Origin of the sequence: Shinella oryzae (genome assembly GCF_023038235.1) — a bacterium.
GTDB classification, from domain to species: Bacteria; Pseudomonadota; Alphaproteobacteria; order Rhizobiales; family Rhizobiaceae; genus Shinella; species Shinella sumterensis.
In genome coordinates this window covers 55,932-167,752 of sequence record NZ_CP081987.1, presented here as the reverse complement: position 1 = coordinate 167,752, position 111,821 = coordinate 55,932, and the positions used below count along the sequence as shown (strand labels likewise).

Annotated in this window: 108 protein-coding genes, 3 tRNA genes and 1 riboswitch (2 of these 112 cut by a window edge); of the genes, 50 read left to right on the top strand and 61 right to left on the bottom strand. The window is 64.2% G+C overall.

The window, feature by feature from the left end; translation table 11 throughout:
• Nucleotides 1–1,157, top strand: partial view of a glycosyltransferase family 2 protein gene (locus K6301_RS00835; RefSeq protein WP_247218673.1) — the 3' portion only. It extends 811 nt beyond the left edge of the window; 1,157 of the gene's 1,968 nt are visible here — the last part of the coding sequence; its start codon lies beyond the left edge, outside the window; the stop codon is at nt 1,155–1,157.
• Between the two features lie 28 nt (nt 1,158–1,185).
• Here K6301_RS00835 and K6301_RS00830 read toward each other — a convergent pair.
• Together K6301_RS00830 and K6301_RS00825 are read right to left on the bottom strand one after the other, a co-directional pair.
• Nucleotides 1,186–1,259 (bottom strand) — tRNA-Gly (locus tag K6301_RS00830).
• Nucleotides 1,260–1,322: 63 nt separating this feature from the next.
• Nucleotides 1,323–1,466: a 2'-deoxycytidine 5'-triphosphate deaminase domain-containing protein gene (locus tag K6301_RS00825; protein ID WP_343298946.1), complete on the bottom strand. Its 144-nt coding sequence runs from the start codon at nt 1,464–1,466 to the stop codon at nt 1,323–1,325.
• Between the two features lie 106 nt (nt 1,467–1,572).
• Here K6301_RS00825 and K6301_RS00820 point away from each other — a divergent pair, with 106 nt between their 5' ends.
• Nucleotides 1,573–2,130 (top strand): hypothetical protein, encoded by a 558-nt coding sequence (locus K6301_RS00820; protein WP_247218671.1) that lies wholly within the window; start codon nt 1,573–1,575, stop codon nt 2,128–2,130.
• Between the two features lie 57 nt (nt 2,131–2,187).
• On the opposite strand, the gene K6301_RS00815 is transcribed toward K6301_RS00820, so the two are convergent.
• On the bottom strand, nt 2,188–3,861 hold the full coding sequence (locus tag K6301_RS00815; RefSeq protein ID WP_247218669.1) for a caspase family protein: 1,674 nt from the start codon (nt 3,859–3,861) through the stop codon (nt 2,188–2,190).
• Between the two features lie 236 nt (nt 3,862–4,097).
• Here K6301_RS00815 and K6301_RS00810 point away from each other — a divergent pair, with 236 nt between their 5' ends.
• The 5 genes from K6301_RS00810 to K6301_RS00790 all read left to right on the top strand — a co-directional run bounded on the left by K6301_RS00810 (nt 4,098) and on the right by K6301_RS00790 (nt 6,732).
• The gene (locus tag K6301_RS00810; protein WP_247218668.1) at nt 4,098–4,697 is read left to right on the top strand and encodes an OmpA family protein; all 600 of its coding nucleotides are present in this window, start codon (nt 4,098–4,100) and stop codon (nt 4,695–4,697) included.
• A 30-nt stretch (nt 4,698–4,727) separates the two neighbouring features.
• A complete protein-coding gene (locus K6301_RS00805; protein ID WP_247218666.1) occupies nt 4,728–5,492 on the top strand; it encodes a caspase family protein in 765 nt (254 codons plus the stop codon).
• Nucleotides 5,493–5,609: 117 nt separating this feature from the next.
• Nucleotides 5,610–5,759: a hypothetical protein gene (locus K6301_RS00800; protein WP_247218664.1), complete on the top strand. Its 150-nt coding sequence runs from the start codon at nt 5,610–5,612 to the stop codon at nt 5,757–5,759.
• 15 nt (nt 5,760–5,774) lie between these two features.
• Nucleotides 5,775–6,113, top strand: a complete 339-nt coding sequence (locus tag K6301_RS00795) for a hypothetical protein (protein WP_247218662.1) — start codon at nt 5,775–5,777, stop codon at nt 6,111–6,113.
• Between the two features lie 70 nt (nt 6,114–6,183).
• Nucleotides 6,184–6,732, top strand: coding sequence for a hypothetical protein (locus tag K6301_RS00790; protein WP_247218661.1), 549 nt, complete (start codon nt 6,184–6,186; stop codon nt 6,730–6,732).
• 251 nt (nt 6,733–6,983) lie between these two features.
• On the opposite strand, the gene K6301_RS00785 is transcribed toward K6301_RS00790, so the two are convergent.
• Nucleotides 6,984–8,090, bottom strand: coding sequence for a 2'-deoxycytidine 5'-triphosphate deaminase (locus K6301_RS00785; RefSeq protein WP_425475359.1), 1,107 nt, complete (start codon nt 8,088–8,090; stop codon nt 6,984–6,986).
• Between the two features lie 78 nt (nt 8,091–8,168).
• A riboswitch (SAM riboswitch) is annotated at nt 8,169–8,247 on the top strand.
• A 43-nt stretch (nt 8,248–8,290) separates the two neighbouring features.
• On the opposite strand from K6301_RS00785, the gene K6301_RS00780 reads away from it, so the two are divergent.
• Together K6301_RS00780 and apaG are read left to right on the top strand one after the other, a co-directional pair.
• The gene (locus K6301_RS00780) at nt 8,291–9,475 is read left to right on the top strand and encodes an O-succinylhomoserine sulfhydrylase (protein ID WP_160870135.1); all 1,185 of its coding nucleotides are present in this window, start codon (nt 8,291–8,293) and stop codon (nt 9,473–9,475) included.
• Nucleotides 9,476–9,597: 122 nt separating this feature from the next.
• Nucleotides 9,598–9,990: a Co2+/Mg2+ efflux protein ApaG gene (gene apaG / locus K6301_RS00775; protein WP_134647799.1), complete on the top strand. Its 393-nt coding sequence runs from the start codon at nt 9,598–9,600 to the stop codon at nt 9,988–9,990.
• An 18-nt stretch (nt 9,991–10,008) separates the two neighbouring features.
• On the opposite strand, the gene K6301_RS00770 is transcribed toward apaG, so the two are convergent.
• The 3 genes from K6301_RS00770 to K6301_RS00760 form a co-directional block, all read right to left on the bottom strand.
• Nucleotides 10,009–11,001, bottom strand: a complete 993-nt coding sequence (locus K6301_RS00770; protein ID WP_134647801.1) for an Hsp33 family molecular chaperone — start codon at nt 10,999–11,001, stop codon at nt 10,009–10,011.
• 196 nt (nt 11,002–11,197) lie between these two features.
• On the bottom strand, nt 11,198–12,109 hold the full coding sequence (gene argF / locus K6301_RS00765) for an ornithine carbamoyltransferase (protein WP_247218658.1): 912 nt from the start codon (nt 12,107–12,109) through the stop codon (nt 11,198–11,200).
• A 29-nt stretch (nt 12,110–12,138) separates the two neighbouring features.
• Nucleotides 12,139–13,329, bottom strand: a complete 1,191-nt coding sequence (locus K6301_RS00760; protein ID WP_247218655.1) for an aspartate aminotransferase family protein — start codon at nt 13,327–13,329, stop codon at nt 12,139–12,141.
• 424 nt (nt 13,330–13,753) lie between these two features.
• On the opposite strand from K6301_RS00760, the gene K6301_RS00755 reads away from it, so the two are divergent.
• Nucleotides 13,754–14,293: a GcrA family cell cycle regulator gene (locus tag K6301_RS00755; RefSeq protein ID WP_247218653.1), complete on the top strand. Its 540-nt coding sequence runs from the start codon at nt 13,754–13,756 to the stop codon at nt 14,291–14,293.
• 119 nt (nt 14,294–14,412) lie between these two features.
• On the opposite strand, the gene phoB is transcribed toward K6301_RS00755, so the two are convergent.
• The 7 genes from phoB to phoR form a co-directional block, all read right to left on the bottom strand.
• Complete coding sequence (phoB, locus tag K6301_RS00750) at nt 14,413–15,096, bottom strand: phosphate regulon transcriptional regulator PhoB (protein ID WP_134647809.1); 684 nt, start codon at nt 15,094–15,096, stop codon at nt 14,413–14,415.
• 19 nt (nt 15,097–15,115) lie between these two features.
• Complete coding sequence (phoU, locus tag K6301_RS00745) at nt 15,116–15,844, bottom strand: phosphate signaling complex protein PhoU (protein ID WP_134647811.1); 729 nt, start codon at nt 15,842–15,844, stop codon at nt 15,116–15,118.
• Between the two features lie 104 nt (nt 15,845–15,948).
• Complete coding sequence (pstB, locus tag K6301_RS00740) at nt 15,949–16,764, bottom strand: phosphate ABC transporter ATP-binding protein PstB (protein WP_134647813.1); 816 nt, start codon at nt 16,762–16,764, stop codon at nt 15,949–15,951.
• Between the two features lie 13 nt (nt 16,765–16,777).
• Nucleotides 16,778–18,097, bottom strand: a complete 1,320-nt coding sequence (pstA, locus tag K6301_RS00735) for a phosphate ABC transporter permease PstA (protein WP_247218652.1) — start codon at nt 18,095–18,097, stop codon at nt 16,778–16,780.
• The gene (gene pstC / locus K6301_RS00730; protein WP_247218651.1) at nt 18,094–19,578 is read right to left on the bottom strand and encodes a phosphate ABC transporter permease subunit PstC; all 1,485 of its coding nucleotides are present in this window, start codon (nt 19,576–19,578) and stop codon (nt 18,094–18,096) included. The genes pstA and pstC overlap by 4 nt, the downstream gene beginning before the upstream one ends.
• A 165-nt stretch (nt 19,579–19,743) precedes the next feature.
• Nucleotides 19,744–20,778: a PstS family phosphate ABC transporter substrate-binding protein gene (locus K6301_RS00725; protein WP_247218650.1), complete on the bottom strand. Its 1,035-nt coding sequence runs from the start codon at nt 20,776–20,778 to the stop codon at nt 19,744–19,746.
• Between the two features lie 189 nt (nt 20,779–20,967).
• Entirely contained in the window at nt 20,968–22,266 is a 1,299-nt protein-coding gene (gene phoR / locus K6301_RS00720; protein ID WP_425475358.1) for a phosphate regulon sensor histidine kinase PhoR, read from the bottom strand.
• 144 nt (nt 22,267–22,410) lie between these two features.
• On the opposite strand from phoR, the gene ppk2 reads away from it, so the two are divergent.
• The gene (gene ppk2, locus K6301_RS00715) at nt 22,411–23,292 is read left to right on the top strand and encodes a polyphosphate kinase 2 (RefSeq protein WP_247218649.1); all 882 of its coding nucleotides are present in this window, start codon (nt 22,411–22,413) and stop codon (nt 23,290–23,292) included.
• Nucleotides 23,293–23,350: 58 nt separating this feature from the next.
• Here ppk2 and K6301_RS00710 read toward each other — a convergent pair whose 3' ends face one another.
• Nucleotides 23,351–24,484, bottom strand: coding sequence for a biotin transporter BioY (locus tag K6301_RS00710; RefSeq protein WP_247218648.1), 1,134 nt, complete (start codon nt 24,482–24,484; stop codon nt 23,351–23,353).
• A 433-nt stretch (nt 24,485–24,917) separates the two neighbouring features.
• On the opposite strand from K6301_RS00710, the gene K6301_RS00705 reads away from it, so the two are divergent.
• From K6301_RS00705 to K6301_RS00695, 3 genes are all read left to right on the top strand, one after another.
• Nucleotides 24,918–25,880, top strand: a complete 963-nt coding sequence (locus K6301_RS00705; RefSeq protein ID WP_247218647.1) for an NAD(P)H-dependent flavin oxidoreductase — start codon at nt 24,918–24,920, stop codon at nt 25,878–25,880.
• A gap of 121 nt (nt 25,881–26,001) precedes the next feature.
• Nucleotides 26,002–26,077: transfer RNA gene (locus K6301_RS00700), tRNA-Thr, on the top strand.
• 120 nt (nt 26,078–26,197) lie between these two features.
• Nucleotides 26,198–26,920: a 3-keto-5-aminohexanoate cleavage protein gene (locus K6301_RS00695; protein WP_247218646.1), complete on the top strand. Its 723-nt coding sequence runs from the start codon at nt 26,198–26,200 to the stop codon at nt 26,918–26,920.
• 22 nt (nt 26,921–26,942) lie between these two features.
• On the opposite strand, the gene K6301_RS00690 is transcribed toward K6301_RS00695, so the two are convergent.
• On the bottom strand, nt 26,943–28,088 hold the full coding sequence (locus tag K6301_RS00690) for an AI-2E family transporter (RefSeq protein ID WP_425475357.1): 1,146 nt from the start codon (nt 28,086–28,088) through the stop codon (nt 26,943–26,945).
• Between the two features lie 344 nt (nt 28,089–28,432).
• Between K6301_RS00690 and K6301_RS00685 the strand changes: the two genes are divergently transcribed.
• Together K6301_RS00685 and pgi are read left to right on the top strand one after the other, a co-directional pair.
• Nucleotides 28,433–30,133 (top strand): long-chain-fatty-acid--CoA ligase, encoded by a 1,701-nt coding sequence (locus K6301_RS00685; protein ID WP_247218644.1) that lies wholly within the window; start codon nt 28,433–28,435, stop codon nt 30,131–30,133.
• A 117-nt stretch (nt 30,134–30,250) separates the two neighbouring features.
• Nucleotides 30,251–31,876 carry a glucose-6-phosphate isomerase gene (gene pgi / locus K6301_RS00680; RefSeq protein WP_247218642.1) on the top strand — a complete coding sequence of 542 codons (1,626 nt, stop codon included), beginning with the start codon at nt 30,251–30,253 and terminating at the stop codon, nt 31,874–31,876.
• 61 nt (nt 31,877–31,937) lie between these two features.
• Here the strand turns inward: pgi and K6301_RS00675 are convergent, their stop codons facing one another.
• From K6301_RS00675 to K6301_RS00660, 4 genes are all read right to left on the bottom strand, one after another.
• Complete coding sequence (locus tag K6301_RS00675) at nt 31,938–33,023, bottom strand: glycosyltransferase family 4 protein (RefSeq protein WP_247218640.1); 1,086 nt, start codon at nt 33,021–33,023, stop codon at nt 31,938–31,940.
• A 49-nt stretch (nt 33,024–33,072) separates the two neighbouring features.
• The gene (locus tag K6301_RS00670) at nt 33,073–34,002 is read right to left on the bottom strand and encodes a carbohydrate kinase family protein (RefSeq protein ID WP_247218637.1); all 930 of its coding nucleotides are present in this window, start codon (nt 34,000–34,002) and stop codon (nt 33,073–33,075) included.
• 63 nt (nt 34,003–34,065) lie between these two features.
• Nucleotides 34,066–34,764 carry an orotate phosphoribosyltransferase gene (locus K6301_RS00665; protein WP_134647839.1) on the bottom strand — a complete coding sequence of 233 codons (699 nt, stop codon included), beginning with the start codon at nt 34,762–34,764 and terminating at the stop codon, nt 34,066–34,068.
• A gap of 130 nt (nt 34,765–34,894) precedes the next feature.
• Entirely contained in the window at nt 34,895–35,320 is a 426-nt protein-coding gene (locus K6301_RS00660; RefSeq protein WP_160870146.1) for a DoxX family protein, read from the bottom strand.
• Between the two features lie 189 nt (nt 35,321–35,509).
• Between K6301_RS00660 and K6301_RS00655 the strand changes: the two genes are divergently transcribed.
• The 3 genes from K6301_RS00655 to K6301_RS00645 all read left to right on the top strand — a co-directional run bounded on the left by K6301_RS00655 (nt 35,510) and on the right by K6301_RS00645 (nt 38,348).
• A complete protein-coding gene (locus tag K6301_RS00655) occupies nt 35,510–35,689 on the top strand; it encodes a hypothetical protein (RefSeq protein ID WP_247218636.1) in 180 nt (59 codons plus the stop codon).
• Nucleotides 35,690–35,786: 97 nt separating this feature from the next.
• Complete coding sequence (locus K6301_RS00650; protein ID WP_247218634.1) at nt 35,787–36,491, top strand: Crp/Fnr family transcriptional regulator; 705 nt, start codon at nt 35,787–35,789, stop codon at nt 36,489–36,491.
• 15 nt (nt 36,492–36,506) lie between these two features.
• Nucleotides 36,507–38,348, top strand: coding sequence for a CHASE2 domain-containing protein (locus tag K6301_RS00645; RefSeq protein ID WP_425475411.1), 1,842 nt, complete (start codon nt 36,507–36,509; stop codon nt 38,346–38,348).
• 18 nt (nt 38,349–38,366) lie between these two features.
• Here K6301_RS00645 and K6301_RS00640 read toward each other — a convergent pair whose 3' ends face one another.
• Both K6301_RS00640 and K6301_RS00635 read right to left on the bottom strand, forming a co-directional pair.
• A complete protein-coding gene (locus K6301_RS00640; protein WP_247218629.1) occupies nt 38,367–39,008 on the bottom strand; it encodes a FecR family protein in 642 nt (213 codons plus the stop codon).
• A gap of 163 nt (nt 39,009–39,171) precedes the next feature.
• The gene (locus K6301_RS00635; protein ID WP_247218627.1) at nt 39,172–40,206 is read right to left on the bottom strand and encodes a proline racemase family protein; all 1,035 of its coding nucleotides are present in this window, start codon (nt 40,204–40,206) and stop codon (nt 39,172–39,174) included.
• A gap of 130 nt (nt 40,207–40,336) precedes the next feature.
• Between K6301_RS00635 and spdA the strand changes: the two genes are divergently transcribed.
• A complete protein-coding gene (gene spdA / locus K6301_RS00630; RefSeq protein WP_247218625.1) occupies nt 40,337–41,143 on the top strand; it encodes a 2', 3'cyclic nucleotide phosphodiesterase SpdA in 807 nt (268 codons plus the stop codon).
• A gap of 44 nt (nt 41,144–41,187) precedes the next feature.
• Here spdA and K6301_RS00625 read toward each other — a convergent pair whose 3' ends face one another.
• The 4 genes from K6301_RS00625 to K6301_RS00610 form a co-directional block, all read right to left on the bottom strand.
• Entirely contained in the window at nt 41,188–42,444 is a 1,257-nt protein-coding gene (locus K6301_RS00625) for an alpha/beta hydrolase (protein WP_247218623.1), read from the bottom strand.
• 219 nt (nt 42,445–42,663) lie between these two features.
• Nucleotides 42,664–42,740, bottom strand: a tRNA-Arg gene (locus K6301_RS00620).
• Between the two features lie 123 nt (nt 42,741–42,863).
• Nucleotides 42,864–44,333 carry a sensor histidine kinase gene (locus tag K6301_RS00615; protein ID WP_425475356.1) on the bottom strand — a complete coding sequence of 490 codons (1,470 nt, stop codon included), beginning with the start codon at nt 44,331–44,333 and terminating at the stop codon, nt 42,864–42,866.
• A gap of 187 nt (nt 44,334–44,520) precedes the next feature.
• The gene (locus K6301_RS00610) at nt 44,521–46,527 is read right to left on the bottom strand and encodes a methyl-accepting chemotaxis protein (protein WP_247218621.1); all 2,007 of its coding nucleotides are present in this window, start codon (nt 46,525–46,527) and stop codon (nt 44,521–44,523) included.
• 424 nt (nt 46,528–46,951) lie between these two features.
• Between K6301_RS00610 and rpmH the strand changes: the two genes are divergently transcribed.
• The 4 genes from rpmH (at nt 46,952) to yihA (ending at nt 50,119) form a co-directional block, all read left to right on the top strand.
• Entirely contained in the window at nt 46,952–47,089 is a 138-nt protein-coding gene (gene rpmH, locus K6301_RS00605) for a 50S ribosomal protein L34 (RefSeq protein ID WP_037405882.1), read from the top strand.
• Nucleotides 47,090–47,121: 32 nt separating this feature from the next.
• Nucleotides 47,122–47,514 (top strand): ribonuclease P protein component, encoded by a 393-nt coding sequence (gene rnpA, locus K6301_RS00600; RefSeq protein ID WP_247218619.1) that lies wholly within the window; start codon nt 47,122–47,124, stop codon nt 47,512–47,514.
• Nucleotides 47,514–49,316 carry a membrane protein insertase YidC gene (gene yidC, locus K6301_RS00595; RefSeq protein ID WP_247218617.1) on the top strand — a complete coding sequence of 601 codons (1,803 nt, stop codon included), beginning with the start codon at nt 47,514–47,516 and terminating at the stop codon, nt 49,314–49,316. Before rnpA ends, yidC begins: the two co-directional genes overlap by 1 nt.
• A gap of 149 nt (nt 49,317–49,465) precedes the next feature.
• Nucleotides 49,466–50,119 (top strand): ribosome biogenesis GTP-binding protein YihA/YsxC, encoded by a 654-nt coding sequence (yihA, locus tag K6301_RS00590; RefSeq protein ID WP_247218615.1) that lies wholly within the window; start codon nt 49,466–49,468, stop codon nt 50,117–50,119.
• Between the two features lie 34 nt (nt 50,120–50,153).
• Here the strand turns inward: yihA and K6301_RS00585 are convergent, their stop codons facing one another.
• Together K6301_RS00585 and epmA are read right to left on the bottom strand one after the other, a co-directional pair.
• Nucleotides 50,154–51,209: a lysine-2,3-aminomutase-like protein gene (locus K6301_RS00585; protein ID WP_247218613.1), complete on the bottom strand. Its 1,056-nt coding sequence runs from the start codon at nt 51,207–51,209 to the stop codon at nt 50,154–50,156.
• Nucleotides 51,206–52,261, bottom strand: coding sequence for an EF-P lysine aminoacylase EpmA (epmA, locus tag K6301_RS00580; RefSeq protein ID WP_247218611.1), 1,056 nt, complete (start codon nt 52,259–52,261; stop codon nt 51,206–51,208). The genes K6301_RS00585 and epmA overlap by 4 nt, the downstream gene beginning before the upstream one ends.
• Nucleotides 52,262–52,424: 163 nt before the next feature.
• On the opposite strand from epmA, the gene efp reads away from it, so the two are divergent.
• Together efp and K6301_RS00570 are read left to right on the top strand one after the other, a co-directional pair.
• Nucleotides 52,425–52,994 (top strand): elongation factor P, encoded by a 570-nt coding sequence (efp, locus tag K6301_RS00575; protein WP_134647870.1) that lies wholly within the window; start codon nt 52,425–52,427, stop codon nt 52,992–52,994.
• Nucleotides 52,995–53,114: 120 nt separating this feature from the next.
• Nucleotides 53,115–54,107 carry an adenosine kinase gene (locus K6301_RS00570; RefSeq protein ID WP_247218609.1) on the top strand — a complete coding sequence of 331 codons (993 nt, stop codon included), beginning with the start codon at nt 53,115–53,117 and terminating at the stop codon, nt 54,105–54,107.
• On the opposite strand, the gene K6301_RS00565 is transcribed toward K6301_RS00570, so the two are convergent.
• Nucleotides 54,100–54,624, bottom strand: coding sequence for an SH3 domain-containing protein (locus tag K6301_RS00565; protein WP_370340622.1), 525 nt, complete (start codon nt 54,622–54,624; stop codon nt 54,100–54,102). The two genes, K6301_RS00570 and K6301_RS00565, sit on opposite strands and share 8 nt — an antisense overlap.
• A 195-nt stretch (nt 54,625–54,819) precedes the next feature.
• Here K6301_RS00565 and K6301_RS00560 point away from each other — a divergent pair, with 195 nt between their 5' ends.
• Nucleotides 54,820–55,824 (top strand): 2-hydroxyacid dehydrogenase, encoded by a 1,005-nt coding sequence (locus tag K6301_RS00560; protein ID WP_134647876.1) that lies wholly within the window; start codon nt 54,820–54,822, stop codon nt 55,822–55,824.
• Between the two features lie 3 nt (nt 55,825–55,827).
• Here the strand turns inward: K6301_RS00560 and K6301_RS00555 are convergent, their stop codons facing one another.
• From K6301_RS00555 to K6301_RS00545, 3 genes are read right to left on the bottom strand one after another with little or no spacing between them, the layout of a single operon-like run.
• A complete protein-coding gene (locus K6301_RS00555; RefSeq protein ID WP_247218606.1) occupies nt 55,828–56,586 on the bottom strand; it encodes a molybdopterin-synthase adenylyltransferase MoeB in 759 nt (252 codons plus the stop codon).
• Entirely contained in the window at nt 56,583–57,707 is a 1,125-nt protein-coding gene (recF, locus tag K6301_RS00550) for a DNA replication/repair protein RecF (protein ID WP_247218605.1), read from the bottom strand. The genes K6301_RS00555 and recF overlap by 4 nt, the downstream gene beginning before the upstream one ends.
• Before the next feature lie 36 nt (nt 57,708–57,743).
• Nucleotides 57,744–57,968 carry a hypothetical protein gene (locus tag K6301_RS00545; protein WP_247218604.1) on the bottom strand — a complete coding sequence of 75 codons (225 nt, stop codon included), beginning with the start codon at nt 57,966–57,968 and terminating at the stop codon, nt 57,744–57,746.
• Between K6301_RS00545 and K6301_RS00540 the strand changes: the two genes are divergently transcribed.
• On the top strand, nt 57,967–58,587 hold the full coding sequence (locus tag K6301_RS00540; protein WP_247218603.1) for an HAD-IA family hydrolase: 621 nt from the start codon (nt 57,967–57,969) through the stop codon (nt 58,585–58,587). The two genes, K6301_RS00545 and K6301_RS00540, sit on opposite strands and share 2 nt — an antisense overlap.
• Nucleotides 58,588–58,591: 4 nt before the next feature.
• On the opposite strand, the gene K6301_RS00535 is transcribed toward K6301_RS00540, so the two are convergent.
• Complete coding sequence (locus tag K6301_RS00535; RefSeq protein ID WP_247218602.1) at nt 58,592–59,203, bottom strand: TetR/AcrR family transcriptional regulator; 612 nt, start codon at nt 59,201–59,203, stop codon at nt 58,592–58,594.
• 97 nt (nt 59,204–59,300) lie between these two features.
• On the opposite strand from K6301_RS00535, the gene K6301_RS00530 reads away from it, so the two are divergent.
• Nucleotides 59,301–59,537, top strand: coding sequence for a hypothetical protein (locus K6301_RS00530; RefSeq protein WP_134647884.1), 237 nt, complete (start codon nt 59,301–59,303; stop codon nt 59,535–59,537).
• A gap of 52 nt (nt 59,538–59,589) precedes the next feature.
• Here the strand turns inward: K6301_RS00530 and dnaJ are convergent, their stop codons facing one another.
• A complete protein-coding gene (gene dnaJ, locus K6301_RS00525; RefSeq protein WP_247218601.1) occupies nt 59,590–60,723 on the bottom strand; it encodes a molecular chaperone DnaJ in 1,134 nt (377 codons plus the stop codon).
• A gap of 241 nt (nt 60,724–60,964) precedes the next feature.
• Nucleotides 60,965–62,866, bottom strand: a complete 1,902-nt coding sequence (dnaK, locus tag K6301_RS00520) for a molecular chaperone DnaK (RefSeq protein WP_247218600.1) — start codon at nt 62,864–62,866, stop codon at nt 60,965–60,967.
• 659 nt (nt 62,867–63,525) lie between these two features.
• On the opposite strand from dnaK, the gene K6301_RS00515 reads away from it, so the two are divergent.
• Nucleotides 63,526–63,894, top strand: a complete 369-nt coding sequence (locus tag K6301_RS00515; RefSeq protein WP_247218598.1) for a hypothetical protein — start codon at nt 63,526–63,528, stop codon at nt 63,892–63,894.
• 14 nt (nt 63,895–63,908) lie between these two features.
• Here the strand turns inward: K6301_RS00515 and K6301_RS00510 are convergent, their stop codons facing one another.
• The 5 genes from K6301_RS00510 to K6301_RS00490 all read right to left on the bottom strand — a co-directional run bounded on the left by K6301_RS00510 (nt 63,909) and on the right by K6301_RS00490 (nt 69,967).
• On the bottom strand, nt 63,909–66,134 hold the full coding sequence (locus tag K6301_RS00510; RefSeq protein WP_247218596.1) for a transglycosylase domain-containing protein: 2,226 nt from the start codon (nt 66,132–66,134) through the stop codon (nt 63,909–63,911).
• 157 nt (nt 66,135–66,291) lie between these two features.
• Nucleotides 66,292–66,765 carry a BA14K family protein gene (locus K6301_RS00505; RefSeq protein ID WP_247218594.1) on the bottom strand — a complete coding sequence of 158 codons (474 nt, stop codon included), beginning with the start codon at nt 66,763–66,765 and terminating at the stop codon, nt 66,292–66,294.
• Nucleotides 66,766–66,863: 98 nt separating this feature from the next.
• Complete coding sequence (locus tag K6301_RS00500; RefSeq protein ID WP_247218591.1) at nt 66,864–67,811, bottom strand: lysylphosphatidylglycerol synthase domain-containing protein; 948 nt, start codon at nt 67,809–67,811, stop codon at nt 66,864–66,866.
• Between the two features lie 191 nt (nt 67,812–68,002).
• Entirely contained in the window at nt 68,003–69,394 is a 1,392-nt protein-coding gene (locus tag K6301_RS00495; protein ID WP_247218589.1) for a M20/M25/M40 family metallo-hydrolase, read from the bottom strand.
• Between the two features lie 132 nt (nt 69,395–69,526).
• Nucleotides 69,527–69,967: a MarR family winged helix-turn-helix transcriptional regulator gene (locus K6301_RS00490; RefSeq protein ID WP_247218586.1), complete on the bottom strand. Its 441-nt coding sequence runs from the start codon at nt 69,965–69,967 to the stop codon at nt 69,527–69,529.
• Between the two features lie 377 nt (nt 69,968–70,344).
• Between K6301_RS00490 and polA the strand changes: the two genes are divergently transcribed.
• Nucleotides 70,345–73,332, top strand: a complete 2,988-nt coding sequence (polA, locus tag K6301_RS00485; RefSeq protein ID WP_247218583.1) for a DNA polymerase I — start codon at nt 70,345–70,347, stop codon at nt 73,330–73,332.
• 7 nt (nt 73,333–73,339) lie between these two features.
• On the opposite strand, the gene K6301_RS00480 is transcribed toward polA, so the two are convergent.
• Entirely contained in the window at nt 73,340–75,148 is a 1,809-nt protein-coding gene (locus K6301_RS00480; RefSeq protein ID WP_247218580.1) for an ABC transporter ATP-binding protein, read from the bottom strand.
• Nucleotides 75,149–75,317: 169 nt separating this feature from the next.
• Here K6301_RS00480 and K6301_RS00475 point away from each other — a divergent pair, with 169 nt between their 5' ends.
• A complete protein-coding gene (locus K6301_RS00475) occupies nt 75,318–76,367 on the top strand; it encodes a glycoside hydrolase family 5 protein (protein ID WP_247218577.1) in 1,050 nt (349 codons plus the stop codon).
• 31 nt (nt 76,368–76,398) lie between these two features.
• Here the strand turns inward: K6301_RS00475 and K6301_RS00470 are convergent, their stop codons facing one another.
• Complete coding sequence (locus K6301_RS00470; protein WP_247218575.1) at nt 76,399–76,602, bottom strand: hypothetical protein; 204 nt, start codon at nt 76,600–76,602, stop codon at nt 76,399–76,401.
• Between the two features lie 153 nt (nt 76,603–76,755).
• Between K6301_RS00470 and K6301_RS00465 the strand changes: the two genes are divergently transcribed.
• Nucleotides 76,756–77,337, top strand: coding sequence for an IMPACT family protein (locus K6301_RS00465; RefSeq protein ID WP_247218573.1), 582 nt, complete (start codon nt 76,756–76,758; stop codon nt 77,335–77,337).
• Nucleotides 77,338–77,595: 258 nt separating this feature from the next.
• A complete protein-coding gene (locus K6301_RS00460; protein WP_160870173.1) occupies nt 77,596–78,255 on the top strand; it encodes a peroxiredoxin in 660 nt (219 codons plus the stop codon).
• 81 nt (nt 78,256–78,336) lie between these two features.
• Here the strand turns inward: K6301_RS00460 and K6301_RS00455 are convergent, their stop codons facing one another.
• Complete coding sequence (locus K6301_RS00455) at nt 78,337–78,948, bottom strand: transglutaminase-like cysteine peptidase (protein ID WP_425475410.1); 612 nt, start codon at nt 78,946–78,948, stop codon at nt 78,337–78,339.
• A 125-nt stretch (nt 78,949–79,073) separates the two neighbouring features.
• On the bottom strand, nt 79,074–79,892 hold the full coding sequence (locus tag K6301_RS00450) for an alpha/beta hydrolase (RefSeq protein WP_247218569.1): 819 nt from the start codon (nt 79,890–79,892) through the stop codon (nt 79,074–79,076).
• A 236-nt stretch (nt 79,893–80,128) separates the two neighbouring features.
• Here K6301_RS00450 and infC point away from each other — a divergent pair, with 236 nt between their 5' ends.
• The 6 genes from infC (at nt 80,129) to pheT (ending at nt 86,021) form a co-directional block, all read left to right on the top strand.
• Entirely contained in the window at nt 80,129–80,665 is a 537-nt protein-coding gene (gene infC, locus K6301_RS00445) for a translation initiation factor IF-3 (protein ID WP_134648216.1), read from the top strand.
• Between the two features lie 228 nt (nt 80,666–80,893).
• Complete coding sequence (gene rpmI / locus K6301_RS00440; protein WP_134647921.1) at nt 80,894–81,097, top strand: 50S ribosomal protein L35; 204 nt, start codon at nt 80,894–80,896, stop codon at nt 81,095–81,097.
• Nucleotides 81,098–81,136: 39 nt separating this feature from the next.
• The gene (gene rplT, locus K6301_RS00435; RefSeq protein WP_069060325.1) at nt 81,137–81,541 is read left to right on the top strand and encodes a 50S ribosomal protein L20; all 405 of its coding nucleotides are present in this window, start codon (nt 81,137–81,139) and stop codon (nt 81,539–81,541) included.
• Nucleotides 81,542–81,628: 87 nt separating this feature from the next.
• Nucleotides 81,629–82,492, top strand: a complete 864-nt coding sequence (locus K6301_RS00430) for a lipopolysaccharide kinase InaA family protein (RefSeq protein ID WP_247218567.1) — start codon at nt 81,629–81,631, stop codon at nt 82,490–82,492.
• The gene (gene pheS, locus K6301_RS00425) at nt 82,485–83,570 is read left to right on the top strand and encodes a phenylalanine--tRNA ligase subunit alpha (RefSeq protein WP_247218565.1); all 1,086 of its coding nucleotides are present in this window, start codon (nt 82,485–82,487) and stop codon (nt 83,568–83,570) included. The genes K6301_RS00430 and pheS overlap by 8 nt, the downstream gene beginning before the upstream one ends.
• A 24-nt stretch (nt 83,571–83,594) precedes the next feature.
• Nucleotides 83,595–86,021 (top strand): phenylalanine--tRNA ligase subunit beta, encoded by a 2,427-nt coding sequence (gene pheT, locus K6301_RS00420; protein ID WP_247218563.1) that lies wholly within the window; start codon nt 83,595–83,597, stop codon nt 86,019–86,021.
• A gap of 266 nt (nt 86,022–86,287) precedes the next feature.
• Here pheT and mbfA read toward each other — a convergent pair whose 3' ends face one another.
• Nucleotides 86,288–87,271 (bottom strand): iron exporter MbfA, encoded by a 984-nt coding sequence (gene mbfA / locus K6301_RS00415; protein WP_247218561.1) that lies wholly within the window; start codon nt 87,269–87,271, stop codon nt 86,288–86,290.
• 118 nt (nt 87,272–87,389) lie between these two features.
• Between mbfA and K6301_RS00410 the strand changes: the two genes are divergently transcribed.
• Nucleotides 87,390–88,214 carry a C40 family peptidase gene (locus tag K6301_RS00410; RefSeq protein ID WP_247218559.1) on the top strand — a complete coding sequence of 275 codons (825 nt, stop codon included), beginning with the start codon at nt 87,390–87,392 and terminating at the stop codon, nt 88,212–88,214.
• A gap of 58 nt (nt 88,215–88,272) precedes the next feature.
• Nucleotides 88,273–88,740 (top strand): group III truncated hemoglobin, encoded by a 468-nt coding sequence (locus tag K6301_RS00405; RefSeq protein ID WP_134647931.1) that lies wholly within the window; start codon nt 88,273–88,275, stop codon nt 88,738–88,740.
• Between the two features lie 6 nt (nt 88,741–88,746).
• On the opposite strand, the gene K6301_RS00400 is transcribed toward K6301_RS00405, so the two are convergent.
• The 3 genes from K6301_RS00400 to K6301_RS00390 all read right to left on the bottom strand — a co-directional run bounded on the left by K6301_RS00400 (nt 88,747) and on the right by K6301_RS00390 (nt 90,996).
• Nucleotides 88,747–89,412, bottom strand: a complete 666-nt coding sequence (locus tag K6301_RS00400) for a YiaD family glycine zipper/OmpA-like lipoprotein (RefSeq protein ID WP_134647933.1) — start codon at nt 89,410–89,412, stop codon at nt 88,747–88,749.
• A gap of 113 nt (nt 89,413–89,525) precedes the next feature.
• A complete protein-coding gene (locus tag K6301_RS00395; protein ID WP_247218557.1) occupies nt 89,526–90,398 on the bottom strand; it encodes a methylated-DNA--[protein]-cysteine S-methyltransferase in 873 nt (290 codons plus the stop codon).
• A 67-nt stretch (nt 90,399–90,465) separates the two neighbouring features.
• Nucleotides 90,466–90,996, bottom strand: a complete 531-nt coding sequence (locus K6301_RS00390; protein WP_247218555.1) for a DUF2244 domain-containing protein — start codon at nt 90,994–90,996, stop codon at nt 90,466–90,468.
• 22 nt (nt 90,997–91,018) lie between these two features.
• Here K6301_RS00390 and nth point away from each other — a divergent pair, with 22 nt between their 5' ends.
• The gene (nth, locus tag K6301_RS00385; RefSeq protein WP_247218553.1) at nt 91,019–91,783 is read left to right on the top strand and encodes an endonuclease III; all 765 of its coding nucleotides are present in this window, start codon (nt 91,019–91,021) and stop codon (nt 91,781–91,783) included.
• A 9-nt stretch (nt 91,784–91,792) separates the two neighbouring features.
• On the opposite strand, the gene K6301_RS00380 is transcribed toward nth, so the two are convergent.
• From K6301_RS00380 to K6301_RS00340, 9 genes are all read right to left on the bottom strand, one after another.
• A complete protein-coding gene (locus tag K6301_RS00380; protein WP_247218551.1) occupies nt 91,793–93,106 on the bottom strand; it encodes an aspartate aminotransferase family protein in 1,314 nt (437 codons plus the stop codon).
• A 12-nt stretch (nt 93,107–93,118) separates the two neighbouring features.
• Entirely contained in the window at nt 93,119–93,790 is a 672-nt protein-coding gene (locus K6301_RS00375) for a cysteine hydrolase family protein (protein ID WP_247218549.1), read from the bottom strand.
• Nucleotides 93,787–94,815, bottom strand: a complete 1,029-nt coding sequence (locus tag K6301_RS00370) for a branched-chain amino acid ABC transporter permease (protein WP_247218548.1) — start codon at nt 94,813–94,815, stop codon at nt 93,787–93,789. Before K6301_RS00370 ends, K6301_RS00375 begins: the two co-directional genes overlap by 4 nt.
• A gap of 12 nt (nt 94,816–94,827) precedes the next feature.
• On the bottom strand, nt 94,828–95,718 hold the full coding sequence (locus K6301_RS00365) for a branched-chain amino acid ABC transporter permease (RefSeq protein ID WP_247218546.1): 891 nt from the start codon (nt 95,716–95,718) through the stop codon (nt 94,828–94,830).
• 3 nt (nt 95,719–95,721) lie between these two features.
• On the bottom strand, nt 95,722–96,429 hold the full coding sequence (locus tag K6301_RS00360; RefSeq protein WP_247218544.1) for an ABC transporter ATP-binding protein: 708 nt from the start codon (nt 96,427–96,429) through the stop codon (nt 95,722–95,724).
• Complete coding sequence (locus tag K6301_RS00355; protein WP_134647951.1) at nt 96,422–97,156, bottom strand: ABC transporter ATP-binding protein; 735 nt, start codon at nt 97,154–97,156, stop codon at nt 96,422–96,424. Before K6301_RS00355 ends, K6301_RS00360 begins: the two co-directional genes overlap by 8 nt.
• A 52-nt stretch (nt 97,157–97,208) precedes the next feature.
• The gene (locus K6301_RS00350; protein WP_247218542.1) at nt 97,209–98,381 is read right to left on the bottom strand and encodes an ABC transporter substrate-binding protein; all 1,173 of its coding nucleotides are present in this window, start codon (nt 98,379–98,381) and stop codon (nt 97,209–97,211) included.
• Nucleotides 98,382–98,504: 123 nt separating this feature from the next.
• Nucleotides 98,505–99,155, bottom strand: coding sequence for a cysteine hydrolase family protein (locus K6301_RS00345; protein ID WP_134647955.1), 651 nt, complete (start codon nt 99,153–99,155; stop codon nt 98,505–98,507).
• On the bottom strand, nt 99,145–99,960 hold the full coding sequence (locus tag K6301_RS00340; RefSeq protein ID WP_247218540.1) for an N-formylglutamate amidohydrolase: 816 nt from the start codon (nt 99,958–99,960) through the stop codon (nt 99,145–99,147). Before K6301_RS00340 ends, K6301_RS00345 begins: the two co-directional genes overlap by 11 nt.
• Nucleotides 99,961–100,116: 156 nt before the next feature.
• Here K6301_RS00340 and K6301_RS00335 point away from each other — a divergent pair, with 156 nt between their 5' ends.
• Nucleotides 100,117–101,019 carry a MurR/RpiR family transcriptional regulator gene (locus K6301_RS00335; protein WP_241599917.1) on the top strand — a complete coding sequence of 301 codons (903 nt, stop codon included), beginning with the start codon at nt 100,117–100,119 and terminating at the stop codon, nt 101,017–101,019.
• Nucleotides 101,009–102,322, top strand: a complete 1,314-nt coding sequence (locus tag K6301_RS00330) for a type I glutamate--ammonia ligase (RefSeq protein ID WP_247218538.1) — start codon at nt 101,009–101,011, stop codon at nt 102,320–102,322. The genes K6301_RS00335 and K6301_RS00330 overlap by 11 nt, the downstream gene beginning before the upstream one ends.
• A gap of 54 nt (nt 102,323–102,376) precedes the next feature.
• On the opposite strand, the gene K6301_RS00325 is transcribed toward K6301_RS00330, so the two are convergent.
• Nucleotides 102,377–103,105 carry a sulfate transporter family protein gene (locus K6301_RS00325; RefSeq protein ID WP_160870189.1) on the bottom strand — a complete coding sequence of 243 codons (729 nt, stop codon included), beginning with the start codon at nt 103,103–103,105 and terminating at the stop codon, nt 102,377–102,379.
• Nucleotides 103,106–103,258: 153 nt separating this feature from the next.
• Here K6301_RS00325 and K6301_RS00315 point away from each other — a divergent pair, with 153 nt between their 5' ends.
• Nucleotides 103,259–105,286 carry a HAMP domain-containing methyl-accepting chemotaxis protein gene (locus tag K6301_RS00315; RefSeq protein ID WP_281505872.1) on the top strand — a complete coding sequence of 676 codons (2,028 nt, stop codon included), beginning with the start codon at nt 103,259–103,261 and terminating at the stop codon, nt 105,284–105,286.
• Between the two features lie 26 nt (nt 105,287–105,312).
• Here the strand turns inward: K6301_RS00315 and K6301_RS00310 are convergent, their stop codons facing one another.
• On the bottom strand, nt 105,313–105,924 hold the full coding sequence (locus K6301_RS00310) for an anti-sigma factor (protein ID WP_247218535.1): 612 nt from the start codon (nt 105,922–105,924) through the stop codon (nt 105,313–105,315).
• 273 nt (nt 105,925–106,197) lie between these two features.
• On the opposite strand from K6301_RS00310, the gene argB reads away from it, so the two are divergent.
• Nucleotides 106,198–107,085: an acetylglutamate kinase gene (gene argB, locus K6301_RS00305; RefSeq protein ID WP_247218533.1), complete on the top strand. Its 888-nt coding sequence runs from the start codon at nt 106,198–106,200 to the stop codon at nt 107,083–107,085.
• Between the two features lie 32 nt (nt 107,086–107,117).
• Here argB and K6301_RS00300 read toward each other — a convergent pair whose 3' ends face one another.
• On the bottom strand, nt 107,118–108,020 hold the full coding sequence (locus tag K6301_RS00300; RefSeq protein ID WP_247218531.1) for a DMT family transporter: 903 nt from the start codon (nt 108,018–108,020) through the stop codon (nt 107,118–107,120).
• A 101-nt stretch (nt 108,021–108,121) separates the two neighbouring features.
• Here K6301_RS00300 and K6301_RS00295 point away from each other — a divergent pair, with 101 nt between their 5' ends.
• Together K6301_RS00295 and K6301_RS00290 are read left to right on the top strand one after the other, a co-directional pair.
• On the top strand, nt 108,122–108,817 hold the full coding sequence (locus K6301_RS00295; protein ID WP_247218529.1) for a pyrimidine 5'-nucleotidase: 696 nt from the start codon (nt 108,122–108,124) through the stop codon (nt 108,815–108,817).
• 138 nt (nt 108,818–108,955) lie between these two features.
• Entirely contained in the window at nt 108,956–109,915 is a 960-nt protein-coding gene (locus K6301_RS00290) for an EF-hand domain-containing protein (protein ID WP_247218527.1), read from the top strand.
• Between the two features lie 54 nt (nt 109,916–109,969).
• On the opposite strand, the gene K6301_RS00285 is transcribed toward K6301_RS00290, so the two are convergent.
• Nucleotides 109,970–110,860, bottom strand: a complete 891-nt coding sequence (locus tag K6301_RS00285; RefSeq protein WP_247218524.1) for an LOG family protein — start codon at nt 110,858–110,860, stop codon at nt 109,970–109,972.
• 175 nt (nt 110,861–111,035) lie between these two features.
• Between K6301_RS00285 and dapD the strand changes: the two genes are divergently transcribed.
• A protein-coding gene (gene dapD / locus K6301_RS00280) for a 2,3,4,5-tetrahydropyridine-2,6-dicarboxylate N-succinyltransferase (RefSeq protein WP_247218522.1) crosses the window boundary here: on the top strand, nt 111,036–111,821 show its 5' portion. 72 nt of this gene lie beyond the right edge of the window; only the first 786 of its 858 coding nucleotides appear in the window; its start codon is at nt 111,036–111,038; the stop codon falls past the right edge of the window.

Genomic DNA, 111,821 nt, shown 5'->3' with positions numbered 1-111,821 from the left:
TCATCGCCCTCTACCGGGAGGCGGCGGTCGTCCCGCAGCTCATCGATACGCTGGACAGGCTTGAATGGCCGGCGAGCCGCCTCGACATCAAGCTGATCTGCGAGGCGGACGACCAGGAGACGCTCGATGCGCTGGCTGCCACGCGTCTTGGCCCGCAATACGAGGTGGTGGCGGTGCCGCCCGGGCGGCCGCGCACCAAGCCGAAAGCGCTGACCTATGCGCTCGGCGCGGCGCGCGGCGCGTATCTCGTGATCTACGACGCGGAAGACCGCATCGACCCGATGCAGCTGGAGGAAGCCTGGCGCACCTTCGAGGCCGGCCCGCCGGAGATCGTCTGCCTCCAGGCGCCGCTCGTCATCACCAATGCCCGGGAGAGCTGGGTAAGCGCGCTCTTTGCGCTGGAATATGCGGGCCTTTTCCGGGTGTTGTTGCCGCGCCTTGCCGCCGCGCGCATGCCGATGCCCCTCGGCGGCACGTCGAACCATTTTCGCACGCGCATCCTGCAGGCGGTCGGCGGCTGGGACCCGTTCAATGTCACCGAGGACGCTGATCTCGGCCTGCGACTCTACCGAAAAGGCTATCGTTGCGGCACGCTCACCCGCCCGACTTACGAGGAGGCGCCGACCGAGGTCCGCGCCTGGCTCGGCCAGCGCAGCCGGTGGTTCAAGGGGTGGCTGCAAACCTGGCTGGTGGTGATGCGGCGCCCCTCCATGCTGATAAGGGAAATGGGGCTGGGCGCCAGCATCGTCTTCCAGGTGCTGATCGGCGGGCTCATCCTGTCCTCGCTCGCCCACCCGCTGGTCGTCGCCTATATCGCCGTGATCACCGGGCAGCTGCTCTCGGGGCAGGCCTATACGGTGGGGCCGATGCAACTGACACTGTTCATCATGGACATGGCGAACATTTTCGGCAGCTACGCCATCTTCATCGCGCTTGGACGGGCGGGCATGACACCGCCCGAACGGGCGGCCGTCGGACGCAAATGGATGCTGACGCCCGTCTACTGGCTGCTCGCCTCCCGCGCCGCCTGGCGCGCCGTGCGCGAACTGCGCAGCAATCCCTTCTTCTGGAACAAGACCGCACATCGCCCGGCGCAGACGGGCGCGAAGACGGTGGTCACAAACCAAATGGTGTCGGAGGCGGAGCAGAGTTTGTAAAACCGGAGCAGCGCAAAGAATTCCAGGCTGGAGCGGGTAGCGGGAATCGAACCCGCGCGTTCAGCTTGGGAAGCTGACAGGCTACCATTACATCATACCCGCAGGGCAGCGCCGAGGCCGCACTCATTCAATAGTTCGCGGGATGTGTCAAGCTTCTGCCAGGCGTCACCCGGCGCGGAAGTGCTTGGAGAGCTTGAGGCCCTGGGCCTGGTAGTTGGAGCCGAGGCCGGAGCCGTAGAGGCCTGCGGGGGCTTCGAGCATGTGCTCGTAGATCAGGCGGCCGGTGGGATCGTCGGTCGCGTTGATGATGGCGAAATGAGGTTCCCGCCACCTCTAAACAGACTTGTGCTGACAAGAAGAAGTTTCTAGCTTTCAGGCGGTATATCTCAAGACAGTCTCCGGTGGGTGGGTGGAAATGCGTCAGCGAATTTCAATGGGCGTCATGGCCATAGGCATGTCCGTTCTTTCGGCTCATGGCGCTTCCGCCAAGAATGCCGTGCTCTACAAGATCGGGAAACTCCGGGACTTCATCGGCATCGTCATCAAGGATGGAAAGATGTTCGCACCCGTTGCCATGATCGATCGGGATTCAGAGCGTTTCGACACAATGAACCGGATGGTGAAATTGGACTTGGGTGGCAAACCGAACTGCCTGACGTCCGAATGGGTGGACGACGACACGCGGACCTATGTGAAAACATGCGCTGCCGCGGAGAAAACGGGTGATAGCAGCTACATCCTCAGGATTACCGTCAAGTATGACTGGTCCCATTGGCTTGCCCGCGGAAAGGAAGAACTAAAGTTTCTGAAAGAAGCCGACAATGTCAAAGAGCGCAGATACGAGATCGACTTCGAGGTTTCTGGAAAATCCTGCTCCGCCGTTATGCTCAAGCGGACCTATATTCCCATCGATGGCAAGCGACAGGTCCCGTCCACCGTCGGCGATCTGGGTTGCGTTGTCAGCAGCAAGTGACGCGACTGTCTGATCCCATGTCAGCCAGAGGCCGATAGCGCGTTTCGGCGTATCCTGTCACATGCAGAATTTCTGACCGTCCAGTTCAAAGCAGTCCCTGGCCTTGGACGATTGAACATCCGCCTCCTGTTTCGGCGTACCCGAAAGCTTCTTTCGGCGCTCGGCGCGCGTGCTGCCCGCAGACGAGGCAATGCATTTGCCGGCTTTGTTCAAAGTGAACCCGGCATCACATGTCTTTCGCTCGCAGCGATCTCCGGCCACGACCTCCGTGGGGGCGCATTCCAAGGGACAAACCCGCCCTGTCCGCTCCCGAATGGCGGCAAGCGCAGCTTGCGAAGGCGCTTCGACATCGAGGGAAAGATTGGCGAATTGATTGAAGCGCTCCATTGCCCGCTTGGACTGCCTGCCCCAACGCCCGTCCGCAGTGCCCTTGGAGCAGCCCAAGCCGGCAAGTCCCGACTGTACATCCCGGGTGAGTGACAGGAGATCGGCCTTGGCATTATCCGGCCGCACCAGCGCAACGGTCTCTTCTCCCGCGAGGTCATCCCCGGACGCTGTACTGGCCGGCGTCTTTTGCTCTTCCGCAACCGCGCTTGCCGCTCCGGCGGCGTCAACGGCAGCCACGGATGCGCTTGCCGCCTGTTGCTTTTCGGTCTTTACGAGGTCGTCGAGCGCATTTCGAGCCAGTTCTGCAAAGGCGCACTGGCCAAAATACTGAAGATGCGCCTTGAAGAGCGCCGCACTCTTCTTGTCTTCGATCGCCGCCCAATGCGCAGCAGCATCGGCACACGGATCCTTGGTGACCGGGCGTGCAACCTCGACCGGGGGATTGAGATAGATGTTCACATCGGGCAAGCGCCCGTATTCGAAGGGCGTCTGGGTACCATTGGTTTTCTGCTTCACGAACCGGGCGACCTTTCGGAACAGGAAATTCAATTCGAGTCCGGGCTCCTCGATCGTGGAAAGGAGCGCCTCCGTGTAGGGGCTATGGTTCCCCTCGCCGTCCGATGCTGTTGTTCCGGCTGCGGCGGAATAGCTGATATAGATACCATCGGCAGCTTCGACCTTGGCCAACCCGCGGCCGACAGATCTCGTTCTGCCTTCCATGCTGGCAATGAACGGGTTGTTGCGGCAGGCATCGAGAAGCACGAGCTTGATGCCGTTGCCGCCCTCGATTGCGGAGAGAATGTCGCTCAGGGAAACCGCTTCGAACTTGATGCGCGCATCCGACTTGAGTTTCGCATCGACCGGAATGAGGTAGTTTTCGCCACCGACCTCGATGCCATGGCCCGCATAGAAGACAACGGCCATCTCCGCGCCGGCCGCCTTCTCACTGAAGTCGGCAAGCAGGGTTTCGAGCGTCGCCTTTCTCGTATCGCGCCCGATAGACACTTCGAAGCCGAGGCGTCCCAGCGCTTCTGCGACTGCGTCAGCATCACGAACAGGGTTCGGCAGGCGCGGGACCGCTTCGTACGAAGAGTTCCCAATGACGAGGGCGATCCGGGTCGCATGCGCGACACCCGCTGAAGCCAGGAGCGCGATGAAGATCGCCAAAAGGAAACGGAACCGCGGGACAGTCATTCTGTTGCTCACATATTGCCCGGCTCTACCGGAGGCCTCGCCAATAGGGCTTCTAGCATTATTCACGGCGAACGGCTGTTCTTTAGGATACAGCGCTGCACGAAAGGATAAAACAATATCAGGTCGGTTTCTATCCTTCACAATACCCATTGATGATCGATACTTCGCTGATCTGTCTTGTCAGCAAACCCGCCATCACACGTCGATCACGAACTGCGGCAGACCAACAGACCATTTTTGCTGCAAAACATAAATGCAGATCGCATACTACACCGGAAATCGGGCATCGAATGAAAACTTCCCAAGCATAAATCGAAATCCATTGCTTTAGGTCTCTGTATAACCCTTAATAAGAAATTGATGTATCGCTGCACTGGAATATCGAGATGAGTTTACGCCTAAGCGCCATCCTGTCCGCTCTGTTTTTTGTCAGCAGCCTTGGTGTGGCGAGCGGCAAGGACCTCTCCACGCAGGACATGATAGACCGCCTTAAAGAGCCCCGCAAAGCGCCGACACGCAGCATTTCAGCCAATGACATTGGAAAATCCGGGGACACGCCGGGTTTCATGACGCATGAGACCACGCGCGGCTTGAAGATCGACGAGCGCAGGCAGCTGGACCAATATGTTTCCAGCTACGACAGGCCCGTTCTCAATATCAATATTGGCTTCGGCCTGAACTCCTCGACCCTCACCGATTCTGCTCAGACCGTCCTGCGGGAGCTTGCCGTCGCGTTGACATCGCCAGACTTGAGCGGCAGCAAGTTTTCGTTGAGCGGCCACACCGACGCCTCCGGCACCAGCGAGAGCAACCAGCTCCTGTCCGAGCGGCGCGCCCTGTCCGTAAGGAATTTCCTTGCCTCCCACGGCGTGCCGCCGCACAGGCTGATCGCCGCGGGCTACGGAGAAGAGCGTCCCACGCAGGGACTGGACCCCAACGACCCGAAAAATCGCCGCGTTGAGATCATCAATCTCGGAACGCCTTGAACACGCGCAACACAACCCGTTGGTCATCCGATGAACACTCCCCTCAGATTCGTGAAATCAGGAACGGTTGCAGCCCTTTCCCTTCTGGCGGCGGTGTTTGCCGTCCTCATGTTTTTCCTCCCGGCGAATGCCGGCTTGTCTCTCAGGGATAAAGCGCCCCAACCATCATTCGTTGTGTATAGCGCCGGCCCCGGAGAACATGCGTATGATGACGCCGAGCAAGGTTTTTCAGCGATGTTCATCGACGCGCTGGATTCTGCCGCCCCGGACGAGGATGTTGCCCTCACCATCCGGCGGACGAGAGCCAACGCGGGGGGCCAGATCGAACCCGCGGTAGAGGACAGCCTTGAGGGAACGGTAAGCCTGCGGAGCACCAGCGGCATCAAGAAAGCATTGCTGGTCGCGGTGGAAAAGTATGAGGCGGGCGTGCTGACCGCCCCTGTCCACGACGCCAAGCGCCTGGATAAAGTGTTGCGAGGCATCGGCTACCAGACGGAGGTCCTCACAGACCCCGATCAAAACACTTTCAATCTCGTACTGGACAAATTCGTGCAGGACCTCAAGACGGGTGATCAGGCGCTCTTCTACTTTACCGGAAGAGGGTTCGACTTAGCCAATGCCGCTTACCTTCTCCCGAGGGACGAAGGGACGCCCGCGACCCTGGAGGGCTACAAGAGGCGGGCCATACCTTTTGAAACCGTGCAAGGAAAAATTACGAAAAAGGTACGCAACGCCATCTTCATTGTTGACATCGATCGAAGTGAACTTGGCGGTTCGAGCAGAGCCACCCGATAGCGCCCTCCACCGGTCGCACGCATCAAAACCTTGACCAGCCGAAATCAGGAAAAGAGGCACATCGTGACATACCCGCGCCGACTTCTCGCATGTGCGCTTCTCTCCCTGGCTTCCGTCATGAACACGACCGGGGCAGCGCATTCGGCTGGCATCAGCCTGTTCGAACTGGACAAGGTGCCCGACCTCACCGGATTCCTGCTCAAGGACGGGAAGATGTTCGCCGTCTTCAACGACGCGCTTATGTCGCTTCAGTCCGACGAGCTTTAAGGGAAGCTCCTCAAGATGGATCCGGCCGGCAAAAAGAACTGCACGAAGATACTCTACGCGGACAGCGACAAATCGTGGACCTCGAAGCCCTGCATCTCCGCGCAACGCCAGGCCGACGGATCCTATCTGGTTGACCTCGCGATCCGATACGAATTCCCTGACGACGTGAAAGACGAAATCAGCAACCTCAAGGCCGCCGACCACGTAAAAGAGCGGAAATTGCGCATCCACTTCGAAGCCACGGCATCGACATGCACGGCAAGCGTGATCGCGCGCACCTATGTGCCGCTGGACGGCACGAAGCATAAGCCTTCTAGGACCGGTCCGGTCACCTGCAGGAAAACCACTCACTGAGCCTGTCGGCCCACCGCGACGCTGCATTCTCGATAAACCCCACCACACTCCGAGTTACTGGACACAAACAATGTCACGTCGTCGCCGAAATATCATTCTTGGCCTTTGCTTCCTGCTTTCCCTCAAGTCGACGGCGGAAGCCAGCGGGGCAACGGTGTACAGCTTTGAAAACGTTCCCGATATTGCCAGCATAGTTCTGAAGGACGGCAAGATGTTCGCCGCATTCGGTGGCGCAACCGTCACGGATGCCATGAACACATTCAACAAGCTTCTTCCGCTGGATCTTAAGGGCAAGACCAAGTGCACGAAGCTTGAACATGTGGAACTGGGAACCGGCTGGACCGAAAATCCCTGCCTTACCGTCCGACATGCCAGCGACGGGGAGTATGTCATCGATGTGGTGAACAGGTTCGATTACGGAGACACCAGCGACGCGGGGTATGTCGACTTCCTCAAAACGGAGGACTTCGTCAAGGAAAGGCGCTTCACGTTTCGATTCTCGGTAAAAAGGAACAGCTGCGAGATCGAGGTCACGAAGCGCAGTTACATTCCCATCAACGGTAAAAAATCAAAGCCATCACGAACAGGCTCCGGCATCTGCACGGTAAAAAAACACTGAGAGAATGCCTGAACTCCATGGATATGCCCCCAAGAAGGTCTCGAGACGGTCCCATAGAGCCTAAATTTTTACCGCATTTCATAGCTCAGCCTTCGGCACCACACGCTCTCGATATCTGATCCCTTCAGTCATCGACTCAGATAACACGAGTTGCGTGCCAGCCCGATATCGAGCAATAGGCGCCATGTCCTTTGGAAGACCACGTTGGATCAAGGTGGGCGATTACTGGTGCCGCTAGCTTCTGCCAGGCGTCACCCGGCGCGGAAGTGTTTGGAGAGCTTGAGGCCCTGGGCCTGGTAGTTGGAGCCGAGGCCGGAGCCGTAGAGGCCTGCGGGGGCTTCGAGCATGTGCTCGTAGATCAGGCGGCCGACGATCTGGCCATGCTCGAGGATGAAGGGCACCTCGTGGCTGCGCACTTCCAGCACCGCGCGGCTGCCGGAACCGCCGGCCGGCGCGTGGCCGAAACCGGGATCGAAAAAGCCGGCGTAATGCACGCGGAACTCGCCGACGAGCGGATCGAACGGCGTCATCTCGGCCGCATAGAGCGGCGGCACATGCACGGCCTCGCGCGAGACGAGGATGTAGAACTCGTCCGGGTCGAGGATCAGCTCGTTGCGGCCACGGCTGAACAGGGGCTCCCAGAAATCGAAGATGTCGTGCTGGTTCTTGCGATCGACATCGACGACGGAGGTGTGATGCTTGCCGCGATAGCCGATGAGGCCGTCCAGCCCCGTGCCCTTGAGATCGATCGACAGGGCTATGCCGCCGCCGGAGACATTCGGCGTTTCGCTGGCGACGAGCGTGTCGCTGACATGCAGCGCCGTGAGCTCGTTTTCGCTGAGGAGCGCATTGCCCTTGCGGAAGCGGATCTGCGACAGGCGCGAGCCGCGGCGCACCACGATGGGGAAGGTGCGCGGGGAGATTTCCAGATAGAGCGGTCCGGCATAGCCGGCCGGGATCTTGTCGAATTCCTGCGCCCGGTCGGTGATGACGCGGGTGAAGATATCGAGGCGGCCGGTGGAGCTCTTGGGGTTCGCGGATGCGGCGAGTTCGGCCGGCAGATCGAGGCTTTCCATCAGCGGCACGATGTAGACGCAGCCGGTTTCCAGCACCGCGCCCTCGCTGAGATCGACGACGTGCAGTTGCAGGCGGTCGAGCTTGTCGGCGACGAGATGGGACGGGCCGGGCAGGAAACTTGCCCGCACGCGGAATGCCTTGGCGCCGAGGCGCAGATCGAGGCTCGCCGGCTGGATCTGGTCGTCATCCAGCGCGGCTTCGCTTTTCAGCCGCCCGCTTTCGAACAAGCCGCGGATGGCGTTATCCGCCAGAATGCCCGTGCTGCGCACCACAGAAGCCATGATCGTACCGTCCCGTCAGAAGGACCGCACAAAACCAAATGCCGGCAATTGACGCAAGCGCAGCCAAGCAGTATTAGCGGATTATCCCGTGGTGATTTGGCCGGCCGGCTTGCAGCCACGTAAAACAAGTAGCTAAAAAGGCCGGGTTCGAAACCGGCTTGCTTTTGCGGCCGGTTTTTTTGTTTGAAGGCGACGATCACATGAGCAAGTCCTGGCGTCCGGCCACCCAACTCGTTCACGGCGGAACCACCCGCTCCCAGCACGGCGAAACCGCCGAAGCCATCTTCCTCACGCAGGGCTTCGTCTATGACACGTCCGCTGCGGCCGAAGCCCGCTTCAAGGGCGAGACGGACGGATTCATCTACGCCCGCTACGGCAGCCCGACCAACGACATGTTCGAAAAGCGCATGTGCATGCTGGAAGGCGCCGAAGACGCGCGCGCCACCGCCTCCGGCATGGCCGCCGTATCCGCCGCCATCCTCTGCCAGCTCAAGGCGGGTGACCATATCGTCGCCGCACGCGCGCTGTTTGGGTCCTGCCGCTGGGTGGTGGAGACGCTTGCGCCGAAATACGGCATCGAATGCACGCTGATCGACGGCCGCGACCTCGCCAACTGGGAAGGCGCGATCCGCAAGAACACCAAGGTGTTCTTCCTCGAAAGCCCGACCAACCCGACGCTGGAAGTGATCGACATCGCCGGCGTGGCGACGCTCGCCAACCAGATCGGCGCGAAGGTGGTGGTCGACAACGTGTTCGCCACGCCGCTCTTCCAGAAGCCGCTGGAACTCGGCGCGCATGTCGTCGTCTATTCCGCCACCAAGCATATCGACGGCCAGGGCCGCTGCCTGGGCGGCGTCGTCCTGTCGGACAAGCAGTGGATCGACGAGAACCTGCACGACTACTTCCGCCATACCGGCCCGGCCATGTCGCCGTTCAATGCCTGGACGCTGCTGAAGGGCATCGAGACGCTGCCGCTGCGGGTGAAACAGCAAACGGAGAATGCGAGCCGTATTGCCGATTTCCTGGCCGACCAGAAGCAGGTCGCCCGGGTGATCTATCCCGGTCGCAAGGACCATCCGCAGGCCGATATCATCGCCAAGCAGATGACGGGCGGCTCTACGCTGGTCTGCTTCGAGATGAAGGGCGGCAAGGACGCGGCGTTCGCGCTGCAGGATGCCCTTGAAGTCGTGAAGATCTCCAACAATCTCGGCGACGCCAAGAGCCTGATCACACATCCGGCGACGACGACGCACAAGAACCTGACGGACGAGGCGCGTGCCGAACTCGGCATTTCCGCCGGCACCGTGCGCCTGTCGGCCGGCATCGAGGACAGTGACGACCTGATCGAGGATTTTGCCCGCGCGCTCTCCAAGGTCACCGCCTGATTCGTCAGGACGGACGACAGTTGAAAAAGGCGTCGGCCACAAGGCCGGCGCCTTTTGCGCTTATCCTTGACGAAACCTTATTCGTGTAGAATAGCAGGGGTCGTTAAGTTCAAGGCTTGCCCATGTATCGTGCGCTGACCCGCGACATCGAAGTGACCGTAGAGCCATATTATCTGGCAGATCAGTCCGATCCCGACGACAGCCGCTATGTCTGGGGATACCGGGTCGTCATTTCCAACCACTCCGACATCGCCGTGCGTCTGGTGACGCGCTATTGGCACATCACCGACCAGAACGGGCAGGTGGACGAGGTGAATGGACCGGGCGTGATCGGCGAGCAGCCGGTGCTGAGGCCCGGCGACACCTACGAATATTCATCGGGCTGCCCGCTGGAAACGCCATCCGGCATCATGTTCGGCCGCTACCGCATGGAAGCGGAAAACGGCGAGGCCTTTGACGTCGCCATTCCCGCCTTTTCGCTGGATACGCCGGGACAGGCGCGCACGCTGAATTGAGGGAGTTGCCACAAGCGTCTACTGCGGCAGGACTTCCGCGGCTTCGAAGCGGTATGTCGTCGAGCAGAACTCGCAGGTAACGGCGATCTCGCCCTTTTCGTCCGCCGTATGGGCGATCTCCTCGGCGCTGAGCGCTGCCAGCACGCCCTTCAGCTTTTCGCGCGAGCACGAGCAGCGGTCGAAGACCTGTTGCGGCGGGTAGACCCGCACGCCGCGCTCGTGGAACAGGCGAAACAGCAGCCGTTCGGTGCCGACATTCGGATCCGTCAGCTCATCCGCGTCGATGGTCTCGACCATGGCCTTGGCCTCGGCCCAATGATCATCGTCGTCGATCTTGTGGCCGGCCTCGTCGCCATCGCCGCCGGGAAGGTCGGCCTGGCGCATGCGCTCGGGCGATTGCGGCAGGAACTGCGCGACCATGCCGCCGGCACGCCAGCGGTGACGTGCCTTGCCGTCGGCATCGCGGTCGTACAGTTCGGCGACGCCGAGGCGCACCTTGGTCGGGATCTGCTCCGACTGGCGGAAATAGACGCCGGCGATTTCTTCCAGCGTATGGCCGTCGAGCGGAACGATGCCCTGGTAGCGCTGCATATGGGCGCCCTGATCGATGGTGAAGGCGAGGATGCCCTTGCCGAGCAGCTCATGCGGCTCCGTCGCGCCGGCTGCGATGGCGGCATCGAGGGCTTCCTGATCGAAGCGGGCATAGGCGCGCACATCCTGCGGCGCGGAGAAATCCGCAACGAGCAGGTCGACCGGGCCATCGCCCTTGGTCTGCACGATCAGCTTGCCTTCGAATTTCAGCGAGGTTCCGAGGAGCACGGTCAGCGCGATGGCTTCCGCCAGCAGGCGGGCCACCGGTGCGGGATAATCATGCCGGCCGAGAATGGTATCCAGCATGGGACCGAGCTGCACGGCGCGGCCGCGCACATCCAGGCCCTCGACCTGGAACGGCAGGACGTGGTCATCGCCGGCATAGCCGGGCTCACCGAGTTTCAGGGCGGTTTCCGCCATCATCGTTCTACTCCTTCACGCGCCGCAATGCCGGCGGGCACAAGGCCCGGCCGCTTGGGGCAGCACTCTATCCTGATTGCGCATCTGCCGGCCGGGATCATTCCACACCGGGCGGGCATGCGCCAGTGAAAGCGCCTCGCGGCGCCTCTACGATAGGCCCTAGATCGTGCCGGCGGCGCCGTTTTTCAAGACGGCCTCAGACGGCTCCGAAGCACCAGGCGAGGATGGACTTCTGCGCGTGCAGGCGGTTTTCGGCCTCATCGAAGACCACGGACTGCGGGCCGTCGATGACCTCGTCGGTGACTTCCTCGCCGCGATGGGCGGGCAGGCAGTGCATGAAGAGCGCGTCCTTGCCGGCGCGCGCCATGAGCTGCGGGTTGACCTGATAGGGCTGGAAGATGTTGTGACCGCGGGCGCGGTGCTCCTGGTTCATCGAGACCCAGGTATCGGTGACGACGAGATCGGCGCCGTCGACCATCGCCTCGGCATCGTGCCCGAGCAGGATGTTGCCGCCGTTGTCACGCGCCCAGTTGAGGATCTTGTCATCAGGCTCGGAGCCCATCGGCACGGCCATCTTCATGGTGTAGCCGAAACGCGCCGAGCCCTCGACGAAGGAGTGCAGCACGTTGTTGCCGTCTCCCGTCCAGGTGAAGGTCTTGCCTTTGGTGGAGCCGCGATGCTCCTCGAAGGTCATGATATCGGCCATGATCTGGCAGGGGTGGGTGAGATCCGTCAGCGCGTTGATGACCGGAACCGTGGCGTGCTCGGCCAGCTCCAGCAGGCGCGCATGGTCGGTCGTGCGGATCATGATCGCGTCGACATAGCGCGACAGGACCTTGGCCGTATCGCCGATGGTTTCGGCGCGGCCGAGCTGCATTTCCGTGCCCGACAGGAACAGCGTCTCGCCGCCGAGCTGGCGCATGCCGACATCGAACGAAACGCGGGTGCGGGTGGACGGTTTCTCGAAGATCATCGCCAGCATCTTGCCGGCCAGCGGCTTGGCTTCGGTGCCGGCCTTGTTAGCGGCCTTTCGCGCATGCGCATCGTCCATGATGACGCGGAGATCGCCTTCCGAAACGGCGGAAAGATCGAGAAAATGCTTGGCCATGATGTGTCCTGTCCCAGTCCCTTATGCGCTCAGGCGGCCTTGGCGGCGCTCAGCTTTTCGGCGGCCCGCTCGATGCGGGCGAGCCCTTCGCGTGCATCTTCCGCCGTGGTGATCAGCGGCGGCAGAAGACGCAGCACATTGTCGCCCGCCGGCACGGCAAGCAGCCTTTCGGCGCGAACCGCCTTCAGGAGATCGGCGACCGGAATGCGCGCCTTGATGCCGAGCATCAGGCCCTCGCCGCGCACGTCCTCGATGATGTCGGGGAAGCGGTCCTGCAGCGCCGCGAGGCCCTGGCGGAAGACCAGCGCGACATCGCGCACATGCTCCAGGAAACCATCGGCGAGCACCACGTCGAGCACGGCGTTGCCGACGGCCATGGCGAGCGGATTGCCGCCATAGGTCGAGCCGTGCGTGCCGGCCACCATGCCGGATGCCGCCTCGGCCGTTGCCAGGCACGCACCGAGCGGAAAGCCGCCGCCGATACCCTTGGCGATCGCCATGATGTCGGGTGCGACGCCCGAATGCTCATAGGCGAAGAAGCGGCCCGTGCGGCCGACGCCGGTCTGCACCTCGTCGAGGATGAGCAGCAGGCCGTATTCGTCGCAGAGCTGGCGCAGCTCCTGCATGAATTCCTTCGGCACCGGCCTGAGGCCGCCCTCGCCCTGGACGGGCTCGATCAGGATCGCCGCGGTTTCCTCGGTGATCGCGTCCTTGACGGCGGCGATGTCGCCGAAGGGAACCTTGAGGAAGCCCGGGGCCTTGGGGCCGAAGCCCTCGATGTACTTTTCCTGTCCGCCGGCGGCGATGGTCGCGATCGTGCGGCCATGGAACGCGCCTTCGAAGGTGATGATGTGGAACTTGCCGGGATGCCCCTTGGAGAAATGATAGCGGCGCGCGGTCTTGATCGCGCATTCCAGCGCTTCCGCACCCGAATTGGTGAAGAACACCTTTTCGGCGAAGGTCGCGTCCGTCAGCCGGCGGCCGAGGCTTTCCTGGCCCGCAACCTCATAGAGATTGGAGAGGTGCCAGACCTTGTCGGCCTGCTCCTTCAGCGCGGAAACGAGATGGGGATGGCCGTGGCCAAGCGAACTGACGGCCACGCCGGCGGCGAAATCGAGATATCGCTCGCCGTTCTCGTCGATCAGCCAGACGCCCTCCCCGTGCGTGAACCGGAGCGGCGCACGCATATAGGTTTCATAGAGCGGCGCGGCATCGGCCATGGCGCGTATCCTCCAAAAGGGATGCGGAAAAGAAATTCGGGGGCTTGACTTTCCGGTTGCCAGAAAAATCAAAAGCCGCCTTTCGGCGGCATGCTGCACTATCGGCATTTCAGTCCGTGATGTCAATAAAATGCATAGCTCCAAATCGCACTGAACCTCCCGCAAGGTGAGGATTCGCAGCATGCATGGACAGTGTCGCTATCGAGTCACACCCTACCAGCAAGTTGGGGAAAACTCTGAAATCGATTCGCCCCGATTCCCCCGACTCTTGTCACAGAGTCCCCCGAACTCTAGGTTAAGGGTCAATTACTAGACTGCATGCGGCGGAACTAGTCACCACCAGAGTTAGGGCGCTCAGGCTACGGATTCGTTCGTGGCGCGATGAGGGATTCCCGCACAGCGAGCGCCGAACGGAGACGAGAGCATGAACTGGACAGACGAGCGGGTCGAGAAACTCAAGAAGCTCTGGAGCGAGGGCCTCAGTGCCAGCCAGATCGCGGCACAGCTCGGCGGCGTGAGCCGCAACGCCGTGATCGGCAAGGTGCACCGGCTCAACCTGCCGGGTCGCGCCAAGGCCGGCGGCACGCCCGCTTCGGCCCGCCCGAAGCGCCCGGCGCAGACCACCCCGCGCCCCTCGAACTTTACCGCACGTCCGGCCAACGCGCCCCGTCCGGTCAGCCGGCCGGTGGGCAACGCCCTTGCCAAGGATGAGATCGACACCGATTTCGATGCTCAGGCCGAGAACCTGCCCGTCGTGATCAGCGGCAAGAACGTCGTGGTGCCGATGTCGCGCAAGCTGGAGCTGACGCAGCTTACCGAGCGCACCTGCAAGTGGCCGATCGGCGACCCGCTGAACGACGACTTCCATTTCTGCGGCTGCGAGTCCCCTGACAACTCGCCCTATTGCACCTACCACCAGCGCCTCGCCTACCAGCCTTCGGCCGAGCGCCGCCGGGCACGGTAAGATCGGCGACGGAAGAATAGAAACGGGGCCGAAAGGCTCCGTTTTTGTTTGTGCGGCCCACCGGAACGCAAACAGGCCCCGAAGGGCCCATTTCCGTCCTTGGGAGGAATTGTGTTCGCTCAGGTTTCCAGCGAGTAGCCGGCGCCGCGCACCGTGCGGATGACATCCTGCATGTTGGCGAAGTTGAGCGCCTTGCGCAGGCGTCCGACATGCACATCGACGGTACGCTCGTCGACATAGATGTCATGCCCCCAGACACCGTCGAGAAGCTGCGAACGCGAGAAGACGCGGCCGGGCGAGGTCATCAGGAATTCCAGGAGGCGGAATTCCGTCGGGCCCAAGCGCACTTCGCGCGTGCGGCGGTGAACGCGGTGCGTCTCGCGGTCGAGTTCGATATCGCCGCAGCGCAGCACCGTGGAGACCACTTCCGGCTTGGCACGGCGCAGCATGGCCCGCACGCGGGCGACGAGTTCCGGCGTGGAGAAGGGCTTGACCACATAGTCATCCGCACCGGTGGCGAGGCCGCGCACGCGTTCGCTCTCCTCGCCGCGCGCCGTCAGCATGATGATCGGAAGGCGCTCGGTTTCCGGACGCTGGCGCAGGCGCCGGCACAGCTCGATGCCGGAAACGCCGGGCAGCATCCAGTCGAGAATGAGAAGATCGGGCATGCGCTCCTGCAAGCGCATCTCCGCCTCGTCGCCGGACAGGATCGTATCCACCTCGAAACCTTCCGCCTCGAGATTGTAACGCAGGAGCACGCTCAGCGCCTCCTCATCTTCCACGACGGCTATTCTGGGCACCATGTAGCGAACCCTATCCAGTTTATTCGGAAGCTTCGGAGACATCCGCCGTGACGACGGATGTCGAGGTGTCGTCCTTGGGGCGCTCGCCCTCGGGCTGGGAGCCCGTCGCCATGTAGTAGATGGTCTCGGCGATGTTGGTCGCATGGTCGCCGATGCGCTCGATGTTCTTGGCGCAGAACAGGAGATGGGTGCAGGGCGTGATGTTGCGCGGGTCTTCCATCATGTAGGTCAGGAGTTCGCGGAACAGCGAGGTGTAGATCGCATCGATCTCGTCGTCGCGCTCGCGGATCGCCTTGGCCTTGTCCACCGAGCGGGTGGCGAAGACATCGAGCACTTCCTTGAGCTGCATCAGCGCCAGTTCGGCGAGATGCTCGAGACCGCGCGCGAGCTTGCGCGGCATGCCCGAGCTCTGCACGGCGATCACACGCTTGGCGGTGTTCTTGCCGAGGTCGCCGACGCGCTCCAGCTCGGCCGCGATGCGGATCGTGCCCATGATTTCGCGCAGGTCGGCCGCCATCGGCTGGCGCTTGGCGATGGTGACGATCGCCTTCTCGTTGATCTGGCGCTCGGCATTGTCGAGGATGACATCCTCGGAAATGACCTTCTGGGCCAGAGCCGCATCGGCGGAAACGAGGGCGCGGACGGAATCCGCCACCATCTGCTCGGCCGTGCCGCCCATCTCGGAAATGCGGCGGGAGAGGTATTTCAGTTCTTCATCGTAGATCGAGACGATATGGGTCGATGACATCGTTCTGTCCTTAATACACGAGACGTGTTTTTTCGACGCAATTCCGAACGCAAAACCGCTTCACACTTTTGCTGGAATTGCTTGGGGCTAAGGCGACCAAAACGTCAGCCGAAGCGGCCCATGATGTAGTCCTGCGTGCGCTGGTCATCCGGGTTGGTGAACATCTTGTCGGTATCGTTCTCCTCGACGAGGTTGCCGAGGTGGAACATGGCGGTGCGCTGCGACACGCGGGCCGCCTGCTGCATGGAATGCGTCACGATGACGATCGTGAAATTGGCGCGCAGCTCGTGGATCAGTTCCTCGACCTTTGCGGTGGCGATCGGGTCGAGCGCAGAGCAGGGCTCGTCCATCAGGATGACTTCCGGGCTGACGGCAACGGCGCGTGCGATGCACAGGCGCTGCTGCTGGCCGCCGGAGAGGCCCGTGCCGCCTTCGTGCAGGCGATCCTTCACCTCGTTCCACAGGCCGGCCTTCTGCAGGCTCTGTTCGACGATCGCGTCCATATCGGCCTTCGCCTTGGCGAGGCCGTGGATGCGCGGGCCATAGGCGACGTTCTCGTAGATCGACTTCGGGAACGGGTTCGGCTTCTGGAAGACCATGCCGACGCGGGCGCGCAGTTCCACGACATCAATGTTCGGATCGTAGATATCGTCGCTGTCGAGCGTGATGCGGCCGGTGACGCGGCAGCCGTCGATCGTGTCGTTCATGCGGTTGAGCGTGCGCAGGAAGGTCGACTTGCCGCAACCGGACGGGCCGATGAGCGCCGTGACGGTGTTTTCGCGGACGTTCAGGTTGACGTCGTAGAGGGCGCGCTTCTCGCCGTAATAAACCGAAACGTCCTTGCCGATCATCTTGTAGGAAATGTCGTTCATTTGTCTGTCCAGGGCTTTCTCGACTGCTGCTTCTGACATCATGTTCATATGACCGGTCCTTCTACCAGCGTCGTTCGAAACGGCGGCGCAGGAGGATCGCACCGACATTCATCAGAATGAGGAAGATGAGGAGCACGATGATGGCTCCCGACGTGCGTTCCACGAAGGCGCGCTCGGCCTCGTTCGCCCACATGTAGATCTGCACCGGAAGCGCCGTCGCCGGGTCCATCGGCGTTGCCGGAACGTCGGCGACGAAGGCGACCATGCCGATGAGGAGCAGCGGCGCGGTTTCGCCGAGCGCATGGGCGAGGCCGATGATCGTGCCGGTGAGGATACCGGGCATGGCGAGCGGCAGGACGTGATGGAACACGGTCTGCATCTTGGAGGCACCGAGCCCGAGCGCGGCCGAACGGATCGATGGCGGCACGGCCTTCAGCGCCGCGCGGGTGGCGATGATGATCGTCGGCAGCGTCATGAGGGTCAGCACGAGACCGCCCACCAGGGCCGCCGAGCGCGGGAAGCCGGCAAAGTTGATGAAGACGGCGAGACCGAGCAGACCGTAAACGATGGAGGGTACGGCGGCGAGGTTGTTGATGTTGACCTCGATGAGATCCGTGAAGCGGTTCTTCGGGGCAAACTCTTCAAGATAGATCGAGGCGGCAACGCCGATCGGCAGCGACAGGACGAGCACGATGAGCATCATGTAGAGCGAGCCGATGAGTGCCACGCCCACGCCTGCCGCCTCCGGACGGCTCGATGCGCCGTTGGTGAAGAGGCCGGTGTTGAAGTGCTTGGAAAGGGCGCCGCTCTCGGCAAGCTGGTTCATCCAGCCGACCTGCTTATCGGAGACCTTGCGGTTCGTTTCCGGCACGGTGAGATCGATCTGGCCCTTGAAGGCGGAGTCGAGATCGCCGTGCGCCAGGACGGTCACGGTCTGCGTCGTGCCGATGATCGACGGATCTGCGGTCACGAGGTTGCGCAGCTGCACGCGCACGCTGTCGGAAATCATGCCGTTGACGGCCTTCAGGCCGGCGCGGTCGTCCTCGCTGACGCCGAGCACCTTGGCGAGCGCATTGCGCGCAACGACAGGGTAGTTGGCGGTCACGAGCTTCTGCGGGTTGGTGGCGCGCTCGTTGTTCTTGTCGATGATCTGCTCCGAGAACTCGATCGGGATGGTGATCATCGTCTGCTGGAATGCGGTGTAGCCCTTGGAGACGACCGAAAACAGCAGGAGGAAGAGGAACAGCAGGCCGAAGGCGATTGCCGCCATGCCGTAGAGGCGGAAGCGGCGTTCGGCGGCGTAACGGCGACGCAGGCCGATATCGCGGCGTTCGGGCTTGGTGGCGATGCCGAGGGCGGGGCTTGTGGAGACCTGGCTCATTCGTACTGCTCCCGGTATTTGCGCACGATGTAGAGGGCGTAGATGTTGAGGCAGAGCGTGATCACGAAGAGCGTGATGCCCAGCGCGAAGGCCACCAGCGTCTGCGGCGAGGTGAATTCGAGGTCGCCCGTCAGCTGGTTGACGATCTTGACCGTCACCGTTGTCATCGGCTCGAAGGGATTGAGCTGCATGCGGGCGGCGACACCGGCCGCGAGTACCACGATCATGGTTTCGCCGATGGCGCGCGAGGCGGTCATGAGGAGAGCGCCGACGATGCCCGGCAGCGCTGCCGGCATGATGACCCGCTTGATGGTCTCGGAGCGGGTGGCGCCCAGACCGAGCGAACCGTCACGCAGGGCGCGCGGCACGGCGGTGATGATGTCGTCCGACAGCGACGAGACGTAGGGGATCAGCATGATGCCCATGACGATGCCGGCCGTCAGAACGCTCTGCGCCTGGATGAAGCTTGCATAATTGCCGGTGACCAGGCCGTTCAGCTGGGCTGAGATATCGCGCAGGAACGGGCCGACGGTGATGAGGGCGAAGAAGCCGTAGACGATGGTCGGGATGCCGGCGAGCACTTCGAGAAGCGGCTTGGCAATGGAACGCACGGTCCGCGAAGCATATTCCGACATGTAGATGGCGGCGAAGAGGCCGACCGGCACGGCGACCAGCATGGCGACGAAGCCGATATAGAGCGTGCCGGCAAGCAGCGGGATCAGGCCGAACTGGCCGGAGGAGGCCGTGGCGCCCGCCGCGGCGAAGCGCGGATCCCAGGTCGTGCCGAAGAAGAACTCCCAGGCCGGAACCATGTTGAAGAAATGGATGGCTTCCGTCGCCATGGAGGCCACAATGCCGACCGTCGTCAGGATGGCGATGGAGGAGGCGGCGATGAGGCTGACCAGCATCACGCCTTCGACGCGGTTGCGGGCACGGAACTTCGGTGCGATCGCGCGGTAGGAGACGAAGGCGCCGGCAAGCGCCGCGACGATGACGAGGAACGACAGGAAGGTGCCGCTCGCCTTCGTCATGCGGTTGAGATCGTCGGCCGATGTCAGCATGTAGGGTGCGGGATCGGCGGCGAGCGGAACACCCTTGGCCGCCAGCACGGTGCGGGCGGTCGCGCTGTCGGCGAACATCGCCTCGCGCTCTTCGGCCGACAGCGTGTTCAGGCCGCGCGAGATGGCGCCGATCATGTTGTAGGCGAGGTTCTGCTCGGCCTGGGAGGTGGCCTTCACCTCTTCGGGAAAGCCGCCGCGAACCGTCGAGCTGATGTAGATCGGGCTTGCGACAATCCAGACCAGCATCACGACGAGAGCCGGCAGGACCGACCAGATGGCGACGAAGGAACCGTAGTAGCCCGGGCGGGAATGCAGGCTCGAAAGCTTGCCGCCGGCAAGCGCGTTGGCGCGCCAGCTTCCGAAAAGATAGCCCGCCACGCCGATCACGGCGATGATGAGCAAGAGAAGTGAAATACTCATTTTAGGAAAGTCTCCTGGCGAGATCATCCGCCCTGAGCGTGCCAAATCGCCCGCCCCGACCGTTCGACTGGGCGCCCCATTCCCGGCCGAAGAACATGACGTGGGCGTCCCCGCCCGAAAGCCAGAGGTCGCCGCGGCGCAAACCGCCGCGGCGACCCAAGGTCATTACATGATCTTGCCGTCGGCGAAGGCCTTGCGGATCTCTTCGCGCTCGGCTTCCGGAGCGGCGACGAGGCCGTATTCAGCCAGCGGAGAGTCCGGGCCGATCATGTCGTCGCTCGTGAAGAACTCGACATATTCCTTCAGGCCCGGGATGACGCCGAGATGCGCCTTCTTGACGTAGAAGAACAGCGGGCGCGAAACCGGGTATTCGCCGGAAGCGATCGTCTCGGTCGAGGGAACGATACCGTTGACGGTGGCGACCTTCAGCTTGTCGGCGTTGTTTTCGTAGAAGGAGAGGCCGAACACGCCGATGCCGGACTTGTTGGCAGCGATGCGGGCCAGCGTTTCGGTGTAGTCGCCGTCGATGTCGACAGCCAGGCCATCCTTGCGAACGGCGACGCACTTGGCATGCTGTTCCTTCTCATCGGACACGGCAGCCTTGATGACGTCGACCGCGCCGGCTTCCTTGCAGCCGGCAGCGAGGATCTTCTCTTCGAAGACTTCGCGCGTGCCGTGCTTCTCGCCCGGGATATAGGCGGCGATTTCGGCGTCCGGCAGGTCCTTGTTAACTTCCGACCACTTCTTGTAGGGGTTGGCGACGAGCTTGCCATCGACGACGACTTCAGCGGCGAGGCCGAGATAAAGGTCCTTCGGCACCAGCTTCAGGTCGGCATTGCCCGAGTCGGTTGCGAAGACGATGCCGTCGTAGCCGATCTTCACTTCCTGGATTTCCGTGACGCCAGCGGCCTTGCAGGCCTCGATTTCGCTTTCCTTGATCGGGCGCGAAGAGTTGGCGACGTCGATGGTGTTCGGGCCGACGCCCTTGCAGAATTCCTTCAGACCGCCCGAGGAGCCGCCGGATTCGACGATCGGGGTCTTGAAGTCGGGATAGGTCTCGGCGAACGTCTCGGCAACGATCTTGGCATAGGGAAGAACGGTGGAGGAGCCGGCGATCTGGACCTGGTCGCGCGCAACGGCAACGCCTGCGAATGCGGCGGAGGCTACGAGCGCCGCGAGGGTGAGCTTAAGAGATTTCATCTGGGTTCTCCCGAAGAGGACATATGTGGGAAGCGCTCGTCTGGCGCTCTCTGCCGCTGACCGGCGGCTTCTCTCTACCCCCCGATCGCCATCCGTTTTATGTCAGTTTCGCGAAACATTTGTGACAGGCCAAGCCACTGAAAATAATTGCTTATTTCAGACAGCCGCATAATGCCGTGACATTGTGTGTCAGAACTTCACCGTAAAGACGGTTCCCTTGCCCACTTCGGACCGCACCACGAGGCGTGCCTTGTGGCGGGTGAGGATATGCTTGGCGATCGCCAGCCCCAGGCCCGTGCCCTTCTTGGACCGGCTGGCCTCGACATTGACCCGGTAGAAGCGCTCGGTGATACGTGGCACGTGTTCAGGAGGGATGCCGGGACCGTAATCCCTGACGGAGACCTCGACGGGCGCCCCGTCCGTGCCGCCGGTGAGCGCCACATCGACGCGCTTGCCCTCCTGGCCATATTTGCAGCCGTTCTCGATGAGGTTCTCGAAAACCTCGACGAGTTCGTCCCGCTCGCCGGTGACGGAAACGGGATGGGCGGGCAGGTCGAGCACGATGTCGACGCCGAGCTCCGAGGCGAGCGGCTGCAGGCTGTCGCGCACATGGGCGATCAGCGGCACGAGGTCGACGGTCTGGTCGGGCGCAACATTCGAGCGCAGCTCCAGGCGGGAAAGCGACAGGAGGTCATCGACGAGCCGGCTCATGCGCGTGGCCTGCTCGTGCATGATGCCGAGAAAGCGCTCGTGCGCCCTGGTATCGTTTTTCGCCGGGCCCTGCAGCGTTTCGATGAAGCCGCGCAGCGAGGCGAGCGGCGTGCGCAGTTCATGGCTGGCATTGGCGATGAAGTCGGAGCGCATGCGGTCGATGCGGCGCGCCTGCGAGACATCGCGGAAGGTCAAAAGCCAGAGCGGTTCGCCGGATTTTTCGGCTAGCGGCGCGATACGCACCACATAGACGGTCTCGGACGGCAGGCGCTCGGCATGCTCCGTTTCGCGCGGCTGGCCTGTCGCGAGGGCTTCGCGGACCATGTCGAGGATGCCGGGCGCGCGGATGCGCCCCGCAAGGTCGCTTCCGAGCGGGATCGCCCCGAAGACCGCCTCCGCGGCCCGGTTCTGCAACTTGACGGTCTCACGGGCGGAAATCAGCAAAGCCGGTGCATCCAGCGCGCCCAGGACGGCGGCGATGGCGGACAGATCGTCCTGCCGGGCCGCCGCGACATCGTTTTCGGGCACCGCGGCAGCCGGCACCGCCATGGTGCGCGCATTGCCTTCGGCGGCACGCCGGTCAGTGCGCACGAGGCCGGCAATGACCAGCAGGAGCACGGTGAACGAGACCCAGCCCAGATGCAGGCCGGCGAGCCACATCACGAAGCCGACAAAGATGGCCGAGGCGATGAGAACGCGTTCGCCCCACAGTTGCGTTGCCAGCCAGCCGAGGATCGTCCGCTGATCCGTCACCGCCACCCATTCCCTTGCAAGCATCTCAGCCTCCGCGCCCCGCCGATTCTCGATGGATAGCGCGATTTCATGACATGTTTTTCACGGTGCGCTTGAATTCGCAATGCGCTTATGGCCACCTTTCGGTGAAGCGGCGTGCGCCGCGGTCTGTGCCTGGAGGAGCGAACGATGGCGGAAGTGGCCGAAAACCGGTCTGTCGAACTGGATATCAAGGGCAAGAAGCGCGTCTTCGACATCGACGATCCCGTGCTGCCCGACTGGATCGAGGAGAAGGCCTTCGGCTCCGACGACTATCCCTACGACAAGAAGCTCGACAACAAGGAATACGAGAAGACGCTGAAGCTTCTCCAGATCGAGTTGGTCAAGGTGCAGTTCTGGCAGCAGAAGACCGGCAAGCGCATCATGGCCGTGTTCGAGGGCCGGGATGCGGCCGGCAAGGGCGGCGCGATCCATGCGACCATGTCCTACATGAACCCGCGCTCCGCGCGCATCGTCGCGCTCACCAAGCCCACCGAGACCGAGCGCGGCCAGTGGTACTTCCAGCGCTATGTCGCCACCTTCCCCACCTCGGGCGAGTTCGTGCTGTTCGACCGCTCCTGGTACAACCGCGCCGGCGTGGAGCCCGTCATGGGCTTCTGCACGCCCGAGCAATACGAACGCTTCCTGAAGGAAACGCCGCGCTTCGAGAAGATGATCGTTTCGGACGACATCCATCTCTTCAAGTTCTGGCTCAATATCGGCCGCGAAATGCAGCTGAAGCGCTTCCACGACCGGCGGCACGATCCGCTCAAGGTGTGGAAACTCTCGCCGATGGACATAGCCGCGCTCAACAAGTGGGACGACTATACGGAAAAGCGCGACCGGATGCTGAAGGAAACCCATTCGGACCACGCGCCGTGGACCGTGATCCGCGCCAACGACAAGCGGCGTGCGCGCATCAACCTGATCCGCCATATCCTCAAGACGCTCGACTATGACGGCAAGGACAAAAAGGCGATCGGCGAGATCGACGACAAGATCGTCGGCACGGGTGTCGGCTTCGTAAAATAAGAGAAGGACCATCCCGGCGGGCGCGGGGCCATCCCGCGCCGCGTCAGGGCCGGGCCTCTTATTCGCCCGGCAGGATGCGGACGGCGTAGAGGTTCACGCCTGCGCCGCCGCCGGCAATGTCGCTGTTGAGCAGCAGATGCCCCGGCTCGCTCGGCGAAAGCGAGCGGTCGAACTCCACCTGGAACAGAATGTCCGTGCGCTCCGACACAGTGAAGCGATGACGCCCGCAGCCGCCCATGGTGGAGAAATCGCATTCCACCGACACCTGCACCGGCTTGTCGCCAGCGGCCTGCACGGTGAGCGCGATCGTCGAGGTCTTGCCGCCCATCTCGCCCAGGACCTCCGGCGATACCTCGATTTGCACCGCACCGTCACGCTCCGGATTTGTCGAGGTGACGCGCACGGCCTGCCCGTCGCTGGTGCTGACCGATTCGAAGCGTCCGGCCGCGCCGGCGGAAAGCTTGGCAGCGTCGCCCGGCGTGAAGACCGGGCGCCAGTCGGACGTAAAGCGGCTCTGCGTATCGAGCGCCTTCTTGATCGGGTCCTCGCCGGAGAAATCCTCCGCCGAGACTCGGGCCGGCGGCCGGGAATCATCCTGCAGGTCATCCAGCAGGCCGCTCGATGTCACCCACCAGGCAAGCGCGCCGAAGGCCGCGACCAGCGTTGCGAGCACGAGGAGGAAGGAGAACAGCCGCCCGCGGCGCTTGCGCGCCTTGGCGACGCGCTCCGGACGGAAATCGGAGGGCTGGCTTGCGGGCGTCGCCGCAGCTGCCGTCGCCTGTGCGCCGCCTTCACCAAGACGCTCCATGCGCTCGGGTCGGATCGCGCCCATATCGCCCGCGGGCGCCCGGCGCTCTGGTTCGATGCGCGGTTCGGCCTCCAGCGTCGGCTCGGGCCGGATGTCGCGCTCGGCGCGCATTTCCGGTTCCGGCCGTATCTCGACCCGCGGCTCTGCTCGGACCTCGCGCACAGCGGCACTGGCCTGCGCGCGCTCCTCCGCCTCGATCTGGCGGATCGTCGCCTCGAGCCGGTGGCGCTGCGCCGCCACGGCCTCGGGATCGTTGATGTCCTGCTTGCGTAGCCCGGCCTCGAGCGCGTTGCGCGCCGACTGGTAGATGCGCGCGCGCACCTCGGCATTGCCGCGTTCCGAGCGCGTCAGCGCATTTCTGATTGCCGCTTCCAGTCCGCTCACGTCCGATCCTTCTCGGCGACCGCACCCCGCCGCGGCCAAACACATCTGTGGAAAGAGCCTCACTTTCCGGCTTTTGTTGGTTTTTGCGTAACGTTTGCCGCGAATTTGCGCAAGTCTCGGCGTCCGAACCGCCCTCCTTCTCCGGGGATAAGCTACGCTGGAGCCCCCAGCGGGCGAGCCGCGATGCCTCCTGCCGCCGTAAACGGGAATCGGCACCGGCGCGTGATAGAGCGGTTCGGCTGGGGTATAATTGGCCTGTTCACGCCGCGCCGAGTGGCCAACGCACACAGACGGGCAGAAACGGCGAATCGCCACAGGCCGCATTCGTTACCATGCCCATTCCCTTTGCTGCCCTGATTTCAGCCTCTTTTCACGTCGCATTCCCGCTGCTATCCTTTTGACGTTTTCGTAAACGTCAAAGAAGGACGTCTTCATGGCCCTGCCCGCGATCCTCAAGGACAAGCTGCGCCTGCCCGTCGTCGCGGCGCCGCTCTTCATCATCTCGCACCCTGCGCTGACCATCGCGCAATGCAAGGCCGGCGTGGTGGGCGCCTTTCCCGCGCTCAACGCGCGCCCGGAAGCGCAGCTCGACGAGTGGCTGGCCGAGATCACGGAAGCCCTCGCGGCGCATGATGCGAAACACCCCGATCGCCCGGCCGCGCCATTTGCCGTCAACCAGATCGTCCACCGCTCCAACAAGCGGCTGGAGCACGACCTGGCGATGTGCGTGAAGTACAAGGTGCCGGTCGTCATCTCCTCGCTGGGCGCGGTGCCCGAGGTCAACGCCGCGATCCACTCCTATGGCGGCATCGTGCTGCACGACGTCATCAACAACCGCCACGCCAATTCCGCCATCCGCAAGGGCGCCGACGGGCTGATCGCCGTGGCGGCCGGCGCGGGCGGCCATGCGGGCACGCTCTCGCCCTTTGCGCTCGTCCAGGAAATTCGGGAATGGTTCGACGGACCCCTGTTGCTCTCCGGTGCCATCGCGACCGGCGGCGCGATCCTCGCGGCCCAGGCGATGGGCGCCGACATGGCTTATATCGGCTCGCCCTTCATCGCCACGACCGAGGCCCGCGCCAACGAGGCCTACAAGCAGATGATCGTCGACAGCGCCGCCGCCGACATCGTCTATTCCAACTATTTCACGGGCATTCACGGCAACTACCTGAAACCCTCCATCGCCGCCGCCGGCATGGATCCGGACCACCTGCCGGAGGCCGACCCCTCGAAAATGGATTTCGAGACGGCAACATCGGGCGCCAAGGCCTGGAAGGACATCTGGGGCTGCGGCCAGGGCGTCGGCGCCATCAAGTCCGTGGCCCCGACCGCCGAACTCGTCGCACGCTTGGAGCAGGAATATGCCGCCGCCAGGGCCCGCATCGCCGCCGGTTGAACCGCTGCGCACGCCATAGCGCGGGAAAAATGCGGAAGTTGAAACTCACCGCTTGAAATCTCCGCGCATAGCGGTTATCAGCGCACCCATTCCGGTCCCGGCACGCTTCGGGACCATGAAGGCCGCTTTAGCTCAGTTGGTAGAGCACGTCATTCGTAATGACGGGGTCACGTGTTCGAGTCACGTAAGCGGCACCATTTCCCTCCCTGACACTTTTTAATTTCTGCGCACCGCGTCCGGCTGGCGTTTCACGGCTCTGTGCGACCTTGCGAACTCTTTGGGCGCCGCTAGACTGTTGTCGTTGCTTGGAGCTCGCGATGATCGTACAGGCTTGCTTGAACGGGGCGCGGCCCCGCGATTACCATCCGCGCCTGCCGACGACCCCGGATGCCATGGCTGCCGATGGGGCGGCCTGCGTTGTGGCGGGTGCGGCGGAGTTGCACATCCATCCGCGCGGTCCAGACGGGCGCGAAAGCCTGGAGGCCATCGATGACACGATGCTGGCCATGCGGCGCGCCTGCCCGGGAACGCTTGTCGGCGTATCGACGGGTGCCTGGATAGAGGGCGACGTGGAGCGGACGCGGGACTGCATCTCCCGCTGGCGCGTGCTGCCCGACTATGCCTCGGTCAATCTGTCGGAGCCGGATGCGCCTGCCGTCATCGGGTTACTGCATCAGATGGGTGTCGGCGTGGAGGCGGGCCTGGCCACCGTTGCCGATGCCGAACGGCTGGCCTCGCTTGCGGATCGCCACCGTGTCTTTCGCGTGCTCATAGAGATCGAGGCGCAGGATCCTGCCGGGGCCGATGCGATTGCCGATGGCATCGCGCGTGTTCTTGCGCGCGCCGATATTGTTCGACCGATCCTGCTTCACGGTTTCGACGACACGGTCTGGCACTTCGTTGCCCGGGCGCGTCAAAAACGCTGGTCCACCCGTGTTGGACTGGAAGACGGACGCCTGCTCATGAACGGCGAACAGGCGTCCGGCAACACGGAACTGGTTGCCGAAGCCGCCGCCCTCTATCGCCGGAGCGCTACGTAAACGACGCGGCGAGCGTTCGTCGTCAGCTGACGTTGCGCCCGCGCTCGGACAGGTCCGGCGTCTGCGGGCGGGCATCCAGGCGGATCGTGGCGGGCGGATCCGTCGCCTCGATTTCCCGGATCCATTCGCGCCAGATCGCGACCAGCAGGGCCATCAGGACGGGACCGATGAACAGGCCGAGGAAGCCCATGGTCTTCACGCCGCCGATCAGGCCGAAGAAGGTGGGAAGGAACGGCAGCTTGATCGGACCGCCGACGAGACGCGGGCGCAGCGTCTTGTCCACGATGAAGAGTTCCACCGAGCCCCAGATGAAGAGCGCTAGGCCGGCGATGGGCGAGCCGCTGGATACCAGGTAGATCGAGACCAAGGTGAAGGAGAGCGGCGCGCCGCCGGGGAAGAGCGCCATGACGCCGGTGAGGACGCCGAGCGTGACGGCCGAGGGCACGCCGGCGATCCAGTAGGCGACGCCGAGCACGATGCCCTCGCCGATGGCGATCAGCGTCATGCCCGTGACCGTGGAGCTGATGGTGGCGGGAACGATGCGCGAGATGCGCTCCCAGCGCATCGGCAGGATGCGCTCGCCGAGGCGATCCACCTGGGCGGCGAAGGACCGGCCGTCGCGATAGATGAAGAACAGCGCGATCAGCATGAACAGCATGGCGAGCAGCAGGCCGAAGGCCTTGCCGCCGGCCGCGAGCGCCACGCGGTAGATATTGCCGATATTGGCGCCGCTGACGATCTGCGTCAGTTCGCCGATCGCGCCGGGATGATCGAGGAAGCGCGTCCACTGCATATCGAGCCAGCCGCCGATGACGGGCAGCGCGCTGATCCAGTCCGGCGTGGGCGCACCCGTGCGATTGGTCTCGACCGCCCAGCCGATCCACTCGCGGATCTCGTGGAAGGCATAGGTCGACGCGAACATGATCGGCCCGACGATGAAACCGAGAATGAGAAGGATCGCGATGGAGGCGGCGATCGTGCGGTTGCCGTTGAGCTGGACGAGCAGGCGCGAATAGAGCGGCCAGCTGGCAAAGGCGATGACGAGGGCGGCCAGCACGGGGACCACGAAACCATGGAAGAAGTAGATGCCTGCCAGCACGATGAGGACAAGCAGCCAGCGCGCCGCCGATGTCGGCGAGATGAGCGCCGCTCCACTCGGGCGCGCCACACCGATCAGCCGGGGCTCATTTCTGCGATGTTCCGATTGCGGCAAACTCGTCTACTCCATTGCGGCCGGTACAGGCCGGGCCTCTAGATAAGGTCTATCCGAAGAATGTTAAACATATACGTGGTTTTTTCGTTGCCGGCGCGGTGAGACGCCGCAGCCGCCCGGCCTCACGAAAAAGCTATCGGGCCAAGAGCGGCGATTGTTGACGTTTACGTCAATGTAAGATAGCCATGGTGCTTGATGGCGCCCGCCAAAAGCATCATCTTGTTCGCACCGATGGTTGGAGGACCATTCGGTGACCGCAGGACGGACGATGCCCCACGCGCCCACGAGGAGGAGCCCCAATGTCGGCCATAGAACAGAAGCCATCCACCGAAGCGTCCGGCCGTTTCTGGCTCGCGTCCTATCCAGAGGGCATGGCGCAGACGATCGCACCGCTTGGCCATTCATCGATCGGCGCGCTGGTGGAAAGCTGCTGCGCCCGCTTTGCCGAGCGCCCCGCCTTTACCAGCATGGGCAAGACGCTCACCTTCCGCGACTTCGAGGCAGCCTCCAAAAAGGTCGCGGCCTGGCTGCAGGCGCAGGGGCTAGCCAAGGGCGACCGCGTCGCGGTGATGATGCCCAATATCCTGCAGAACCCGGTCGTGATCTTCGGCATCCTGCGCGCCGGTCTCGTCGTGGTCAATGTCAATCCGCTCTACACGCCGCGCGAGCTGGAACATCAGCTGAAGGATTCGGGCGCGAAGGCGCTGTTCGTGCTGGAGAATTTTGCCGGCACCGTGGCGCAGGTCGTCTCGCGAACCGCCGTTCGCCATGTCGTCGTCACCACGATGGGCGACATGCTCGGCCTCAAAGGGCTGATCGTCAATCTCGTGGTGCGCAAGATCAAGAAGCTCGTGCCCGCGTGGTCCCTGCCGGGACACATTCCCTTCAAGCAGGTCATGGCCGAGGGAGCGCACGCCACCTTGAAGCCGGCGGACATTTCGCCTGGCGATACGGCCTTCCTGCAATATACCGGCGGCACGACGGGCATCTCCAAGGGCGCGACACTCACCCACGCCAACCTGCTTTCCAACATGGAGCAGATCAAGCTGTGGATCGAGCCGGTCTTCCGCCTCAAGAAGCGGCCCGAGCAGCTCGTCTTCGTCTGCGCGCTGCCGCTCTACCATATCTTCGCGCTCACCGTGAACGGCCTGATGGGCATCGCGCTCGGCGGCCACAACGTGCTGATCGCCAATCCGCGCGACATCCCGGCCTTCGTCAAGGAACTGGGCAAGTACCGCGTCCACATCTTCCCCGGCCTCAACACGCTGTTCAACGCCATGATGAACAACCCGGATTTCCAGAAGCTGGACTTCTCCGAGCTGGTGCTGACGCTCGGCGGGGGCATGGCGGTGCAGCGGCCCGTCGCCGAGCGCTGGCAGAAGATCACGGGTTGCGCGGTGACCGAAGGCTACGGCCTGTCGGAGACTTCGCCGGTCGCCACCGCCAACCGCTTCGACAGCCCCGATTTCACCGGCACGATCGGCCTGCCCCTGCCCTCCACCGATATCGAGATCCGCGACGACGAGGGCAAGACGCTGGCGCTCGGCGAGGTCGGCGAGATCTGCATCCGCGGGCCGCAGGTCATGGCCGGCTACTGGCAACGGCCGGACGAAACGGCAAAGGTGATGACACCGGACGGTTTCTTCCGCTCCGGCGATGTCGGCTTCATGACCGCGGAAGGCTATACCAAGATCGTCGACCGCAAGAAGGACATGATCCTCGTTTCCGGTTTCAACGTCTTCCCCAACGAGGTGGAGGAGGTGGCGATGTCGCTGGCCGGCGTGCTGGAATGCGCGGCGATCGGCGTGCCCGACGAGCATTCCGGCGAGGCCGTGAAACTCTTCGTCGTCAAGAAGGACGACGCCCTGACGGAAGCCGACGTGAAGGCCCATTGCGTCGCCAACCTGACGAACTACAAGCGGCCGAAATTCATCGAATTCCGCACTGAACTTCCGAAATCCAATGTCGGCAAGATCCTTCGCAAGGACCTCCGGGGCTGACGCAGCCCCGGTTAAACCGATTTAATTTTTTCGCGGAAGGCGCATTTGCGGTCTTGATTTGCGCCCTCCAAAGCGACTAGCTAACCGGCATCGTCCCAAGGCCCGAGGAACACGCCGATGAACGCGCTTGTCGAAAAGCTGAAATCCATCGTTCGCGAGACCAATGCCACAGACATAAGGGCGGCCTTCGCGGCCGATCCGCAGCGGTTCGCCCGCTACAGCGTCACGCTCGAAGACTTCCTCTTCGATTATTCCAAATGCGCGGTGAACGACGCCGTGCTGGACGGTCTGGAAGAGCTTGCCCGCAAGGCCGGAGTCGAGACGAAGCGCGACGCGATGTTTGCGGGCGAGATCATCAACATCACCGAAGAGCGCGCCGTGCTGCACACGGCCTTGCGCAACCGCGCCAACACGCCCGTCCTCGTCGATGGCAAGGATGTCATGCCCGACGTCAATGCCGTGCTCGATGCCATGGGCGCGTTTTCCGATGGCGTGCGCTCCGGCGTCCTGAAAGGCGCGACGGGCAAGAAGATCACCGACGTCGTCAATATCGGCATCGGCGGCTCGGACCTCGGGCCCGTCATGGCGACGCTGGCGCTGGCGCCCTATCACGACGGGCCGCGCCTGCACTTCGTCTCCAACATCGACGGCGCGCATATCGCCGACACGCTGAAGCTGCTCGACGCGGAAACGACGCTGTTCATCGTCGCGTCCAAGACCTTCACCACCATCGAGACGATGACCAATGCCGCGACCGCGCGCAGGTTCATCGCAGACGCGCTGGGCGAGGCCGCGGTCGGCAGCCATTTCTGCGCGGTCTCGACGGCGCTCGACAAGGTCGCGGCCTTTGGTATTAGCGCCGAACGCGTCTTCGGATTCTGGGACTGGGTCGGCGGCCGCTATTCGATCTGGTCGGCCATCGGCCTGCCGCTGATGATTGCCATCGGCAAGGAGAACTTCACCGATTTCCTGGCCGGCGGCCATGCGATCGACACCCATTTCCGCACCGCGCCGATCCGCGAAAACATTCCCATGCTGCTCGGCCTGATCGGCTATTATCACCGCAACGTGCTGGACTATCCCTCGCGCGCGATCCTGCCCTATGACCAGCGGCTGTCGCGCTTTCCCGCCTATCTCCAGCAGCTCGACATGGAATCGAACGGCAAGTCGGTGACGATGGATTCCACGCCCGTCGAAGGCCAGACCGGCCCGGTCGTGTGGGGCGAACCCGGCACGAACGGCCAGCATGCCTTCTACCAGCTGATCCACCAGGGCACGGCCATCATTCCGGCCGAATTCATGATCGCGGCCAACGGCCACGAAAAGAGCCTGCGCCACCAGCACCAGCTGCTGATCGCCAATTGCCTTGCGCAGTCGGAGGCGCTGATGAAGGGCCGCAGCTTCGCGGAGGCGAAGGCGCAGCTCACCGCCAAGGGCATGGACGAGGCAAAGGCCGACCGAATCGCGCCGCACCGCGTCTTCTCGGGCAACCGCCCGTCGATCACCATGGTCCACGACAGCCTCACACCCTTCGCGCTCGGCCGGCTGATCGCGCTCTACGAGCACCGCGTGTTCGTCGAAGGCGCGCTCTTCAACATCAACTCCTTCGACCAGTGGGGCGTGGAGCTCGGCAAGGAGCTGGCGACGGGCTTGCTGCCTGTCGTTGAGGGCAAGGAAAGTGCTGCCGGACACGACTCCTCCACCGCCGGCCTCGTCGCCGCACTGCTGAAGGCGGCGAAGTAGCAAACGTTCTCTTTGCCGCATTGTCCGACGCCGAAGCGATCCCGCTTCGGCTGGACATGCCCTAGCGAAGGCTGAGGCGGCGTGACGCAAAAGAACCGCGCGGCACGCGGGCGAGATTGCCCAGAAATTCCAGCGCGCAGGCGCGCCAGCTATAGGTCGCGGCCCTGTTGAGCGCGACGTCCTTCGGGATGTCGAGCGCGGCGAGCGCCGCCGCCCGCAGGTCCTCCGACAAGGCGCCGGCATCGCCCAGCACGTCGCGCGGGGCCGTTACCGGGAAGGCGGCGACGGGAACGCCGCTGGCAAGCGCCTCGAGCATGACATTGCCGAACGTATCCGTGCGGCTCGGGAAGACGAAGACGTCGGCGGAGGCATAGATGCTCGCCAGTTCCTCGCCGGTCTTGCGGCCGAGGAAATGCACATCGGGATAACGCTGGCGCAGCATGGCAAGGTCGGGCCCGTCGCCGACGACGACCTTGCTGCCCGGCAGGTCGAGACCGAGGAAGGCCGGCAGGTTCTTCTCCACCGCGACACGCCCGACATTGAGGAAGATCGGCCGCGGCAGGCCGAGATCGCGGCGCCTGGCGGGATCGAACAGCTTGGTATCCACGCCGCGCGACCAGCGCTTGATGCGCACGAAACCGCGCGCCGCCATTTCCGCACCCAGCGATTTCGTCGCCACCATCATGCCTTCGCCGGCATTGTGGAAACGGCGCAGCCACCAATAGCTCCAGCTTTCGGGAACGGGTAGGCGGGCGCTGATGAATTCGGGAAACCGTGTGTGATAGGCCGTCGTGAAGGGTAGCCGGCGGCTGAGGCAGGCACGGCGCGCCGCCATGCCGAGCGGGCCCTCGGTGGCGATATGGATATAGTCGGGCGCGATCGCCTCGATCTCGGCGAGCACGCGCCGCGCGGAGGCAAGCGCCAGACGGATTTCCGGATAGGACGGCAGCGGCACGGTCGCGAACTTTTCCGGGGTGAGAAAGACGACCTCGACCCCCTCCTCCGCCATCGAGCGCGCCAGCTCCTCCAGCGTGTGCACGACGCCGTTCAGTTGCGGCCGCCACGCATCGGTGACGACGAGCACGGTGGGTGCCCGTGCATCAGGGTTAACGGAGGCATGCTGGTCGGGGACGTGCTGTTCTCGCATGCCCCCTTTGACCACGTTGCGATGACAGCCGCGTGAACGTGGCTGCCGATCAGGCGAGGCCGATCTCGTTCGCCCAGGGGGGATTGGCGCCGGCGCGGGAAACCGTGACGGCCGCGGCCTTGGCGCCGAGCGCCAGCGCCTTTGCGATCTGCGCCTCGTCGAGTCTCGCCACCTGTTGCTTGGTGAGGAGGTTCTGCATCTTGAGCGAGGCCAGCACGCCGGCATCGAATGTGTCGCCGGCACCGACCGTATCGACGACGCTGACGCGTTCGCTCGGCACCGTGACCTTGTGCTCAGCCGTATAACCGACCGCGCCGTCGGCGCCACGGGTCACGACGACGAGCCTGGCGCCGTGGTGCAGCCAGTAACGGGCGAGCGCATCCTCGTCGCCATCGAGACCGAACCAGGCAAGGTCCTCATCGGAGAACTTGACGATATCGGCCATCGCCGCCATCCGGCGGATGCGGGCCATATGGGCGTCCTTGTCCTTGATGAAGCCGGGGCGGATGTTGGGATCGAGCGAGATGACGCGCTTTTCGTGCTCGCGCTCGAGGAGCGCCTCATAGGTGGTGCCGCAGGGTTCCGGGATGAGGCTGATCGCGCCGAAATGCAGCGCCTCGCATGTATCGCCCAGTGCCGGAAGCTCGGCCTCGGTGATCATGCGGCCGGCCGTGCCCTCGTCGTAGAAGGCATAGGTCGCGTGGCCGTCGACCAGTTTGACGAAGGCGACCGTGGTGGGCCGCGACAGCGTTGCGCAATAGCTGTAATCGACGCCGCTTTCACGCAGCGTCTTGCGCAGGATGTCCCCCATCATGTCATCCGACAGGCCGGTGAAGAAGCCCGTGGGCACGCCGAGGCGGCCGAGCGCGATGGCCGTGTTGAAGATCGCGCCGCCGGCATAGGGTGCATAGGCATCCTCGCCGAGCGTCGTTGTCCGCGGCAGCATGTCGATCAGCGCTTCACCACAACACAGGATCATCGAAAGTCCTCCAACCGAATTTCAATCGATTTAAACAATCACGGCGGAAAGCGCCAGCGCTTTTTAGGATGTCGGCAGTTCCGAGACGCCGCCATGGGCGGCCGACCAGGCCAAGGGCGCATCGAAGAAGGCGGAGACGGAGGCGAGCGTCGCATCGTCGAAGAGCTTTTCCTGCCGGGCGACGGCCAGAACATCGCGCCAGGTCGCGACGTGATGCAGCTTCACGCCGCCATTGGCATAGCGCGCCTCGGCTTCCTTGAAGATGCCGTAGTAGAACAGCGACATGCCGTGATCGACCACGCCGCCGGCCGCGCGGATCGCGTCGATGAAGGTGAACATGGAGCCGCCGACCGTTACGAGGTCCTCGATGACGAGCACGCGCGCGCCTTCCGCCATCACGCCCTCGATCTGCGCATTGCGGCCGTGGCCCTTGGGCTTCTTACGCACATAGATCATCGGCAGGCTGAGACGGTCGGCAAGGAGGGCGGCGAAGGGAATGCCGGCCGTCTCGCCGCCGGCGATCACGTCGATACGCTCGAAGCCGACATTGCGGGTGAGGGTCGCGGCGGCGAAATCCATGATGGCCGAGCGGATGCGCGGGTAGGACAGGAGCTTGCGGCAATCCATATAGACCGGGGAGGCCATGCCGGAGGCGAGCTTGTAGGGCTCTTCCGGGCGGAAATGCACCGCCTTGATCTCCCAAAGCATGCGGGCCATCAGCTCCGCCATCACATCTCGGTCCGGAAAGGAATTGGAAAACATCGGCATCTCCCGCAGGGTTCTATCCCCGTGCGCATAGCAGCAAGAGTGGCGGCTTTCCAGCGTTCAGACAACGAAAAACCCTTCCCGGGGACCGGGAAGGGTTTCTGGAGGATCAGAGGGATAGTCGGGTTCAGGCTGCGCGGCGGGCGTCGACCGAGATCGAGCCGGGGCCGAAGGCGGCAAGCACGAGGAAACCGCCGGCAATCGTGATGTTCTTCCACATCATCAGGCCGTTGAAGACCGTGAGCAGGCCGTTTGCGCCTGCCGGGAAGTCCGGAATGTTGATCGCGCCGCTGTGGAATGTCAGCGCGGTGAACACACAGAAGGCAGCGAGCAGGTAAGCCGCGATCTTCGTCTGGAAGCCGACGAGGATGAAGAGGCCGCCGACGAGTTCGAAGATACCGGCGATGTAGGCGAGCGCGGTTGCGGCCGGCAGGCCGGCACCGGTGATCATGCCGGCGGTGCCGGCGGGATCGGTCAGCTTGCCAAAGCCCGACGTGATGAACATGAGGGCGAGGAGGATGCGTCCGACGAGGACGACGGCGTTCTGCGGCATGGAAAGCTCCTGAGGCTTCGTTGTTTGCGTTGACGACAGAGATAACAGCTTTCATTCGTCAAGCTAGCCGGTCGTTCGGAAGACAGATTGTTCACTTTTTGAGAACGCCCCCGCCCCTGTTTCCCCAGGAACAGACCGGGCATGGGACGGTGCGAGAAAGGCGCCTGTCGCCCGCCTGCCGGAGAGATCATGCGCCTGATCCTGCTCGCCCTCGCTCTTGCCGCCGTTTCCTTCACGTTTACGGCTGCGGGCGCGTCCTCCGATGAAGGCTATCGCGCGCACGACCCGCAGAGCTGCGTCACCAAGCGCTTCCGCGTGGCGGATGCCCATGGAAGGACCGTCACAAAGCGCGTGCGCATCTGCGGCTGACAACCGCCAGGGCACGTTCTTTTCTGTTGCATGCGCCCGGCCGCTGGGCGAAGATTTCCGCCGGCTGGCGTATTTCGGCCGGCCGGGGGCAGCGGACATGAACGAGATCAACAAGAGTGCCGCATTCTGGCGCTCCTTTCCGATTTTCGAGGGTTTCAGCAAGGAGACGATCGGCGATATCGCGGCGATCGCGACCTATCGCAAATGGCCGGCGGGAACGGTGATCTTCCAGCGCGGCGACGAGGGCACCTATCTCATCGTGCTGGTGACCGGCCGCATCAAGCTCTCCCTCATCACGCCACAGGGCAAGGAACTGTCGCTGCGCCAGCTCGAACCCGGCGCCGTGCTCGGCGAGATGGCGATCCTCGACGGCCAGCCGCGTTCGGCGGATGCCACGGCGGCGGTGGCGACGGAGGGCTACGTCATCGCCAAGCGCGATTTCCTCGACCTGCTCGCCCGTAACCCGGCCGCCGCGCAGGCGGTCATCCACTATCTCTGCACCAAGCTGCGCGAAACGACGGAGCAGCTCGAAACCATCGCGCTCTACGATCTCGATGCGCGGGTCGCCCGCTTCTTCCTCGCCACGCTGCGCAACATCCACGGCGAGGAGCTGCCCGATAGCGCCAATCTCCAGATCGCGCTGAGCCAGACGGAAATCGCCGGCATCCTCGGTGCGAGCCGGCCGAAGATCAACCGCTCGATCCTCGCGCTGGAGGAAGCCGGCGCCATCCGGCGCAAGGACGGTATCATCCAGTGCCATGTCGGTCGGCTTTACGGCATCGCCGAGCCGGACGACGACTAGGCTGCCGAGAGAATGATCGCAAAGAAATACAGGCCCCTTGCCGCCGGCCTCATTGCCAGCCTTGCCGGCGCACTGGCGCTTCTTGCCCTGGGCGAGACGGCGCTGGAGCGGCAGCGCGAGTTCTATTTCGACGCGCTCACCCAGGCCGTTCCGGCCGCGCGGAGCGACCGCATCGTCGTCGTCGATATCGACCGAAAGGCCTTCCAGAGCGTGCCGAACCGCGACTGGACGCGCGCCGAGACAGCGACGCTCGTCGAACGGCTTGCGGCCGCCAAGCCCACCGCCATTGCCTTCGACTTCATCTTCAGCACGGATTGCGCGCCCGACGTGCCGGCCAATGCCGCGCTCGCGGACGCCATCGGCAAGGTGCCGACCGTCCTCGGTTTCCTGATCGGCGAAACGCTTGACGGTGCGCCGCATCCCGTGCCGAAGCTCGCACTGCACCGGCCCGTCAACGTGCCGGACCTCTGGTTCATCGAGGGCACGGAAAGCTCGTGCACCTTCCTGCAGGATCGCTCGACGGCAGCAGCCGCCGCCTTTCTGGTCGGAGACGAGGATGCGGTGGTGCGCCGCGTGCAGGCCTATGCGATCGTGGGCAACGCGGCCTATCCGGCGCTCGGCGTGGAGGTGGCGCGGCTTGCGGCGGGCGCCCGCACACCCGTGCTGGGTGGCGACCCCACATGGCTGCGCCACGACGGCCGCGTGTTGCGGCTCGACGAGGACGGCAGCCTGCGCTTCGTTGCAAGCGGTGCCGCGACCATCGCCGCACGCACCTTCTCGGCCGCCGATTTGGTGGCCGGCACTGTCCCGGCGGAGACGCTTGCCGGCAAGGTCGTGCTGATCGGCAGCAGCCTGCCCAATCTGGGTGGGCTGCGCACCAGCGCCTCCATGCCGCTCGAGCCGTCCGTACAGATCCACGCCGATCTGGCGGATGCCATCCTGACCGATACCATTCCCACGCGCGATCCGCTTCTGCCGCCCGTCGAAGCGGGCTTTGCGCTGCTTGCAGGTGCTGCGGCGGCGCTTGCGGCCGCACGTCTGCGGCCGCTCGGTGCCGCGGTTGCCGGCCTCGCCCTGGTCGGTCTCGTCTTCGGCGCGTCGGTGCTGCTCTACGCCCGCACCGCCCTGCTTTCCGATGCGATCGGCGTGTCGCTCATCGTCGCCACGGCCGCCCTCGTCACCGGTCTCATGCAATATGCCCATGTGCGGCGGGCGGAGGCGACGGCCCGGCAGCGCTTCGCGCAATATCTGCCGCAATCCGTCGTCTCGCGCTATATCGACAATCCCGACATGGGGCGCGTGGCGGGCGAGGCGCGGCAGGTCACGGCACTCTTCACCGATATCGAGGGCTTCTCCACGCTGGCGCAGAAGATCGGCCCGCACGATCTCGTCAAACTGCTCGACATCTACTTCGCCGAGGTCAACGCGCTCGTTGCCCGCCACGGCGGCATGGTGGACAAGGTGGTGGGCGATGCGGTGCACGCGCTCTTCAACGCGCCGGATGATCTGGAAGGCCATGTCGACAAGGCGTTGGCCTGCGCCGACGACATCCGCGCGCTGACCGAGGAGATGCGCCACCGGCCACTCTTCCTCGAACAGGCCTTCGGCCGGACCCGGATCGGCATCGAGACGGGTGATGCCGTGCTCGGGGAAGTCGGTGCCGGCGGCAAGCTCGACTACACCGCCCATGGCGACGCAGTAAACCTCGCCGCGCGGCTGCAGGACGCCAACAAGTTCCTGGGGACGCAGATCTGCGTCGGGCCGCGCGCGGCGGGCGAAGCCAGCCGGACACTCCGGCCCATCGGCCGCCACGAGATCCGGGGCTTCGGGACGATGGAGCTGTTCACGCTCGACTAGAACACGTGATCCGCAGCCTTATCCGGCGCCCACACTGGCATAGGCTTCGCGGATGCGCGCCTCGCTCCATCGGGCCACGGCCGTGGGTGCGGCGCCGGGTGCGGCGAAATCCACGCCCTCGCCGCGGCCGACCCGTCGCGTCACGCCACCGCCCGTGACCTCGACCAGCCCATGTTCCACGAAGACGGCGAAGGCGGCACCGCGGCTCGGGCCGGCGAAGAACTTGGTGCCGCGCACGCCGATCATGCCGAAGGCGGTGCGCATGGTGAAGTCGATCTTGGCGAGGCCCTCCGCGCGGTCGAACATCATCTGGCCGGTGCCAAGTTCGATCGTTCCGCCCTGCCCGGCGATGAAGCTGTCGATCAGCAGTTCGGTCTCGCTGCCCAAAAGCAGGCTCGTCTCCTCGCCGAGCGCCAGGGCCGCGAAGCTCTCCTTGCCCGTTGTCACGAAGTCGCGGTCCATGAGGTTCGCGCCGGCGCTCAGGCCTTCCAGATGGCCGGCCTGCCGGCGCGTGACGTCGCCCGTGATCTTCACGGCCTTGCCGATGACGGTGCTGGCCCACGCCGCGCGAACGCCCGCCCCCATGAGCGCAAGCGCGCCCCCGGCCAGGAAAAGCCGACGCCCGAAAAGAACTGGGTTCAGTGCATGGAGCGGTCGCATGACATGTCTTTCGCTTCGATATAGGTGGCGCGGACTTGAACCGATGGCGGGCGCGGCGTCAACCGCTCCCAGCACTGGATCATCCCCTTATGCGCCGATCCGGCCGCGCCCTCTGTTTCCGAGGAGACATCTCCATTCTGCCGGGCGCAAGCCCGGTGCCCGGTCAGACGATCTCGCCGGCCTGGGGACCCCAGGTGTCGGTCATGGCGAAACCGTTTGCCAGCGGATCGGTCGGATCGAGCGCGATCTGGTGCAAGCCGAACGTCCAGCCGCGGCCGGTGATGCTGGGGATGATCGCCGGGCGGCCGGCAACCACGGCCTCCGCCTCCAGCCCCACCTCGAACTCCGTGCCGATGATCGAACGCGAGCGGAACGTGTCGCCGACCTTGGCAAGGCCGCGGGCATGAAGCGTGGCGAGGTTGGCGGAATTGCCGGTGCCGCAGGGCGAGCGGTCCACGCGGCCCGGCCACATGGTGGTGGCGGTGCGCACGAGACCATCGGGGTCGCGATCGCGGAACATGACATAGGCGATGCCGCTGATCTCGGGGATCTCGGGATGGACGACCTTCATGGCGCGGTTGATGAGATCCTTCAGCACCATGCCGGCATCCACCAGCGTGCGTGCATTGGCCTTGTCGATCCTGGTGCCGATCTGATCGACATCCACAAGCGCATAGAAGATGCCGCCATAGGAAATGTCGAAGCGCACGCGGCCCCAATGGGGCGTGTCGATCTCCACGTCCAGCGCTTCGACGAAGGACGGCACCATGGTGAGCCGGACCTTCTCGCAGCGCCCGTCGCGGCAGGTGGCCGTCGCCTTAACGAGGCCGGCGGCCGTGTCGAGCACGACAACCGTCTCCGGCTCCTTCATCTCGACGATGCCGGATTCCAGAAGCGCCGTGGTCACGCAGATCGAATTCGAGCCCGAGGAGGCATGCGCCTGGTCGGCCTGGAGGATGATGAACCCGGCATCGGCCTCCGGGCGCTTGGCGGGCAGCAGCAGGTTCACGGAACCCGTCGCCGCCGCGCGCGGCTCCAGGCAGAGAAAGCGGCGCAGGCTGTCATCGACCGTGTTGATGTGATGGAGCTGCTCGGCGATCGTGTTGCCGGGGATCTTCGGCACGCCGCCGATCGCCACCTTGCCGATCTCGCCCTCGCAGTGAACGTCCAGCAGCTGGATCGTGCGCTTCCATCTCATGTCGTTCTCTCCGCTTTCACCGGCCGGCCGGCTTTCCTATTCTGATATATCAGATTATCGCCCGTTCCAACCGCTTTTCACGCTGCCGGTTTGCGCGATACGAAAGGGTCGGCGCAGCACGGGATCCTTCATGACAAAACTCATCGTCTTCACCGACCTGCACATGGTGCCCGACGGCGCCCGGATCATCGGCCTCGACCCGTATGCCAGGCTGCTCGCGGGCATCGAGCACGTCAATCGCCATCATGCGGATGCCGACCGGGTGATCTTCATGGGCGACCTGACACATCGGGCCGATACGCCCTCCTACGAGCGCCTGCGGGACCTGCTCTCGCTGCTGACGCCGCCGGCCGCCATCACCATCGGCAACCACGATCATCGCACGCGTTTTCTCGAGACCTTTTGCCATGTGCAGCCGGACGAAAACGGCTTCATCCAGCAGGTGATCGATTTCGACGACTGCCGCGCCGTGCTGCTCGACACCCTGTTTGCCCCGCCCTACGACTATCCGATGAGCCATGCGGGCTATCTGTGCGAAACGCGCCTCGCCTGGTTCGACCGGGCGCTGGTCGGCGCAGGCGGGCGGCCGGTGCTCGTTTTCATGCACCACCCGCCGCACAAGACGGGCTTTACCGGCATGGACGCCATTCGCCTGGGCAACGAGGACGCCTTCTACGAACTCGTGCTGAAACACGGCAATGTCCGCCATATCTTCGCCGGCCACGTGCACCGCACGATCGGGGGATCGCATCGCGGCATTCCCTTCTCCATCTTCAAGAGCCCCGTACACCAGCAGCCGATGCCTTTCGACACGCCGGACACCTCGCTCTCGGTGGACGAGCCGGCCGCCTACGGCATCGTCGTGGTGACGCCGGAGGGGCTGCAGGTGCACAACGAGGATTACGAGATCGCCGGGCGCGACGTGGACATCGCCTGACGGCCGTTCACGCAGCGACGGAGCGGCCCGGACAGGCCGCCGCATCACTGGCCCACAGCGGTCGTCGTGGTGTCTTCGACGGAGTTGCCGAGGCGCCGCCACTGGTCGTTGTAGTTGCGGCGCGTCACCGGATCGAAGACGGCGATGGGTGTCGAGACCGCGATGCTCGCGGCGCTGCCGACGGTCTGCGCCGTGCCGAGCGCGACCGCGCCGATGCGCTCGCCGAGACCGACTTCGGAATCGGTCACCGACTGGCCGTCGATCAGGCGATTGCCGATGAGGCGAACCACTTCCGGGCTTTCGGCGAACTTTCCGTGGTTCAGCCGGTCGCCGGATTTCAGCGCCGTCAGATCGAGCACGGTAATGCCCTGCTTTTCCAGCATGGTGCGGTAGGGCTCTTCGGCCGGATTGATCTGGCCGAGCCGGTCGATATTGCCGGAGATGCGGCGCGACAGCGTCAGCGCGCGGTCATCTCGCGACACGAAGAGTGTGAAGTTCGGGCGATCCTTCTTGTCTCTGCCGATGGCCCGCATCTGCTGGCCGAACACATCGACGTCGAGATCGGGCGACGCGAGAATGACCTGCTGGATCTTCTTCGGCACACGGCCGTCGCGGATCGCCATCTGGCGCAAGGTCTCGACGGCAAGCCAAGTCCCCATGGAATGCGCCATGATGGTGATTTCACCGACTTGCGGCGTGTTGACGGCAGCCCGCAACAACTCCTCCAGCGCATCGCGCGAATAGTTGGTGCTTTCCTTGTCGTAAGAGTAATCGAAGATGCTGGCGCGCGAAGGCCAGGTGAAGATGACAGGCGCGGCATCGGTCTTGGAATCATGCACGATCTGCGCGAAGCGATAGACGGCATCCTCATAGCGATTGTTGAAGCCGTGCACGAAGATCAGGACCCGACGGCTCTTCGGCAGGTTCCGGCCGAGCCAGCCATTGGCTGCCTTCGCGCCGTCGATCGGCTTGACGCTGACCGTGGAGAAATCCTTCATCGGATCGGCCGGCAGCTTCTTGGGCCATTGCACCTGGCCGACCTTGCGCTTGTCGTCAGGCGGTATCGAGACGACGATGTCGCTGACCGCGAGTTCCGAGCCGCGCTCGCCGGAAAAGAGAACGCCGGGCTGGCTGGACGGCGCGCGCGTGGTGGCGACCAGCAGATCGACGGTGGAAACGCCCGGGGCGACCTTGCCGCTCGGCACCAGAACGCCCTCCGGCCGGCCGGCACAACCGGCCAGCACGATGAGCCCGGCGAATATCGCCTTTCGCACCATGCGCGGCACCTCGCGGTTCGTCATGTCCCGCTTCCTTCACTTTCCCGTTTCGCCGGCGCCTGACAGCTCCGTCCGATCCTGCTTAGCCGAGCGGCAGGCGCTTTTGAAGAGAAGCCGCGTCGGGGCACGATCACAGCCGCGCGAGGGACCGCCCCCCGTGACATATCGGTCACGGCAAAAACGGCTCATGACCGCGGCAGAGGCGCGTGACTATCAGCGGTTTGCAGAATGTGGATTGAAGAATGGCGCACCCGAAGAGATTCGAACTCCTGACCCCCAGATTCGTAGTCTGGTGCTCTATCCAGCTGAGCTACGGGTGCGCTGGCAGTGGCGGGCGTATTGCCCGGCTGCGAGGCGGTTCTCTAAAGGGTGCTTCGGGTTATTGCAAGCGCCTTTCGGAGAAAAATGTATTTTTTTCATTGCGGCGCCCTGTGCCGACGCGGTCAGGCGCGGTGGCGGAAGGCATCCAGCGGGACGGGGCGGTCGGGAAGCTCGATGCGGAAAAGCGTGCCCGGCGTGACCTTTTCCACAAGCGCGATGGTGCCGCCATGCGCCAGCACGAGCTCGCGCGCGATCGCAAGCCCCAGACCCGTGCCGCCGGAGCGGGCGGAGCCGCGGAAGGCCGTGAACAGGTTCTCCCGCGCCTTCTGCGGCATGCCGGGCCCGTTGTCCTCGATGGCGATGGAGACGACGCTGCCGGTGCGAATGCCCGTCACGATGACCGCCCGTCGCTCCACGGAAATCTCCTGCGACAGCGCTTCCACCGCGTTGCGGCAGAGATTGTGGATGACGCGGAAGAGCTGCTCGCCATCCGCATCGACCTGAAGGGCAGGCTCGACCTCGACGATGAAATCGATGTCGCCGCGCGTGTCCAGAGCCAGAACTTCGGAGACCTCCTGCACCAGCGGCCGCAGCGAAACGAATCGGCGGCGCGGTTCCGGCTCACGCATGCGGCCGTAGGACATGACCTCGTTGGTGTAACCGACGGCGCGGTCGATGCTGCGCAGAAGTTTTGGCGCGACGCGCTTGACCACGGGATCGTCGACATCCGACAGGCGGTCGGACATCAGCTGCGCGGAGGAGAGGATGTTGCGCATGTCGTGGTTGATCTTCGAGACCGCGAGGCCGAGGTCCGCCAGGTTCTTCTGTTCTTTCAGCGTGCGCTGCAGGGTCTGTTGCATGGCCGCCAGGTGGATGCCTGCGACGGCGATCTCATCGCGCCCGCCCGACGGGCGTAGGACGCGGGCGGGGTTGGACGGATCGGCGGCGAATTCGCGGATATTGGCCGTCATGCCGCGCACCGGGCGGATCAGCAGGCGGTTGAGCGCGAAGAAGATCGGGGCGGCCGTGACGAGCGAAATGAAAAGCGAGAGGAAGAACACGTTGCGCGCATAGCGCAGCATGGCGCGGCGCAGGGCGCCATCTTCGAGAAGCAGCTCGATGCGCGTGGTCGTCTCGCCAACGGGCCCGTAGACGCGGATGATGCGGTCGCCGCCGAAAAGCAGCGTATCGAAGGCATCGTAGACGGCGGCCGGCGTCGAGACATCCGAGAGATCGTATTGCTCATCGACGGTCGGCGGCATCTCGACAGCGGCGACCATGCGCGAGGCATCGGCCTTCTTCAGCACGATCGCCTTTGCACCCGTCGCCATCAGCGTCTCTTGCTGCACGGAGCGCGGCAGTTCCTGATCCGGCAGCCCTTCGATGACGACGCTGGCCGCCGCTGCGGTGTTCAGGCGGTCACGCAGCCACATCAGCCGCATATTGGCGACCGACGGCACGAAGATCAGGATTTCCGCGATCAGCACGAAAATCGCCGTCACGAGGAGGAGCCTGCCGGAAAGCCCCGACAGGAAACCAACTTTCGGCACCGGCATCTCGGCCAAGGACGGCGTCCCGTCTCTGTCCACCATGTCTCAACTCCCGGGCCCGGCCACATGATGCGCCACTGCCAACGCACCGCTCTGCGGTGCGTTCTCGATAACGACCGCTAGCCAATTATAGGAGATTACGGCAATTTTTCCAACGGAGCGCAGGACAACGAAAAACGCGGCGATCTCGCGACCGCCGCGTTCTATTTCCAGGCGCGCGCGCCGTTGATCAGAACTCTTCCCAGTTCTCCTGGACCGCGGCGGCAGACGTGGCCGCGGCGCCGCCACCGAAGGCGCGGGCAACATTGCCCATCATGCGGCGGGCCGGTGATTCGACCGGGCGCGTCTCTGTACGGGCGACAGCGATGCGTGGCAGCGCGTCGCCGGTGCGGAAGCGGGCGACCAGGTCGGCGAGGCCGTCGGCTTCCGCCTTGAGCTTATGGGTCGCGGCCGAGGTCTCCTCGACCATGGCGGCGTTGTGCTGGGTAACCTGGTCCATCTGGTTGATGGCGGTGCTGACTTCCTGAAGGCCGGTCGCCTGCTCGCGGGCGGCGGTGGCGATGGAGTGGATGCGATCGTTGATGGTCACGACGCGGCCCTCGATGTCGGTCAGTGCGGCACCCGTCTCCTGCACGTATTTGACGCCAACCGACACCTCGTCGGAGGACTTGGTGATCAGACCCTTGATGTCCTTCGCGGCGCTGGCGGCACGCTGTGCGAGTTCGCGGACTTCCTGCGCGACCACGGCGAAACCCTTGCCGGCCTCGCCCGCACGGGCGGCCTCGACGCCGGCATTGAGCGCCAGCAGGTTGGTCTGGAAGGCGATCTCGTCGATTACCGAGATGATCTGGCTGATCTCCGACGAAGCCTGCTCGATACGGCCCATGGCATCGATGGCGTTGCGCACGATGGTGCCGGACTGCTTGGCGCTCTGGGTTGCCTCGGCGACCATGCGGCTCGCCTCGCCCGCCTGGTCCGTCGAATTCTTCACGGCGACGGTGATCTCGTCGAGCGCGGCGGAGGTTTCCTCAAGGGCCGCGGCCTGCTGCTCGGTGCGCTTGGACAGATCGTCGGATGCGGTGCGCAGCTCGCCGGAATTGGCGTTGATCGCATCGGTGGACGACCGCACCTCGCGCATCGTGCGCTGGAGCGTGGCGAGTGTCGTGTTGACGTTCTGCTGCAGTTCGGCGAAGGCGCCGCGGAAACTGCCGCTCATGGTCTGCGTGAGGTCGCCCTCGGCCAGCGCGCCGATGACGCGGCGGGTTTCGGCAATGCCTTCCTCGACGCTGGCGACCAGTTCGTTGACGCTGCTTGCGAAACGGTTGAGGTCGTCGTTGTCGTAATCCTTGCTGATGCGCGAGGAAAAGTCACCGGCTGCGGCGGCATGGACGACGGTGGCGATGGAGGACTGGAGGTCGGCGCTCTTCTCGCGCAGAACCTGTTCCTGCGCATTGAGATCCCGTACGGTGATGGCGTTCTGGCGGAAGACGGCGACGGCGGCCGCCATTTCGCCGATCTCGTCCTGACGGCCCGCATAGGGCACTTCCGTCGCGAGGTCGCCGCCCGCAAGGCGGTTCATCGTGTCCGTGACCTTCTGGATCGGCCGGCTCAGCTCGTTGGTCGCGATGTAAAAGGCCGCACCGCCACCGGCGGCCAGACCGACGCCGATCGTGCCCAGCACCAGGGTGAGCATCAGTGTTTCGAAAGCGGCGACGTCACTTTTGATGGCGCTCAGATTGGCGTTGTCGGTTTCGACAACGGCGTCGATTTCCTTCTGGAACGCCTTGCGGTTGGCCCGGTTGCTCTCGTTATTGCCTTGCTCATTGGCAGCGGCAGGCGAAACCTGCGTACCCAGCCGTGCCGTTTCCGAGCGGAAGGTGCGGAAGTCGGCGGCACGGGCCACGACGGCCTCGAAGGCCGCCTTCTGGGATTCCGGCACCAGCGGGCGCCAGTCGTTCAGCGTCTTGTCGATGCCATCGAGTTCCTTGCTGATGCCGTCGGCGAACTTCTTCGCATTCTCGCTGTCCTTGGAGGCGTAGATGCCACGGGCTTCCATCACCACGGCGGTGACCTGGCGGTTCAGATGCTCGCCGAGAAAGGCCCGGTCCGAGGCGTTCTGGTAGCGCTCGAGCTTTGCACTGTACTCTGACACGACATGAACGGCGATGCCGCCGACGAGCACAGAAATGAGCCCCATCACGCCCACGATGAGATAGATTTTTCCCCGAATTTTCACATCATGCTCCACTAGGTAAGCGGTACGGCAAGATGGCACGATCCAGCTCACCCCCTCGGGACAAATTGTAAATTTCAAAGGTTAATTAGATTTTTATGAAAATCCCCCGGATGTTGGGCATTCACGGGTTCACGGAGCAAATATTGAAGAAGAATGGCCGGTATTTTTGTCTCATGCCGCTCGTTTTACACCGGCGAAAGCGTTAAAGCGCAAAAAATCGCACAACCCTAGAGGGAAGGACATTAACGATTGCGACCGGCCGCTCTCCCGCAGGGTCGCAATTGACTTTCGACCGTTTTTGCCCTTATAAGCCGCCCACGTTCGGAAAGCTCGGCTTCCCGTGAGGGGATAACCGTTGCCGGACAGAAACGCTGCTTGCTAAAACGCAAACCCAAGAAGGGCCGCACACCGCGGTATTAAATAAATGTCCAAGCGTACCTACCAACCCTCCAAGCTTGTCCGCAAGCGTCGTCATGGCTTCCGTGCCCGCATGGCAACGAAGGGCGGCCGCAAGGTCCTCTCCGCTCGCCGCGCACGCGGTCGCGCTCGTCTCTCGGCTTAAGCCGTGCCTGCCCGAACAGAGGCGACGGGCATATGACGAAAACTGTTGGAAAATCCGCTGTCGGACGGCTGAAAAGCCGTCCGCAGTTTCTTTTTGTGCGCGAGGGCGAGCGCCGCAAGGGACCGCTGTTCCTTCTGGAAGTGCGCGACCGGCAGATGCCGGAGGAAGCGCCCCGCGTCGGCTTCACCGTTACGAAGAAGCATGGCAATGCCGTCGAGCGCAATCGCATGCGCCGCCGCCTCAAGGAGGCGGTGCGGCTATCCGCCGGGTTTGCAATGGAGCCCGGACACGACTATGTGGTTGTCGCCAGACGGGACGTGTTGCACGCGCCCTTCAAAACCCTCGAAGCGAGCCTGAAAGACCGGATCGCAACAGGTAAGAAACAGAAGCGGCAGCGATCCTCAGCTGCTCCCGGGAAAGAGTGATGGAAAAGAACCGCAATTATTTCGTGGCGATCGCACTGTCCGTGCTGATCCTCGTCGCCTGGCAGTTCCTGTATGTGAACCCGAAGCTGGAAAAGGATCGCGTCGCGCTGGAAGCCCAGCAGGCTGCCCAGACCCAGCAGCAGACAACGACGACGACGGCCGACGGCACGACGCCTGCGGTGAGCACGAGCGGGACGCTGCCCAGTGCGACGGCGACGGGCACGGCCACCGAGGCGCGTGACACGGCGCTTGCGAAATCCGCGCGCATCGAGATCGACACGCCCGCGCTTGCCGGCTCCATCAACCTGACGGGCGCACGCTTCGACGACCTGAAGCTCAAGGAATTCCATGAGACGGTCGACAAGTCGAGCCCGATCATCACCCTGCTCAGCCCGGCCGAAACCGAACACGGCTACTTTGCCGAGATCGGCTATGTGGGCAGCGATGCGACCGGCACGGTTCCGGGTCCCCAGACGGTGTGGACGCAGGACGGTGCCGGCAAGCTGACGCAGACGACCCCGGTGAAGCTGACCTTCACCAACGACAAGGGCGTTACCTTCGCCCGCACGGTCTCGGTCGACGAACATTACATGTTCACCATCACCGACAGCATCGAGAACCGCACGGATGCACCCATCGCGCTGTCGCCCTATGGCCGCTCGACGCGCTTCTTCAAGCCGACCGATCCGTCGGTCTACGTGCTGCACGAAGGCTTCATCGGCGTGCTCGGCGAGCTCGGCCTGCAGGAAGTGAAGTACAGCAAGACCGAGGACAACACGACCGTCACGCCCGGCAAGGCGACCGGCGGCTGGCTCGGCATCACCGACAAGTACTGGGCGACGGCGCTCGTTCCGCCGCAGGCCACGCCCTATGAGACGCGCTTCTCGCACTTCACCGACGGCCGTTCGCGCTACCAGGCGGATTATCGCCAGGACGACATCACCGTCGCGCCGGGCCAGACGATCGAAGTCAAGAACCTGTTCTTCGGCGGCGCCAAGGAAGTGCCGATCATCGACCAGTACGAGAAGACCTATGCGATCCCGCAGTTCGACCTGATGATCGACTGGGGCTGGTTCTGGTTCTTCACCAAGCCGATGTTCCAGCTGATGGACTTCTTCTTCCGCTACTTCGGCAATTTCGGCATCGCGATCCTCATCACCACGATCGTCGTGAAGGGCCTGTTCTTCCCACTCGCCAACAAGCAGTACGCTTCCATGGCGAACATGAAGAAGATGCAGCCGAAGATGGAGGAACTGAAGGCCAAGCACGGCGACGACCGCATGGCGCTGCAACAGGCCATGATGCAGCTCTACAAGGAAGAGAAGATCAACCCGCTGGCCGGCTGCTGGCCGATCCTCTTGCAGATCCCGGTGTTCTTCGCGCTCTACAAGGTCATCTACGTGACCATCGAGATGCGGCATGCACCGTTCTTCGGCTGGATCCAGGACCTGTCCGCGCCCGATCCGACCTCGATCTTCAACCTGTTCGGCCTGCTGCCGTTCGCGGTGCCGCACATGCTGATGATCGGCGTGTGGCCGATCATCATGGGCATCACCATGTTCCTGCAGATGCGCATGAACCCGACGCCGCCGGATCCGACCCAGGCGATGATCTTCACTTGGATGCCGTTGGTCTTCACCTTCATGCTGGCGACCTTCCCGGCCGGCCTCGTGATCTACTGGGCCTGGAACAACACGCTCTCGATCATCCAGCAGGCGATCATCATGAAGCGCCAGGGCGTGAAGATCGAGCTGTTCGACAATCTCAAGAGCCTGTTCGGGAAGAAACCGAAACCATCCTGACGACAGATCAGACGACGATTGCAAAACCCGGCCTCGCGCCGGGTTTTCTTTTGCCACGGCACCACTGCCATCGCTGAGCTGACGGCGCCGCGCTTGACATTCGCTGCCAAAACCGGGAAGCGGAGGGCCTGAGACAAAGGCAGGACGCAATGACCGAGACGACGACGCCCGGCGAAAAGCCCCTCTTCGGACGTCCGTGGATCTTCATCCGCGGCGTGCCGGCCATGAAATTCCTGCCGCCGGAGGGGCCGCCGGAGATCGCCTTCGCAGGCCGCTCAAATGTCGGCAAGTCGTCGCTGATCAATGCGCTCGTCGGCCACAAGGGGCTCGCGCGCACCTCGAACACGCCCGGCCGCACGCAGGAACTCAACTATTTCGTGCCCGACGGCTTTTCCGGTGCGGACGACGACCTGCCGCCGATGGCGCTCGTCGACATGCCCGGCTACGGCTATGCGCAGGCGCCGAAGGAACAGGTGGACGCCTGGACCAAGCTGGTCTTCGACTATCTGCGCGGCCGCTCCACGCTCAAGCGCGTCTATGTGCTGATCGACAGCCGCCACGGCGTGAAGAAGAACGACGAGGAAGTCTTCGCCCTGCTCGACAAGGCCGCCGTCTCCTACCAGATCGTGCTGACCAAGACGGACAAGATCAAGGATGCCGGCGTGCCGCGGCTCATCGAGGAGAGCCGGCAGAAGATCCTGAAGCACCCGGCCGCCTATCCGGACGTGCTGGCGACATCGTCGGAAAAGAGCCGCGGTCTCGACGATCTGCGCAACGCCATCCTGACGGCGATCGCCCGCTGATCGCCCCGGCCTGCGCGCCCCCGACCTGCGCGCCTCAGTCCGCCTTCGGCGGATAGGCGTGAACGTCGCCGCGGAAATCCCGCAGGCGGAAGCAGCCGTCGTCCGCCGCCTCCACCGCCATGGAATCCGCGCGCACCTTGCCGTGCCCGCCGGGAATATCGAGGATATAGGCCGGCTGGCAGAGACCGGAGACGCGGCCGCGCAGGCTCTCGACCAGCGCCCTGCCCTCGGCAAGCGTCAGGCGGAAATGCGCGGTGCCGGGCGCAAGGTCCGGGTGATGCAGATAGTACGGTTTGACCCGGTTTTCGACGAAGGTGCGCATCAGCGCCGCCAGCACATCGGCATCGTCGTTGACGCCTTTCAGCAGCACCGTCTGGCTGATCATGACCATGCCGGCATCGACGATGCGGGCGACGGCGGCGCAGGCATCTGCCGTGAATTCGCGCGGATGATTGGCGTGAAGCGCCACATAGGTCGTCTTGCCGGAGGCCTTCAGCGCGTCGATGAGCGCGGCGTCGATACGGGCGGGATCGACGACCGGGACGCGGGTGTGGAAGCGCACGATCTTCACATGTCCGATCGCGCCCAACCGCTCCATGATGGCCTGGAGGCGCCGCGGTGAGAGCACGAGCGGATCGCCGCCCGTCAGGATCACTTCCCATATCTCCGGCCGTTCGGCGATATAGGCGATGGCCGCGTCCAGCGCCTTGGCCGAGAGCGTGCCCAGACCCTCCGGCCCGACCATCTCGCGACGGAAGCAGAAGCGGCAATAGACCGGGCAGACATGCACCGCTTTGAGCAGAACGCGATCCGGATAACGATGCACGATGCCCTCGACGGGGCTGTGCGCGAGGTCGCCGATGGGATCGGCGCGCTCTTCCGGCAGGGTGACGAGCTCGGCGGCATCAGGCACGAACTGGCGTGCGATCGGATCCGAGGAATCGCCGGCATCGATCAGGGCGACGAGCGCGGGCGTGACCGCGACTGCATACCGTTCGGCGACGGCCGCCGCATCGGCTCGTTTCGCTTCGGGCACGAGGCCGGCGTCCGCGAGTTCGGCGATCGTCGTCAGGCTGCGTGCCGCCGTCACTGTACCGTCTCCGCAACCGGGGCCCAGATCACCTGGTCGATACGCTGGGCGCCCGTGGCCAGCATGACGAGACGGTCGAAGCCGAGCGCGATGCCGCTTGCCTCCGGCATGATGGCGAGCGCGGCGAGGAAATCCTCGTCGAGCGGATAGGTCTCGCCGTAGACGCGGGCCTTTTCCGCCATTTCCAGTTCGAAGCGGCGGCGCTGCTCGGCAGCATCCGTCAACTCCCCGAAGGCATTGGCCAGCTCCACGCCGCAGGCATAGAGTTCGAACCGCTCGGCCACGCGCCGGTCATGCGGGGCGGGGCGGGCAAGCGCCGCTTCGGCGACGGGATATTCGCAAAGGATCGTGGCGCGGCCGAAACCGAGCCCTGGCTCCACCTTCTCCACCAGCACACGGCTGAACAGGTCCGCCCAGGTATCGTCTTCGGCAACGCGCAGCCCGGCTGCGCGCATGGCCGCGGCAAGCCTTTGCCGGTCGGTCGCGCCATCAGGATCGATGGTGGCGAGGAGATTGATACCGGCATGGCGCCGGAAGGCATCGGCCACCGTCAGCCGCTCGGGCGCGAGACCGGGATCGCAGGTCGCGCCGCGATAGGTGAGCTGCGCGACGCCGGCCACCTCTGCCGCAAGCTTCAGAAGCGCGCCGCAATCCTCCATCAGCACGTCATAGGTCTCGCCGGCGCGATACCATTCCAGCATGGTGAATTCGGGGTGGTGCAACGGTCCCCGCTCACGATTGCGATAGACGTGGGCAAAGCAGGCAATGCGCCGTTCACCTGCTGCCAGCAGCTTCTTGCAGGCGAATTCCGGGGAGGTGTGCAGGTAAAGCGGCGTTTTCTCGCCGGAATGACCGATCGCGGCCGTCGCAAAGGCGTGCAGATGCGCCTCGTTTCCCGGCGAGACCTGCAATGTCGCCGTATCGACGTCGATGAAGTCGCGCGCCGCAAACCAGCCGCGCAATGCGGCCTGGATGCGGTTTCGCGCCAGCAGGAACGGCCGGCGATCGGCATGGACATCGGGCGTCCACCAGGGCGATGGCTTCAGGTTCATGGCGTTTCCATGACAGGTTTCTTCGGACCAGACGGCGGCGGAGACTGGTGTTTTGCCGGAATATAGGATAGTTGCGGCCCCGAAAACGCTTTTTCCGGCGTTCGGGGAAGACGTCGTGCGACGGTCCTCTACGACGCGGTCCATTCAGTTACAAGGAAGACTTATGGTAAAGATCATCGCTTCTTCCGTCCGTAAGGGCAATGTGCTCGACGTCGACGGCAAGCTCTATGTCGTGCTGACGGCGCAGAATTTCCACCCGGGCAAGGGCACGCCGGTCACCCAGGTCGACATGCGCCGCATCTCCGACGGCGTGAAGGTCTCCGAACGCTACCGCACGACCGAGCAGGTCGAGCGCGCCTTCGTCGAGGACCGCGAGCACAACTTCCTCTACGAGGACGGCGACGGCTACCACTTCATGAACCCGGAAACCTACGACCAGCTGACCATGTCGGTCGAAGATATCGGCGACCTCAAGGCCTATCTCCAGGAAGGCATGACGGTCGTGCTTTCGGTGCATGAAGGCGTTGCGATCGCCATCGACCTGCCGCGCCATGTCACGCTCGAGATCACCGAAACCGAGCCGGTCGTGAAGGGCCAGACGGCGTCGTCCTCCTACAAGCCGGCGATCCTGTCGAACGGCGTCCGCACGCTCGTGCCGCCGCATATCACGGCCGGCACCCGCGTCGTCATCGCCACCGAAGACGGTTCCTACGTGGAACGCGCGAAGGACTGATCGGTCTCTTTCAGAAAAAGGCCGCCCGCCGGAAACGGTGTGGCGGCCTTTTTGCTTTCAACTTCCGGAAAATCCGGTAAGACCCGATTCCGGCTCTCACAACGAAGACGGGATTCCCGCATGACCAAATTCGACGTGCTGACGGTCGGCAATGCCATCGTCGACATCATCGCGCGCTGCGACGAGAACTTCATCACGGACAATGACATCATCAAGGGCGCGATGAACCTCATCGATGCCGAGCGGGCCGAACTGCTCTATTCGCGCATGGGACCGGCGCTGGAAGCCTCCGGCGGCAGCGCCGGCAACACGGCCTCGGGCGTTGCCAGCTTCGGCGGCAAGGCCGCCTATTTCGGCAAGGTCGCCAACGACCAGCTCGGCGACATCTTCATTCACGACATCCGCGCCCAGGGCGTGCATTTCGAAACGAAACCGCTCGCCAAAACGCCGCCGACCGCGCGTTCGATGATCTTCGTCACGCCGGACGGCGAGCGCTCGATGAACACCTATCTCGGCGCCTGCGTGGAGCTTGGGCCCGATGACGTGGAAGAACAGGTCGTCGCCGAGGCGAAGGTCACCTATTTCGAGGGCTATCTCTGGGATCCGCCGCGCGCCAAGGATGCGATCCGCGAATGCGCCCGCATCGCGCATGCCCATGGCCGCGAAGTCTCCATGACGCTATCCGACAGCTTCTGCGTCCATCGCTATCGCGGCGAGTTCCTGGACCTCATGCGCTCGGGCACCGTCGACATCGTCTTCGCCAACAAGGCCGAGGCGCTTGCGCTCTACGAGACCGAGGATTTCGAAGAGGCGCTGACGCGCATAGCCGAGGACTGCCGGCTTGCCGCGGTGACCATGAGCGAGGACGGCTCCATCATCCTGGCGAAGGGCGAGCGCACCAAGGTTGACGCGATCGATATCCTCAGCGTGGTCGACACGACGGGCGCGGGCGATCTCTATGCCGCGGGTTTCCTCTATGGCTACACGGCCGGCCGCTCGCTTGCCGATTGCGGCAGGCTCGGCAGCCTTGCCGCCGGGCTCGTTATTCAGCAGATCGGGCCGCGCCCGCTGCTGTCTTTGGCGGAAGAAGCCCGCAAGGCCGGCCTTACTTGAAGGCTTCGCCCGGATAGGCGCCCCAGATCTCGTTCTGCGAGACCCATCCGGCGGCGCCTTCCGCCTCGGCACGGCACCAGTCGCCGTTGCACTCGCCGACCTTCACGACGACGCCGGGCTGGATCTTCGCGACGATCGTGGCATTGGGCAGCGCTTCACGGCGCATGTTGACGAATACATCGTCACCCTTGCCGCGCATCCATGGCGCGGTGACGGCGGTGCGCTCGCCCGACAGCAGCGCCTGGTTCACCCAGCCTTCCGTGCCATCGGCATCGCGGATGCGGCGCCAGTTATCGTATTCCTGGATGATCTCCACAGGCACGCCTGACTTCATGTAGCGCCAGGCGACGGCGTAATCGACGCTGGGGCCGACGCGCAGGTTGACGCTCTTGGCCTTGAGGCTCACGAAGCGCGGCAGCGGCAGGCCGCTCGGCCCCTTGGCCGCCTGCGCATGGGCAGACTGGAGGCCGGCGACGGAAACGAGGATGCCCGCAAGGGCGGCGAGGCTGAAACGCATGACAAGGTTACGCATGGCAAATCCGCACGAACAGAGGAGGGCATCGGGCTGCAGAACCGGCACACGGCGGCAAATCGCGGGGACCGCTTCCTGAGCGGATTGTCTTCGCGACCGGGTCTGGTAGAAAATGCCCCTGATGAAGCAATCCTTGCCCAACTTGGTTAAGGACCCGTCAACAGGACGTCGGAACATCCCATGACCCAGAAGAAAAAACCGAAGGTCTACATCACCCGCCGCCTTCCCGAGGTGGTGGAGACACGGATGCGCGAGCTGTTCGACGCGGAACTCAACATCGACGACACGCCGCGCAGCCAGCCCGAGCTGGTCGCGGCGGTCAAAAGCGCGGATGTTCTCGTTCCCACGCTGGGCGACCGGATCGATGCGGCCCTCATCGAGCAGGCGGGCCCGCAGTTGAAACTCATCGCCTGCTTTTCGAACGGCGTCGACAATGTCGACGTGGAAGCGGCGGCAAGGCGCGGCATAACGGTCACCAACACGCCGAACGTGCTGACCGAGGACACCGCCGACATGACGATGGCGCTCATCCTGGCGGCGCCCCGGCGCCTAGCCGAAGGTGCGCGCATCCTGACGGACCGCAAGGGCGAATGGGCCGGCTGGTCGCCGACCTGGATGCTCGGCCGGCGCATCTGGGGCAAGCGCCTCGGCATCGTCGGCATGGGTCGCATCGGCACGGCCGTCGCCAAGCGCGCCAAGGCCTTCGGCCTCTCCATCCACTACCACAACCGCCACCGCGTGCGCCCCGACACGGAAGACGCGCTGGAGGCGACCTACTGGGACAGCCTCGACCAGATGCTGGCGCGCGTCGATATCGTGTCGGTCAACTGCCCCTCGACGCCAGCGACCTATCACCTGCTTTCGGCCCGCCGGCTCGAGCTGATGCAGCCGACGAGCTACATCGTCAATACGGCGCGCGGCGGCATCATCGACGAAACGGCGCTGATCAAGTGCCTGCGCGAGGGCAAGATCGCCGGCGCCGGCCTCGACGTGTTCGAAAACGAACCATCGGTCAATCCAAAGCTCCTGAAGCTGGCGGCGGAAGGCAAAGTCGTTCTTTTGCCGCATATGAGTTCGGCCACGATCGAAGGCCGTGTCGACATGGGCGAGAAGGTCGTGATCAACATCCGCACCTTCTTCGACGGCCATCGCCCGCCCGATCGCGTGCTGCCGGGGCGGGTGTGATCTCTAGGCGCGCCGCCTTTTGTATTTCAACGTTTCGAAACGGGCCGCCAGCCCGTCATAGAGCAGCAGGCGGCCGACCAGCGGCTCGCCGGCGCCGGTGACCAGCTTGATCACCTCCATCGCCATCAACGTGCCGATGACGCCGGTGAGCGCGCCGACGATGCCCGCTTCCGCGCAGGCGGGCACGACGCCCGGCGGCGGGGCCGTGGGGAAGAGATCGCGGTAGCCGGGATAGAGCACACCGTCCGCGCCGGCCTCATAGGGTTTCAGCACCGTCAGCGAACCATCGAAGCGACCGACAGCGCCGGTGACCAGCGGAATGCCGGCGGCCTCCGCCGCATCGGCGGACGTGTAGCGCGTATCGAAGTTGTCGGAACCGTCCACCAGAATATCGTAGCCGGCTAACAGACCTGCGGCATTCTCTGCGTCGATACGCTTCGCGATGCCGGTGAAGCGCACATGCGGGTTGAGACGCGCGACGGCGGCCGCCGCACTCTCGACCTTCGGCGCCCCGAGGCCGGCCGTGTCGTGAATCACCTGACGCTGCAGGTTGGAGAGCGAGACCGTGTCGTCGTCGATGACACCGATATGGCCGATGCCGGCGGCGGCGAGATACTGGATAACAGGCGCGCCCAGCCCGCCCGCGCCGACGACAAGCACATTCGCCTGTTTCAGCCTCTGCTGGCCCGCGCCGCCGATTTCGGCCAGCACGATATGGCGACGGTAGCGGTCGATTTCTTCGGGGCTCAGCGGTTCGGTCATGGCAGGATGCCTCCGTTCGAGACGGTGAGGAACTGGGCGCGCTCGCCGAGCGCATCGAACATCGACCGGTCCGTGCCGGTCATGAAAGCCTGGCCGCCAAGCGCATCGACGCGGTCGAACAGTGCGGCGCGGCGGCCCTCGTCGAGATGCGCGGCGATCTCGTCGAGCAACAGCACCGGCGCGTGCCCGGTCATGCCGCCGACAAGCCCCGCATGGGCCAGGATGAGGCCGACGAGCAGTGCCTTCTGCTCGCCCGTCGAGCAGCGCTCGGCCTCCATGTCCTTCTCGCGGTGACGGATGAGGAGATCGGCACGGTGAGGGCCTTCCAGCGTGCGGCCGGCGGCGGCATCCCGGTAACGACCGTCCTGCAGCAGGCCGAGATAGATGTCCTCGATCTCATAGGCGGGGCGCTGCCATTCCTCATCCAGGAAACCGGACAGCCGCATCGTGGCCGATGGAAACGGCCCGTCGTCGCGTGCCGCCTCGACCAGGCCGGACAGCAGCCCCACCAGTTCGTGGCGCGCATGGGCCATGGCGATACCAAGCTCGGCCATCTGCTTTTCCAGCGCGGTCAGCCAGGCCGGATCGGGCCGCGTCTCGGTGAGGAGACGATTGCGGCCGCGCATCGCCTTTTCGAAATCCGCGGCGCGACGGCCATGCTCAGGATCGAGCGACAGCACGAGCCGATCGAGAAACCGGCGCCGGTCGGCGGAGGGACCGGTGAACAGGCCGTCCATCGAGGGTGTCAGCCAGACCACGCGCAGATGATCGAGAAGCTCGTCGACGGTGCGGGCGGGCGTGCCGTTGAGGCGAAGCTTTCGCGCCTGACCTTCCTCGCCGCCTTCGGTGCCGGTGCCGATATCCACCTCGCCCAGCATGCCGTCGAGCGTGGCGAAGACGGAAAAACCGCCGGCGCTTCCGGCGCGCGGGATATCGCCATAGGCGGCGCGGCGCAGGCCACGGCCGGGCGACAGGAACGACACGGCCTCCATGAGGTTCGTCTTGCCGGCACCGTTCTGCCCCGTCAGCACGACATGCCGGCCGTCGAGCGGCAGCGACAGGCTCGCATAGTTGCGGAAATCCGTGAGCTTGAGGCGGGAAAGGGAAACCTTGTGCGGCATGGCTTGAGAGCTAGAGCATTTTTCACGCGAGTGGAATCACTTGCGGGCATATTCGTCGGGCAACAACAGAAAGATGGTGTCGCGACCGTCCGCAACCAAGGCCGGCCCGCCCGATCGTGCAAGAGAGGTTGCCTGCGCGGCCTCAAGCGGGTAATCGAAAGGCCCGCGCCATTCATCCTCCTCTCCCAGTTCAACAGGTTCTGCCTTGCCCAACGCCACGCCCGTTTTCGATCGCAGCTTCTCGGCTTTCCTCTTCGACATGGATGGGACGCTCATCAATTCGATCGCTGCCGCCGAACGCGTCTGGTCGCGCTGGGCGCTGAAGCACGGGCTCGATGTGGCGACCTTCCTGCCGATGATGCATGGCAAGCGCGGCATCGACACCATAACCCAGCTCGGATTGCCGGGTGTGGACGCCGAGGCGGAGGCCCTGGAGGTCGAGCGGCAGGAAATCGAGGATGTGGAGGGTGTCGTTGCCCTGCCCGGCGCCGTTGCCTTCCTGACGGCCCTGCCCCGCGATCGCTGGGCCATCGTCACGTCCGCGCCAGTGGCCCTCGCCCGCCGTCGCCTCGCGGCCGCCGGCATTCCGCTGCCGGACGTTCTCGTGACGGCAGAGGACGTCACGAAGGGCAAGCCGGCGCCGGATGGCTACAAGCTCGGTGCCGCGCGGCTTGGATTCGATCCCGCCGATTGCCTGGTGTTCGAGGATGTGCCCGCAGGCATCCTTGCCGGGGAGAGCGCCGGCGCCAATGTCGCCGTGATCACGGCTACGCACGACCATCCGATCGAGACGGGCCACCCGCAGCTCGCGAACTATCTCGGCGTGGCACCCGTCGTCGGCGCCGGCGGCACGCTGCGGCTCGTCTATACGGCCGGCTGAGGGTTCATGCGGAGGGATTTGCCGCAATCCCCGTAAGGACGGCATCGACGACGGCGTCGATATCCGTGTCGGAAACCTCCAACCTGTCCGTCAGCAGGCGGCCCCAGGCGAAGCTCGCCAGGATTTCCGTCATCAGCTCGGGGTCGGCATCCGCCCGCACCTCGCCACGCGCCTGCGCCATGCGAATGATCTCCCCGCTCTGTGCACGCCGATCGGCCATATAGGCGGAAAGCGCGGCCAGTGCCGCCGGCTCGCCCTGCGCCTTCGCCACGAGGCTGCGGAACACGGCGCCGCTGGTGTGCTCGCGCCAGGTCTTCAGCAGGCCCGAAAGATAGGCCCGCAAATCGTCCCGCACATTGCCCGTATCGGGAAAGATGAAATTGATGTGCTTGCGGCTGTGGTAGACGTCCAGCAGAAGAGCCGCCTGCGACGGCCACCAGCGATAGATCGTCGGCTTGCCGGCACGCGCGCGCTTGGCCACCGCTTCGATGGAGAAACCGTTGAGGCCGTTTTCCAGAAGCACAGCCTCAGCCGCCGCCAGAATGGCCTCCTGGCTTGCCGGATTGCGAGTGGCGCCGATCGAGCGGCGGGCCGGGCTGTTGTCTGTCTCTGACATGGCATTTTCCTTTTTTACGTTTCTAGCACGGCGGGGACTTGAACGGAACGTTTCGTTTCTATATAAACGAAACGTTCCGTTCTATAAAGGTCCTCCCATGTCCGACACATCTTCTCCCCGCAAACTTTCCAAGCTGCATCTCGCCCTTGCCATGCTGGTGCCCGTCTATCCGCTCATCACGACGATCCTCTATATCGTCCTGCCGCTCACCGAGCGTTGGACGATCTGGCAGCGTACGGCGGTCATCGCGCCGGTGATGGTCTTCTCCATCGTGTTCGTCGTCTCGCCCTTCGTGCAGAAGCGTTTCGCGAACTTCATCCTGCGTGCGGCATAAAAAAAGCCGGGGCGCATCGCACCCCGGCTTCCTGTTTGTCCTTCGACACGGCTCAGCCGTCGAAGAATTCCTTCATCCGGGCAAAGAAACCCGATGATTCCGGATTGTTGTCCTTCGAGGAAATCTCCTCGAATTCCTTGAGCAGTTCCCGCTGGCGTTTGGTCAGCTTCTGCGGCGTCTCGATCTGGATCTGGATATAGAGATCGCCGACCTGCGACGAACGCAGCACCGGCATGCCCTTGCCCTTGAGGCGGAACTGCTTGCCGGCCTGCGTGCCCTCCGGCACCGAGACGCGCGACTTGGTCCCATCGAGCGTCGCGACATCGAAGGTGCCGCCGAGCGCTGCCGTCGTCATGGAGATCGGTACGGCACAGTAGAGATCCGCGCCATCGCGCTGGAAGAACTCGTGCGGCCTTACCGACAGGAAGATATAGAGGTCGCCCGCGGGGCCGCCGCGAAGGCCTGCCTCGCCTTCACCGGACAGCCGGATGCGCGTGCCGTCCTCGATGCCAGCCGGGATATTGACCGACAGCGAGCGCTCTTCCGTGACACGTCCGTTGCCGTGGCACTTCGTGCAGGGATCGCTGATCGTCTGGCCGCGGCCATGGCAAGTCGGGCAGGTGCGCTCGACGGAGAAGAAGCCCTGTGCGGCACGCACGCGCCCGGAGCCCTGGCAGGTGGCGCAGGTCTTGGGGCTGGTGCCGGGCTTGGCGCCGGAGCCGGAACAGACGTCGCAGGTGATCGACGTCGGGACGCGGATCTGCGCGGTCTTGCCCACATAGGCCTCTTCCAGCGAGATTTCCATGTTGTAACGCAGGTCGCCGCCACGCTCGCGCCCACCGGCCGAACGCCGCTGGCGGCCGCCGCCCATCATCTCGCCGAAGATGTCCTCGAAGATGTCGGAGAAGCCGCCGCCCTGGAAACCGCCGCCGCCGAAGCCGCCGCCGCCCATGCCGCCCTGCTCGAAGGCGGCGTGGCCGTAACGGTCATAGGCCGCGCGCTTCTGCGGGTCCTTGAGCGTTTCATAGGCCTCGTTGACGTCCTTGAACTTCTGTTCGGCAGAGGCATCGCCGGGATTCTTGTCCGGGTGATACTTCATCGCCATCTTGCGGAAGGCGCTTTTCAGCTCCTTCTCGTCGGCGGTCTTGGAGACACCCAGCGTCTCGTAAAAATCAGCTTTTGCCATTCGGGTTCACGTCCGTTTCGTGGGAACGGTCTTCTTGTTATGGACCTGGAAGCTTGCCTTAGCCTGCGCGAGCGAAAAATGCGCATGAAAAAAGGCGGAAGCCGGCGAAGGAAAGGCCATGACATCGTCGCCGCGAAAAACGGGAGTGATCATGGTACCTTGTTTCCCTTCGCGCTGACTTCCGCCTTCCTGCTATCCAACGGCACCGGCCGCAAAGAACGCGGCCGGCATCTCTGGAGGCTTAGGCCGACTTCTTGTCGTCCTTGACTTCCTCGTAATCGGCGTCGACGACGTTGTCGCCGGCATCAGCCGAGGACGCGGCCTCTTCGGCCTGCTGCGCCTCGTAGATGGCCTGACCGAGCTTCATGGAAACTTCCATGAGCGTGTTGGTCTTGGCCTTGATGTCCTCGGCGTCCGGCTCGGACGCTTCGACGGCGGTCTTGAGGTCGGCAATCGCGTCCTCGATGGCCTTGCGATCGGCTTCCGTGACCTTGTCGCCGTAGTCCTTGAGGGACTTTTCCGACGAGTGGATCAGGCTTTCGGCCTGGTTCTTGGCCTCGACAGCCTCACGGCGCTTCTTGTCGGCCTCGGCATTGGCTTCGGCGTCCTTGACCATCTTCTCGATGTCGGCGTCGGACAGACCACCGGAAGCCTGGATGCGGATCTGGTGCTCCTTGCCGGTGCCCTTGTCCTTGGCCGAAACCTGCACGATGCCGTTGGCGTCGATGTCGAAGGTGACTTCGATCTGCGGCATGCCGCGCGGTGCCGGCGGAATGCCGACGAGGTCGAACTGGCCGAGCAGCTTGTTGTCGGCAGCCATTTCGCGCTCGCCCTGCGAGACGCGGATGGTCACGGCCGACTGGTTGTCTTCGGCGGTCGAGAAGGTCTGCGACTTCTTCGTCGGGATCGTCGTGTTGCGCTCGATCAGACGGGTGAAGACGCCACCAAGCGTTTCGATGCCGAGAGACAGCGGGGTCACGTCGAGGAGCAGAACGTCCTTGACGTCGCCCTGCAGAACACCGGCCTGGATGGCGGCGCCCATGGCGACCACTTCATCCGGGTTCACGCCCTTGTGCGGCTCCTTGCCGAACAGCTGCTTGACGACTTCCTGCACCTTCGGCATGCGGCTCATGCCGCCGACGAGAACGACTTCGTCGATCTCGGCCGCCGTGACGCCGGCATCCTTGAGGGCTGCCTTGCACGGTGCGACGGTGCGCTGGACGAGGTCATCGACCAGAGCTTCGAACTTGGCGCGCGTCAGCTTCATCGTCAGGTGCTTGGGACCGGAAGCATCCGCCGTGATGAACGGCAGGTTGATTTCGGTCTGCTGCGAGGACGAAAGTTCGATCTTGGCCTTTTCGGCAGCTTCCTTGAGGCGCTGCAGGGCGAGCTTGTCGTTCTTCAGGTCGATGCCCTGGTCCTTCTTGAACTCGTCGGCGAGGTAGTTGACCAGACGCATGTCGAAGTCTTCACCGCCGAGGAAGGTATCGCCGTTCGTCGACTTCACTTCGAAGACGCCGTCGCCGATTTCCAGAACCGAGATATCGAACGTGCCGCCGCCAAGGTCATAGACGGCGATGGTCTTGCCGTCCTTCTTGTCGAGGCCGTAGGCGAGTGCCGCAGCCGTCGGCTCGTTGATGATGCGCAGGACTTCAAGGCCGGCGATCTTGCCGGCATCCTTGGTTGCCTGTCGCTGCGCGTCGTTGAAGTAGGCCGGAACCGTGATGACGGCCTGCGTGACCTTTTCGCCGAGGTAGGATTCAGCGGTTTCCTTCATCTTCTGAAGGATCATCGCGGAGATCTGCGAGGGGGAGTAACCCTTGCCCTGCGCCTCGACCCAGGCGTCGCCATTGTCGCCCTTGATGATCTTGTAGGGAACGAGACCCTTGTCCTTCTCGACGAGCTTGTCGTCGTAGCGGCGGCCGATGAGGCGCTTCACTGCGAACAGGGTGTTTTCCGGGTTGGTGACGGCCTGGCGCTTTGCCGGCTGGCCGGTCAGGCGCTCGCCATCATCGTTGAAGGCGACGATCGAAGGGGTCGTACGCGCGCCTTCCGCATTTTCAATGACCTTCGCGTCCTTGCCGTCCATGACGGATACGCAGGAATTGGTCGTCCCGAGGTCGATACCGATTACTTTAGCCATGTCATTCTCTCCTTCAAGCGAACTGCCGGAACCCATTCAGGCATTCTTTTGGCAGCCCCTAATGGTATGGTCTTAGCGAAAGCCCCGGACTGATCCGTAGCCTTGCGGGGTATATAAGGACCCCTCCAGACGACTGCAAGACATCGCGAGGCCGCAAAGCGCGCAAAATCAGCACGTCCGGCGCAGGAATGCCGGCCCGTCCTCGCACGCTGCAATCAAGCGCAATCGCGGGCGCGATTCAAGCCATTGCTTGTGAAGCTGATCTCCGATGGACCCAGATCTTTTACAATCACGCTACCAGTGCGCGGGCGCCCAATGTCGAAATGCGCGCTCACCTTGTCCCTCCATCTCAAGGCGGGCTTCGCGCGCTCCAAGTCAGGTTGCCGCGGACTGGAATCGGACCTTATGCAGAGGAATGGATTCCCGCACCAGCCACCAATAGAAAACTTAACAAAGCGGAGCAGACGGCGATTGACCGGATCGGCAGAACCCACGGATGCCACCGGTGTGGTATAAAAACGTCGGGTCTACGCAGTGGGCATTTTATCGGTGACCACCAAGTACAAGTTCAGTCGGAAAGCCAAGCCGGATTTATCCGCATTGTTGGTGGTGCAGTAACTCGCAAGGTGGGTTTCTATCAAAGAGGAGATATTGACGCCATGAGCGTGCAACGCCTGTCAATCGCCCCGGAATATGTAAGCTTCTACGCGGCGGGTCGTCGAAATGTCGACATTCCCGTTCACATGGATAGGCAGGGAATTTATGTCTCCGACGACTGCGTCAATATTCCAGCCGAGTACTGGTACGATGGAGATACCCATGTGACGCTTGGGCCTTACTCCGAGGTTGCAGAGGCCAGGGAACCCGATTCCGATACTATTCTGAACACGCCGAACCAAGAACTCATTCTATTTGATGCGAACGAGCCTCAATACGCAATCGCCCGTGTTCCACACGCAAAAACACGTATCAGGGTTTGGCTCGACCATCCGTTTGCACCGACAAACGTCACTATAGCCTACGGATAGAATAGGCGACGCCGTTAGCCCCCCAGAAGCACATCCAGCAGCGTCGTGCGCCGCGTGGCCGGCTGACGCTGTTCGCCTACATCGGCGGGCGGCGTCAGGCCGTCGTCGAAGGGTACGGAGCGCGTCTGCTCGCTCGCGACGGCCGCGCCACCTTCTGCCGGGCGCTCGTCAACACCCAGAGTGCGGGAGATGACGTCGAACAGTTCGTCGCCGCCTTCCTGCGGCACCGGCTGCGTGCCCTCCTGCAGGGGATCGCCACCTGCCGTTCCGAAGAGCGGCGACGGTGTCAGGCCGGCGTGGGCAGCGGTCATGAACTGGCTCCAGGCCTGGGCCGGAAGCCCGCCGCCGGTGACCTTCTTCATGGAATCGCCGTTGTCGTTGCCGAACCAGACGCCCGTCGTCAGGTTGCTGGTATAACCGACGAAGAGCGCGTCGCGGAAGGATTGCGTCGTTCCCGATTTGCCCGCCGCCTGCCAGCCGGGAATGCGCGCCGCCTTGCCGGTGCCCTCGGTGATGACCCGCATCATCATGCCGTTCATCATCGAGACGATGTTGGGTTCGAGAACGCGGGGCGGATTGTCGTAGGTGTTCTCGTAGAGCACCTTGCCTTCGGCGGTGGAGATACGGCGGATGATGTGCGGTGTCGCCTTGTAGCCACCGTTCATGAAGGGCGCATAGGCCGATGTCAGCTCCACAAGCGTGACTTCGGATGTGCCGAGCGCAATCGAGGCATTGGCCTGCAGTTCCGATTCGATACCGAGCCGGCGCGCCAGTTTGACGACATCGTTCGGACCGACCTCCATGACGAGCTGGGCCGCGATCGTGTTGAGCGAATGGGCAAGCGCAGAGGCGAGCGTTACCTCGCCGCGGTATTTCTGATCGTAGTTCTCGGGCGTCCAGTTGCCGATCCGGACGGGCGCATCGTTTCGCACCGACAGCGGCGAACGGCCCGCTTCGAGGGCGGCGGCGTAGACGAAGGGCTTGAAGGCGGAGCCGGGCTGGCGCTTGGCCTTGGACGCCCGGTCGAACTGGCTCGTGGCGTAATCCCGCCCGCCGACCAGCGCGCGGATGGCGCCCGTGCCGTCGATGGAAACGAGGGCGGCCTGGGAGGCGTTGGATTTCGCGCCGCTCTTGTCGAGCAGGGAGGTAAGCGTCTCCTCGGCCTTCTTTTCGAGATCGAGGTCGATCGTCGTATCGATGACGAGGTCTTCCTTGACGTCGCCGATCATGCCGGGCAGCTGCGCCATCACCATGTCGGCGGCATAGTACTGGGCGCCCGACCAGTAGCTCTTCGCCCGCGCGGGCGTCTGCGACATCGCGGTCTTGATCTCGGTGTCGGTGATGAAGCCTTCCTCGCGCATCGCGCCCAGCACCACCTGCGCGCGGGCTTCGGCGGCTTCCGGGTCGCGGGCGGGCGACAGGCGCGACGGCGCCTTCAGCAGGCCGGCCAGAAGCGCCGCCTCGCCGAGATTCACATCGCGGGCGGACTTGTTGAAGTAGCGCCGCGACGCGGCCTCGACGCCATAGGAATTCGAGCCGAAGAAGACACGGTTGAGATACATCGCAAGAATCTGGTCCTTGCTGTACTTGTGCTCGAGCCAAATGGCGAGCAGCACTTCCTGCACCTTGCGCTCCAGCGTGCGGTCGGGCGAGAGGAACATGTTCTTGGCGAGCTGCTGCGTCAGCGTCGAGCCGCCCTGCACCATGCGGCCGGACGTGACATTGGTCAGCATCGCGCGGGCAAGCCCCAGCGGATCGATGCCGAAATGCGAGTAGAAGCGCCGGTCCTCGATGGCGATCACCGCCTGGGGAATGTAGGGCGACATGTTTTCCAGCGACAGCGCCTCGCCGCCGGTCATTCCGCGGTTAGCGATGGCGTCGCCGTTGACGGCGAGGATCTTGATGTTCGGCGGCCGATCGGGAATGGCCCAGCTCGTGGCGCTCGGCATGCGCGCGCCGTAATAGAGCACGAGGCCGCCCACGCCGATCGCGCCCCAGATACCCAGCACGATGCACCAGTAGAACAGGCGGCGGACGAGGCCGAAGAAGCCGCCGGACGCGCCGCGCCGGCGCGAGGAGGCGCGTTTCTCACGCGGCGCCTTGCGGGCTTTGCCGCGGCCCTTGCGGCCGCCATCGACAACACGATCCTCTGCGCCGACGTGGAAATCATCGTCGTCGTCTCGTCGCCCGGAACCCCGGAAAGACGGTTCGATGCGCTGGGATTTTCGGTTGGATGCCATAAGCGGTCGGATATGCCCTCGGAAACGTCGTCGTCCGATGGACTTTAAATGCGGCGATTTAAGGGGTCGTTAAGAAGCGGTGAACACGTCGCCGTGACTTTGAGCCAAATCGGCGTGAAGAGAACGGGCGGCCCGAAGGCCGCCCGAGGAAACTGCCTCAATAGTAAGGCGAAAGGCACTCGCGGCGCGGGCCATAGTTGGGCTGGAACGTGTTGTCGTAAGCCCGGTAGGAGCGGTACTGCGCGTAGCACCAGTCGGTGTGGCGCGGATTGATACCGGCTTCGCGCGGACGCGAGTAACCGTCATTGGCAATCGCACCGCCGATGATAGCGCCGGCGCCGAAGGCAGCCAGCGGATACCACCAGCCATCCGAATGGCGGCGATAGCCGCGACGGTGTTCACGATAACCGCGGTGGCCATTGTGCCAGCCGCGACGATCCTCGCGCCACGCGCGACGGTCACGATCACGATAATGACGTTCGCGATAGTACTGCACCTGCTCGACGTCCGTGGACTGCGAGACGCCGGCTTTCGGCAGCGGCGTGGCAACGGCCGGCACCGCCACAAAGGACGTTGCAAACATGGCCGCGGCCACGACTGCCGAAAGGCCGGTCTTGATCGATGTCTTCATGGCGGTCTCCCTACTGTTCATAGTTCTTCATGTTGTTCAGACGGTTCATAGAATGAAATAATTCGAATGAACGCAGAATGAACCGGAAAGATCCGCGCCTAGTCTTCGCCTTCCCGCACCCGCGCAAGGTAACGGGATCGCTCATAGATCAGGATCACCACCAGCGCCATGACGAAGGGGATGATCAGGTAGAACAGCCGGAAGACCGCGAGCGCGGCGAGCACCGCCGCCGGATCCATATCCGGCAGGCCGGCGATGAACACCAGTTCCAGCACGCCGATGCCGCCGGGAGCATGCGACAGCAGCGCCACCGAAAAGGACGCGAGAAAGATGCCGAGGATAACGAAGAAGCCCGGATTGCCCTCCGCCGGCAGCACGAAATAGATGATCGCCGCCGCACCGATCAGCTCGATGGGCGCGATGAAGAGCTGGCGGAAGACCAGCGAGGGCTTGGGATATTCGAGCTTCAGCCACCGGGTGTTGATCGGCCGGAAACCCACGAGGCTGCCCACGACATAGAGCGCCACCAGGGCCAGGATGATGAAACCCGTCGAATAGGCCGCTCCCAGCGGCAGAAAATCGGCGAAGCGCTCGATGATCTCCGGCTCCAGCACCAGGACGAGGCCGAACAGCATCACCGTGCCGAGCGCGAAGGTGAAGGAGCAGAAGGCGACGAGAACGCCGACCTCCGATCCCGTCAGCCCCTTCGACGTATAGGCGCGGTAGCGCACCAGCGCGCCTGAAAACACCGAGGCGCCGATATTGTGCGACAGCGCATAGGTCGTGAACGAGGTGAGCGTGATGTACCACAGCGAGATACGGTGGCCGAGATGTTCCAGCGCGAGATGGTCGTAGGCCGCAAGCGCCGCATAGGCCACGAGTGTCGCGACACAGGCCAGCAGCCATCCGGATGTCGGGATGGCGTGGATGCTGGCGACGAACTCATCGAGGGAAAGACCGCGCAGGTCCTTGTAGAGGATGTAGATGGACAGAGCGATGGCGAGCGTGCTGACGAGCGGCCAGAAGAACTTCTTCAAACGCTTCATCCCGCCTCGCCTCCTGCCGGCATCATGCTGTTGCGGCAAGGGTTTTTCGCGATCCATCGTGACGCCATCCTCATCCTTTCCCCGTTTTGCGCGCCTGTCATCGCGGATGGCGATGCAGGCTTTCTCTTGTCCGTAGGCCAGTCTTTCCGCTTGTGCGATTAAAGCCGGTCCCTTTCGCGATCACATCTGCGTCAACGCGCGGCGAGCGCCGCGAGGATCCGCACCCAGGAGCGGATACCCTTCTCGAACGACCGCAGCTCGTATTTCTCGTTCGGCGAATGGATGCGGTCGTCCGCCAGGCCGAAGCCGACGAGGAGCGAATCCATGCCGAGCATCTTCTGGAAATCGCCGACGATGGGAATGGATCCGCCCATGCCGATGATGACGGCGGGATTGGGCCATTCGTCGGAAAGCGCCGACTTGGCCTTGTTCAGCAGAGTCGAATCGTAAGGCAGCTGGATTGCCGGCGACCCGCCATGGGCATGGAATGTCACCGAGCAATCGGCCGGGATCCTGGAGCGCACATAGGCGCGGAAGGCATCGCGCACCTGCGCCGGGTCCTGCTTGCCGACGAGGCGGAAGGACACCTTTGCCGAGGCTTCCGCCGCAATCACGGTCTTGAAGCCCTCACCCGTATAGCCGCCGGTGATGCCGTTGACCTCCGCCGTCGGGCGCGCCCAGGTGAGTTCGAGCACGGAGCGGCCCTTTTCGCCGGAGGGAATGGAAAGCCCGACTTCGCCGAGGAAGCTTTCGGCGGTCTTGCCGAGCGTCTCCCAGGCCGCCTTGATCTGGGTGGGCGTCTCCTCGACACCGTCGTAGAAACCCTCCAGCGTGACGCGTCCCGTCTCGTCATGCAGGCCGGCGAGGATGTCCGCGAGGACATGGATCGGGTTTGCGGCCGCGCCGCCGAAATAGCCGGAATGCAGGTCGCGGTCGGCCGCCTTGATGACGATCTCCTCGCCGACGAGGCCACGCAGCCCGCCCGAAATGGCCGGCGTATCGCCGTCCCACATATTGGTATCGCAAACCAGCGCGAAGTCGCCCTTCAGCTCGGCGGCATTGGCCTCGAGGAACGGCTTCAGCGATGGGGAGCCGGATTCCTCCTCGCCTTCGAAGAGGATGGAAACGCGGCAGGGCAACGCGCCCACCGTTTCCTTGTAGGCCCGGCAGGCTTCGACGAAGGTCATCAGCTGACCCTTGTCGTCGGACGTGCCGCGGCCCGTGATGATGCGGCGGCCGCCAGCGGCGTCGCGGACGGCCGGCTCGAAGGGATCGTTGTCCCAGAGGTTCAGCGGATCGACCGGCTGCACGTCGTAGTGGCCGTAGAACAGGACATGCGGCGCATCGGGTTTGGCGCCATCGTGATGGGCGACGACCATGGGGTGCCCGGGGGTGTCACGCACCGTCGCGTCGAAGCCGAGCGAGCGCAGTTCCGCCACCAGCCACTCGGCCGCCCTGCGGCATTCGGCCTTGAAGGCCGGATCGGTGGAGATGGACTTGATGCGCACCAGTTCGAACAGGCGTTCGAGGCTGGCCGGGACGCCGGCAATGGCGTGATCGAGGACGGGCAGAATGTTGGTCATGGTAGAATCCCCGGAGAATACCGCGCCGGGCGTGGAAACGTCCGGGCCTTCATGCGGCAAATCAGATGTGTTCGTGCCGACATTAGACCGATCGCGTCGGGGAGGGCAAATCGTATGACGCTTCCGCGACGGTCACACGCGCGGATCGCGGCCGAGATTGGCAAGCAGCATGCGCATGTATTCGAGCAGGAGCTCGCGCTCGAAACGACGGAAGCCCTGGAAGAGAGCGTCCTCGGTCTGGCTGGCCGCCGTCATGGCCGTTTCGCGCAGCGCCTTGCCGCGCGGCGTGAGGAAGATGAGTTGCGCGCGCCGGTCGCTGGGGTGACGCCGGCGCGAGATCAGGCCGTCGCGCTGCATGCGGGCGAGCGTGTTGGCCATCGTCGCCTGCTCGATGTCGAGGCGGTCGAGAAGTTCGCGCTGGGTGAGGCCGTCGCCGTTCCACAATTCGAGCAGGACCGGAAACTGCCCGGGGGCGAAGCCCGCTCCGCCCGCCCGCGCCTGAAGGGCACGGGACGCCGCCTTCGCCAGGAGATTGGCGAGATATGCCGCCGACGCCGTCCGGTCAAAGTCCATGCACGGAAGCTATGCCGGTTCAGGGCCGAAGACAATGCATAGCCAGCGATCCTTGGGCCCGAAAACGAGAAGCCGCCGACGACAGGAGGCTTGTCGCGGCGGCTTCTTCGAATTATGGACAAAGGCCCGGAGAGGGGGATGAGGCCTTTGTCCTTTGTCTGGCGCGGCGGGGGACAGGCCGTGTGCCAGACAACGGCTTTGATCAGGTGCCGTTGATGAATAATTGTGGCTCCGAATGTGGCTTTTCAAGGGAGCCAAGTGCCCGCCAGAATTACAAATTGGTAACGTTCGCGTGAGGCTTTTCAGCCCCGTGAAAGGCCTTTGTGAGCACAATGAAAGATGGACGCGGAAAGCCGCCCGCGCTATCCATTCACCCCATGAAAAAAGGTGATCATCTCTTCCTCGTCGACGGCTCGGGCTTCATTTTCCGCGCCTTCCACGCCATCCCGCCGCTCAACCGCAAATCGGACGGGCTGCCGGTCAATGCCGTCTCAGGTTTCTGCAACATGCTGTGGAAGCTCTTGAAGGATGCGCGCAACACCGATGTGGGCGTGACGCCGACCCACTTCGCTGTGATCTTCGACTACTCCTCGAAGACCTTCCGCAACGAACTTTATGACCAATACAAGGCAAACCGCACCGCGCCGCCGGAAGATCTCATTCCGCAGTTCGGCCTCATCCGCCATGCGACACGCGCCTTCAACCTGCCCTGCATCGAGAAGGAAGGCTACGAGGCCGACGATCTGATCGCCACCTATGCCCGCCTTGCCGAAGCCGACGGGGCCGACGTCACCATCGTCTCATCCGACAAGGACCTCATGCAGCTCGTGACACAGAACGTCTCGATGTACGACAGCATGAAGGACAAGCAGATCTCCATCCCTGAAGTCATCGAGAAGTGGGGCGTGCCGCCGGAAAAGATGATCGACCTCCAGTCGCTGACGGGCGATTCGACCGACAACGTGCCGGGCGTGCCCGGCATCGGGCCGAAGACCGCCGCCCAGCTCCTGGAAGAATACGGCGACCTCGACACGCTGCTGGCCCGCGCCGAAGAGATCAAGCAGGTCAAGCGCCGCGAGAACATCGTCGCGAACCGCGAACTCGTCCTGCTCTCGCGCCAGCTCGTGACGCTCAAGACGGATACGCCGCTCGACATGACGCTCGACGAGCTGATCCTCCACCCGCAGGACGGCCCGCGGCTGATCGCCTTCCTCAAGGCCATGGAATTCACCACGCTCACCCGCCGCGTCGCCGAAGCCTGCGATTGCGATGCGGGCGCCATCGATGCGGCCGATGTGCCGGTCGAATGGGGTGCGGAAGCCCATGGCCCTGACCTCGACAAGGGCGATGTCGCCGGCCCGGCGCTTGATCTCGACGGCGAGGAGACGGCGGCCGAAGCGGCCGCGACGCTGCTGCCCACCGCCGGTGCGGACGCCAACACACCGACCGCGCTTGCCCGCGGGCGCGCCGAGCGCTTCTCCGCGGCGCCGATCGATCATACGGCCTATGAGACGGTGCGCGATCTCGCAAGCCTCGACCGCTGGATTGCCGCCGCGCGCGAGACCGGCCTCGTCGGCTTCGACACGGAGACGACCTCGCTCGATGCGATGCAGGCCGAGCTCTGCGGCTTCTCGCTTGCCGTCGCCGACAATGCGAAGGACCCGACCGGTACGGTCATCCGCGCCTGCTACGTGCCGCTCAATCACAAGACCGGCGTCGGCGACCTGCTCGGCGGGGGCCTCGCCGAGGGCCAGATCCCGATCCGCGCGGCGCTCGAACGGCTGAAGGCGCTGCTGGAGGACCCGTCGGTCCTGAAGGTCGCGCAGAACCTGAAATACGACTACCTTGTCATGCGCCGCCACGGCATCACCATGCAGAGTTTCGACGATACGATGCTGATGTCCTATGCGCTCGATGCGGGCGCCGGCACGCACGGCATGGATACGCTTTCGGAGCGCTGGCTCGGCCACAAGCCGATCGCCTACAAGGACGTCGCCGGTTCCGGCAAGGGTGCGCAGACCTTCGACATGGTCGATATTGCCCGCGCCACCGCCTATGCGGCCGAGGATGCCGACGTGACGCTGCGCCTGTGGCATGTGCTGAAGCCGCGCCTGGCGGCGGAACGCATGACGACCGTCTATGAACGGCTGGAGCGCCCGCTGGTGCCGGTGCTGGCGCGCATGGAAGAGCGCGGCATCACCGTGGACAGGCAAGTCCTGTCGCGCCTTTCCGGCGAGCTGGCCCAGGGGGCCGCCCGCTTCGAGGAGGAAATCTACGAACTGGCCGGCGAGCGCTTCAACATCGGCTCGCCCAAGCAACTCGGCGACATCCTTTTCGGCAAGATGGGCCTGACCGGCGCTTCCAAGACCAAGACCGGCCAATGGTCCACCTCCGCACAGGTGCTCGAGGACCTCGCCGCCCAGGGCATTCCGCTGCCGCGCAAGATCGTCGACTGGCGCCAGCTCACCAAGCTGAAATCGACCTATACCGACGCGCTGCCGGGCTTCGTGCATCCTCAGACCAAGCGGGTGCACACCTCCTATGCGCTCGCTTCCACGACGACCGGCCGCCTCTCCTCCTCCGAGCCGAACCTGCAGAACATTCCCGTCCGTACGGCGGAAGGGCGCAAGATCCGCACGGCTTTCGTCTCGACGCCCGGCAACAAGCTGGTCTCGGCCGACTACAGCCAGATCGAGCTGCGCGTGCTCGCCCATGTCGCCGATATCCCGCAGCTGAAGCAGGCCTTCGCCGATGGCATCGACATTCATGCGATGACGGCATCGGAAATGTTCGGCGTTCCCGTCGAGGGCATGCCGGGCGAAGTGCGCCGGCGCGCCAAGGCCATCAACTTCGGCATCATCTACGGCATCTCGGCCTTCGGTCTGGCCAACCAGCTCTCCATCGAGCGCTCGGAGGCCGGCGAATATATCAAGAAGTATTTCGAGCGCTTCCCGGGCATCAAGGACTATATGGACAGCACGAAGGCCTTTGCGCGCGAACACGGCTATGTCGAGACGATCTTCGGCCGCCGCGCGCATTATCCAGAAATCAAGTCGTCCAATCCGTCGGTGCGTGCCTTCAACGAACGCGCGGCGATCAACGCGCCCATCCAGGGTTCGGCAGCCGACATCATCCGCCGCGCCATGGTGAAGATGGAGCCGGCGCTTGCCGCCGCGGGCCTTTCGGCCCGCATGCTGCTGCAGGTGCATGACGAACTGATCTTCGAGGTCGAGGACGGCGAGGTCGAAAAGACCATCCCCGTCATCGTCGACGTCATGGAAAACGCCTCGATGCCGGCGCTTTCCATGAAGGTGCCGCTGAAGGTGGATGCGCGCGCCGCCCATAACTGGGACGAGGCGCACTGAGGGGCGGTTATACCGTCTCGTTCATCTCCGCGTGCCCCGTCTGGATGTTCCAGAGCGTGCGGTACAAGCCGGGGCATTCGACAAGCCGGTCGTGCGGGCCGGACTGGATGATGCGACCATCGTCCATCACGTGGATGGCATCGGCATGGACGACAGTGCTCAGCCGGTGCGCCACGAGAATGACGGTGCGCTGGCCCTTCATCCTGGCGAGCGAGCGCTGGATCGCCGCTTCGGTCTCGTTGTCGACGGCGCTTGTCGCCTCGTCCAGGATGAGGATGGCGGGATCGATCAGCAACGCGCGGGCAAGCGCGATACGCTGGCGCTGACCGCCCGAAAGCTTCTGGCCATATTCACCGATCTGGCTTTCGTAACCGTCCGGGAGCGCACGAATGAAGGCGTCGGCCTCGGCAAGCCGGGCCGCCGCCTCGACCTCCTCGCGGCTTGCGGACGGCTTGCCATAGGCGATGTTGTCGGCGATCGAGCCGGAGAACAGCGTCACCTCCTGCGGCACCCAGGCCATGCTCCTGCGCAGGCGCTCGCCGGACCAGTCTGCCAACGGCACGCCATCGAGCCGGATCGCGCCCTTCTGCGGGCGGATGAACAGGCCGAGCAGCTTGATGAGCGTCGACTTGCCGCTGCCCGTCGGCCCGACCAGCGCGACCGTTTCGCCCGCGCGGATCGCAAGATTGATATCGGTGACGCCGCCGGGGCTGGTCGCATAGCGGAAGCCGACGCCATCAAGTTCGAAGCGGCCGGACACAGGCGCATCGTGCGTGCCATGCGGTTCGCCGCGCGGCTCGTCGAGCAGGCGCAGGATGCGGCGCGTCGAGGCCATGGCGCGCTCATAGAGGTCGGCGATTTCGGCAAGACCGGTCATCGGCCAGAGCAGGCGCTGGGTGAGGAAGACGAGCAGGCCATAGGCGCCCACCTGCATCTGGCCGGTCAGCGTGAGCCAGCCGCCGATGAGGAAGGTGGCGAGGAAGCCGGACAGGATCGCCATGCGGATGATCGGAATGAAGGCGGAGGACACGCGGATCGCCGCCCGGTTGGCGTCGACATAGGCCCGGCTCTCCTTGTTTAACGCCGCCGTCTCGCGGGCCTCCGCACCGAAGGCGCGAATGGTCTGGAGCCCCTGCAGGTTGGTGGTGAGCCGCGCACCAAGCCCGCCGGCGCGCGCGCGCACCGCATCGTAACGCGCCTGGGCGCGGCGCTGGAACCAGAAGGCCCCCGCGATGATGACAGGAACCGGCGTGAACGCGACGACGGCGATCAGCGGGCTGACGATGAAGAACACCGCCCCGACGAGGATGACGGCGGCAAAGGTCTGGATGAGCTCGTTGGCGCCGCGGTCGAGGAAACGCTCGAGCTGGTTGATATCGTCGTTCAGCACGGCCACGAGATCGCCCGACCGGTTCTCCTCGTAGAAGCTCGTGGGCAGATGCTGGGCATGGTCGTAGCACATAATGCGCAGGCGATGCTGCACGTCCTGCGCCAGGCCGCGCCACAGGATCTGGTAGAAATACTCGAAGAGCGATTCCCCGAACCAGATGAGGAAAGTGGCGATGCCGAGCAGCGTCAGCTGATGCACGGGATCGGTGATGCCGATCTGCGCCACGAAGGAATCCTTGCCGCGCACCACCACGTCCAGCGCGATGCCGATGAGGATTTCCGGCATCACGTCGAAGATCTTGTTGATGACGGACGCCGCGACCGCCCTGGCGACGCGGCCCTTCTCCTCGCTGACAAGCGAAAGCAGCACCCGCAGCGGATGGCGTCTGCCGGAGGAGAAAGGCGCTGAAGGCGGGGATACGGACATGAGGCAACCTGTTGTCGGCAAGGGACGAGGCGTGGAGGCCTTCGCCTCTAACCGGGCGGACCGGCGGTTGCAATCTCTTAATCCTGTTTGCGGCCCGGCAGCGCGCCTTAACGTCGCCTTAAGGCCATCGGAGTGTTATCCCCCGCGACGAACGGCACGGAGAAATGGCATGCGATCCCCATCCGGTACGACGCCGGTTCTTCGGCTGGTGGCGGCTATGACGGCAATTGCACTTCCCCTTCAGGCGAGCGCGGCCTGCCTTTCGGGCATCAATCTCGCGGGCGCGGAATTCGGCCAGGGGCGCGGCACCTACGGCAAGGACTATGCCTATCCGTCCGACGAGACGATCACCTATTTCGCGGACAAGGGCTTCAATGCGGTGCGCCTGCCCTTCAAATGGGAACGCCTCCAGCCGCGGCTCAACCGAAGCTTCGACAAGGCGGAGCGCAAGCGCCTCTCCGATACGGTCAAGGCCCTGCGCAAGGCCGGCATGACGGTCATCCTCGATCCGCACAACTACGCCTATTACGGTGACCAGCAGGTGGGTTCGGCCGCCGTGCCCGACAGCGCCTTCGCCGATTTCTGGAGCCGGCTTGCGGCTGATTACAAGCAGGATGCGGGCGTGCAGTTCGGGCTGATGAACGAGCCGCACGACGTGCCGGCGACCCAATGGCTTGCCTCCGCCAACGCCGCCATCGCGGCGATCCGCGATACCGGCGCGAACAATCTGGTGCTGGTGCCCGGCACGATCTGGACCGGTGCGCACAGCTGGGAAGAGGAGCGGGATGGCGGCGCCAACGGCACGGTCATGCTCGGCATCCAGGACCCGGCGGACAACAATGCCTACGAGGTGCACCAATATCTCGATGGGGATTTTTCCGGCAAGGCGAGCACCTGCGAACGCGCCGACGATGCCGTGAAGGCCCTGGAGCGCTTCACCGACTGGCTGAAGCGCAACGGCAAGCGTGGTTTTCTGGGAGAATTCGGCGGATCGGCCGAGCCGGCCTGCCTCGACGGTCTCGCCCGCATGACCGCATTGGTCCACCGCGAAAACGCCGTGTGGACCGGCTGGACCTATTGGGCGGCGGGAGACTGGTGGCCGGCCAGCGAGCCGCTGAACATCCAGCCCACAGCCGATGGCGACCGCCCGCAGCTAGCCGCCCTCGTCACCGGCGGCGCGCTTGCCGCAAAAGCGGGAACCTGCCCGTCGCTGCCCTGACCGTCACCGCCTCAAAGCGGCGCGCTCAAAATCAAAAGAAGACGTGCGTCGGCCACTGCACAGGACGACGCGCAGAGGAAAGGCGGCTGCCTTCGAGCGGCAGGGTCTCCTGCGTTCCATCCGCAGCCTCGGTTTCACCGGGGGTGCCGGCGGACCGCGTGTCTTCGGTCTTCGGCTGAAAGCCGACCGGATAGAGGTTGAAGTAGCCGAGCGTCACGCCACCGAGATACATCATGCCATCGCTTCCGTTCTGGTTAAGATCCGGTCATCATCATGGCAAAAACGTGGCGGCTGTCAATAGTCCATAAAATTGGTAATCTATTCAATGCTTGATGCGGCGTGCCGCGAAGCGCTACGAGACGGCGTGGACGCCACCGGAAACCGCCGCTTGTACACACTCGACCAGACCGAACGTTTCGAGCAGGAGATCCGCAAGAGCCGGTTCCTCGCCATTGCCTGTCCTATCGACACCGAGGCAGACGCGAAAGCGCGGCTGGCGGAGGTTTCCGATCCTTCCGCCAACCACAATTGCTGGGCCTGGCGCATCGGCCAGGCCTACCGTTTCAGCGACGACGGCGAACCGAGCGGCACCGCCGGAAAACCCATTCTCCAGGCGATCGACGGACAGGCGCTGGACCGGACGCTCGTCGTGGTGACGCGCTGGTTCGGCGGCATCCTTCTCGGCAGCGGCGGCCTCATCCGCGCCTATGGCGGCACGGCGGCGCTCTGCCTGCGCGCGGCCGCCAAGACGGAATATGTCGAACGCGCCACGCTTGCCGTCTCGCTCGGCTTCTCCGACCTCGCGCTGGTCAGGGCCCGCCTTGCCGCCCTGCCCGGCCTCCTGATGGACGACGAGGCGTTTCACGAGAGTGGCGCACGGCTCGTCTTCCGCGTCCCGGCCGAACAGGCCGAGGAGACCAGCCGCCTCGTCATCGACCTCACGAGCGGGCGGGCCGAATTCGGCGCCTGAGCGTCCTTTCAGGCCAAAGGTGAAATAAAATCGCCTTTCCACCATAGGCACGCGTGGCGGAACGATTTGGCGCGTCGGCCGGGTCTCGCCGAAAGGCTTCTCCCAACCCTTTGAAATGACGAAAAGTTGCAGCCACCGGGGCGTGCAGAATGACACCGGACCGCTATAGGCAATCCGGCCTTTTCGGTCTATCTACCGCCACGGTTACACTTTTCGCGGGCCTGTGCCTGCGACCCCGCAAGACAGAGAGGACGAGACATGAGCCTTCGCATCAACGATATCGCTCCGGACTTCACCGCCGAAACCACCGCCGGCACCATCAACTTCCATGAATGGATCGGCGACGGCTGGGCCGTTCTCTTCTCGCACCCGAAGAACTTCACGCCCGTCTGCACCACCGAGCTTGGCGCCATGGCCGGCATCGAGGGCGAATTCCGCAAGCGCGGCGTCAAGATCATCGGCATCTCCGTCGATCCGGTCGAGAGCCATGCCAAGTGGAAGGCCGACATCCGCACCGCCACCGGCTTCGACGTGGACTATCCGCTGATCGGCGACAAGGACCTCGCCGTCGCCAAGCTCTACGACATGCTGCCCGCCGCTGCCGGCGAGAGCTCGGAAGGCCGCACGCCGGCCGACAACGCGACGGTGCGCTCCGTCTTCGTCATCGGTCCCGACAAGAAGATCAAGCTGATCCTCACCTACCCGATGACGACCGGCCGCAACTTCCCGGAAATCCTGCGCGCCATCGATTCCATCCAGCTCACCAGCAAGCACCAGGTCGCAACCCCGGCCAACTGGCAGCAGGGCGACGACGTCATCATCACCGCCGCCGTTTCGAACGAGGATGCCATCGCGCGCTTCGGATCCTTTGACACGGTGCTGCCCTACCTGCGCAAGACCAAGCAGCCGGCCGCCTGATATCAGGACGTTACCGCAACAGAGAAAACCCCGCCTGAACAGCGGGGTTTTTCTTTTCGAGATATGTTGAGACGTGCGGCCTTACTGGCCGACCGACGAAACCATGACGGCGTCGCCGTTTTCGATGGAGACCCAGCGGCCAGCGTGGAACGAGGCCTGGCGCTTCAGGTAGCGGTAGGACGTTTCGGTCCAGAGCTTCACATCGTTGTTGAGATTGTCGAGAACGAAATCGCCCTGCGTGGTGCGCACGGTGAGAACGGCATGGCCTTCGCCATCGGGCTTGCGCACGACGGTGATCAGCAGGTCGCCCGCCGCGAAACCCTTTTCCATCAGCATGCGGCGCTTGAGGAGCACGAAGTCCTCGCAGTCACCGGCGCCGCTATCGGGATAGGTCCAGAACTCGTCCTTGCCGTAGAGTTCCTTGTCCGTCATCGGCGTGATGTCGCGATTGACGCGGGCATTGATCTGGCGGACCGTCTCCCAGCCGAACTCCGTGACCTTGGCGGGCGCCTGGGCGCGTGCGCCGGCGCGGCATTCGGATGCGTGACTCTGACAGAATTCGTAATGGCCGATCGGCTGCGAAGTAACGCCGCCTGTTGTCATGGAAAGCGCCGATGCCGGCGCGGTAAAGGCCGAGGAAGAAGAGACGAGAACCGCGAAAAACGCCGCAGCCCCAGCCTTTGCACCAATCATTCGTGCCATGAACCGTCCCCTATCGTTAATAAAGAGTTAACGGTCAGGCGGCCCTCTCGTCAATCATCAGAATTGGCGATGCTGGAATATGGTTAAGATGTGACCGGCGCGACACGCCGGCGCCCCTATTGCCCGCACGCCAGCGTTTCGGCGGCCTCGAGGATCTTGGCGATGTCCTGCGGCCGCGACAGGCGGTGATCGCCATCGCGGATCATCGTCAGCACCACGTCGTCGCCGGACAAGTGCTCCATCAGGCGCACGGCATGGGCATAGGGCACGTCGGGATCGGCCATGCCCTGCAGGATATGGACCGGGCAGCCGGTCTCGATGGCACCGGTCAGGACGCGGTTGTTCCTGCCGTCCTCGATGAGCTTGAGCGTATAGATGTTCGGGTCGGGACCGTAGGGTGTCGGCTCCTCGAACTGGCCGCGCTCGGCCAAAGCCGTGCGCTCGGCATCGGTGAGGCTCGGCTCTATGAGTTCGGAGGTGAAATCCGGCGCGGGCGCAATCAGCACGAGGCCGGCGATGTCGATATCGCTCTGCCGGGCAAGCTCGGCGACGGCGCGCAGGGCGATCCAGCCGCCCATCGACGAGCCGACGAGAACGATGCGCCGGGCTCCGATTGTACTGGCCGCGTGCTTTATGGCTGCCAGCGATTCCTCCAGCCAGCGCGAGATCGTACCGTCGACGAAGGCACCGCCGGACGCACCGTGGCCGGAATAGTCGAAGCGCAGGCAGCCGGTGCCGAGGCGGGCGGCAAGGCCGGCGAGCTCGACGGCCTTGGTGCCGGACATGTCGGACCGGTAGCCGCCGAGCCAGACGAAATGCGCGAGATCATTGCCGGCAGCGGGCAGCTGAAGCGCGATGGCGATGCGCCGCGCCGCGTCGCCGGTGCCCACCGTGATGAATTCCGCCGCCTGCCCATTGCCGTTCGCGCCCGTCATGCCTATCTCCCGTTCCTGCGCCCGGCTGCGAAAAACCACCCGCGAAACCGGCTCTTGCGCCAGACCTAGACCAGATTCGCAAGCGCAAGGACAGGTGGTGATTTTTTCCGCGCGCCGTGCTATTGACTTCACAAGCGCGATCAACACATTGCCGAAAAAACGCCGGCAGGCGGGCAAATGTCCTGGTCGACGCGCAGATTCATACACTTTCGAAACAGTTCGAGGAGAACACGACCATTCGCAGACCATTCAAAGCGGAAGCCCCCGTCAAGGACGGGCCGCGCTCCAACAAGGAAATTCGGGTTCCCCGCGTCCAGCTCATCGATGCCGAAGGCCAGAACCACGGCACCGTCCCCACCGATCAGGCACTCCGCATGGCTGAAGAGGCCGGCCTCGATCTCGTGGAGATCGCGCCGAACTCCGAACCGCCCGTCTGCAAGATCCTTGACCTCGGCAAGCTGAAATACGCCAACCAGAAGAAGGCGGCCGAAGCGCGCAAGAAGCAGAAGATCGTCGAGATCAAAGAAATCAAGATGCGCCCGAACATCGACACGCACGACTACGACGTGAAGATGAAGGCGATGAACCGCTTCTTCGAAGAAGGCGACAAGGTGAAGGTGACGCTGAAGTTCCGCGGCCGTGAAATGGCCCACCAGGAACTCGGCATGAAGCTTCTCCAGCAGGTCAAGGAAGACACGCTGACGATCGCCAAGGTCGAAGCCGAGCCGAAGCTCGAGGGACGCCAGATGATGATGGTGCTCGCCCCGCGGTGAGCCCCTTTCTCGGCGCCCCGCGCTGAACGGATCAAAGCCGCCTTCCGGGGCGGCTTTTCCATTTCCGCGCCCCGAACCCGCGGCAGGCGAGGATTCCGGTTGCGCTTTTGAAGGACATCGGTTACAAGCCGCCGTCCGAACGGTCCGGCAGGGCATGCCGTGGCCGTTCTTTACGCTGGAGCCGTGCATCGTCACGCGGCTCGAATTCAAGAAGAATGGAGTAGCAAAATGCCCAAGATGAAGACGAAATCGTCTGCCAAGAAGCGGTTCAAGATCACCGCATCGGGCAAGGTCCTGGCCGCCGCAGCCGGCAAGCGCCACGGCATGATCAAGCGTACCAACAAGTTCATTCGCGACGCGCGCGGCACCATGGTGCTGGCCGAAGCCGATGGCAAGAAGGTCATCAAGAACTACCTGCCGAACGGTCTCTGAGACTTCTCGAGCAATTTGATACGTTAAGGAGATCATGACATGGCACGTGTAAAACGCGGCGTCACCTCGCACGCCAAGCACAAGAAGACGCTGAAGGCAGCCAAGGGTTTCTACGGCCGCCGCAAGAACACCATCCGCGCCGCCAAGGCCGCGGTTGACCGTTCGAAGCAGTTCGCCTACCGCGACCGCAAGGTCAACAAGCGCAACTTCCGCGCTCTCTGGATCCAGCGCATCAACGCTGCCGTCCGCGAGCATGGCCTGACCTATGGCCGCTTCATCGACGGCCTGAACAAGGCCGGCATCGAAGTCGACCGCAAGGTCCTGTCCGACATGGCGATCCATGAGACCGAAGCTTTCGGCGCGCTCGTCGCTGCCTCCAAGAAGGCTCTGGAATACCTCAAGGACGCCGGCACGAAGAACGAGTTTGAGGCCGCCGTAAACTAACCGGCGCTCACAACCACTTTCATTCGTTGTGAAACCCGCGCCGGGGAACCGGTGCGGGTTTTTCTTTTGACGGCAGGATTTCCAACCATGGATGGCAGGCACACCGCGCTCGGCAACATCCCCCATATGACCGATGGGGACATCGAGACGCTGCTTGCCGCGCTGACCCGCGAGACGCGCCGGGTGGAGCGCGTGGACCTGTCGTTCGGCGCCGTCTGGATCAAGCGCTACGGCACGGAGCGTCCGCCGGTCTGGACGAAGGCGCAGACGGGCCTGGCCAACCTGTTCGGCCTGCCGTTCCTGCGGCCCTCGCCCGCGCTCGACAGCAAGGGCATGACGGCACGCGAGATCCGCCGTATCGAGACCTTCGCCGACCATGGCATACCGGTGCCGCAGATGCTCTACGCCTCCGGAAACGCGCTGGTGCTGTCCGACGTCGCGCCGACCGTCACGACCCGCCTGGATGCCCTGCGCGATACCGACCCGGCGGCCCACGACGCGCTTTTGGTGCGCTGTGCCGCCGATCTCGGCGCGCTGCATGCCAAGGGCCTCTGCCATGGCCGGCCGCACCCGCGCGATTTCTTCGTGGCGGGCGACGGCATCGGCTTCATGGATTTCGAGGAGGAGCCGGAGGCCGCCATGCCGCTTGCCGATGCGCAGGCCCGCGACCTGTGGCTGCTCTTTCTCCAACTGACGGATCGCGCCCGCCTGGGCGAGGCCACGGCGCGGCAGGCCTATGGCGCGTGGCGCGCCGCCGCACCGCCCGAGACCGAGGCGGCGCTGGCGACCATGATCCGGTTCCTGGCCAAGTTTTTGTCGCCGACCCGATTGATCGGGCGCGTTCACATGGGTAGTGATCTGCGGCGCTTCCTCGCCGCAACCGGCTATCTGTCCGAGGTTCTCCTGGCCCCTCGCGCGGCCGATGCAAGCAAAGCAGGTAAAGATGACTGAACTCGAAACACTGGAATCCGGGCTTCTGGCCGATGTCGCAGCCGCCTCCGACGAAGCGGCGATCGAAGCCGTGCGCGTCGCCGCACTCGGCAAGAAGGGCTCCGTCTCCGAACTCCTGAAGACGCTCGGCACCATGTCGCCGGAAGAGCGCCAGACGCGCGGCGCGGCCATCAATGCGCTGAAGACACGCGTCACCGACGCGATCAACGCGCGCAAGACGGCGCTGCGCGACGCGGCCATCGATGCCCGCCTCAAGGCCGAGACGGTCGATGTAAGCCTGCCGGTCCGCTCGTCGCCCGCCGAACGCGGCCGCATCCATCCGATCAGCCAGATCGTCGACGAGATCACCGCCATCTTCGCCGATATGGGCTTCTCGATCGCCGAAGGCCCCGACGTCGAGACCGACTACTACAACTTCACGGCGCTGAACTTCCCCGAAGGCCACCCGGCCCGCGAGATGCACGACACGTTCTTCTTCCCGGCGGACGAGAACGGCGACCGCAAGGTGCTGCGCACGCACACCTCGCCGGTGCAGATCCGCACGATGGAAGCGCAAAAGCCGCCGATCCGCATCATCATTCCCGGCAAGACCTATCGCCAGGACAGCGACGCGACCCATTCGCCGATGTTCCACCAGGTCGAAGGCCTCGTGGTCGACAGGAAGGCCAATGTCGCCAATATGCGCTGGGTGCTGGAAGAGTTCTGCAAGGCCTTCTTCGAGGTCGACAGCGTCACCATGCGCTTCCGCCCGTCGTTCTTCCCATTCACCGAGCCGTCCTTCGAGGTCGACATCCAGTGCGACCGCTCGTCCGGTCCGATCGTCAAGTTCGGCGAAGGCACCGACTGGATGGAAATCCTGGGCTGCGGCATGGTTCACCCGAACGTGCTGCGTGCCGGCGGTCTCGACCCGGACGAATACCAGGGCTTTGCCTGGGGCATGGGCCTCGACCGCATCGCCATGCTGAAATACGGCATGCCCGACCTGCGCGACTTCTTCAACGCCGATGTCCGCTGGCTCAGCCACTACGGTTTCCGCCCGCTTGACATGCCGACCTTGTTCGGCGGGCTGAGCGCATAACCGGCATCCAAGGAGAAACTATCCATGAAATTCACGCTCTCCTGGCTGAAGGACCATCTCGACACCGACGCCTCGCTCGACGAGATCTGCGAGAAGCTGACGGCGATCGGCCTTGAAGTGGAAGATGTCGACGACAAGGCGGCGTTCAAGCCCTTCGTCATCGCCAAGGTCGTCTCGGCCGAGCAGCATCCCAACGCCGACAAGCTGCGCGTGCTGAAGGTCGATACGGGCAAGGGCGATCCGATCCAGGTCGTCTGCGGTGCGCCGAACGCGCGCGCCGGGCTCATCGGTGCCTTCGCCGCCCCCGGCACCTACGTGCCCGGCATCGACGTCACGCTTTCGGTCGGCAACATCCGCGGCGTCGAAAGCCGCGGCATGATGTGCTCGGAAAAGGAACTGGAGATTTCCGACAACCACGACGGCATCATCGAGCTTCCGGCCGATGCGCCTGTGGGTCAGAGCTATGCCGGCTATGCCGGGCTTGACGATCCGGTCATCGAGATCAACCTGACGCCGAACCGTCCGGACTGCACGAGCATCTACGGCATCGCCCGCGACCTCGCCGCCTCCGGCCTTGGCACCCTCAAGACGCCGAAGACACCGTCCTTCAAGGTCGAGGGCGAGACGCCGGTCAAGGTGAAGCTGGAGCTTGGCGGCGACGATCATCTGTGCCCCGGCTTTGCGTTGCGCCTCGTGCGTGGTGTGAAGAATGGCCCGAGCCCGCGCTGGATGCAGCAGCGGCTCATCGCCATCGGCCTTCGCCCGATCAACGCGCTCGTCGACATCACCAACTACATGACCTTCGACCAGGGCCGTCCGCTGCACGTCTTCGACGCCGCCAAGGTGAAGGGCGACCTCGTCGTGCGCCGCGCCGTAGAGGGCGAGAAGGTGCTGGCGCTCGATACGCGCGAATACACGCTGAACCCGACCAACGTCGTCATCGCCGACGACAACGGCGTCGAATCCATCGGCGGCATCATGGGCGGCGAGCATTCGGGCTGCGACGAGAACACCGTCGACGTGCTGATCGAATCGGCTCTCTGGGACCCGATGAACATCGCCAAGACCGGCCGTTCGCATGGCATCATCACCGATGCGCGCTACCGCTTCGAACGCGGCGTGGACCCGGAATATATGGTGCCCGGCCTCGAGCGCGCGACCGAAATCGTGCTGGAACTGTGCGGCGGCACTCCGGCCAAGGCCGATGTCGTCGGCTACAAGGGCTACACCCCCAAGGTCGTGGACTTCCCCTTCTCGGAAGTGAAGCGCCTGACGGGCCTCGACGTGTCGGAAGCCGAAAGCGCCAATATCCTCACCCGCCTCGGCTTCACCGTGACGGGCTCGGGCGAGCGTGTTTCGGTTGCCGTCCCTTCCTGGCGTCCTGACGTCGACGGCAAGGCGGACCTCGTCGAAGAGGTCATGCGCATCCATGGCGTCGATAACATCAAGCCGGCGCCGCTCGAAAGCCATGCGGCGGTCAATGGCCGTATCCTGACGACGCTGCAGATCCGCACGCGCCTTGCCAAGCGGGCACTGGCCGCCCGCGGCATGCTGGAAGCCGTCACCTGGTCCTTCATCCCGAAGGCCCATGCCGAGCTGTTCGGCGGCGGCGCGCCGTCGCTCGCGCTGTCGAACCCGATCGCATCCGACATGTCCGACATGCGCCCCTCGCTGCTGCCGGGCCTGCTCGCAGCCGCCCAGCGCAATGCCGACAAGGGTTACGGCGATGTCGCGCTGTTCGAAGTCTCCGGCACCTACGAGAACGACCGTCCCGAGGGCCAGCGTCGGGTTGCCGGTGGTGTGCGCCGCGGCACGGCGAGCCTCGCCGGTTCCGGCCGCCTCTGGTCGAATGCCGCCAAGGGCGGCGGCAAGCCGGTCGATGTCTATGACGCCAAGGCCGATGCGCTCGCCGTGATCGAGGCCTGCGGCCTGCCGATGGGCAATGTGCAGATCGAGCCCGGTGCGCCGGCATGGTATCATCCCGGCCGCTCCGGCACGATCAAGATGGGTCCGAAGATCGTTCTCGGCTATTTCGGCGAGTTCCATCCGAAGACCCTCGGCGCGCTGGATGTCTCCGGTGCGCTTTGCGGCTTCGAGATCTTCATCGATGCCATGCCCGAGCCGAAGAAGAAGGCGACGCGCACCAAGCCGGCGCTCGACCTTTCGCCCTTCCAGGCCGTGAAGCGCGACTTCGCCTTCGTCGTCGACAAGACGGTGGAAGCGGGTGCGATCGTCCGCGCCGCGACCGGTGCCGACCGCAAGCTGATCTCCGCCGTCAATGTCTTCGACGTGTTTGAGGGCGCTTCGCTTGGCGAGGGCAAGAAGTCCGTCGCCATCGAGGTCGTCATCCAGCCGGTCGACAAGACGCTGACGGACGAGGATTTCGAGGCGCTGACGGCGAGGATCGTCGGCAATGTGGTGAAAACCACCGGCGGCACGCTGCGTGCCTGACCCAGATGAAAACGGGGCGGAGACGCCCCGTTTTGCTTTTCATGAACGATGGTCGCGTTTTGTGAACGCACCATCGCCGTTTTCAGCATTGCAGTCTGGTTAACGACCGCTTAATTGCCTCGCGGGGGAGGTCAATTGAGGTCGAAATGGATTCTGTCGCCAATCTTCTGCCGCTGGCCGCCATGGCCTTCGGCGTTTATCTCTTCTACCGCTGGGTCGTGCGCGACATGAACCGGACGACGCGTCGCTAAGGCGGCGCTTCCGCCTTAAGCATTTCCGATGAGGATACCGGCGGCCAGAACGAGGCTGCCGCCCAGCACCACCTGCATCGCCGCACGCAGGAACGGGGTCTCCATATACCGGTTCTGGATGAAGGCGATGGTCCACAACTCCACGAATACGACCAGGACGGCGATGGTCGTCGCCAGCATGAAGTTCGGGATCAGGTAGGGCAGCGCGTGGCCCAGCCCGCCCAGCGCCGTCATGATGCCCGACGCGAGGCCGCGCTTGATCGGCGATCCGCGTCCCGACAGCTTGCCGTCGTCATGGGCCGCTTCCGTGAACCCCATCGAAATGCCCGCACCGACCGATGCCGAGAGACCGACGAGGAAGGTCTGCCAGGTATCCTGTGTGGCGAAGGCGGCGGCGAAAATCGGCGCCAGCGTCGAGACCGAGCCGTCCATCAGACCTGCCAGGCCGGGCTGCACATAGGTGAGGATGAATTGCCGGCGGGCCGTCTGGTCTTCCTGCGCCTTCACGTCGGCGGGCGTGTGCTGCTCGCCGAGCCGCCGGGCGAGCGATTCGTGCGACTTCTCCGCCAGCGCCAGATCACCCAGAAGCTTGCGCGTGGCTGCGTCCTGCGTACGGGCGGCGGCCGTCAGGTAGAACCGATGCGCGGACGCCTCCATGGCTTCCGCCTGTTCACGGATCGCCTCCAGCGACATGTTGGCGATCAGCCAGTCCGGCTTGCGCTCCGGAAAATCACGCACGAACTCGCGCCGCACCAGCGGGATGCGATCGCCGAAACGGGCGATGTGGCGATCGATCAGCATCTGGCGGTGATGGCTTTCCTCCGCCGCCATCTCCTCGAAGACGCGGGCCGAGTGGGGATAGGCCTCACGCAGGGCATCGGCATAGGCGAGATAGATGCGCCCGTCATCCTCTTCCGAGGAGATGGCGAGTGCCAGGATTTCCTGTTCGCTGAGCGATTCGAGACTGCGTTTGCCAGGGCGGAGGAGACGGGAGAACATTGGCGGCCATTCCAGTTTAGAATTATTCTAAATATAGGACTTACCATCTTGGCGTCAAGCTCGACATGCGGTGCCGCCGGGCGCTAGAGTGGGCTGGTGTGACAGCAAGGGACGAGACGTGACCGCCGGACTGAAGCCGCTTTCCGCAAGCCGCGACACGCTGCTCGATCGTCTCGGCCGCCGTCTCGCCGACCGTCTGCAAAGCCAGACCTCGGGCTACGAGCCCTATACGCCTTCGGATCCTGAAACGCTGGCGCGCACGCTGCGCCCCGGCGATGTGTTGCTGGTGGAGGGCAACCAGAAGGTCTCGGCGGCGATCAAGTATCTGACGCAATCGACCTGGTCCCACGCGGCTCTCTTCGTCGGCGACGAGGTCCCGCTGACGCTCGACCAGGCGGCGCGGCCGACGATGGAACGGCCGCAGCTTATCGAGGTCAATATCGGCGAAGGCTGCGTGGCGGTGCCGCTCACCAAATACCGCACCTATAACACGCGCATCTGCCGTCCGGTCGGGCTGACGCCTGATGACCGCGATACGCTGGTCGGTTTCATGGTCTCGCGTCTCGGGCTCAAATACGACCTGAAGAACATCACCGACATGCTACGCTACTTCCTGCCGACACCGCCCGTGCCGGTGCGCTGGCGCCGCCGCATGATCGCCTTCGGCTCGGGCGATCCGACGCGGGCGATCTGCTCGACGCTGATCGCCATGGCTTTCGAGGCCATCCGCTACCCGATCCTGCCGGAGGTTACGCGCGCGCCCGGCCGGGCGGCGGCGACCTCCCCCTATTCGCGGGAAGAAATCCTGCATATACGCCACCACTCGCTCTATACGCCGCGCGACTTCGACCTCTCGCCCTATTTCGAGATCGTCAAACCCACGCTGAAATACGGTTTCGACTATAAGCGGCTGGAATGGGCGCCGGAGCGCAAGGGACCCTGAAACCTCTGCGGCGATCGGCCGGATTGCGCAGGCCGCAGGCGGCACCTATCTTGCCGGCATGACAGAGCAAGACCCCGACCGCCAGTCCCATTTCGCCGCCATCCGCGCCCGCGCGGAGGCCGAAATGCACGCCATCGGCATCACCGCCGATTTCATTCCGCTGCTGGTGGACACCTTCTACGGCCGCGTGCGGGCCCATCCGGAACTTGGTCCCGTCTTCGATGGGCGGCTGGCCGGACGCTGGCCAGAGCATATGGAGAAGATGAACCGCTTCTGGTCTGCCGTCGCCTTCAAGGACGGCGGCTATGGCGGCAAGCCGGTCATGGCGCACCAGGGTGTGGCGGGCATGAACCCGCCGCTGTTCCAGACCTGGCTCGGCCTGTTTTCCGCCACGCTCGACGACATCGCGCCCTCGCCCGAGGCGAAGGCCTGGTTCATGGCGACGGCCGAGCGGATCGCGAAGAGCCTGGTGCTCTCCCTCTTCTACAACCCGGCCGACGACGATCCGGCGCTCAGGCGCGCCTGACGCGGATCAGCCTTGACGAAGCGGGGAGATCGAGATTTCGACGCGGCGGTTCTGCGCGCGGCCCATTTCCGATGCATTGGAGGCGATCGGACGCGTGAGGCCGTAGCCCATGGCCGACATACGGCGGGGATCGACACCGCGCGCGGCAAGATAATTGGCCACGGAGTTGGCGCGGCGCTCCGACAGATCCTGATTGTAGCCGGCATTGCCGACCGAATCGGTATGACCATCGACGTCGATCAGCGTCTTGTCGAACTTGCGCAGCACGGTCGCGACCGAATCGAGCGTCGGATAGAACGGCGGAATGACCTGATCCTGGTCCGTCGCGAAGGTGACGTTCGAGGGCATGTTCAGGATGATGCGGTCGCCGTTACGCGTAACCGAAACGCCGGTGCCCTGAAGCTGCGCGCGCAGCTCGGATTCCTGCGTATCCATGTAGTTGCCGATGGCGCCGCCGGCCAGCGCGCCGATACCCGCGCCGATCAGGGCCGCGTTGCGGCGCTGCACCGGATTGTTGCCGACGAGGAGACCGGCGACGGCGCCCATGCCGGCGCCGATGGCTGCACCGCCCGCCGTGTTGGAAACCTTCTGCTCGCCCGTATAGGGATCGGTCGTCGTGCAGGCGGAAAGATAGGTCGCAGCGAGCGCGACGAGCAGAGCCTTTTTATACATGTGGGTCCCCGGAGACTTCGATGATTCTGCTTCAACCTAACGATTGCGGCGGGAACATGAAAGAGGGGCGCCATCGCGGCATTCCGGGCACACAAAGCCCGTCACTGTCACCGTCAGGCCCGGCCCGATTCCCAGCCGAGCATCGCGCGCTTGCGCGTCAGGCCCCAGTGGTAGCCGGTCAGGGCGCCGCTCTTGCCGAGCGCACGGTGGCAGGGCACGACGAAGGAGATCGGGTTGCGGCCCACCGCGGCACCGACAGCGCGCGAGGCGGTCGGCTGTCCGAGCTTTTCGGCAATCGACGAATAAGTGACGGCGCAGCCCATCGGGATGCGCAGCAGCGCCTCCCAGACGCGAACCTGGAAATCCGACCCGATCAGCACGACGCGCAGCGGCTCTTCCGGGTTCCAGCGGGCGGGATCGAAGATGCGGGCCGCATAGGCCGCGGTCGCCTCGGCATCCTCGACATAATGGGCGTTCGGCCAGCGGGACGACATGTCCTCGAAAGCATCCGCCCCGCCCGGCTGGTCGGTGAAGGCGAGGCCGGCAAGCCCGCGGTCGGTGATCATCACGAGCGCCGTGCCGAAGGGCGACGGATGCAGGCCGTAGCGGATCGTCAGTCCTGCCCCCCGCGCCTTCCACTCGCCCGGCGACATGGCTTCATGCGTGACGAAGAGATCGTGCAGGCGCCCGGGCCCCGACAGGCCGACCTCGAAGCTCGTTTCGAGCAGCGGCAGTTCCTCCTGACGCAGCAGGCGCTTGGCATGGTCGAGCGTCACGGCCTGGAGGAAGGCTTTCGGCGAAAGGCCCGCCCAGCGCGTGAAGGTCTTCTGCAACTGGCTCGGCGACTGGCCGAGGCGGACGGCAATGTCTTCCAGGCCCGGCTGGTCGCGGTAATCCTCGGTGATCATCTCGATGACCTGCCGGACGGTCGCATAGTCCTGGCCATCGGGGGTGATATCGGTCTGCAAGGTCGCGGCAATGTTCATGATCGTCTCCTGTGCCGCAAGAAAAGCACGCCCGCCGCGTGCCCGCCACCCGATTCCTGCCGGCCCGTCAGTAACCGCGCTTCACGCGGGCGAGCGCACCTGAAAAGGCCGAGGCGAAGCGCTCGCGGTCATCGAGCGGCAGGAACGTGCCGACATCGGTCTCGCGCCCATTGCCGCGCACATGCATGGCCGTGATGCCGATCTTCGGCTTGCGGGAGACGAGGAAACGCGCCCAGAACGGATTGAAGGCATATTGCGTCTCGCGGCCGGACGGGCTGATCTTGCGGATGGAGATGCTGGTGCGTGACAGCGACACCAGTTCGCGCGCCTTCGCCGCCCGGTTGTTGAGCCAGAAGGCGCCGAAGAGAACGAGGAAATCGAGGCCGAAGAACAGGGCGACCGGCCACGCACCCGAAATCAGGAACACGGCCACATGCGCAAGGCTGAGAACGCCGGCGATGAGGAAGAAGATGCGATGACCGTGGCGGCCGAGCGAACGATAGGGGTGCAGCTCGGCCGAGAAGACCGGGCGCTCGTTCATGCTCATGTCGGGCATGCTCATGTCGGCCATGCTCGTGTCGGCGTTGCCTTGTGTCATGGCGCATGACTATAGAAGCATCATGGAAAACGGAAAGATCAAAAAGTCGAGGGCTGCCGCGCCCGCCCGCCGCAAGGCGCCGGCGCGGCCGAAAAGCATTTATTCGCAGGACGAGCTGCGCGAGATATTCCGCCGCTTTTCCATCCAGCGGCCGGAGCCGAAGGGTGAGCTCGAACATGTGAACCCGTTCACCCTCGTCGTCGCGGTCGCCCTCTCCGCCCAAGCCACCGATGCCGGCGTCAACAAGGCGACCCGCGCGCTGTTCCAGGTGGCCGACACGCCGGAGAAGATGCTGGCGCTCGGCGAGGAGAGGCTGCGCGACTACATCAAGACGATCGGTCTTTATCGCAACAAGGCCAAGAACGTCATCGCGCTCAGCCAGATGCTGATCGACCGTTTCGGCGGCGAGGTGCCGCGCACCCGCGAGGAGCTCGTGATGCTGCCCGGCGTGGGGCGCAAGACGGCCAATGTGGTGCTGTCCATGGCCTTCGGGCAATCGACCATGGCGGTCGATACGCATATTTTCCGCATCGCCAACCGCCTGCGCCTCGCCCCCGGCAAGACGCCCGACGAGGTGGAGGACAAGCTCATCCGCCTCATCCCGGACGAGTATCTCTACCACGCCCATCACTGGCTGATCCTGCACGGGCGGTACTGTTGCAAGGCGCGCAAGCCCGAATGCGAGCGCTGCGTCATCGCCGATCTCTGCAAGGCGCCGGAAAAGACCTGCGACGTGCCGGCCCCGCTCGTGGAACTGCCGCCCCAGCTGTTCGGTCCGACGCCCTGATCGCCAGGGCTACCAGCCCGCGAAATCCGCAAGCAGGGCCTCATCGACCCGCCCCGCGGCGACATCGGCAAGGGCCTGGTCTAGGATGGCGAGGCCTTCGCGCGCCTCGTTCTCGGTCAGCGTCAGCGGCGGCGTGAATTCGAGCACGTTCGACCGCACGCCGACATAATAAAGCACGAGGCCGAGCTGGAAGGCGCGGTAGACCGTCAGGGCGGTCTCCCGCGTTGCGGGCGCGCGACCGGCGCGATCGCCGACGAGTTCCACGCCGAGCGCAAGGCCATGCCCGCGCACATCGCCGATCAGGGCGTGACGCCGCGCGAGCGCATTCAGCCCGTCGCGCAGCACACGACCGGTCCTGGCCGCATTCTCCGCCAGGCGGTCGCGTTCGATGGTCTCCAGCACGGCGAGTGCGGCGGCCGCACAGACCGGGTTGCCGTGCACCGTCTGGAGAGAGAACGCCACAGCATGGTTCATGATCGCCTCCGGCCCGACGACCGCTGAGATCGGCAACCCGCCGCCAAGGCCCTTGCCGAAGACGACTATGTCGGGTTCGATGCCGGAATGGTCGAAGGCATTGAAGCGTCCCGAGCGACCGAGCCCCACCTTCACCTCGTCCGAGACGATGAGGATGCCGTGCCTGCGGCAACGCTCCTCCACAGCCTTGAAGAAACCGTCCGGCGGCACCAGCATGCCGCCGTCTGACTGGATGGGCTCGATGAAGAAGGCTGCGATCTCGTGTGGCGCGACCTCGGTTTCGAAAAGCCGGTCGAGATGGGCAAGGGCTGCCTCGCTCGCGGCCTGCGGCGTGCCAGCGGCATAGCTGTTGGGATAGGGAACGAGCGTCAGGCCGGCAGCGCGCGTGCCCTGTTGCGCCGGGTGCCCCGAGACCGCCATGGAGCCGACCGTGCCGCCGTGATAGGCGCCGTCGAAGGCGAGAATGCGGGGCCGGCCCGTCGCCGCGACCACCATGCGCGCGACGGTCTCGTTGGCATCCGAGCCGGAATGGCCGAACCAGACGCGGCCACGCGCGCGCTCCGGCACCAGCGACAGGAGCTTTTCGGCAAGCAGCACGCAGGCTTCGTTCGCCGACGAAAGGTAGCTCGCTCCCGCCTGATTGGAGAGCGCACGGTCGACCGCAGCCCGCACCGCCGGGTGGGAATGCCCGAGGCTCGCGGCACCCCAGGATGCGGCGAAATCCAGAAGCCGCCGCCCGTCGTCTGCCGTGAGATACGCGCCGCTGCCCCCGACGACCGCCTGCGGAAAGAACCGCAGATGCGCCATCGAGGAAACCGACTTTCGTTCACGTGCATAGAGGCCGAACATGGGCTTTTCCCCTCACTTCTTGAAGAAGGACAGGACCTCGTCGAGCTGGACGACGTGGCAGTAGATCATGTTGATGATCTCAAGCTCGCGCTTGTGCAGCTCGTCCGTCGCGGCCGCGCCGCAATCGTCCACGACCACCACGCCGAAGCTCTCGTCGGCAAGGCTGCGTACGGTCGAGGAGACGCACTGGTCGGTGAAGATGCCGCAACAGATGACGTCCTTGATGCCCATATTGTGCAGGATGAGGCGCAGGTTCGTGCCGGTCAGGGCGCTGTCCGTCGTCTTGGTAATGACGATCTCGTCCGCGCGCGGCTCGAGTTCCGGCACGACCTGCCCTTCCGGCAGGTCCTTGGGCAGCAGCAGGTAGTTGAAGCCGGGCTTCTTCTGGCTGAGCGAGCGGTCGCGGCCATCGGGCTTGAGGCAGGCGATGCGGGCGAAGATCACCTCCACCTTGCGCTTGCGGCATTCATCGATCAGGCGGGCCGTGTTGGGAATGACCGTCTGGCGCATGCGGTCGTAGAACGGCTGCCAGCGCGCGGTTTCCTCGGGCATATCCTTGGGATCGAGATAGGTGTTCTGGATGTCGATGACGAGCAGCGCCGTCGTTTCCGGATCAAGCGCGATGTCCTCGGGCTCTTCCGCATTCGCATAGTAGAAGGAGCGGTAGGCGGTTTTCCAGGTCATGCGGTCTTCTCCTTCTTTCGGCGGCTGCGGGTGAGGATGTGGCCGATCTCGCGGTTGGGGAAGAGACCGCCCGGCCTGACGATCATCACCGCGATCATGGCGAGCGCGAGCACGATCTCCGTCAGGCCGATGACCTGGCCGGAACCGGAGGACGCCGCGTTGAGCGTGGCTTCCGTGCCGCGCAGCCCCTCATAGGCGACGGTGATGAGGACCGTACCGGCAACCGCGCCGGTGACGGTGTTGGCGCCGCCGATCACCAGCATGGTGATGATGAGGAAGGTTTCCTTGAGGTAAAAGGCCTTGGGCGCGAAGGACGTGATGAAATGCCCCCAGAGCGCACCGCCGATGCCGGCGATGAAGGCCGCCAGGATGAAGGCGCGCCAGCGCAGGTGCGGAATATTCGCGCCGAGCGCCGCTGCGGCGACCTCGTCCTCGCGCGAGGCGCGCAGCAGCTTGCCGGTGCGCGATTCCTTGAAGGCCAGCGCAATGAGCACGACGACCGCGGCCACGATGGCGGCAATCGGCATTTCCGTCGTCTTGGGCAGGCCGAACAGCGTGCGCGGACCGTTGGTGAGCGCGCTCCAGTTGTTCATGACCGTGTAGAGCACGACGAGGAGCGCGAAGGAGGTGATGACGGCGGCCGCGTCCGAAAGCCGCATCAGCGGGTAGGCGACGATGGCGGCGACGAGGGCCGCGACCACGCCGGCGGCCAGCATGGCAAGCAGCGGCGAGATTTCCACGACCTTCATGAACTCGTAGAGATCCGGCAGCGCCATGCCCTTCATCTGCGCCGGAATCGTCAGCACGGCCGACGTATAGGCGCCGAGCCCCATGAACCCGATATGGGCGAAGGAAAGCAGGCCGGAATTGCCCATGAAGGTCTGCAGGCCGACGACGAGAACGAGCGAAATCAGGAGGTTCGTGGCGATGCGGTCATAAAGCCGGATGCCGATCATCTGGCTGCCGACGGCGATGACGGCGATGACGGCGATCAGGATGAGGGCGGTGAGATAGGAATGTTTCATGGGTTCCGCTCCTCAGGTCCGCTGGCCGCTGGCCGGACCCTTGATGAGGCCCTCGGGCCGCCACAGCAGGATCAGGATCACGAGGCTGAAGGTGAAGGCATCGCGGAACTTCAGGAGATCCTGCGACAGGGTGTAGTTGAGCGTGGTATCGATGAGCGCCAGGAGGAAGCCGCCGACCACCGCGCCCGGCAGGCTGCGCATGCCGCCGATGACGGTGGCGATGAAGGCGACGAGCAGCGGCTCGAGGCCGACGCCCGGCACGACCGTGCCGATGCGCCCGATCCACAGCAGCCCGACGACGCCGGCCAGGAAGCCCGACAGCGCGAAAGCCGAGGAGATGATCAGGTTGGCGGGCACGCCCAGCATGCGCGCCATCGTGAAGTTCGTCGCGGCCGCGCGCATGGCGATGCCGAGCGTCGTCTTGCGCATCAGGAAGGCGACGGCGGCCAGCAGCACGATGGAGGCGGCGATGGTGATGAGATTGCGCACCGGCGTGATCGCCCCGCCGATCGAGACCGTCTGGGAGAAGATATCCGGCAGCGGCACGTTGCGCGGGCGCGGCGAGATGAAGAGCAGGGCCGCGTTCTGCAGCAGGTTCGAGAAGGCGAAGGAGGTGATCAGCACCGCCGTCACCGATTTCGCGCGCACCGGGCGGAAGGCGACGTAGTCGGTGAGGATGCCGAAGACGATGGCCATGACGACCGCAAGGACTGCCATGAGCAGCCAGGGCAGGCCGGAGCCGCTGGTCAGGAACATGGTGTAGCCGGCGACCATGATGAGTTCGCCATAGGCGAAGTTCACCAGCCGCAGGATGCCGTAGATGATGACGAGGCCAAGCGCCATCAGCGCATAGGCGCCGCCGAGGCTGAGCACGTCGATGAGGAACTGGATCGCGAAAGCCATGGATCAGCCTCCCAGATAATGTGCGCTGAGATCGCTGGTGGAGCGGATCTCGTCTGCCGTGCCGGACGCGACGATCGCGCCGAGCCGCATGACATAGGCGCGGTCGGCGACGGCAAGCGCCTGGTTCACGTTCTGCTCGACGAGCAGGATGGTCAGGCCGGATTTTTTCAGCGTCTCGATCATCTCGAAGATGCGTTCGACGATGGCGGGCGCCAGACCGAGAGAGGGTTCGTCGAGAAGCAGCACGCTCGGGCGCGCCATCAGCGCGCGGGCGATGACCAGCATCTGCTGTTCGCCGCCGGACAGCGTGCCCGCCGCCTGCGAGGCGCGTTCGGCGAGACGCGGGAAAAGCGTGTGCAGCCTGTCGAGGTTCTCGCGGTTGCCGGCGTGGTCGCGGCGATGGATATAGGCGCCGAGCATCAGGTTTTCGGCGACGGTCAGGTCCGGGAAGACGTCGCGGGTTTCCGGCACGGTGGCGAGCCCCGCACGGATGACCTGCTCGGGATTGGCCGAGGTGATGTCCCTGCCTTCGAGCGTGACCGCGCCGCTGGACGTCTTCAGCGCGCCGGCGATGGCCTTGATGGTGGAGGACTTGCCCGCGCCGTTCGCGCCGAGCAGGCTGACGAGTTCGCCCTTGCCCACGGTGAAGGTGATGCCGCGCACGGCGCGGATCGTGCCGTAGTTGACGGAGAGGTCGCGCACATCAAGCATGGGCCGCTCCCTTGCCGAGATAGGCTTCCACGACGGCCGGATGGCTGCGCACGTGGGCGGCGTCTCCTTCCGCGATGGTGCGGCCGGAGGCCAGGACGTGCAGGCGGTGGCAGAGCCGCATGATGAGACCCATGTCATGGTCGATGATGATGAGGCCGAGGCCGCGGGTCTTGGGCAGCTCGGACAATGTGTGCAGCAATGTCTCGGTCTCGGCGTCGTTCATGCCGGCGGCGGGTTCGTCGAGCAGCAGGAAGCGCGGCTCGGCGGCCAAGGCGCGTGCGATCTCGACGCGGCGCTTGTCGCCGTAGCTCAGGCTCTCGCCGAGTTCGTCCGCCTTGTCCGCCAGGCCGAGCTCATCGAGCAGCCCGACAGCCCGCTCAGTGCTGACAGCGCGGGAAACACCCTTGGCGAGGGCTGCGGCCTCCACATTCTCAAGCACGGTCATGCCGTTGAACAGGCGCACGATCTGGAACGATCGGCTGACGCCGGCCAGCGCGATATCGCGGGGCGACAGGCCCGACAGCGTGACGTCGCCGGCGGTGATCGTGCCGCCGGCGAGCTTCACTTGGCCGGTGATCGCATTGATCATCGTCGTCTTGCCAGAGCCGTTCGGCCCGATGAGGCCCAGAACCTCGCCGGTGGCGACGGAGAGCGAGACATGGTCGAGAGCGCGAAGGCCGGTGAATTCCACCGACACGTCGTTTACCGCAAGACGTGCTTCAGACATGGTTTTTCCGAAAGGTATGGGCCGGCTGATGCGCCGGCCCGGACGGCAGGGATCAGGGCTTCGGCAGCGATTCCGGCTTGCGCCAGCCGACGAAGGTCGGCTTGCCGGCCTTGAGTTCGATCACCGCGGCAGCCTTGTTCGGGACGTGGCCCTCTTCGGCCGTGCCGTAGTCGAGTTCGCCGGTGAGCAGCTTGAAATGGCCGTCTTCAAGCGCCTTGGCGAGTGCCGCACCTTCCGTCGTGCCGGCCGCTGTGATGGCCTGGGCGATCATCATGATCGTGTCCCAGCCCGTCGAGACGAAGGAAGTATCCGGGTCCTTGCCGAACATCTCCTTGTAGAGGCCGATGAACTTCTCCATTTCCGGATCGGCGCCCGCGCCCATCCAGGTGTGGGTGACGAAGTAGACGTCGTTGCCGAACTTCTCGCCGAGCGCTTCATGCATGGCCGGATCGTCATAGGCGTCACCGCCGAGAACCGGTGCGTCGTAGCCGACCTCGCGCAGCGCGCGGATGATCACGCCGATATCCGTGCCGTAGGACGAGACGAAGATGACGTCGGGCTTCTTGCCGAGCGCCTGGAGGCGCGAGAGCTGGGCGGAGAAGTTGTTGTCGCCGTTCGTGTAGGTGTCTTCCAGCAGGATTTCGCCGCCGTCCGCCTTGAACTGCTCGACGAAGTACTTGGAGAGCGACTTGGTGTAGGCGATGAACTGGTCGGTGACGACATAAGCCGTCTTCCAGCCCTTTTCCTTGACCGCGAAATCGGCAGCCGTCGCGCCCATCGTGGTGTTCCACATGGAGAGCGTGAACTGCTTGTCGCCGAGCGACCACGAGGAATAGAGCGGGTCGGAGGCGCAGGTCGAGATGCCGACGATATCGGCGGACTGCGCCTCGCGGCTGGCCGGCGAGCCAAAATCGAAGTCGCAGGGCGCGACGATGACCTGGGCGCCCTTGTCGATCAGTTCCACGGCGACGTTGCCGACCGTGACCGGATCGGACTTGCCGTCGATATTGATGAACTCGATCTTCTTGCCGAGCACGCCGCCATTGTCGTTCAGGTACTTCACCGCGACCTGCGCGCCGTTGAAGCCGGGCGTGTCGAGCGGGGCCTGGATGCCCGTCATCGACAGCGCGCCGCCGATGACGATCTTGTCGTCGTCAGCAAAGGCGGCGGAGGAGGAGGCGAGCACAAGGCCCGCCGCCAGAAGCAATTTGGATGTTTTCATCATGATCGTTCCCCTTGATGAATGCCTTGCGGCTGTGAATGGCATGCGGTCCGGCCTTTTTCTTGTTTTGTGCGGCCCGCCTGAAAGCTCCTTGGTTGATCCCGTCGCGTAACTGTGCCGGGCCGCTTACTGCCCGATTTCCTTGAGCAGATCGTCGGTCGAGATCTGCCGGCAATAGCCCTTGATCGCATTGATCGAGAAGTCGTGCCGCTCCTGCGAATAGGTGCCGCAGGCATCCGGCACGAGCGTCACAAGGTAGTTGAGGTCGCAGGCATCGCGCACCGCCGATTCCACGCACTGGTCGGTCAGGAGGCCGCAGAGCACGATCTGCCGTACGCCGAGATTGCGCAGGATGTAATCGACATGGGTGGAGACGAAGACGCTCGACGAGCTCTTGGGCAGGACGATTTCGTCTTCCAGCGGCGCCAGCTCGTCGATGACCTTGCCGTCCCATGAGCCCTTCGGCACGTTGAAGCCGGTGATCTTGTAGTCGAGGCTGCGGTCGCGGCCGTCCTTCGTCAGGCTTTCGATCGTCGTGTGCAGCACCTCGATGCCGGCCTTGCGGAAGCCGGCCAGCAGGCGCTGCATGTTCGGGATGGCGACCTCGTGGATGCGCTTGAAATAATAGCCGTACTTGCCCTCTATATCGGCGTCGGAGACGTCCTTGAACTCGCCGCCGTCACGGCGCACGGAAAAATTCTGCACGTCGATGAAGAGAATGGCGGATGCGGCCGGATCGAGCGGCAGGTTGCGGGTGGAGGGATGGTCAGCGGCCATCGGAGGATCCTTCAAGGCTTTGGGCTGCGAGGAGAAGCGGACCGGCAAGGCGCTCGGCCCATGCCTCCTGACCGCTCGCATCGTGGATGAGGTCGTTGCGCACTTCGAGCAGCACATGCGGAATGCCGCGCCGTTCTCCGTGAACCGGGATCGTATAGTCGGAGACATCGTCGACGTGGTAGGGCGCGTTGAGCTTGACCGTCACGTCGGCATTCGCCGCGCTGAAGGTTTCGGCAAGGCGCTCCGCAAAGCGCGCGTCCCTGTTGTAGAGCAGCCCGAGTTCGAAATCGCGCACCGCGCCGGTCGCGCGCATGACGGGCGTGAAGCTGTGCACGGAAACGAGGACGAGCGGCCCGCCAGCAACCTGCCGCCGCTCCAGCGCAACGGAGATCGCTTCATGCAGGGGCTGGTGGATTTCCACGAAGCGGCCACGCCGCTGCGCGTCGGAAACATTGGCATTGGCCGGAATGAGCGTTCCGTCGCTCTGCTTGAGAACGCAGTCCTCCGCCTCGAACGGACGGTTGCAGTCGATCACCAGGCGGCTGTAGCGCTGGAGGATGAGAGCGGCATCGAGCCGTTCCGCAAGCCTGCGGGCAAGGCCCTCGGCCCCGACATCGTAGGCGATGTGCCGGTCCATTTCCGCGGACGCGACGCCGAGATCGCCGAGTGCCGCCGGCACGGCGCGACCGGCATGCTCGCAGGTCAGGAAGATCGGCGAACGCCCGGTCGCGTTGATCCATTCCACGGGGTCCGGGTCGCCAGCATTCAGCAATCTGGACATGTCGCTATCTGCAAGACTGAGCATGAAATGGTATCCGTCGATCGCATCGGCATAGGCCGCTACGAGGGCTTCGATGACAGTCAGTCAAAGAAATTTTCCAATCATAGTCAATCCGATTTTTCCATTTGACTAATTTTTTTCATGGCGCAAATATCCGCCCCCAGGAACGGGAACACACTTATGAGCGATGGGAAATCGTCGACGACGGTCCGCACGCGGATCCGGGAGGCTGCCGGGCAGCTGACGGCCAGCGAGCGCAAGATCGCCAATGCCATCCTTGCCGACTACCCCTTCACGGGGCTCGAGAACATTCAGGAACTGGCGGCGAAAACCGGCGTCAGCGCGCCCTCGATCACGCGCTTCGTCAGCAAGATCGGCTGCAGCGGGTTCCAGGACCTGCAACGCCAGCTCATTGCCGAGCTGAAGGAAGGGCAGCGTTCACCGCTCGACCTGAAGACGCGGCAGACACCCGTCGGCCATTCGGAGTTCCTGTCGGAATATGTGCGGCGCATCGCCTCCGTCACGCAGGAGATGGCGGCCACGGTTTCCCAGGCGCAGTTCGATATCCTCGCCGACCTGATCGCCGATCCCTCGCGCAACATCTTCCTGCTCGGCGGCCGCGTCAGCGACAATGTCGCGTCCTTCCTGTCGATCCATCTGCGGCAGATCCGCAGCGGCATCTACCACATGTCCGACAATCCGGAATTCTGGCCGGAGCATGTCTTGCGCATGCGCAAGAAGGATGTCGTGCTGCTGTTCGATTTCCGGCGCTACCAGCTCAGCCTCGCACGCCTTGCAGAGACGATCGCGCAAGCGCGCGGCGCGACCATCGTCGTGATCACCGACAAGTGGATGTCGCCGGCCGCCCGCAGTGCCGACCACATCGTCGCCCTGCCGATCGAGGCCGGCACGGCCTGGGATACGGTAGCGGCCGCAATCGTTCTCGTCGAGGCGCTGATCGTGCGCGTCTCCGAGGCCGATTGGGAGGCGACGCAGAAACGCATCAGGGATTGGGACGGCGTACGCTTCTCCATGCCGGGCTACGACCAGGATACGATCAACGGGGACGACGATGAAACGTGAAGAGATGATGGTTGCCTGCTGCGGCGACCTTTCCGGCAAGGTGCGGGGCAAGGCCTTTCCGCTGGCGCAGATGGAAAAGCGCCTGAAGCGCGGCGTGGGCTGGACGCCGACCAATGTCCAGATCACCTGCTTCGACGCCATTGCCGAAAGTCCGTTCGGCTCGCTCGGCGACCTCGTGCTCATTCCCGATCCCGCAACCAGCGTCAGCATCGAAAGCGAGGACGGCGCGCCGAACGAGAATTTCGTGCTCGGCAACATCCGCTACACCGATGGCAGGCCATGGGAATTCTGCACGCGCTCGATCCTCGAAGCCGCGCTCGAACGCCTGCAAAGGGTGGCGGGCGTGACGCTCTACGGCGCCTTCGAACATGAATTCCAGATCAAGCATCTGGTATCCGACGTGGGCGGCGCCTTCACGCTGGGCGGCTTCCAGCGCGAGCGGCATTTCTGCGAGGCGATCATCGCCGGCATGCGCACCGCCGGCGTGACGCCAGACACGATCCTCAAGGAGTTCGGCGCCGGGCAGTTCGAGGTGACGATGGGCCCGCAGAAGGGCGTGACCATCGCCGACCATTCCATCATCACGCGGGAGATCGTCGGCCTCGTCGCGCGCGAACTCGGCTACGACCCTACCTTCACGCCGATCCGCGATCCGGCCGGCGTCGGCAATGGCGTGCATGTCCACATGAGCATGCTGGACGCGTCCGGCAATCCCGCGACCTACGATCCCGCCGGCAAGCACGAGCTTTCGGATGTCGCGGGCAAGTTCGTGGCCGGCATCCTGAAATATCTCGATTCGATCATCGCCATCACCGCGCCGAGCGTCGTGTCCTACCTACGGCTGACGCCGCATCGCTGGAGCGCGGCCTTCAACAATCTCGGCTTCCGCGATCGCGAGGCCTCGGTGCGCATCTGCCCGGTCTCGGATATCAGCGACGTCGCCCGCGCCGCCCAGTTCAACTTCGAATTCCGCGCGGCGGACGCGGCGGCAAACCCGCATCTGGCGCTTGCCGCCATCGTCCATGCCGGCGTTCAGGGCATCGAGGAAGGACTTGCCGTTCCCGAGGCCACGCAGGAGGACCTTTCGCTGCTCGGCACGGACGCCCTTGCCGCCCGTGGCTATGTCCGCCTGCCGCAGACGCTGGAAGCGGCCTTGCAGCGGTTCCGCGGCAACGAGACGGTCTGCGGCTGGTTCCCGGAGGGCTTCGCGGACGTCTATGTCAAGCACAAGGAGGGCGAGATCGCCTATCTCGCCGGCAAAACGCAGGCGGAAATCTGCGCGGCGTACGAAGACGCCTACTGAGCCGAACCGCCATACGATGATCGAAAGCCGGCGCGATGACGTGCCGGCTTTTCTTTATCGCGCCTGCGGAAGCGCGAAGCCGGGGTCCTTGCGGCTCAAGGCCTTATGCAAGTGCACCATGAGGCCGGCGGCGAAAAGCGGCGTGAGAAGATTGACGATCGGGATCGCCAGGAAGGCTGCGACCAGCAGGCCGGCGATCAGGACCGTGGAAAAGTGCTTTTCCCGAAACCGCCGCGCCTCCTGCGGCGAGCGATGGCGCATGGCGGCGAACTCGAAGAATTCCCGGCCGAGCAGGTAGCCGTTGACGGCGAAGAAGGCGATGAGGTTGACGCCGGGAATGAAGAGCAGGAACAGCGCGACAAGGTTGCCGACGAGCACAATGCCGAGGAACTTGACCGACCCGGCGATGGCCTGGCCCATGGGCAGCGGAACACCCGGCTTATCGGCAGGATAGTCCCGCTTCTCGATGACCTCGGCGACATCGTCGAGGAAGAAGCCCGCGATGATGGCGGTCACCGGCGCCAGCAGCAGCGCCAGTCCGAGCGCGAGCCCGATGCTGGCAACGATGCCGAACACGAAGGTGAGCCAGCCCGCCCATTGCGGCAGGTCCGGCATGAACGCGCCTTGCAGCCACGGCCAGGCGAAGGCGATGAAGCTTTCGCGCAGACCGAACCACACCACGACGAGGGCGAGGATCGTCAGGCCCAGGACCTTCCAGAAGACGCTGCGCGTTTCGGGGGCGAAGAGGTTGGCAAGCGCAAGCCGGGCGGCGTCGAGGATCATCGAAAACTCCTGTTCGCTCTGGCATGTAGGGTGTGGAAAACCGGCCGGCAAGGCAGGAGATGAGCACGGCCCATTAAGGCCGCGTTAAACGACGGGCCCTAGACTTTCGCGCAACCGCACAAAGCGCGTCTTCGAGAAAACCAGGGAACTGTCATGCATAATGTCCGGATCAGCAGGCTCCTGCCGGCGCTCTTCCTTCTGATGGTCGTTCTGGGGGCGCTGCAAGGGGCAGTCGCGTTCCGGTCGCTGTCTGCGATGACCGGCCATATCGAGCGTATCGGCACCGACCGCATGCCCCAGCTGAGCGCCATCCTGCAGTTGAGCCATGCTTTTTCCGATCTCAACGCGATCTATGCAGAACACCTGCTTTCGATGGACCCGGACGAGATCGGCCGCATCGAGGCGCGCATCAAGGAGCGCACGGAAGCCTTCGAGGCCATGGTGAAGACCCATGCGGCGGATAACAGCGGCGATGCGGCGGCGATCGCCGGGATCGACACCATCAAGACGACGCTGACGACCTATCTCGAGGAAGCCGCCAAGCTCGTGCAGTTCTCCGCCATCGGTGCCAAGGGGCCGGCGCTCGACATCTACAAGGGCTCGATGAAGGCGAGCGCCGATGCGATCACCGCGGCCCTCAACGCGCTCGTGGTGCACACCCAGGCCGTGACGGACGAAACGATCGAGAGCGCGCGTGCCGAGGAAGGCTCCGCCTTCGCGCTGACCTGGACTTCGCTCACCGCTGCGATGGGCCTCGCCATTGCCGCGATCTTCCTCGTCAACCGCCGCGTCGTGCGACCGCTCAACGGCCTTGCGGGCGCGATGAAGCGGCTGGCCGACGGCGATACGGTCGTCACCATTCACAGCGCCGGCCGCAAGGACGAGATCGGCGACATGGCCGGTACCGTCGCCGTTTTCCGTGACAACGCCGCCGAGCGCCAGCGTCTCGAACGCCAGGCCGAAGACGACCGCCGCCGTGCCGAGAGCGACCGGCAGGCGCGCGAGGCGGAACGCACGCGCGACAGCGGCCAGGTCCAGCAGGCCGTTGCAAGCCTTGCCGACGCCCTGGGCAGGCTTGCCGCCGGCGACATGACCTGCCGCATCGACGAACCCTTCGAGGGCGATCTCGACCGGCTGCGGGCAGACTTCAACGCCTCTGTATCCCGCCTCAGCGATGCGCTGCGCGAAGTGGGCGAGAACGCCGCGGCGATCGACGCGGGCGCAAGCCAGATCCGCTCGGCTGCCGACGACCTGTCGCGCCGCACGGAACAGCAGGCCGCTTCTGTCGAGGAGACCGCCGCCGCGCTGGAAGAGATCACGACGACCGTCAAGGATTCGACCCGGCGCGCGGAAGAAGCCGGCGACCTCGTTGCGCGCACACGCGCCGGCGCCGAAAAATCGGGCGAGATCGTGCGCCGCGCCGTAGCGGCCATGAACGAAATCGAGAAATCCTCCAGCGAGATCACCAGCATCATCGGCGTGATCGACGATATCGCCTTCCAGACCAATCTTCTCGCGCTGAACGCCGGCGTGGAAGCCGCCCGCGCGGGCGAGGCCGGCAAGGGCTTTGCGGTCGTGGCGCAGGAAGTCCGCGAGCTGGCCCAGCGCTCGGCCAAGGCCGCCAAGGAAATCAAGTCGCTGATCACCACATCGGGCGATCAGGTCCGCACCGGTGTGTCCCTGGTCGGTGACACCGGCCGCGCGTTGCAGACCATCGTCACCGAGGTGCAGGAGATCAACAGCCACGTCGCGGCTATCGTCGAGGCGGCACGCGAGCAGTCCGTGGGCCTTCAGGAAATCAACACCGCCGTCAACAGCATGGACCAGGGCACGCAGAAGAATGCCGCCATGGTCGAGGAAACCACGGCGGCCAGCCATGGGCTCGCCGCGGAGGTTCAGGCGCTGAACGCACTGATCAGCCGCTTCAATGTCGGCGGCACGTCGGCGTCGAGCCGCACCATGCAGGCATCGCATCTGCATGTCGTGCCTACGACACCGGCCGCGCCGGTCGCTGCCACACCGGCTCCGGTGCGCAAATCCCCGGGCCAGTGGAACGTCAAGCCCGCTTCCAGCCAGTCCCGTGCCGTGTCCTCCCCCGCGCTCGCGCTCAACGAGAAGCTTGCCGGCGCCTTCGGCGCACGACAGGACACCGGATCGGGCGGGGACTGGGAAGAATTCTGAGACAGAAGGGACTTACCGGCGCCGTCTCACTTTTCAGGCGGCTGGCCCTGATGTGACAGGATGAGCGCGCTTCCCGCCGTCCGGGGCACGACGCCCAGAGACACTGGCGCCTCGCCTTCCTTTTTCAGCCAGACTTCGAGCGGCCGCTTCTTTTCACCCGCATCGGAAACCGGCGTGAGGCGGAGCGCGCCGTTCGTCTCTTCGTAATGCACGAAATGGTCGATTGCGCCGCCCTCGCCCGCGGCGTCGGACACGGGGCGGCCGGCACCGGCGGGCCGCTGCGTGAGCAAGCCGCCGAGCGACAGGACGAGCCCGGCCGCAACGGCAACGCCTGCAAAGGCAAGCCCGCGCCAGAAGCCAAGGGAATTCCAGCAGCCGCCGGAAACCTTGCCGGTAAACACCGCATCGCACGGTCCCATATGCAGGACCTGCCGGTGGCCGCCGAAGCCGACATCGGATGCGGCATGCGGCGTCCCGTCATCGCTGAAGGTGGAAAGCGTTTCCTGCCAGCGCCCGACCATTGCGGCAAAGCGCCGGTCGGATGCCAGCCGCGCCTCAACCTTGCGGCAATCCTCCTGGGAAAGCGCGCCGAGCACATATTCTCCGGCGATCACCTCGTCGCAGCGGGTCTCGCCCATATCTCGGCCGAATGCCGTCATCGCTTTGTGTACTCTCTCGGTTCGCGCGGGTGGCGCGCAACGGTGGTTTTCTCTCATATAGGAACGCGCGGAGGCATTTTGCCATAGCAAGCACGCCTGGACATCATAATCTTCCCCGTGCCGTTGCGCCATCGACGCTGACGTGATGAAAAGCGCTTTCTCGCGCCGGCCCCGCGCATTGTGAAAAGAGGATCATTCCATCGTCACAAAACATGCGTTAAACAGGCGCCCACCCATTCCCGAGAGGCCGCCATGTCCCAATCCGATAGCGAAAATCAAGCCCGCCTTCTCGTTCAGGCCCTGCCCTACATGCAGCGCTACGAGAACAAGACCATCGTGGTGAAATATGGCGGCCACGCCATGGGCAACCCGGAGCTGGGCAAGGCCTTCGCCAGCGACATCGCGCTTCTCAAGCAGTCCGGCGTCAACCCCATCGTCGTGCATGGCGGCGGCCCGCAGATCGGCGCCATGCTGACCAAGATGGGCATCGAATCGAAGTTCGAAGGCGGCCTGCGCGTCACCGACCAGAGGACGGTCGAGATCGTCGAGATGGTGCTCGCCGGCTCGATCAACAAGGAGATCGTCGCGCTCATCAACCAGACCGGCGAATGGGCGATCGGCCTGTGTGGCAAGGACGGCAACATGGTCTTTGCCGAGAAGGCCAAGAAGACCGTCACCGATCCCGACAGCAATATCGAGCGCGTTCTGGACCTCGGCTTCGTTGGCGAAGTGGTGGAAGTCGACCGCACGCTGATCGACCTGCTCGCCAGGTCCGAGATGATCCCGGTCATCGCGCCGGTCGCGCCCGGCCGCGACGGCCACACCTACAACATCAATGCCGACACCTTTGCCGGCGCCATCGCCGGCTCGCTGAACGCCACGCGCCTGCTCTTCCTGACGGACGTTCCGGGCGTGCTCGACAAGGACGGCCAGTTGATCAAGGAACTGTCGGTGGTGCAGGCGCGCGCGCTCATCAAGGACGGCACGATTTCCGGCGGCATGATCCCGAAGGTCGAGACCTGCATCGACGCCATCAAGGCGGGCGTGCAGGGCGTGGTCATACTCAACGGCAAGACCGCCCATTCGGTGCTGCTCGAACTCTTCACCGAGCATGGCGCCGGCACGCTGATCGTGCCCTGACGGCTTTTGCCGGCGGCACTGCGCCGCCGGGCCTACAGGAAGAGCAGGCCTAGGATGCCGCAAACGATCAGCAGGCATCCCGCCACTTCCGTGCGGTTCACCCGCTCGTGGAAGAGGAAGTAGGAGGCCATGAAGGTGAAGACCAGCTCGATCTGGCCGAGTGCGCGCACATAGGCCACCTGCTGGAGGCTCATCGCCGTGATCCAGCAGGCCGAGCCCGTGACGCCGGTGATGCCGACCAGCGACGAGGAGCGCCAGCTCTTGAGAACCTGGACGATCTCGTTCTTGTCCTTCCACAGCATCCAGATGAGCATGAAGATCGTCTGGAAGGTCGTCACGCAGGCGAGCGTCACGGCCGCGTTCATGATCGGCCCCGGCCCGTCCAGCGACAGGGCGGCGCTGCGATAGGCGACCGCCGACACGCCGAAAACGCCGCCTGACGCAATGCCGATCAGGGCGGTGCGGCCCGTCAGCGCCGCGAAGGTGTTGCGCCAGGACAGCGGCGCGCGGGCGACCGAGATCAGCATGACCCCGATGACGCCGACGATGATGGCGGCGACGGCGCCGGGCGTGATGCGCTCGCCGAGCAGGATGAAGCCGAAGATCGCCGCCTGCACCGGCTCCGTCTTGGAATAGGCCGTTCCGACGGCGAAGTTCCTGAGCGAGAACAGATAGACGAGCAGCATGGTCGCGAAGATCTGCGCGAGACCACCGATCACCGTCCAGGCCGCGAAGGTCCAGTTGAGCGCCGGAAACGCCAGGCCGGCGATCCAGTGCAGCGAAAGCGCATAGAGGATTGCCAGCGGGAAACCATAGCCGAAGCGCACGAAGCTCGCGCCGCGCGTACCCAGCGAGCCCTGAAGATGCTTCTGCAGGGCCGAGCGCAGGTTCTGCAGGAAGGCGGCGGCGATGGTGATGGGGATCCAGAGTTCCATGCACTGCCGCTAGCACGCCGGTTTGCGCAAATCCATCGGCAGCGAAAGCGGCGCCTTAAATTTCCGTTTGCCGCTGCGCAGGCCCATGGCATAAGGCGGCCATGACCGATCTTCCGAACAAAGCCGACTTCGCCCATGTGCGTGACTGGGTCTTCGACCTCGACAACACGCTCTATCCGCACCACGTCGATCTCTTCGCCCAGATCGACAAGAACATGACGGCCTATGTCTCGGCGCTGCTCGGCCTGTCGCGCGAAGATGCGCGCGCCCTGCAGAAGCAATATTACTACGACCACGGCACGACGCTGAAGGGCCTGATGATCCACCACGACATCGACCCGCTGGACTTCCTGGAAAAGGCGCATGCCATCGACTACGGCGTGCTGTCGCCGGACCTGTCGCTGGGCGAGGCGATCCGGGCACTGCCGGGCCGCAAGTTCATCTTCACCAATGGCAGCGTCAAACATGCCGAGATGGCCGCAAAGGCGCTCGGCATCTTCGACCATTTCGACGACGTCTTCGATATCGTGGCGGCCGAGTACATGCCCAAGCCGGCGGGCGCGACTTATGACAAGTTCATGGCGCTGCACCGCATCGAGACGCAGCAGGCAGTGATGTTCGAGGACCTGCCGCGCAATCTTCTCGTGCCGAAGGCGCTCGGCATGAAGACGGTGCTGCTCATTCCGCAGAACGAAAACCACGAATTCGTGGACGCCTGGGAGAAGCGCTCGGAAGAGGACGAGCATATCGATTATGCGACCTCCGACCTCACGGCCTTCCTGAACGCGCTTCTCTGACGCGCGGCTGGCCACATTCCTGACACGGAAAAAACCCTTTCCGGTCAAAGGGTTCAATTACCAATTTGTAACTGGCCACGGCCGGCTTTCCCTTTATCCTGTGCTCCCAAGGGACGACAATGGATGAAAGGAACGACCATGGCTAAAAAGGAACTCCTTCTCGGCGCCGTTGCCGCCAGCCTTATCTTCTCGGGCTTCGCCGCCCCGGCCTTCGCCGCCAAACACGAAGGCAAGCACGGCAAGCATCATGCCCGCCATGCCGCGATGATCGAACGGCTGGATACGGACAAGGACGGCAAGGTGACGCTTGCCGAATTCAAGGCCAATGCGGCCGCCGCCTTCAAGGCCTTCGACGCCAATGGTGACGGCCAGGTGACGAAGGACGAGATCAAGGCGCGCCACGCTGCGTTCAAGGATGCGCACAAGGCGATCCGCACCGCCGCCGATGCGGACAAGGACAAGGCCCGCGAGGCACTGCGCGCCGGTGGGCCCTACATGCTGCCGGGTGCGGGCAAGATGTTCGACCGCGCCGATACCGATAAAAGCGGTACGCTTTCAGAAGCCGAGGTCATGGCTGCCGCCGAAAGGATCTTCGAACGTCGCGACACCAACAAGGATGGTGCCATTGACGTGGCCGATGCCGGCGGCAAGGGCAAGTGGCACGGCAAGAAGAGCGAGGAGCGTGCGCAGCGCATGCTGGAGCGCGCCGACACCGACAAGGACGGCAAGATCTCGCAGGCCGAGATGCTCGCCTATGCCACGACGACCTTCGAGCGGTTCGATACGGACAAGAACGGCGAGGTGAGCAAGGCGGAAGTGGACGCCAGGCGCGAAGCGTTCCGGGATGCCCGAAAGGCATTCCAGGCCGTGAAGGCGACCGACGGCGAGGCGAAGGACGCCGCGCGCCAGGCGATGCGTGATGCGCGTATCGACCGCATGGGCGCACGCATGTTTGAGCGCGCCGACACCGACAAGAACGGCGTCCTGACGAAGGGGGAGATGGAAACGGCCGCCGCCGCTCTCTTCAAGCAGCGCGACCGCAACGGCGACGGCTTCATCACCGCCGACGAAATGGTCATGAAACGCCACCAGAAATAGAGCATTTCCAGCCGGGGCGTCTTTTATCGGCGGCAGTGCATGGCCTACCTTATGTCAGGCTTCAGCCACGGCATGCTCGGCTTCGAGCTTCTCGTAGAACTTCACGATGATGTCCCAGGCCTCCTCGGCCGTCTCGACGAATTCCAGCAATTCGACATCGCCGGGCGCGATGGTGCCGAAGGCGGCAAGGGCATCGAAGTCGATGATCTTGTGCCAGAATTCCTTGCCGAACAGGATGAGCGGAACGAGCGCCATGCGCCCGGTCTGCATCAGCGTGACCGTCTCGAACAGCTCGTCCAGCGTGCCGAAGCCGCCCGGGAAGACCGTCACGGCCTTGGCGCGCAGCAGGAAATGCATCTTGCGGATCGCGAAATAGTGGAAATTGAAGCTGAGCTCGGGCGTGACATAAGGGTTCGGCGCCTGCTCGTGCGGCAATACGATGTTGAGGCCGATGGACGGTGCGCCGACATCGGCCGCGCCGCGGTTGCCCGCTTCCATCACGCCCGGCCCGCCGCCGGTGACGACGACATATTCCTTGAAACCGAGCTCCGCCGACTTCTCGGAGCACATGCGCGCGAATTTGCGTGCTTCCTCGTAATAGATCGAGGCCGCCTCCAGATTGACGCGCTGCGTTTCGTTGCGGGCCGCCCAGGCATCCTGCCCGGGCGCGGGAATGCGCGCGCCGCCGAACATCACGATGGTCGACTTGATGCCGTGCTCGGCCAGCATCATCTCCACCTTCAGGAGTTCCAGCTGGAGGCGCACCGGACGCAGTTCCTCGCGGCAGAGGAAATCGTCGTCGACATAGGCAAGCCGATAGGCGGGGTGCGCCGATTGCGGCGTCTGCGGCACGACGGAAGCGCGATGCTTGTCCTGCGCGCTGTCGGCCAACGGATCCCACACGCCATCCTTGCGGCGCAGATTCTTTTTCTTCAGTCTTGCCATCACTTCTTCCTGTCTTGCCGCCGTGCGGAATCACCATTGCGTCCGTGCGACAGTATCTGCCGGAAAAGGGCTTCATCTTTTCCGGCACTTGCTCTAGAGCATTTCGCTGATTGATGAAATCGACCTTCCGGCCTGCCGACAAGCGAAAATAAGCGTCGAAGTTTAAGGAATTCCGATGAGCACGTCCGATCTCGCCACCCTTTCCGCCACCATCGAGCGCGCCTTCGAGGAACGCGACGGTGTCAGCACCAGCACGCGCGGCGAAATCCGCGATGCGGTCGAGACCGCGCTCAACCTGCTGGATGCAGGCAAGGTGCGTGTCGCCGAGCGCGGCGAGGACGGCAACTGGACGGTGAACCAGTGGCTCAAGAAGGCCGTGCTGCTCTCCTTCCGCCTCAACCCGATGGAAATCGTCAAGGGCGGCCCGGGCGAGTCCTCCTGGTGGGACAAGGTGCCGTCCAAGTTCGACGGCTGGAGCGTCAATGAATTCGAGAAGGCCGGCTTCCGCGCCGTGCCGAACTGCGTCGTGCGCCGCTCGGCCTATATCGCGCCGAACGCCATCCTGATGCCCTCCTTCGTCAATCTCGGCGCCTATGTCGGCGAAGGCACCATGGTCGATACCTGGGCGACCGTCGGCTCCTGCGCGCAGATCGGCAAGCATGTGCATCTCTCCGGCGGCGTCGGCATCGGCGGCGTGCTGGAACCCATGCAGGCCGGCCCGACCATCATCGAGGACAATTGCTTCATCGGCGCGCGCTCGGAAGTCGTGGAAGGCTGCATCGTGCGCGAGGGCTCCGTGCTCGGCATGGGCGTGTTCATCGGCAAGTCGACCAAAATCGTCGATCGCGCGACCGGCGAAGTGACCTATGGCGAAGTGCCGCCCTATTCGGTCGTCGTCGCCGGCTCCATGCCATCGGACAAGACCATGCCGAACGGCCTGCCCGCGCCCAGCCTCTATTGC

Excerpts from the sequence above, each read along its gene's own strand:
- K6301_RS00820 (WP_247218671.1), top strand. The coding sequence starts at position 1,573 with ATGCGTCAGCGAATTTCAATGGGCGTCATGGCCATAGGCATGTCCGTT.
- K6301_RS00815 (WP_247218669.1), bottom strand. The coding sequence starts at position 3,861 with ATGGGTATTGTGAAGGATAGAAACCGACCTGATATTGTTTTATCCTTT.
- K6301_RS00810 (WP_247218668.1), top strand. The coding sequence starts at position 4,098 with ATGAGTTTACGCCTAAGCGCCATCCTGTCCGCTCTGTTTTTTGTCAGC.
- K6301_RS00805 (WP_247218666.1), top strand. The coding sequence starts at position 4,728 with ATGAACACTCCCCTCAGATTCGTGAAATCAGGAACGGTTGCAGCCCTT.
- K6301_RS00800 (WP_247218664.1), top strand. The coding sequence starts at position 5,610 with ATGAACACGACCGGGGCAGCGCATTCGGCTGGCATCAGCCTGTTCGAA.
- K6301_RS00795 (WP_247218662.1), top strand. The coding sequence starts at position 5,775 with ATGGATCCGGCCGGCAAAAAGAACTGCACGAAGATACTCTACGCGGAC.
- K6301_RS00790 (WP_247218661.1), top strand. The coding sequence starts at position 6,184 with ATGTCACGTCGTCGCCGAAATATCATTCTTGGCCTTTGCTTCCTGCTT.
- K6301_RS00785 (WP_425475359.1), bottom strand. The coding sequence starts at position 8,090 with ATGGCTTCTGTGGTGCGCAGCACGGGCATTCTGGCGGATAACGCCATC.
- K6301_RS00780 (WP_160870135.1), top strand. The coding sequence starts at position 8,291 with ATGAGCAAGTCCTGGCGTCCGGCCACCCAACTCGTTCACGGCGGAACC.
- apaG (WP_134647799.1), top strand. The coding sequence starts at position 9,598 with ATGTATCGTGCGCTGACCCGCGACATCGAAGTGACCGTAGAGCCATAT.
- K6301_RS00770 (WP_134647801.1), bottom strand. The coding sequence starts at position 11,001 with ATGGCGGAAACCGCCCTGAAACTCGGTGAGCCCGGCTATGCCGGCGAT.
- argF (WP_247218658.1), bottom strand. The coding sequence starts at position 12,109 with ATGGCCAAGCATTTTCTCGATCTTTCCGCCGTTTCGGAAGGCGATCTC.
- K6301_RS00760 (WP_247218655.1), bottom strand. The coding sequence starts at position 13,329 with ATGGCCGATGCCGCGCCGCTCTATGAAACCTATATGCGTGCGCCGCTC.
- K6301_RS00755 (WP_247218653.1), top strand. The coding sequence starts at position 13,754 with ATGAACTGGACAGACGAGCGGGTCGAGAAACTCAAGAAGCTCTGGAGC.
- phoB (WP_134647809.1), bottom strand. The coding sequence starts at position 15,096 with ATGGTGCCCAGAATAGCCGTCGTGGAAGATGAGGAGGCGCTGAGCGTG.
- phoU (WP_134647811.1), bottom strand. The coding sequence starts at position 15,844 with ATGTCATCGACCCATATCGTCTCGATCTACGATGAAGAACTGAAATAC.
- pstB (WP_134647813.1), bottom strand. The coding sequence starts at position 16,764 with ATGAACATGATGTCAGAAGCAGCAGTCGAGAAAGCCCTGGACAGACAA.
- pstA (WP_247218652.1), bottom strand. The coding sequence starts at position 18,097 with ATGAGCCAGGTCTCCACAAGCCCCGCCCTCGGCATCGCCACCAAGCCC.
- pstC (WP_247218651.1), bottom strand. The coding sequence starts at position 19,578 with ATGAGTATTTCACTTCTCTTGCTCATCATCGCCGTGATCGGCGTGGCG.
- K6301_RS00725 (WP_247218650.1), bottom strand. The coding sequence starts at position 20,778 with ATGAAATCTCTTAAGCTCACCCTCGCGGCGCTCGTAGCCTCCGCCGCA.
- phoR (WP_425475358.1), bottom strand. The coding sequence starts at position 22,266 with ATGCTTGCAAGGGAATGGGTGGCGGTGACGGATCAGCGGACGATCCTC.
- ppk2 (WP_247218649.1), top strand. The coding sequence starts at position 22,411 with ATGGCGGAAGTGGCCGAAAACCGGTCTGTCGAACTGGATATCAAGGGC.
- K6301_RS00705 (WP_247218647.1), top strand. The coding sequence starts at position 24,918 with ATGGCCCTGCCCGCGATCCTCAAGGACAAGCTGCGCCTGCCCGTCGTC.
- K6301_RS00695 (WP_247218646.1), top strand. The coding sequence starts at position 26,198 with ATGATCGTACAGGCTTGCTTGAACGGGGCGCGGCCCCGCGATTACCAT.
- K6301_RS00685 (WP_247218644.1), top strand. The coding sequence starts at position 28,433 with ATGTCGGCCATAGAACAGAAGCCATCCACCGAAGCGTCCGGCCGTTTC.
- pgi (WP_247218642.1), top strand. The coding sequence starts at position 30,251 with ATGAACGCGCTTGTCGAAAAGCTGAAATCCATCGTTCGCGAGACCAAT.
- K6301_RS00675 (WP_247218640.1), bottom strand. The coding sequence starts at position 33,023 with ATGCGAGAACAGCACGTCCCCGACCAGCATGCCTCCGTTAACCCTGAT.
- K6301_RS00670 (WP_247218637.1), bottom strand. The coding sequence starts at position 34,002 with ATGATCCTGTGTTGTGGTGAAGCGCTGATCGACATGCTGCCGCGGACA.
- K6301_RS00665 (WP_134647839.1), bottom strand. The coding sequence starts at position 34,764 with ATGTTTTCCAATTCCTTTCCGGACCGAGATGTGATGGCGGAGCTGATG.
- K6301_RS00660 (WP_160870146.1), bottom strand. The coding sequence starts at position 35,320 with ATGCCGCAGAACGCCGTCGTCCTCGTCGGACGCATCCTCCTCGCCCTC.
- K6301_RS00655 (WP_247218636.1), top strand. The coding sequence starts at position 35,510 with ATGCGCCTGATCCTGCTCGCCCTCGCTCTTGCCGCCGTTTCCTTCACG.
- K6301_RS00650 (WP_247218634.1), top strand. The coding sequence starts at position 35,787 with ATGAACGAGATCAACAAGAGTGCCGCATTCTGGCGCTCCTTTCCGATT.
- K6301_RS00640 (WP_247218629.1), bottom strand. The coding sequence starts at position 39,008 with ATGCGACCGCTCCATGCACTGAACCCAGTTCTTTTCGGGCGTCGGCTT.
- K6301_RS00635 (WP_247218627.1), bottom strand. The coding sequence starts at position 40,206 with ATGAGATGGAAGCGCACGATCCAGCTGCTGGACGTTCACTGCGAGGGC.
- spdA (WP_247218625.1), top strand. The coding sequence starts at position 40,337 with ATGACAAAACTCATCGTCTTCACCGACCTGCACATGGTGCCCGACGGC.
- K6301_RS00625 (WP_247218623.1), bottom strand. The coding sequence starts at position 42,444 with ATGACGAACCGCGAGGTGCCGCGCATGGTGCGAAAGGCGATATTCGCC.
- K6301_RS00615 (WP_425475356.1), bottom strand. The coding sequence starts at position 44,333 with ATGGTGGACAGAGACGGGACGCCGTCCTTGGCCGAGATGCCGGTGCCG.
- rpmH (WP_037405882.1), top strand. The coding sequence starts at position 46,952 with ATGTCCAAGCGTACCTACCAACCCTCCAAGCTTGTCCGCAAGCGTCGT.
- rnpA (WP_247218619.1), top strand. The coding sequence starts at position 47,122 with ATGACGAAAACTGTTGGAAAATCCGCTGTCGGACGGCTGAAAAGCCGT.
- yidC (WP_247218617.1), top strand. The coding sequence starts at position 47,514 with ATGGAAAAGAACCGCAATTATTTCGTGGCGATCGCACTGTCCGTGCTG.
- yihA (WP_247218615.1), top strand. The coding sequence starts at position 49,466 with ATGACCGAGACGACGACGCCCGGCGAAAAGCCCCTCTTCGGACGTCCG.
- epmA (WP_247218611.1), bottom strand. The coding sequence starts at position 52,261 with ATGAACCTGAAGCCATCGCCCTGGTGGACGCCCGATGTCCATGCCGAT.
- efp (WP_134647870.1), top strand. The coding sequence starts at position 52,425 with ATGGTAAAGATCATCGCTTCTTCCGTCCGTAAGGGCAATGTGCTCGAC.
- K6301_RS00570 (WP_247218609.1), top strand. The coding sequence starts at position 53,115 with ATGACCAAATTCGACGTGCTGACGGTCGGCAATGCCATCGTCGACATC.
- K6301_RS00565 (WP_370340622.1), bottom strand. The coding sequence starts at position 54,624 with ATGCGTTTCAGCCTCGCCGCCCTTGCGGGCATCCTCGTTTCCGTCGCC.
- K6301_RS00560 (WP_134647876.1), top strand. The coding sequence starts at position 54,820 with ATGACCCAGAAGAAAAAACCGAAGGTCTACATCACCCGCCGCCTTCCC.
- K6301_RS00555 (WP_247218606.1), bottom strand. The coding sequence starts at position 56,586 with ATGACCGAACCGCTGAGCCCCGAAGAAATCGACCGCTACCGTCGCCAT.
- recF (WP_247218605.1), bottom strand. The coding sequence starts at position 57,707 with ATGCCGCACAAGGTTTCCCTTTCCCGCCTCAAGCTCACGGATTTCCGC.
- K6301_RS00540 (WP_247218603.1), top strand. The coding sequence starts at position 57,967 with ATGGATGGGACGCTCATCAATTCGATCGCTGCCGCCGAACGCGTCTGG.
- K6301_RS00545 (WP_247218604.1), bottom strand. The coding sequence starts at position 57,968 with ATGTCGAAGAGGAAAGCCGAGAAGCTGCGATCGAAAACGGGCGTGGCG.
- K6301_RS00535 (WP_247218602.1), bottom strand. The coding sequence starts at position 59,203 with ATGTCAGAGACAGACAACAGCCCGGCCCGCCGCTCGATCGGCGCCACT.
- K6301_RS00530 (WP_134647884.1), top strand. The coding sequence starts at position 59,301 with ATGTCCGACACATCTTCTCCCCGCAAACTTTCCAAGCTGCATCTCGCC.
- dnaJ (WP_247218601.1), bottom strand. The coding sequence starts at position 60,723 with ATGGCAAAAGCTGATTTTTACGAGACGCTGGGTGTCTCCAAGACCGCC.
- dnaK (WP_247218600.1), bottom strand. The coding sequence starts at position 62,866 with ATGGCTAAAGTAATCGGTATCGACCTCGGGACGACCAATTCCTGCGTA.
- K6301_RS00515 (WP_247218598.1), top strand. The coding sequence starts at position 63,526 with ATGAGCGTGCAACGCCTGTCAATCGCCCCGGAATATGTAAGCTTCTAC.
- K6301_RS00510 (WP_247218596.1), bottom strand. The coding sequence starts at position 66,134 with ATGGCATCCAACCGAAAATCCCAGCGCATCGAACCGTCTTTCCGGGGT.
- K6301_RS00505 (WP_247218594.1), bottom strand. The coding sequence starts at position 66,765 with ATGAAGACATCGATCAAGACCGGCCTTTCGGCAGTCGTGGCCGCGGCC.
- K6301_RS00500 (WP_247218591.1), bottom strand. The coding sequence starts at position 67,811 with ATGAAGCGTTTGAAGAAGTTCTTCTGGCCGCTCGTCAGCACGCTCGCC.
- K6301_RS00495 (WP_247218589.1), bottom strand. The coding sequence starts at position 69,394 with ATGACCAACATTCTGCCCGTCCTCGATCACGCCATTGCCGGCGTCCCG.
- K6301_RS00490 (WP_247218586.1), bottom strand. The coding sequence starts at position 69,967 with ATGGACTTTGACCGGACGGCGTCGGCGGCATATCTCGCCAATCTCCTG.
- polA (WP_247218583.1), top strand. The coding sequence starts at position 70,345 with ATGAAAAAAGGTGATCATCTCTTCCTCGTCGACGGCTCGGGCTTCATT.
- K6301_RS00480 (WP_247218580.1), bottom strand. The coding sequence starts at position 75,148 with ATGTCCGTATCCCCGCCTTCAGCGCCTTTCTCCTCCGGCAGACGCCAT.
- K6301_RS00475 (WP_247218577.1), top strand. The coding sequence starts at position 75,318 with ATGCGATCCCCATCCGGTACGACGCCGGTTCTTCGGCTGGTGGCGGCT.
- K6301_RS00470 (WP_247218575.1), bottom strand. The coding sequence starts at position 76,602 with ATGATGTATCTCGGTGGCGTGACGCTCGGCTACTTCAACCTCTATCCG.
- K6301_RS00460 (WP_160870173.1), top strand. The coding sequence starts at position 77,596 with ATGAGCCTTCGCATCAACGATATCGCTCCGGACTTCACCGCCGAAACC.
- K6301_RS00455 (WP_425475410.1), bottom strand. The coding sequence starts at position 78,948 with ATGATTGGTGCAAAGGCTGGGGCTGCGGCGTTTTTCGCGGTTCTCGTC.
- K6301_RS00450 (WP_247218569.1), bottom strand. The coding sequence starts at position 79,892 with ATGACGGGCGCGAACGGCAATGGGCAGGCGGCGGAATTCATCACGGTG.
- rpmI (WP_134647921.1), top strand. The coding sequence starts at position 80,894 with ATGCCCAAGATGAAGACGAAATCGTCTGCCAAGAAGCGGTTCAAGATC.
- rplT (WP_069060325.1), top strand. The coding sequence starts at position 81,137 with ATGGCACGTGTAAAACGCGGCGTCACCTCGCACGCCAAGCACAAGAAG.
- K6301_RS00430 (WP_247218567.1), top strand. The coding sequence starts at position 81,629 with ATGGATGGCAGGCACACCGCGCTCGGCAACATCCCCCATATGACCGAT.
- pheS (WP_247218565.1), top strand. The coding sequence starts at position 82,485 with ATGACTGAACTCGAAACACTGGAATCCGGGCTTCTGGCCGATGTCGCA.
- pheT (WP_247218563.1), top strand. The coding sequence starts at position 83,595 with ATGAAATTCACGCTCTCCTGGCTGAAGGACCATCTCGACACCGACGCC.
- mbfA (WP_247218561.1), bottom strand. The coding sequence starts at position 87,271 with ATGTTCTCCCGTCTCCTCCGCCCTGGCAAACGCAGTCTCGAATCGCTC.
- K6301_RS00405 (WP_134647931.1), top strand. The coding sequence starts at position 88,273 with ATGACAGAGCAAGACCCCGACCGCCAGTCCCATTTCGCCGCCATCCGC.
- K6301_RS00400 (WP_134647933.1), bottom strand. The coding sequence starts at position 89,412 with ATGTATAAAAAGGCTCTGCTCGTCGCGCTCGCTGCGACCTATCTTTCC.
- K6301_RS00395 (WP_247218557.1), bottom strand. The coding sequence starts at position 90,398 with ATGAACATTGCCGCGACCTTGCAGACCGATATCACCCCCGATGGCCAG.
- K6301_RS00390 (WP_247218555.1), bottom strand. The coding sequence starts at position 90,996 with ATGACACAAGGCAACGCCGACACGAGCATGGCCGACATGAGCATGCCC.
- nth (WP_247218553.1), top strand. The coding sequence starts at position 91,019 with ATGGAAAACGGAAAGATCAAAAAGTCGAGGGCTGCCGCGCCCGCCCGC.
- K6301_RS00380 (WP_247218551.1), bottom strand. The coding sequence starts at position 93,106 with ATGTTCGGCCTCTATGCACGTGAACGAAAGTCGGTTTCCTCGATGGCG.
- K6301_RS00375 (WP_247218549.1), bottom strand. The coding sequence starts at position 93,790 with ATGACCTGGAAAACCGCCTACCGCTCCTTCTACTATGCGAATGCGGAA.
- K6301_RS00370 (WP_247218548.1), bottom strand. The coding sequence starts at position 94,815 with ATGAAACATTCCTATCTCACCGCCCTCATCCTGATCGCCGTCATCGCC.
- K6301_RS00365 (WP_247218546.1), bottom strand. The coding sequence starts at position 95,718 with ATGGCTTTCGCGATCCAGTTCCTCATCGACGTGCTCAGCCTCGGCGGC.
- K6301_RS00360 (WP_247218544.1), bottom strand. The coding sequence starts at position 96,429 with ATGCTTGATGTGCGCGACCTCTCCGTCAACTACGGCACGATCCGCGCC.
- K6301_RS00355 (WP_134647951.1), bottom strand. The coding sequence starts at position 97,156 with ATGTCTGAAGCACGTCTTGCGGTAAACGACGTGTCGGTGGAATTCACC.
- K6301_RS00350 (WP_247218542.1), bottom strand. The coding sequence starts at position 98,381 with ATGATGAAAACATCCAAATTGCTTCTGGCGGCGGGCCTTGTGCTCGCC.
- K6301_RS00345 (WP_134647955.1), bottom strand. The coding sequence starts at position 99,155 with ATGGCCGCTGACCATCCCTCCACCCGCAACCTGCCGCTCGATCCGGCC.
- K6301_RS00340 (WP_247218540.1), bottom strand. The coding sequence starts at position 99,960 with ATGCTCAGTCTTGCAGATAGCGACATGTCCAGATTGCTGAATGCTGGC.
- K6301_RS00335 (WP_241599917.1), top strand. The coding sequence starts at position 100,117 with ATGAGCGATGGGAAATCGTCGACGACGGTCCGCACGCGGATCCGGGAG.
- K6301_RS00330 (WP_247218538.1), top strand. The coding sequence starts at position 101,009 with ATGAAACGTGAAGAGATGATGGTTGCCTGCTGCGGCGACCTTTCCGGC.
- K6301_RS00325 (WP_160870189.1), bottom strand. The coding sequence starts at position 103,105 with ATGATCCTCGACGCCGCCCGGCTTGCGCTTGCCAACCTCTTCGCCCCC.
- K6301_RS00315 (WP_281505872.1), top strand. The coding sequence starts at position 103,259 with ATGCATAATGTCCGGATCAGCAGGCTCCTGCCGGCGCTCTTCCTTCTG.
- K6301_RS00310 (WP_247218535.1), bottom strand. The coding sequence starts at position 105,924 with ATGGGCGAGACCCGCTGCGACGAGGTGATCGCCGGAGAATATGTGCTC.
- argB (WP_247218533.1), top strand. The coding sequence starts at position 106,198 with ATGTCCCAATCCGATAGCGAAAATCAAGCCCGCCTTCTCGTTCAGGCC.
- K6301_RS00300 (WP_247218531.1), bottom strand. The coding sequence starts at position 108,020 with ATGGAACTCTGGATCCCCATCACCATCGCCGCCGCCTTCCTGCAGAAC.
- K6301_RS00295 (WP_247218529.1), top strand. The coding sequence starts at position 108,122 with ATGACCGATCTTCCGAACAAAGCCGACTTCGCCCATGTGCGTGACTGG.
- K6301_RS00290 (WP_247218527.1), top strand. The coding sequence starts at position 108,956 with ATGGCTAAAAAGGAACTCCTTCTCGGCGCCGTTGCCGCCAGCCTTATC.
- K6301_RS00285 (WP_247218524.1), bottom strand. The coding sequence starts at position 110,860 with ATGGCAAGACTGAAGAAAAAGAATCTGCGCCGCAAGGATGGCGTGTGG.